At 40.0% G+C, this 115,343-nt stretch carries 119 protein-coding genes, 1 riboswitch and 2 other annotated features (2 of these 122 cut by a window edge); of the genes, 91 read left to right on the forward strand and 28 right to left on the reverse strand.

Annotated elements, in window-relative coordinates; all coding sequences use genetic code 11:
- From KQI58_RS01075 to KQI58_RS01090, 4 genes are all read left to right on the forward strand, one after another.
- A protein-coding gene (locus tag KQI58_RS01075; RefSeq protein WP_216405718.1) for a BglG family transcription antiterminator crosses the window boundary here: on the forward strand, positions 1 to 943 show its 3' portion. Its footprint begins 1,004 nt before the window's first position; 943 of the gene's 1,947 nt are visible here — the last part of the coding sequence; its start codon lies off the left edge, out of view; the stop codon is at positions 941 to 943.
- A 4-nt stretch (positions 944 to 947) separates the two neighbouring features.
- Positions 948 to 1,409, forward strand: a complete 462-nt coding sequence (locus KQI58_RS01080; RefSeq protein ID WP_216405720.1) for a PTS sugar transporter subunit IIA — start codon at positions 948 to 950, stop codon at positions 1,407 to 1,409.
- A 20-nt stretch (positions 1,410 to 1,429) separates the two neighbouring features.
- Positions 1,430 to 1,741, forward strand: coding sequence for a PTS fructose-like transporter subunit IIB (locus KQI58_RS01085; protein WP_216405723.1), 312 nt, complete (start codon positions 1,430 to 1,432; stop codon positions 1,739 to 1,741).
- Positions 1,742 to 1,860: 119 nt separating this feature from the next.
- Positions 1,861 to 2,952, forward strand: coding sequence for a PTS fructose transporter subunit EIIC (locus tag KQI58_RS01090; RefSeq protein ID WP_216405724.1), 1,092 nt, complete (start codon positions 1,861 to 1,863; stop codon positions 2,950 to 2,952).
- A gap of 31 nt (positions 2,953 to 2,983) precedes the next feature.
- On the opposite strand, the gene KQI58_RS01095 is transcribed toward KQI58_RS01090, so the two are convergent.
- Positions 2,984 to 3,742 (reverse strand): DeoR/GlpR family DNA-binding transcription regulator, encoded by a 759-nt coding sequence (locus KQI58_RS01095; RefSeq protein WP_216405726.1) that lies wholly within the window; start codon positions 3,740 to 3,742, stop codon positions 2,984 to 2,986.
- A 174-nt stretch (positions 3,743 to 3,916) separates the two neighbouring features.
- On the opposite strand from KQI58_RS01095, the gene KQI58_RS01100 reads away from it, so the two are divergent.
- From KQI58_RS01100 to KQI58_RS01120, 5 genes are all read left to right on the forward strand, one after another.
- Positions 3,917 to 6,265: a formate C-acetyltransferase gene (locus tag KQI58_RS01100; RefSeq protein WP_216405728.1), complete on the forward strand. Its 2,349-nt coding sequence runs from the start codon at positions 3,917 to 3,919 to the stop codon at positions 6,263 to 6,265.
- A gap of 16 nt (positions 6,266 to 6,281) precedes the next feature.
- Positions 6,282 to 7,064, forward strand: coding sequence for a glycyl-radical enzyme activating protein (locus tag KQI58_RS01105; protein ID WP_216405730.1), 783 nt, complete (start codon positions 6,282 to 6,284; stop codon positions 7,062 to 7,064).
- Between the two features lie 174 nt (positions 7,065 to 7,238).
- Positions 7,239 to 8,306, forward strand: a complete 1,068-nt coding sequence (gene rlmN / locus KQI58_RS01110; protein WP_216405732.1) for a 23S rRNA (adenine(2503)-C(2))-methyltransferase RlmN — start codon at positions 7,239 to 7,241, stop codon at positions 8,304 to 8,306.
- Positions 8,307 to 8,429: 123 nt separating this feature from the next.
- Positions 8,430 to 9,245, forward strand: coding sequence for a prenyltransferase (locus tag KQI58_RS01115; protein WP_216405735.1), 816 nt, complete (start codon positions 8,430 to 8,432; stop codon positions 9,243 to 9,245).
- Between the two features lie 55 nt (positions 9,246 to 9,300).
- Positions 9,301 to 9,702, forward strand: a complete 402-nt coding sequence (locus KQI58_RS01120) for a hypothetical protein (RefSeq protein WP_216405737.1) — start codon at positions 9,301 to 9,303, stop codon at positions 9,700 to 9,702.
- Positions 9,703 to 9,724: 22 nt separating this feature from the next.
- Here the strand turns inward: KQI58_RS01120 and KQI58_RS01125 are convergent, their stop codons facing one another.
- The 5 genes from KQI58_RS01125 to KQI58_RS01145 form a co-directional block, all read right to left on the reverse strand.
- Complete coding sequence (locus KQI58_RS01125; protein ID WP_216405739.1) at positions 9,725 to 10,204, reverse strand: DUF2798 domain-containing protein; 480 nt, start codon at positions 10,202 to 10,204, stop codon at positions 9,725 to 9,727.
- Positions 10,205 to 10,388: 184 nt separating this feature from the next.
- On the reverse strand, positions 10,389 to 11,216 hold the full coding sequence (locus tag KQI58_RS01130; protein WP_216405741.1) for an NUDIX hydrolase: 828 nt from the start codon (positions 11,214 to 11,216) through the stop codon (positions 10,389 to 10,391).
- 100 nt (positions 11,217 to 11,316) lie between these two features.
- A complete protein-coding gene (locus KQI58_RS01135) occupies positions 11,317 to 12,246 on the reverse strand; it encodes a peptidylprolyl isomerase (RefSeq protein WP_216405743.1) in 930 nt (309 codons plus the stop codon).
- 160 nt (positions 12,247 to 12,406) lie between these two features.
- The gene (locus KQI58_RS01140) at positions 12,407 to 12,787 is read right to left on the reverse strand and encodes a YtxH domain-containing protein (RefSeq protein WP_216405745.1); all 381 of its coding nucleotides are present in this window, start codon (positions 12,785 to 12,787) and stop codon (positions 12,407 to 12,409) included.
- Positions 12,788 to 13,213, reverse strand: coding sequence for an HIT family protein (locus tag KQI58_RS01145; protein ID WP_216405747.1), 426 nt, complete (start codon positions 13,211 to 13,213; stop codon positions 12,788 to 12,790).
- A gap of 266 nt (positions 13,214 to 13,479) precedes the next feature.
- Between KQI58_RS01145 and KQI58_RS01150 the strand changes: the two genes are divergently transcribed.
- From KQI58_RS01150 to KQI58_RS01220, 16 genes are all read left to right on the forward strand, one after another.
- The gene (locus KQI58_RS01150; RefSeq protein ID WP_216405749.1) at positions 13,480 to 14,217 is read left to right on the forward strand and encodes an ABC transporter ATP-binding protein; all 738 of its coding nucleotides are present in this window, start codon (positions 13,480 to 13,482) and stop codon (positions 14,215 to 14,217) included.
- Positions 14,210 to 15,418: an ABC transporter permease gene (locus KQI58_RS01155; RefSeq protein WP_216405751.1), complete on the forward strand. Its 1,209-nt coding sequence runs from the start codon at positions 14,210 to 14,212 to the stop codon at positions 15,416 to 15,418. Before KQI58_RS01150 ends, KQI58_RS01155 begins: the two co-directional genes overlap by 8 nt.
- A 3-nt stretch (positions 15,419 to 15,421) precedes the next feature.
- Positions 15,422 to 16,291 carry a D-amino-acid transaminase gene (gene dat / locus KQI58_RS01160; protein ID WP_216405753.1) on the forward strand — a complete coding sequence of 290 codons (870 nt, stop codon included), beginning with the start codon at positions 15,422 to 15,424 and terminating at the stop codon, positions 16,289 to 16,291.
- Positions 16,292 to 16,380: 89 nt separating this feature from the next.
- Entirely contained in the window at positions 16,381 to 17,163 is a 783-nt protein-coding gene (locus tag KQI58_RS01165) for a phosphotransferase family protein (RefSeq protein ID WP_016181440.1), read from the forward strand.
- 109 nt (positions 17,164 to 17,272) lie between these two features.
- Positions 17,273 to 17,923, forward strand: a complete 651-nt coding sequence (gene trmB / locus KQI58_RS01170) for a tRNA (guanosine(46)-N7)-methyltransferase TrmB (protein WP_216405755.1) — start codon at positions 17,273 to 17,275, stop codon at positions 17,921 to 17,923.
- 92 nt (positions 17,924 to 18,015) lie between these two features.
- Positions 18,016 to 18,966 (forward strand): competence type IV pilus ATPase ComGA, encoded by a 951-nt coding sequence (comGA, locus tag KQI58_RS01175; protein ID WP_216405757.1) that lies wholly within the window; start codon positions 18,016 to 18,018, stop codon positions 18,964 to 18,966.
- Positions 18,944 to 19,939: a competence type IV pilus assembly protein ComGB gene (comGB, locus tag KQI58_RS01180; protein ID WP_253295715.1), complete on the forward strand. Its 996-nt coding sequence runs from the start codon at positions 18,944 to 18,946 to the stop codon at positions 19,937 to 19,939. Before comGA ends, comGB begins: the two co-directional genes overlap by 23 nt.
- Positions 19,936 to 20,214 carry a competence type IV pilus major pilin ComGC gene (comGC, locus tag KQI58_RS01185; RefSeq protein ID WP_216405761.1) on the forward strand — a complete coding sequence of 93 codons (279 nt, stop codon included), beginning with the start codon at positions 19,936 to 19,938 and terminating at the stop codon, positions 20,212 to 20,214. The genes comGB and comGC overlap by 4 nt, the downstream gene beginning before the upstream one ends.
- A complete protein-coding gene (gene comGD / locus KQI58_RS01190) occupies positions 20,189 to 20,650 on the forward strand; it encodes a competence type IV pilus minor pilin ComGD (protein WP_253295717.1) in 462 nt (153 codons plus the stop codon). The genes comGC and comGD overlap by 26 nt, the downstream gene beginning before the upstream one ends.
- Complete coding sequence (gene comGE / locus KQI58_RS01195; RefSeq protein ID WP_367397906.1) at positions 20,628 to 20,909, forward strand: competence type IV pilus minor pilin ComGE; 282 nt, start codon at positions 20,628 to 20,630, stop codon at positions 20,907 to 20,909. Before comGD ends, comGE begins: the two co-directional genes overlap by 23 nt.
- Positions 20,896 to 21,321 carry a competence type IV pilus minor pilin ComGF gene (gene comGF / locus KQI58_RS01200; protein ID WP_216405766.1) on the forward strand — a complete coding sequence of 142 codons (426 nt, stop codon included), beginning with the start codon at positions 20,896 to 20,898 and terminating at the stop codon, positions 21,319 to 21,321. The genes comGE and comGF overlap by 14 nt, the downstream gene beginning before the upstream one ends.
- On the forward strand, positions 21,284 to 21,634 hold the full coding sequence (comGG, locus tag KQI58_RS22915; RefSeq protein WP_301282180.1) for a competence type IV pilus minor pilin ComGG: 351 nt from the start codon (positions 21,284 to 21,286) through the stop codon (positions 21,632 to 21,634). The genes comGF and comGG overlap by 38 nt, the downstream gene beginning before the upstream one ends.
- Before the next feature lie 165 nt (positions 21,635 to 21,799).
- Entirely contained in the window at positions 21,800 to 22,807 is a 1,008-nt protein-coding gene (locus tag KQI58_RS01205; RefSeq protein WP_216405769.1) for a class I SAM-dependent methyltransferase, read from the forward strand.
- 47 nt (positions 22,808 to 22,854) lie between these two features.
- Complete coding sequence (locus KQI58_RS01210; RefSeq protein ID WP_216405770.1) at positions 22,855 to 24,051, forward strand: acetate kinase; 1,197 nt, start codon at positions 22,855 to 22,857, stop codon at positions 24,049 to 24,051.
- Between the two features lie 181 nt (positions 24,052 to 24,232).
- On the forward strand, positions 24,233 to 24,583 hold the full coding sequence (locus tag KQI58_RS01215; RefSeq protein ID WP_216405771.1) for a BMC domain-containing protein: 351 nt from the start codon (positions 24,233 to 24,235) through the stop codon (positions 24,581 to 24,583).
- Entirely contained in the window at positions 24,583 to 25,026 is a 444-nt protein-coding gene (locus KQI58_RS01220; RefSeq protein WP_253295720.1) for a EutP/PduV family microcompartment system protein, read from the forward strand. The genes KQI58_RS01215 and KQI58_RS01220 overlap by 1 nt, the downstream gene beginning before the upstream one ends.
- Positions 25,027 to 25,039: 13 nt before the next feature.
- A riboswitch (cobalamin riboswitch) is annotated at positions 25,040 to 25,217 on the forward strand.
- Between the two features lie 187 nt (positions 25,218 to 25,404).
- Here KQI58_RS01220 and KQI58_RS01225 read toward each other — a convergent pair.
- Complete coding sequence (locus tag KQI58_RS01225) at positions 25,405 to 26,301, reverse strand: PocR ligand-binding domain-containing protein (RefSeq protein ID WP_216405772.1); 897 nt, start codon at positions 26,299 to 26,301, stop codon at positions 25,405 to 25,407.
- Positions 26,302 to 26,584: 283 nt separating this feature from the next.
- Here KQI58_RS01225 and KQI58_RS01230 point away from each other — a divergent pair, with 283 nt between their 5' ends.
- From KQI58_RS01230 to KQI58_RS01330, 21 genes are all read left to right on the forward strand, one after another.
- Positions 26,585 to 26,863, forward strand: coding sequence for a BMC domain-containing protein (locus KQI58_RS01230; RefSeq protein ID WP_216405773.1), 279 nt, complete (start codon positions 26,585 to 26,587; stop codon positions 26,861 to 26,863).
- 17 nt (positions 26,864 to 26,880) lie between these two features.
- On the forward strand, positions 26,881 to 27,690 hold the full coding sequence (gene pduB / locus KQI58_RS01235; protein ID WP_016181455.1) for a propanediol utilization microcompartment protein PduB: 810 nt from the start codon (positions 26,881 to 26,883) through the stop codon (positions 27,688 to 27,690).
- Between the two features lie 19 nt (positions 27,691 to 27,709).
- Positions 27,710 to 29,371 (forward strand): propanediol/glycerol family dehydratase large subunit, encoded by a 1,662-nt coding sequence (locus tag KQI58_RS01240; RefSeq protein ID WP_016181456.1) that lies wholly within the window; start codon positions 27,710 to 27,712, stop codon positions 29,369 to 29,371.
- Positions 29,372 to 29,383: 12 nt separating this feature from the next.
- Positions 29,384 to 30,052, forward strand: coding sequence for a propanediol/glycerol family dehydratase medium subunit (locus KQI58_RS01245; RefSeq protein ID WP_216405774.1), 669 nt, complete (start codon positions 29,384 to 29,386; stop codon positions 30,050 to 30,052).
- 13 nt (positions 30,053 to 30,065) lie between these two features.
- The gene (locus KQI58_RS01250; RefSeq protein ID WP_216405775.1) at positions 30,066 to 30,578 is read left to right on the forward strand and encodes a diol dehydratase small subunit; all 513 of its coding nucleotides are present in this window, start codon (positions 30,066 to 30,068) and stop codon (positions 30,576 to 30,578) included.
- 38 nt (positions 30,579 to 30,616) lie between these two features.
- A complete protein-coding gene (locus tag KQI58_RS01255; protein WP_216405933.1) occupies positions 30,617 to 32,452 on the forward strand; it encodes a diol dehydratase reactivase subunit alpha in 1,836 nt (611 codons plus the stop codon).
- Positions 32,442 to 32,819: a glycerol dehydratase reactivase beta/small subunit family protein gene (locus KQI58_RS01260; protein ID WP_216405776.1), complete on the forward strand. Its 378-nt coding sequence runs from the start codon at positions 32,442 to 32,444 to the stop codon at positions 32,817 to 32,819. The genes KQI58_RS01255 and KQI58_RS01260 overlap by 11 nt, the downstream gene beginning before the upstream one ends.
- Entirely contained in the window at positions 32,816 to 33,385 is a 570-nt protein-coding gene (locus tag KQI58_RS22920; RefSeq protein WP_216405777.1) for a BMC domain-containing protein, read from the forward strand. The genes KQI58_RS01260 and KQI58_RS22920 overlap by 4 nt, the downstream gene beginning before the upstream one ends.
- Positions 33,386 to 33,515: 130 nt before the next feature.
- Positions 33,516 to 33,800 carry a BMC domain-containing protein gene (locus KQI58_RS01270; protein WP_016181462.1) on the forward strand — a complete coding sequence of 95 codons (285 nt, stop codon included), beginning with the start codon at positions 33,516 to 33,518 and terminating at the stop codon, positions 33,798 to 33,800.
- Positions 33,793 to 34,425, forward strand: a complete 633-nt coding sequence (locus KQI58_RS01275; RefSeq protein WP_216405778.1) for a phosphate propanoyltransferase — start codon at positions 33,793 to 33,795, stop codon at positions 34,423 to 34,425. The genes KQI58_RS01270 and KQI58_RS01275 overlap by 8 nt, the downstream gene beginning before the upstream one ends.
- 15 nt (positions 34,426 to 34,440) lie before the next feature.
- Positions 34,441 to 35,280: an ethanolamine utilization protein EutJ gene (gene eutJ / locus KQI58_RS01280; RefSeq protein ID WP_216405779.1), complete on the forward strand. Its 840-nt coding sequence runs from the start codon at positions 34,441 to 34,443 to the stop codon at positions 35,278 to 35,280.
- A 67-nt stretch (positions 35,281 to 35,347) separates the two neighbouring features.
- Positions 35,348 to 35,884 (forward strand): PduM family microcompartment protein, encoded by a 537-nt coding sequence (gene pduM, locus KQI58_RS01285; RefSeq protein WP_216405781.1) that lies wholly within the window; start codon positions 35,348 to 35,350, stop codon positions 35,882 to 35,884.
- Positions 35,835 to 36,098 (forward strand): EutN/CcmL family microcompartment protein, encoded by a 264-nt coding sequence (locus KQI58_RS01290; protein ID WP_216405783.1) that lies wholly within the window; start codon positions 35,835 to 35,837, stop codon positions 36,096 to 36,098. Before pduM ends, KQI58_RS01290 begins: the two co-directional genes overlap by 50 nt.
- A gap of 17 nt (positions 36,099 to 36,115) precedes the next feature.
- Complete coding sequence (locus KQI58_RS01295) at positions 36,116 to 37,108, forward strand: cob(I)yrinic acid a,c-diamide adenosyltransferase (RefSeq protein ID WP_216405786.1); 993 nt, start codon at positions 36,116 to 36,118, stop codon at positions 37,106 to 37,108.
- Position 37,109: 1 nt separating this feature from the next.
- Positions 37,110 to 38,495, forward strand: a complete 1,386-nt coding sequence (locus KQI58_RS01300; RefSeq protein ID WP_216405788.1) for an aldehyde dehydrogenase family protein — start codon at positions 37,110 to 37,112, stop codon at positions 38,493 to 38,495.
- Positions 38,496 to 38,509: 14 nt separating this feature from the next.
- Complete coding sequence (locus KQI58_RS01305; protein WP_216405790.1) at positions 38,510 to 39,628, forward strand: 1-propanol dehydrogenase PduQ; 1,119 nt, start codon at positions 38,510 to 38,512, stop codon at positions 39,626 to 39,628.
- A gap of 117 nt (positions 39,629 to 39,745) precedes the next feature.
- Complete coding sequence (locus KQI58_RS01310; RefSeq protein WP_216405792.1) at positions 39,746 to 40,462, forward strand: MIP/aquaporin family protein; 717 nt, start codon at positions 39,746 to 39,748, stop codon at positions 40,460 to 40,462.
- 80 nt (positions 40,463 to 40,542) lie between these two features.
- Positions 40,543 to 41,727 carry an acetate/propionate family kinase gene (locus tag KQI58_RS01315; RefSeq protein ID WP_216405794.1) on the forward strand — a complete coding sequence of 395 codons (1,185 nt, stop codon included), beginning with the start codon at positions 40,543 to 40,545 and terminating at the stop codon, positions 41,725 to 41,727.
- A 185-nt stretch (positions 41,728 to 41,912) separates the two neighbouring features.
- Positions 41,913 to 42,743 carry an AraC family transcriptional regulator gene (locus KQI58_RS01320; protein WP_216405796.1) on the forward strand — a complete coding sequence of 277 codons (831 nt, stop codon included), beginning with the start codon at positions 41,913 to 41,915 and terminating at the stop codon, positions 42,741 to 42,743.
- A 344-nt stretch (positions 42,744 to 43,087) separates the two neighbouring features.
- Entirely contained in the window at positions 43,088 to 43,669 is a 582-nt protein-coding gene (locus KQI58_RS01325) for a DUF1062 domain-containing protein (protein ID WP_253295721.1), read from the forward strand.
- Complete coding sequence (locus KQI58_RS01330) at positions 43,662 to 43,802, forward strand: 50S ribosomal protein L35 (protein WP_016181474.1); 141 nt, start codon at positions 43,662 to 43,664, stop codon at positions 43,800 to 43,802. Before KQI58_RS01325 ends, KQI58_RS01330 begins: the two co-directional genes overlap by 8 nt.
- Before the next feature lie 64 nt (positions 43,803 to 43,866).
- Here KQI58_RS01330 and KQI58_RS01335 read toward each other — a convergent pair whose 3' ends face one another.
- The 5 genes from KQI58_RS01335 to KQI58_RS01355 all read right to left on the reverse strand — a co-directional run bounded on the left by KQI58_RS01335 (position 43,867) and on the right by KQI58_RS01355 (position 48,353).
- Positions 43,867 to 44,424, reverse strand: a complete 558-nt coding sequence (locus tag KQI58_RS01335; RefSeq protein ID WP_216405800.1) for a BMC domain-containing protein — start codon at positions 44,422 to 44,424, stop codon at positions 43,867 to 43,869.
- Entirely contained in the window at positions 44,424 to 45,770 is a 1,347-nt protein-coding gene (locus KQI58_RS01340; RefSeq protein ID WP_216405802.1) for a 4Fe-4S dicluster domain-containing protein, read from the reverse strand. The genes KQI58_RS01335 and KQI58_RS01340 overlap by 1 nt, the downstream gene beginning before the upstream one ends.
- Before the next feature lie 18 nt (positions 45,771 to 45,788).
- Positions 45,789 to 47,003, reverse strand: coding sequence for a phosphotransferase (locus KQI58_RS01345; protein ID WP_216405804.1), 1,215 nt, complete (start codon positions 47,001 to 47,003; stop codon positions 45,789 to 45,791).
- A gap of 245 nt (positions 47,004 to 47,248) precedes the next feature.
- Positions 47,249 to 47,725, reverse strand: coding sequence for an MGMT family protein (locus KQI58_RS01350; RefSeq protein ID WP_216405805.1), 477 nt, complete (start codon positions 47,723 to 47,725; stop codon positions 47,249 to 47,251).
- A 100-nt stretch (positions 47,726 to 47,825) separates the two neighbouring features.
- A complete protein-coding gene (locus KQI58_RS01355) occupies positions 47,826 to 48,353 on the reverse strand; it encodes a CDP-alcohol phosphatidyltransferase family protein (protein ID WP_216405806.1) in 528 nt (175 codons plus the stop codon).
- A 215-nt stretch (positions 48,354 to 48,568) separates the two neighbouring features.
- On the opposite strand from KQI58_RS01355, the gene KQI58_RS01360 reads away from it, so the two are divergent.
- On the forward strand, positions 48,569 to 49,135 hold the full coding sequence (locus KQI58_RS01360) for an NAD(P)H-dependent oxidoreductase (RefSeq protein ID WP_216405808.1): 567 nt from the start codon (positions 48,569 to 48,571) through the stop codon (positions 49,133 to 49,135).
- Positions 49,136 to 49,182: 47 nt separating this feature from the next.
- On the opposite strand, the gene mgrA is transcribed toward KQI58_RS01360, so the two are convergent.
- The gene (gene mgrA, locus KQI58_RS01365) at positions 49,183 to 50,184 is read right to left on the reverse strand and encodes an L-glyceraldehyde 3-phosphate reductase (RefSeq protein ID WP_216405810.1); all 1,002 of its coding nucleotides are present in this window, start codon (positions 50,182 to 50,184) and stop codon (positions 49,183 to 49,185) included.
- Between the two features lie 286 nt (positions 50,185 to 50,470).
- Here mgrA and KQI58_RS01370 point away from each other — a divergent pair, with 286 nt between their 5' ends.
- The 3 genes from KQI58_RS01370 to KQI58_RS01380 all read left to right on the forward strand — a co-directional run bounded on the left by KQI58_RS01370 (position 50,471) and on the right by KQI58_RS01380 (position 54,442).
- A complete protein-coding gene (locus tag KQI58_RS01370; protein ID WP_216405812.1) occupies positions 50,471 to 51,322 on the forward strand; it encodes a DUF368 domain-containing protein in 852 nt (283 codons plus the stop codon).
- Positions 51,323 to 51,639: 317 nt separating this feature from the next.
- Complete coding sequence (gene proS, locus KQI58_RS01375) at positions 51,640 to 53,079, forward strand: proline--tRNA ligase (RefSeq protein ID WP_216405814.1); 1,440 nt, start codon at positions 51,640 to 51,642, stop codon at positions 53,077 to 53,079.
- Positions 53,080 to 53,470: 391 nt separating this feature from the next.
- Entirely contained in the window at positions 53,471 to 54,442 is a 972-nt protein-coding gene (locus KQI58_RS01380) for a D-2-hydroxyacid dehydrogenase (RefSeq protein ID WP_216405816.1), read from the forward strand.
- A gap of 25 nt (positions 54,443 to 54,467) precedes the next feature.
- On the opposite strand, the gene KQI58_RS01385 is transcribed toward KQI58_RS01380, so the two are convergent.
- Positions 54,468 to 55,409 carry an aldo/keto reductase gene (locus KQI58_RS01385; protein ID WP_216405818.1) on the reverse strand — a complete coding sequence of 314 codons (942 nt, stop codon included), beginning with the start codon at positions 55,407 to 55,409 and terminating at the stop codon, positions 54,468 to 54,470.
- Positions 55,410 to 55,649: 240 nt separating this feature from the next.
- Positions 55,650 to 55,856, forward strand: a binding site (T-box leader).
- A 427-nt stretch (positions 55,857 to 56,283) separates the two neighbouring features.
- Between KQI58_RS01385 and hisS the strand changes: the two genes are divergently transcribed.
- The 4 genes from hisS (at position 56,284) to KQI58_RS01405 (ending at position 62,555) form a co-directional block, all read left to right on the forward strand.
- On the forward strand, positions 56,284 to 57,582 hold the full coding sequence (hisS, locus tag KQI58_RS01390) for a histidine--tRNA ligase (protein WP_216405820.1): 1,299 nt from the start codon (positions 56,284 to 56,286) through the stop codon (positions 57,580 to 57,582).
- 59 nt (positions 57,583 to 57,641) lie between these two features.
- Positions 57,642 to 59,414 carry an aspartate--tRNA ligase gene (aspS, locus tag KQI58_RS01395; RefSeq protein WP_216405822.1) on the forward strand — a complete coding sequence of 591 codons (1,773 nt, stop codon included), beginning with the start codon at positions 57,642 to 57,644 and terminating at the stop codon, positions 59,412 to 59,414.
- Between the two features lie 155 nt (positions 59,415 to 59,569).
- Entirely contained in the window at positions 59,570 to 60,448 is an 879-nt protein-coding gene (locus KQI58_RS01400) for a YitT family protein (protein ID WP_216405935.1), read from the forward strand.
- Between the two features lie 235 nt (positions 60,449 to 60,683).
- Entirely contained in the window at positions 60,684 to 62,555 is a 1,872-nt protein-coding gene (locus tag KQI58_RS01405; protein ID WP_216405823.1) for an acyltransferase family protein, read from the forward strand.
- 31 nt (positions 62,556 to 62,586) lie between these two features.
- Here the strand turns inward: KQI58_RS01405 and KQI58_RS01410 are convergent, their stop codons facing one another.
- Together KQI58_RS01410 and KQI58_RS01415 are read right to left on the reverse strand one after the other, a co-directional pair.
- Positions 62,587 to 62,862: a GIY-YIG nuclease family protein gene (locus tag KQI58_RS01410; protein ID WP_016181490.1), complete on the reverse strand. Its 276-nt coding sequence runs from the start codon at positions 62,860 to 62,862 to the stop codon at positions 62,587 to 62,589.
- Positions 62,852 to 63,586, reverse strand: coding sequence for a tRNA1(Val) (adenine(37)-N6)-methyltransferase (locus KQI58_RS01415; RefSeq protein WP_216405937.1), 735 nt, complete (start codon positions 63,584 to 63,586; stop codon positions 62,852 to 62,854). The genes KQI58_RS01410 and KQI58_RS01415 overlap by 11 nt, the downstream gene beginning before the upstream one ends.
- A gap of 75 nt (positions 63,587 to 63,661) precedes the next feature.
- On the opposite strand from KQI58_RS01415, the gene KQI58_RS01420 reads away from it, so the two are divergent.
- The 4 genes from KQI58_RS01420 (at position 63,662) to KQI58_RS01435 (ending at position 71,951) form a co-directional block, all read left to right on the forward strand.
- Positions 63,662 to 64,291 carry a lysophospholipid acyltransferase family protein gene (locus KQI58_RS01420; protein ID WP_016181492.1) on the forward strand — a complete coding sequence of 210 codons (630 nt, stop codon included), beginning with the start codon at positions 63,662 to 63,664 and terminating at the stop codon, positions 64,289 to 64,291.
- A gap of 224 nt (positions 64,292 to 64,515) precedes the next feature.
- Positions 64,516 to 65,649, forward strand: a complete 1,134-nt coding sequence (locus tag KQI58_RS01425) for an exonuclease SbcCD subunit D (RefSeq protein ID WP_216405825.1) — start codon at positions 64,516 to 64,518, stop codon at positions 65,647 to 65,649.
- Positions 65,649 to 68,771 carry an SbcC/MukB-like Walker B domain-containing protein gene (locus KQI58_RS01430; RefSeq protein ID WP_216405827.1) on the forward strand — a complete coding sequence of 1,041 codons (3,123 nt, stop codon included), beginning with the start codon at positions 65,649 to 65,651 and terminating at the stop codon, positions 68,769 to 68,771. Before KQI58_RS01425 ends, KQI58_RS01430 begins: the two co-directional genes overlap by 1 nt.
- The gene (locus KQI58_RS01435; RefSeq protein ID WP_216405829.1) at positions 68,772 to 71,951 is read left to right on the forward strand and encodes a DEAD/DEAH box helicase; all 3,180 of its coding nucleotides are present in this window, start codon (positions 68,772 to 68,774) and stop codon (positions 71,949 to 71,951) included.
- A 27-nt stretch (positions 71,952 to 71,978) separates the two neighbouring features.
- Here the strand turns inward: KQI58_RS01435 and KQI58_RS01440 are convergent, their stop codons facing one another.
- Positions 71,979 to 72,698 (reverse strand): HAD family hydrolase, encoded by a 720-nt coding sequence (locus KQI58_RS01440; RefSeq protein WP_216405831.1) that lies wholly within the window; start codon positions 72,696 to 72,698, stop codon positions 71,979 to 71,981.
- Between the two features lie 780 nt (positions 72,699 to 73,478).
- On the opposite strand from KQI58_RS01440, the gene spxA reads away from it, so the two are divergent.
- The 6 genes from spxA to KQI58_RS01470 all read left to right on the forward strand — a co-directional run bounded on the left by spxA (position 73,479) and on the right by KQI58_RS01470 (position 80,462).
- Positions 73,479 to 73,877 carry a transcriptional regulator SpxA gene (gene spxA, locus KQI58_RS01445; RefSeq protein WP_010739854.1) on the forward strand — a complete coding sequence of 133 codons (399 nt, stop codon included), beginning with the start codon at positions 73,479 to 73,481 and terminating at the stop codon, positions 73,875 to 73,877.
- A 237-nt stretch (positions 73,878 to 74,114) separates the two neighbouring features.
- On the forward strand, positions 74,115 to 74,759 hold the full coding sequence (locus tag KQI58_RS01450; RefSeq protein WP_216405833.1) for an adaptor protein MecA: 645 nt from the start codon (positions 74,115 to 74,117) through the stop codon (positions 74,757 to 74,759).
- Between the two features lie 107 nt (positions 74,760 to 74,866).
- The gene (locus tag KQI58_RS01455) at positions 74,867 to 75,865 is read left to right on the forward strand and encodes a competence protein CoiA (protein WP_216405836.1); all 999 of its coding nucleotides are present in this window, start codon (positions 74,867 to 74,869) and stop codon (positions 75,863 to 75,865) included.
- A 112-nt stretch (positions 75,866 to 75,977) separates the two neighbouring features.
- Positions 75,978 to 77,795: an oligoendopeptidase F gene (pepF, locus tag KQI58_RS01460; RefSeq protein WP_216405838.1), complete on the forward strand. Its 1,818-nt coding sequence runs from the start codon at positions 75,978 to 75,980 to the stop codon at positions 77,793 to 77,795.
- A gap of 305 nt (positions 77,796 to 78,100) precedes the next feature.
- Positions 78,101 to 79,282, forward strand: a complete 1,182-nt coding sequence (locus KQI58_RS01465; RefSeq protein ID WP_216405840.1) for a class C sortase — start codon at positions 78,101 to 78,103, stop codon at positions 79,280 to 79,282.
- Position 79,283: 1 nt separating this feature from the next.
- Positions 79,284 to 80,462: a class C sortase gene (locus tag KQI58_RS01470; RefSeq protein ID WP_216405842.1), complete on the forward strand. Its 1,179-nt coding sequence runs from the start codon at positions 79,284 to 79,286 to the stop codon at positions 80,460 to 80,462.
- A gap of 31 nt (positions 80,463 to 80,493) precedes the next feature.
- Here KQI58_RS01470 and KQI58_RS01475 read toward each other — a convergent pair whose 3' ends face one another.
- Both KQI58_RS01475 and KQI58_RS01480 read right to left on the reverse strand, forming a co-directional pair.
- Complete coding sequence (locus tag KQI58_RS01475) at positions 80,494 to 81,141, reverse strand: DsbA family protein (RefSeq protein ID WP_216405844.1); 648 nt, start codon at positions 81,139 to 81,141, stop codon at positions 80,494 to 80,496.
- Positions 81,141 to 81,746, reverse strand: coding sequence for a CYTH domain-containing protein (locus KQI58_RS01480; RefSeq protein WP_216405846.1), 606 nt, complete (start codon positions 81,744 to 81,746; stop codon positions 81,141 to 81,143). The genes KQI58_RS01475 and KQI58_RS01480 overlap by 1 nt, the downstream gene beginning before the upstream one ends.
- 204 nt (positions 81,747 to 81,950) lie before the next feature.
- Here KQI58_RS01480 and KQI58_RS01485 point away from each other — a divergent pair, with 204 nt between their 5' ends.
- The 5 genes from KQI58_RS01485 to KQI58_RS01505 all read left to right on the forward strand — a co-directional run bounded on the left by KQI58_RS01485 (position 81,951) and on the right by KQI58_RS01505 (position 86,610).
- Positions 81,951 to 82,616, forward strand: coding sequence for a GTP pyrophosphokinase (locus tag KQI58_RS01485; protein ID WP_216405847.1), 666 nt, complete (start codon positions 81,951 to 81,953; stop codon positions 82,614 to 82,616).
- On the forward strand, positions 82,588 to 83,391 hold the full coding sequence (locus tag KQI58_RS01490; protein WP_216405849.1) for an NAD kinase: 804 nt from the start codon (positions 82,588 to 82,590) through the stop codon (positions 83,389 to 83,391). Before KQI58_RS01485 ends, KQI58_RS01490 begins: the two co-directional genes overlap by 29 nt.
- Positions 83,392 to 83,395: 4 nt before the next feature.
- Positions 83,396 to 84,289, forward strand: coding sequence for an RluA family pseudouridine synthase (locus tag KQI58_RS01495; protein WP_216405851.1), 894 nt, complete (start codon positions 83,396 to 83,398; stop codon positions 84,287 to 84,289).
- A gap of 462 nt (positions 84,290 to 84,751) precedes the next feature.
- Positions 84,752 to 86,122: a magnesium transporter gene (mgtE, locus tag KQI58_RS01500; RefSeq protein WP_216405853.1), complete on the forward strand. Its 1,371-nt coding sequence runs from the start codon at positions 84,752 to 84,754 to the stop codon at positions 86,120 to 86,122.
- Between the two features lie 41 nt (positions 86,123 to 86,163).
- Positions 86,164 to 86,610 (forward strand): NUDIX hydrolase, encoded by a 447-nt coding sequence (locus KQI58_RS01505; protein WP_216405855.1) that lies wholly within the window; start codon positions 86,164 to 86,166, stop codon positions 86,608 to 86,610.
- Positions 86,611 to 86,633: 23 nt separating this feature from the next.
- Here the strand turns inward: KQI58_RS01505 and KQI58_RS01510 are convergent, their stop codons facing one another.
- Positions 86,634 to 87,269 carry a copper homeostasis protein CutC gene (locus KQI58_RS01510; RefSeq protein WP_216405857.1) on the reverse strand — a complete coding sequence of 212 codons (636 nt, stop codon included), beginning with the start codon at positions 87,267 to 87,269 and terminating at the stop codon, positions 86,634 to 86,636.
- A 133-nt stretch (positions 87,270 to 87,402) separates the two neighbouring features.
- On the opposite strand from KQI58_RS01510, the gene KQI58_RS01515 reads away from it, so the two are divergent.
- The 4 genes from KQI58_RS01515 (at position 87,403) to recD2 (ending at position 92,460) form a co-directional block, all read left to right on the forward strand.
- On the forward strand, positions 87,403 to 88,230 hold the full coding sequence (locus KQI58_RS01515; RefSeq protein ID WP_216405859.1) for a methyltransferase domain-containing protein: 828 nt from the start codon (positions 87,403 to 87,405) through the stop codon (positions 88,228 to 88,230).
- A gap of 615 nt (positions 88,231 to 88,845) precedes the next feature.
- Positions 88,846 to 89,352, forward strand: coding sequence for a tRNA (uridine(34)/cytosine(34)/5-carboxymethylaminomethyluridine(34)-2'-O)-methyltransferase TrmL (gene trmL, locus KQI58_RS01520; protein ID WP_216405860.1), 507 nt, complete (start codon positions 88,846 to 88,848; stop codon positions 89,350 to 89,352).
- Between the two features lie 27 nt (positions 89,353 to 89,379).
- Positions 89,380 to 90,036 carry a histidine phosphatase family protein gene (locus KQI58_RS01525; RefSeq protein WP_216405862.1) on the forward strand — a complete coding sequence of 219 codons (657 nt, stop codon included), beginning with the start codon at positions 89,380 to 89,382 and terminating at the stop codon, positions 90,034 to 90,036.
- A gap of 21 nt (positions 90,037 to 90,057) precedes the next feature.
- Entirely contained in the window at positions 90,058 to 92,460 is a 2,403-nt protein-coding gene (gene recD2, locus KQI58_RS01530; protein ID WP_216405864.1) for an SF1B family DNA helicase RecD2, read from the forward strand.
- Between the two features lie 27 nt (positions 92,461 to 92,487).
- Here the strand turns inward: recD2 and KQI58_RS01535 are convergent, their stop codons facing one another.
- A complete protein-coding gene (locus tag KQI58_RS01535; protein ID WP_216405866.1) occupies positions 92,488 to 93,477 on the reverse strand; it encodes a diacylglycerol/lipid kinase family protein in 990 nt (329 codons plus the stop codon).
- A gap of 250 nt (positions 93,478 to 93,727) precedes the next feature.
- Here KQI58_RS01535 and KQI58_RS01540 point away from each other — a divergent pair, with 250 nt between their 5' ends.
- From KQI58_RS01540 to KQI58_RS01550, 3 genes are all read left to right on the forward strand, one after another.
- A complete protein-coding gene (locus tag KQI58_RS01540; protein ID WP_216405868.1) occupies positions 93,728 to 94,027 on the forward strand; it encodes a hypothetical protein in 300 nt (99 codons plus the stop codon).
- A gap of 327 nt (positions 94,028 to 94,354) precedes the next feature.
- Positions 94,355 to 97,774: a MucBP domain-containing protein gene (locus tag KQI58_RS01545; RefSeq protein WP_216405869.1), complete on the forward strand. Its 3,420-nt coding sequence runs from the start codon at positions 94,355 to 94,357 to the stop codon at positions 97,772 to 97,774.
- Positions 97,775 to 97,964: 190 nt separating this feature from the next.
- Positions 97,965 to 98,465, forward strand: a complete 501-nt coding sequence (locus KQI58_RS01550) for a QueT transporter family protein (protein WP_216405872.1) — start codon at positions 97,965 to 97,967, stop codon at positions 98,463 to 98,465.
- Positions 98,466 to 98,512: 47 nt separating this feature from the next.
- Here KQI58_RS01550 and cbpA read toward each other — a convergent pair whose 3' ends face one another.
- Entirely contained in the window at positions 98,513 to 99,154 is a 642-nt protein-coding gene (gene cbpA / locus KQI58_RS01555; RefSeq protein ID WP_216405874.1) for a cyclic di-AMP binding protein CbpA, read from the reverse strand.
- Positions 99,155 to 99,396: 242 nt separating this feature from the next.
- On the opposite strand from cbpA, the gene rpmG reads away from it, so the two are divergent.
- The 8 genes from rpmG to KQI58_RS01595 all read left to right on the forward strand — a co-directional run bounded on the left by rpmG (position 99,397) and on the right by KQI58_RS01595 (position 105,280).
- Positions 99,397 to 99,549, forward strand: coding sequence for a 50S ribosomal protein L33 (gene rpmG, locus KQI58_RS01560; RefSeq protein WP_010739830.1), 153 nt, complete (start codon positions 99,397 to 99,399; stop codon positions 99,547 to 99,549).
- 12 nt (positions 99,550 to 99,561) lie between these two features.
- Entirely contained in the window at positions 99,562 to 99,732 is a 171-nt protein-coding gene (secE, locus tag KQI58_RS01565; protein ID WP_010746478.1) for a preprotein translocase subunit SecE, read from the forward strand.
- Between the two features lie 96 nt (positions 99,733 to 99,828).
- Positions 99,829 to 100,371, forward strand: coding sequence for a transcription termination/antitermination protein NusG (nusG, locus tag KQI58_RS01570; RefSeq protein WP_034876867.1), 543 nt, complete (start codon positions 99,829 to 99,831; stop codon positions 100,369 to 100,371).
- 173 nt (positions 100,372 to 100,544) lie between these two features.
- Positions 100,545 to 101,405: an alpha/beta fold hydrolase gene (locus KQI58_RS01575; RefSeq protein WP_216405876.1), complete on the forward strand. Its 861-nt coding sequence runs from the start codon at positions 100,545 to 100,547 to the stop codon at positions 101,403 to 101,405.
- A 121-nt stretch (positions 101,406 to 101,526) separates the two neighbouring features.
- The gene (locus tag KQI58_RS01580; protein ID WP_216405878.1) at positions 101,527 to 102,633 is read left to right on the forward strand and encodes a lactate oxidase; all 1,107 of its coding nucleotides are present in this window, start codon (positions 101,527 to 101,529) and stop codon (positions 102,631 to 102,633) included.
- 134 nt (positions 102,634 to 102,767) lie between these two features.
- Positions 102,768 to 103,517 carry a metal ABC transporter ATP-binding protein gene (locus KQI58_RS01585; RefSeq protein ID WP_216405880.1) on the forward strand — a complete coding sequence of 250 codons (750 nt, stop codon included), beginning with the start codon at positions 102,768 to 102,770 and terminating at the stop codon, positions 103,515 to 103,517.
- Positions 103,507 to 104,361, forward strand: coding sequence for a metal ABC transporter permease (locus KQI58_RS01590; protein WP_216405882.1), 855 nt, complete (start codon positions 103,507 to 103,509; stop codon positions 104,359 to 104,361). The genes KQI58_RS01585 and KQI58_RS01590 overlap by 11 nt, the downstream gene beginning before the upstream one ends.
- Positions 104,351 to 105,280, forward strand: coding sequence for a metal ABC transporter substrate-binding protein (locus KQI58_RS01595; protein WP_301282181.1), 930 nt, complete (start codon positions 104,351 to 104,353; stop codon positions 105,278 to 105,280). Before KQI58_RS01590 ends, KQI58_RS01595 begins: the two co-directional genes overlap by 11 nt.
- A 39-nt stretch (positions 105,281 to 105,319) precedes the next feature.
- On the opposite strand, the gene sdaAA is transcribed toward KQI58_RS01595, so the two are convergent.
- Both sdaAA and sdaAB read right to left on the reverse strand, forming a co-directional pair.
- A complete protein-coding gene (gene sdaAA / locus KQI58_RS01600) occupies positions 105,320 to 106,204 on the reverse strand; it encodes an L-serine ammonia-lyase, iron-sulfur-dependent, subunit alpha (RefSeq protein WP_216405884.1) in 885 nt (294 codons plus the stop codon).
- A gap of 16 nt (positions 106,205 to 106,220) precedes the next feature.
- Positions 106,221 to 106,895 (reverse strand): L-serine ammonia-lyase, iron-sulfur-dependent subunit beta, encoded by a 675-nt coding sequence (gene sdaAB / locus KQI58_RS01605; RefSeq protein ID WP_088932073.1) that lies wholly within the window; start codon positions 106,893 to 106,895, stop codon positions 106,221 to 106,223.
- 299 nt (positions 106,896 to 107,194) lie between these two features.
- Between sdaAB and rplK the strand changes: the two genes are divergently transcribed.
- The 4 genes from rplK (at position 107,195) to rplL (ending at position 109,671) form a co-directional block, all read left to right on the forward strand.
- Positions 107,195 to 107,617, forward strand: a complete 423-nt coding sequence (gene rplK / locus KQI58_RS01610) for a 50S ribosomal protein L11 (RefSeq protein WP_010739820.1) — start codon at positions 107,195 to 107,197, stop codon at positions 107,615 to 107,617.
- A gap of 104 nt (positions 107,618 to 107,721) precedes the next feature.
- On the forward strand, positions 107,722 to 108,411 hold the full coding sequence (gene rplA / locus KQI58_RS01615; RefSeq protein WP_010781346.1) for a 50S ribosomal protein L1: 690 nt from the start codon (positions 107,722 to 107,724) through the stop codon (positions 108,409 to 108,411).
- Between the two features lie 54 nt (positions 108,412 to 108,465).
- Positions 108,466 to 108,592 (forward strand) — a sequence feature (ribosomal protein L10 leader region).
- Positions 108,593 to 108,748: 156 nt separating this feature from the next.
- Positions 108,749 to 109,249: a 50S ribosomal protein L10 gene (rplJ, locus tag KQI58_RS01620; protein ID WP_102871512.1), complete on the forward strand. Its 501-nt coding sequence runs from the start codon at positions 108,749 to 108,751 to the stop codon at positions 109,247 to 109,249.
- A gap of 53 nt (positions 109,250 to 109,302) precedes the next feature.
- Positions 109,303 to 109,671, forward strand: a complete 369-nt coding sequence (rplL, locus tag KQI58_RS01625; RefSeq protein WP_016181529.1) for a 50S ribosomal protein L7/L12 — start codon at positions 109,303 to 109,305, stop codon at positions 109,669 to 109,671.
- A gap of 331 nt (positions 109,672 to 110,002) precedes the next feature.
- On the opposite strand, the gene KQI58_RS01630 is transcribed toward rplL, so the two are convergent.
- Complete coding sequence (locus KQI58_RS01630; RefSeq protein ID WP_216405886.1) at positions 110,003 to 110,629, reverse strand: hypothetical protein; 627 nt, start codon at positions 110,627 to 110,629, stop codon at positions 110,003 to 110,005.
- Between the two features lie 192 nt (positions 110,630 to 110,821).
- Here KQI58_RS01630 and KQI58_RS01635 point away from each other — a divergent pair, with 192 nt between their 5' ends.
- Both KQI58_RS01635 and KQI58_RS01640 read left to right on the forward strand, forming a co-directional pair.
- Entirely contained in the window at positions 110,822 to 111,223 is a 402-nt protein-coding gene (locus tag KQI58_RS01635) for an organic hydroperoxide resistance protein (protein WP_216405888.1), read from the forward strand.
- A gap of 215 nt (positions 111,224 to 111,438) precedes the next feature.
- A complete protein-coding gene (locus KQI58_RS01640; protein ID WP_437177484.1) occupies positions 111,439 to 112,092 on the forward strand; it encodes an MIP/aquaporin family protein in 654 nt (217 codons plus the stop codon).
- A gap of 129 nt (positions 112,093 to 112,221) precedes the next feature.
- Here KQI58_RS01640 and KQI58_RS01645 read toward each other — a convergent pair whose 3' ends face one another.
- Both KQI58_RS01645 and KQI58_RS01650 read right to left on the reverse strand, forming a co-directional pair.
- Positions 112,222 to 112,650 (reverse strand): DUF6442 family protein, encoded by a 429-nt coding sequence (locus KQI58_RS01645; protein ID WP_216405892.1) that lies wholly within the window; start codon positions 112,648 to 112,650, stop codon positions 112,222 to 112,224.
- A gap of 161 nt (positions 112,651 to 112,811) precedes the next feature.
- Positions 112,812 to 114,146, reverse strand: a complete 1,335-nt coding sequence (locus KQI58_RS01650) for an amino acid permease (RefSeq protein ID WP_216405894.1) — start codon at positions 114,144 to 114,146, stop codon at positions 112,812 to 112,814.
- Positions 114,147 to 114,601: 455 nt separating this feature from the next.
- Between KQI58_RS01650 and KQI58_RS01655 the strand changes: the two genes are divergently transcribed.
- The gene (locus tag KQI58_RS01655; protein ID WP_016181535.1) at positions 114,602 to 114,844 is read left to right on the forward strand and encodes a GlsB/YeaQ/YmgE family stress response membrane protein; all 243 of its coding nucleotides are present in this window, start codon (positions 114,602 to 114,604) and stop codon (positions 114,842 to 114,844) included.
- Positions 114,845 to 114,883: 39 nt separating this feature from the next.
- Here the strand turns inward: KQI58_RS01655 and KQI58_RS01660 are convergent, their stop codons facing one another.
- Positions 114,884 to 115,343 carry the 3' end of a 2-dehydropantoate 2-reductase gene (locus KQI58_RS01660; protein WP_216405896.1) on the reverse strand. 482 nt of this gene lie beyond the right edge of the window, so the window shows 460 of its 942 coding nt (coding positions 483–942); its start codon lies beyond the right edge, outside the window; its stop codon occupies positions 114,884 to 114,886.

The raw sequence follows: 115,343 nt of genomic DNA on the forward strand, positions 1-115,343 counted from the left end.
TTTTATCCCCATGATCTATCGCTTGAAAATGGGTATCGTGATTACAAATCCCTTAGTAGAGGAAATCAGGAATCAGTACGCAATTACATTCAGTGCTACTTGGTATGCGCTAGCGAATGTGGAAGAAAAATTAGGTGTGCAATTTAATGATGAAGAAGTGGCTCTGGTGGCAATGTATTTTCAAGTTTCACTAGAAAAGAGTCAAAACGGAAAAAAGATTTTGATTGTTTGTCCAAACGGTATAGGAACTTCCGAATTGATCTTTAATAAAATTAAACGCATTTTACCAGCGCAGGACATTGCAGAAGTCACCACAGTTGATAAGCTCTATAAGAAAAATCTAGATAACGTAGATTTGATCATTACATCAATCAAGCTCAAGGAACTGAATAAGCCAGTTATACAAGTGTCAACGCTGGTTACGCAAGAGGATATCATCAATATTACTTCACTTTACTCAAATTTATTTTATTCAGAGGAACCGGATGAAACCGAAATTATAGAGTTCCCATTTTTGAAAGAAGTAATCGATCAGGCATTTATTCACACCCAAAAGTGTTTCTCCGACAAGCAGACTTGTTTGCACTGGATGATTGATCAATTAGAGAAACAAAAAATAGTCACAGCGGAGTTTCGTAAAGAAGTTTTTGATCGTGAGGCAATTGGTGAGACCGCGCTAGCAACAGGAGTAGCTATTCCACATGCCGCGCCGCAAAATGTCTTACAGTCAAAAATTGCGATCGTCACACTGAAGCAGCCGATTATTTGGGATCAAAGGAAAGTTCAATACGTCCTATTGATGTGTATCGCCAAAAGTGATCGAAAACTTGTTCGTGGTGTCATCACGGATATTCATAAAATTGTGCAATCGGAAAAACAGCTGAGTCGCTTTTTTGCTGAAAGAGAAGCGCTAGAAATTTATCACGATATTATTAGGAGGTAGAAATATGCAAATCATCAATGAAAAGTTAGTCGATTTAGCGATAGAGGCTGATTCAAAAATGACAGCTATCAATGTCTTAGCGGAACGAATCAATCAGGAAGGACGTTTGCACGACTATGTGGGTTACGTCGAAAGCGTAATAGAACGTGAGAATTTAACAACTACTGGAATCGGGTTTGGCATTGCGATTCCTCATGGGAAAAGTCCTTATGTGAAAGAAACAACAGTAGCATTTGGTCGCCTAACGGACAAAGTCGATTGGCAGAGTTTGGATGGGGAAAACGTCGGATTGGTCTTTTTACTAGCCGTACCAGAAGAATGTCAAGGAGATCAGCATTTGAAGATCATTGCGGGACTATCAAGAAAACTGGTTCATCAGGAATTTCGCGATACCTTGCAACATGCCGCAAGTGATCAAGAAATCGTCAACTTATTAAACGATAGCCTAACTGGCGTTGTTGCCTAAAAAAAAAGGAGAGAGAAATTATGAAATTAATCGCTGTAACAGCTTGTCCATCAGGAGTTGCGCATACGTACTTAGCTGCAGAAAGCTTAGAAGTCGCAGCTAAGAAGAATAATGTCGAAATCAATGTAGAGACACAAGGTTCGATCGGGATTGAGAATGAATTAACGCCGGAACAGATTAACGAAGCAGAAGCGGTAATCTTGACCAATAATATTGGTATTAAAAATGAAGAACGCTTCAAAGGAAAACCAGTTATTCGAGTGAGTGCTGGCGACTGCATCAATAAAGGAGAAGCAATCGTCAAAAAAATTCAACAAAAATTAGCAAAATAGGGCGTTGCTTCCGTTTTTTGGGAAAAGATAATACTTTAGCGGAGTAGTAGAGGTGTTGAATAGAGGCTCATTTTTCTTTGGAAGATTGAAAATTTTTAGGTGAACTAGGAGGAACCGGAATGATTGAACTATTAAAAGATACTAGAAAAAACATGATGACGGGTGTTTCATATATGATTCCATTTGTTGTTGCAGGCGGTATTTTATTAGCGCTGAGCGTCTTGCTTTCAGGAAATGCGTCAGTACCTGATAAAGGCTGGTTAGCCGATATTGCCAATATTGGGATCACAGGACTGGGAATGATGGTACCTATTTTATCTGGCTATATCGCATTTTCCATGGTGGATCGACCAGGACTTGCCCCAGGAATAATTGGTGGCCTGATTGCGAGTAATATTGGCGCAGGTTTTTTAGGTGGGATTTTATCAGGGATCGTGGCAGGCGTCGTAGTCTTTTATTTAAAGAAAATTAAGCTGCCTTCAAGCTTACGTTCGCTTGGACCAATTTTTATTATTCCTTTATTTGGGACATTGATTGTCGGCGTATTGATGTACTGGGTGATTGGTCAGCCAATCGCTTCACTAATGACCGCTTTAACCAAATGGTTAGAGTCGATGGGAACAGGGAACTTAGTTGTCTTGGGACTTATTCTAGGTGCGATGATCGCTTCTGATATGGGTGGTCCGATCAATAAAGTAGCCTTTAGTTTCGGTTCGGCCATGGTAGGAACGATTAACCCGGCGACAGGTTTACCCAGTGATACAGCCTTGACGATCATGGCTGGAATTGGTGCGGCAATCTGTATCCCGCCGCTTGCGATGGGCTTAGCGACGATTGTTGCTCCGAAAAAGTTTTCGGTGGAGGAAAGAAATTCTGGTAAGGCCGCGATCGTGATGGGATTGGTAGGAATATCAGAAGGGGCGATTCCGTTTGCTGCGGCTGATCCTCTTCGTTGCATCCCGGCAAATATGATCGGTAGTGCGATTGGTGCTGCTATTGCGATGTTTTTAGGCGCAGGAAATCCAGCTCCTTGGGGTGGTTGGATTGTTGCTCCAGTAGCACAGAATCCATTAGTTTATATTCTGGGTACCTTGATTGGCTCGATCATCACCGCAGGTATCGTGATCATTTTGAAAAAACCAGTCGTTGAGGAAGACTTGCAAAGTATTGGACAGGATGATGATTTCGATTTAGATATTGAGATTATGTAAGGAAATGTGCCGGATTTTTCGGCACATTTTTTTACACCAATAATAATTTTGCGTAGGCGCTGATCATGCGTTCATAATCTAAAGGCAGACCTTTGCTGGCAATGACTACATCGATTTCGGACCAAGGAGCTACTTGTACCAAAGAGGTTTTTTCAAATTTTGTATGATCAAGTAAAACGATTTTTTTGGTTGATTTTCTCAACATTTGTCGTTTGGTTTCAGCATCAATCAAAGAAGAAGTACAAAAGCCCTTGCGATTTTTAACACCGCTAGACCCAAAGAAGCAGAGATCGAATTGAATGTCAGGATAACTCTCGTTCCCGCTATTGCGAAAGGCCATATCCGCGGGTGAGTATTCACCACCAAAACAAAAAAGCTGATGAGGTCCGTTTGCCAATTGGAGGACGGCTGCTAATGAGCTGGTAAAAATTTGCTTCTTTTCTAACGACATCATTTTTTTTGCTAAAAGCGCTACGGTACTGCCTTGATCCAAACCAAGCGTAAAATCTTTCTCAGAAATAAATGCTAAAGCGGCGTTTGTAATACGCTCCTTTTCTGAAAGTTGAGTGGTTCGTTGAAAGACAGGAGCCAATTCTTTTTCTTTAATTAGAACGGCTTTGCCATGATGTTTTTCTAAAATACCTTCTTGAGCAAGATAGGTTAAATCTTTACGAATCGTTTCGTCGGAGACATGAAATTTTTTCACTAATTCATGTACCCTTAGTTCATTTTGCTGATACAAAAGGTCAGTAATCTCTTTACGTCGCTGAGCAATTTCAACGGCCTTCATGGACTTTTCTCCTTTTTGACAAACGTAGCATGAGAATCCAATAAAAACAATCAAAAACTTGGGAAAAACTGAGTAAACCCAACTTTTTCTTAGGATTACAAAGAATCCTATAGTTTCAAACGAAAAATATTTCTATACTAAAAGCGAATAAAAGAGAACGAGGAGGAGTTAGAAATGGGAGCAGGAGTCATTGATCAAGAAAAAAATATCGCAAATATCGTGGTTAAGGGGAATCCGCGGATTCAACTGATGAAGGAGCATTTGTTTAAAGAAAAACGGCAGATTTCATTAGAGCGTGCATTGTTTTACACAGAAAGCTATCGTCAGACAGAAGGTGAAGAAACAATTTTGCGACGGGCAAAAGCTGTAGCACATATTTTAGCAAACGTAGAAATCAGTATTCGAACAGGCGAATTATTGGTGGGCAATCGAACCGTTCGCCCACGTTCGGGAATTCTTTCACCAGAGATGGACCCGTATTGGATCATGGAGGAAATTGATACGATTGCCACACGTCCGCAGGATCAGTTTGAATTTACAGAAGCAGACAAAAAGATTTATCGAGAAGATTTATATCCTTATTGGAAAAAGCGTTCTATGAAGGATTTTATCAATGGAGAGCTGACTGAAGAGGTTACAAATGCCTTAAAAGACGATGTATTCAAATTGAATCAAACGGATAAGGGGCAAGGGCACATTATCATGGATTTTCCTGGTATTTTGTCACGAGGACTAGGAGGCTATCTTGATTTATTAGATCGAAAAATCAATCAAGAGCCTGAAAATCATTTTTATCAAGCAGGTAAAATTATTTTTAGCGCGATGCAGGATCATTTTTTACGCTATGCAGATTTAGCAGAAGTGATGAGCAGCCAAGAAAAAAATGCTCAACGCCAAGAAGAGTTATTAACCATTTCGTCAATGTGTCGCAAACTGAGCAGCGAAAAACCGACTTCTTTTTATGAAGCATTGCAATTATTATGGATGACCAGCATTGTTGGCCAATACGAATCGAATGCCTCGTCCCTTTCGCTAGGACGAATGGATCAGTATCTATATCCGTTTTACGAGACCTCGTTGCAATTGGGTGTTAGTAAAGAGTTCTTATATGAGGTATTAGGTGATTTTTATATTAAGACAAATGACGTAGTACTTTTACGTTCTGAAAGCAGTGCGAAATGTTTTGCCGGTTTCCCTACTGGCTACACAGTTGTTCTAGGCGGTCTAGATGAACTGGGACATGCGGCAGTTAATCCATTGTCGTTCATGATGCTGGAGCTTTATCATGAAATTTTGCTTCCTCAACCAAATTTATCAGTCCGTATGAACGAATTGATCCCGCGTCGTTTTTTATTGAAGACAGTAGAGACAATTCGATTAGGGACAGGCATTCCCCAGTTATTCAATGATGAAGTTTGTGTTCCGGCTTTTTTAAGTAAAGGTGTATCCCTTGATGACGCACGGGATTATGCGACAGTTGGGTGTGTAGAGACTTCCATCCCTGGTAAAACATATGGCCTGCATGATATCGCGCTCTTTAATTTATTGCGAATCATGGAATTAACAATGTACGAGTTAAGGTATGACAAGGACTTGACCTATGATCGTTTAGTTGAAAAGATCGAGGAGAAGATCGATTATTATGTGGCATTAGTGGTCAAGGGATCAAATATTGTAGATTTAGGGCATCGTCATTATGCGCCAACGCCTTTCTTATCCGTTCTAATTGATGATTGTTTAGTAAAAGGGAAGGATGTCACAGAAGGTGGTGCCCGGTATAACTTTTCTGGGGTACAGGGGATCGGTGAAGCGAACCTGAGTGATTCTCTTTATATTGTGAAAAAGATGGTTTTTGAAAATAAGGAAATGACGTTTAGTGAGCTAGTTGATGCGTTAGAGAAAAACTATTCAGGAGAATATTCAAAGCTGCAAAATCATGTAATTCAAGATTTTGAAAAATTTGGAAATGACGATGAAGAACTGGATAGTATAGCAGCAAAAATCTTTCGACACTATGCGAAAGAGTTAGAAAAATACGAAAATGTCCGAGGCGGACAGTTTATCCCCGGCGCTTATACTGTCTCGGCGCATATCCCATTGGGTGAAGCAGTGGGGGCAACACCAGATGGTCGAAAGGCGCAAGAGCAATTAGCAGACGGCGGTTTATCCCCGATGGTTGGGCGTGATCATTTAGGTCCAACCGCTGTTTTGAAATCCGTCAGTAAATTAGACAACTACTTAACCGTAAATGGCAGTCTCTTGAATTTGAAATTTCAACCAAACACGTTGAAGGGGCAGCAAGGATTAAATAAATTTGCGGACTTCTTAATGGCTTTCACGAAACTAAAAATTCAACACGTTCAATTCAATGTTCAATCAAAGGAAACATTGGTAGCAGCTCAGAAGCATCCAGAAAAATACTCTGGCCTATTGGTTCGCGTTGCTGGATATAGTGCCTTCTTTGTTGATCTAAATAAACAAATTCAAGATGATATTATTGCGCGTGTGGAGCATCAATTGTAGAACGAGGGGATACGAAATGAAGCAAGGACTAATTTTTAACATACAACGTTATTCTGTTCATGATGGTGGAGGAATTCGCACATTGATCTTTTTGAAGGGCTGTCCTTTACGTTGTCCTTGGTGTTCTAACCCTGAATCACGAAAAAAAGTTGAACCAACGACTTGGATAAAAAATGGAAGAACCGAAAAAATCGGAGACTGGCGATCAGTAGACGAGATACTAGACGAAGTACTGAAAGATGAAATTTTTTATCGGACATCTGGTGGTGGCGTAACGTTATCAGGAGGAGAAGTTTTACTACAGTCAGAATTCGCGAGAGAATGTTTAAAGGAACTAAAGAAATTGGGAATTCATACGGCGATTGAAACAACCGGTTGTTTTCCAGTTGAACGATTGAAAGAAATTACACCCTATATTGATCAAGTACTATTCGATTTGAAAATAATGGAGCAGTCTGAAGCACAAAGAATAATCGGGATCGATCTTGAGCGGGTTCGCAAAAACTTTGATTACCTTTTAAAACAGAAGCAGCTTCAAGTTATTCCCCGCATTCCGTTGATTCCCGGATATACGACTAGTGAAGCAAATATTCAACGTATGATTGAATTTTTGACTGTTCGTCAAATAAAGGAAGTCCATTTGCTTCCCTTTCATCAATATGGCAGCAGCAAATATGACTATTTGGGCTGGGAATACACAATGCGAGATGTGAAGACTTTAAGTCAAAATGAGATATCCGAGATTCAGGAAAAGTTTGAAGCGGTAAAAATCGTAGCCAATATTGATGGATTAGAATGAGCGGTTAAAGTCGCTCATTCTTTTCTTTTTTCCAAAGTCGATTGTTTTCTCTTTGTGAATCGGTTATAGTATGTAGCGAATGTCTGCTGGCTTTTCATCCACAGCCAAGCAAACTTAGTGATAAATTAATCATTGAGAAAATGATTTCGTTTAAATGAATTAGGAGGAAACACCTTGGAAAAACCCTCAATTTATGGTTTAAGAAGAGAAGAATTAGTAGAATGGTTTTTAGAACATGGCGAGAAGAAATTCCGTGCTACCCAAGTTTGGGAGTGGCTTTATCGCAGTCGTGTCAGCGAATTTTCAGAAATGAGCAATTTATCTAAACAGACGATTGCACTGCTGGAAGAAAATTTCATTATTAATCCTTTAAAGCAATTAGTTGTACAAGAAGCAAGTGATGGGACAGTCAAATATTTATTTGAACTGCCAGATCATTTAATGATCGAGACGGTCCTAATGCGTCAGGAATATGGCTTGTCCGTTTGTGTGACGACGCAAGTTGGCTGCAATATCGGCTGTACGTTTTGCGCATCAGGCTTGTTGAAAAAGCAGCGGGATTTAACTGCTGGTGAGATCGTGGCTCAAATCATGCTGGTTCAACACTATTTTGATGAACGCGGGGAAGACGAACGTGTCTCTCACGTGGTTGTTATGGGAATTGGTGAGCCATTTGATAATTACACGAATGTTATGGACTTTCTTCACGTTATCAATGACGATAAAGGGATGGCGATCGGGGCTCGACACATCACTGTTTCAACTAGTGGATTGGTACCGAAGATCAAAAAATTCGCAGAAAATGGCTTACAGGTGAACTTAGCGATTTCATTGCACGCGCCCAATAACGAAGTTCGTTCATCGATTATGCGAATCAATCGCAGCTTCCCAATCGAAAAATTAATGGAAGCAGTAGATTATTATATCGAAGAAACCAATCGTCGGGTGACCTTCGAGTACATCATGCTCTCAGGCGTGAATGATCGACCGGACCATGCGCAGCAATTAGCTGACTTGATGAAGAACAAGAAGAAGCTGGTTTATGTGAATTTGATTCCGTATAACCCAGTAAGCGAACACGATCAGTATTCTCGCAGCAGTAAAGCGGATGTTTTACGTTTCTATGATGTGTTGAAAAAGAATGGGATCAATTGTGTAATTCGTAAAGAACATGGAACAGACATTGATGCCGCGTGTGGGCAATTACGCAGCAAACAAATGAAAAAGGCCACAGCCAAATAAGCATTCCGACTCTCTCAAATTTTGAGGGAGTTTTTTCTGCTCATTGAATCAGACAATTATCCATTAACATCAGTTGATTGTGATAAACTTAAAGGAAACTGAAATAGGAAAAAGGTGAGAAAAATGAACGAGACAGACATCCAAACGATTTTAGGGCATCGTCATGATCAGGGCTGGGACTATTGGACGACAGAGGATAGGCGCTTGAGTAAAGGTGCACCCTTTTCGTGTATAGAGTCGGCGGAGTATTTATTGGAGTTGGGGATGGACCCGCAAACGGAAATTTTGCAAAAAGTAGCGGAGCTTTTATGGGAAAGCTGGCGTGAACCAGGAGAATTTAAACTTTATCCAAAAGGGGCAGTTTTTTCTTGTCAAACCATTCCGGCGGCGACACTGTTAGTGCGTTTAGGTCATGGAGAAGATCCCCGAATAAAGCAAACGCTAGAACATCTCCTGACAACACGCTACAAAGATGGCGGTTGGTGGTGCAAGAAATTTTATTTTGGCAAAGGGCCAGAAACAGAATTTTCGAATCCATTGCCCACATTAAATGCATTAGAACTATTTCGTCGGATAGATGTTGTTGAGGAAACTGAGTTAGATGATGCGGTGGAATTTTTATTAAGCCATTGGGAAACGAAACTTCCTCTGGGCCCGTGTCACTACGGAATTGGGACGTTGTTTATGCAAGTAGAATATCCATTTCGCGGGTACGATTTATTTTATTATCTGTATGTTTTGTCTTTTTACAAAAAAGCCCGAGATGATTCTCGTTTCAAAGAAGCCTTTAGGGCATTGCAGGAAAAAACAGTGGATGACCAAATTGTAGTGGAACGGGTTGTACCTAAATTACGGAAATTGAACTTCTGCAAAAAAGATCAGGTTAGCCTATTAGCAACTGACCGGTATCAAGAAATTTTGGCGAATATGGCTGAATAAAAGCTCTTTATATTTTTGTGCGTATCTTTCTTAACAAAGGCAGAGGAGGTACGTCATGAAATTAATTGAAGTAAAGAGAGTGTATGAGCTTAATCAAAATACGTTTTACAGATGGCTAAGGGAAAGTAAAATAATTATCAAGGAGCTGACAGGATACGTTATTGGACCCAACGCGCTAGATGGTATGAAGACCATTACGGATAGACGCATTACTGAGGACGGTGAAATCTTGGTTAGTACTCAAGTCGGTATTGATAATCAAAACATTCCCCAGCTTCTCGAACGATATGAATCCTCGGGTTTGTCAAAACTATATTCAACTCGTGGACAAAGAGAACGAAAAAGGCAGTCTAGTAGAGAATTAGAAAAACGTGTAGAAATTCTTGAGAACCAGCTAGCGATCTTAACGGGACAATTAGCCATTTACGTAAATCAAAATAACCGAGAGCACAACTAATGTGCTCTCGGTTATTTTTGTATTACGCTAAAATTGTGCCGACTGGAAAAAGTCTTCTGAACACTTTTCGAACAAGAGGTCCGGCGATGATTATTTGGAATGGCAATGCCATCACCAAATTTTTCAAGATATTTGTACCCCAAATAATGAACAATTTGTTCCATTCATGTGTATGGCTTAAAACTTCAATAGAACCATAAAGTGACATGAAAAAGACCATCGGTAAAACCATACAACAAGAAACGGTAATCACTTTGCGTAAAGAACTAGCAAATGTAGGCATGATTTTGAATGCGACTTTCTTTGCTGTAGTCGAAACGACAAACCAGTCTAAAATTAAAGCACAGCAATAACCTAATGGTAATCCAAGCCAGGCAGATTTTAGCACCTCTAAAGTGAGCGTTCCCGAATGTAAATAAATGTTGTACAAACTCATCCAGAACACCATCACAAAACACATCATAATCGTATAAACAAAACTTTCTCTTTTATTACTTGGCATAAAAATCCTCCTAAAATTAAATATGGCTAATTCATAAATTGGATATGAATTCCCAGACGCAAAAAAAGTGGCAATCGTATAACTCGCTACGATTGCCACTTGGGATCTTCACTGCGTTATGGAAAGCTCTTTTTTTGCTTTTTCCATTATATACAGATTTCTATGATTCATGTAAGTAAAATTTTTATTTTTTTTCACCAATCTCATCTTTTAAGCGATAAATCTTGGAAGGGCGGCCGATTCCGACAGGACGTTCCCCAATTTCATCGAAATATTGCAGCATCGCTTTTTTAAAATTTGAGTGATCAACGGTTTTAAAATCGACCCCTAAGAATTTCGCAAAGACTTTACGCGCTTCAGTGATTGTAAATTCCTCACCTAACACCTGCAAGATCAATGGCTCATGATCCATTTTATTTAGAACACGATTGAAGGCTTTACGAATGATCTCGTTGTGGTCAAAGGCTAACGTATCTTTCCCAATTGATTTTCCAGCTTCCAGCTCAATTTCAATTGAGATATCATCACTGGTTAAGCAAATCGTATCGCCATGACGTTCAAGATTAAACCAGCGGGCATCTTGGGTATCGTCACCAGCAGTGGGAGGGACTTGACCAATAAATGCAAGGTAGCTGACAGTAATTACCCAGCCACGCGGGTCACGGTTTGGTGTACTGAAGGTATGAAGTTGTTCAACACTTTTTCGGCCGATAGTTAAGCCGGTTTCTTCAGCGGTTTCCCGACGTACGCTGTCATTAGTGGATTCATTACGCTCAACGAATCCGCCAGGGAGTGCCCATGAATTGCGATATGGATTGCCACGTCGTTGAATCAACAAGATTTTTAATTGATCCTCTTCTTTGTTATAGCCCATAATAACAATATCAACAGTGACAGAAGGTTTGTCGTACTCAGGGTGGTCTTGTTCTTTATACCAAGCAATGAATTCCGCTTCATCTGCTTCGTGCTCATAATAATCTTTTTCTGCTTCTTTAGAGGCAAATTTTTTCATCTACAGTTCACCTATTTCTTATAAGTATTCGCTACCTTATTGTAGCATGAATAATAAAAAAAGGGGAACTCCGCTTGGAATTCCCCTTGAGTACTCATAATTATTTTGATGAGTCCGTTGCTTTTTTACTTGAACTGTTTGTTGTTAAGAAGTCAGATAAGATATTTTCAAATGAATCATCTTTGATCTTCACGTTGGCTTTCTTCAATTCTTTTGAAATTACTTCAGAAGAGAAGGTTTGATCAGCCATTTTAGTATCTTCAGCGATTTGTTTTAATTCTTTTTTGTATTTATCCATGTCATTGCCTTTAGATGAATTTTTCTCCATCTTAACAATGTAGTAGCTTGATTGGTAAGTCGATGAATCCATTGTTGTAATCACATCAGAAACTTCTCCGTCCTTCAATTTGAAGGCTGCTTCCTTAACTTCAGCAGGAACAGTTGATGATTGTGAATCAAATTTGATTTCGCCACCATCTTTTTTCGTTGTTGAATCTTGTGATTTTTCTTTAGCGATCTTCGCGAAATCACCTTTGTCATCCAATTGTTTCTTGATTTCTTTGGCTTCATCTTCACTGCTAGCTAAAATAATGCGTGCAGTTACTTCTGGATGGAATGAATCCCAAGCAGCTTTTGTATCTTTATCCGTAATCTTCACATGAGATTTCAAACCTTCTTGGAAAGATAAAGACTGTTTCAAGTATTCTTTATACGATTTTTTCGTATAGCCAGCTGATTGCAGTTGACTTTCAAAGCTGTCACCTAATTGTTTCTCTTGTTTCTTGTATTCATTGTCAATTTGCTTGTCTGTTACTTTATCACCATAGGCGTTCTCAAAAACCTTATAGATGATCATATTACGTACTAAACTTTGGTTCGTTTGTTCTTTTTTCGCTTCATTATAAAAATCTTCGACGGTGATTTTTCCGCCTTTCATTGTTGCGATGTCTTGATTAGAACTGCCTGAACAAGCCCCTAAAACAATTACACTAAGTAAGCCAGTAGTGGCTAAAAGAATCTTTTTCTTCATTTCTATGCTACAACTCCTAAAAAATTATAATGTACATCCGTTTGTTATTCCTGTTCAACTATAACACACCTAAAAATGTAAAGGAAAGGGGGTTAAAAATAGTTTCCGAGAAAATTCACAATAAAGGCATAATTATTTTAATGAAACAAATTGATTATTGCTATTCAGCAGGACGTTCTAAAGAATAGCGGCCTTTTTTAATTACTTTCTTTTCATCAACCTCAGGTAACGCCTGATTGATTTTGTCTATTTGTGCTTGGATCTGTTGAATCCGCGGCTCCGCTTGAAAACGAAACTCCTCGATATCTTTTTCGACACCTGTTTTAAATGCGGGAACTAATGTATCAAAGGTTTCCTTTAAGTTCGATACAGATTCACGAAAATCTGCCAGGTTATCATTTAATTCATCCGTTAATACCACGAGTTCACGTGTATTCGTGATTAACTTTTCCCGGGTTTCTTCCCCTTTGCGCGGTGCTAATAGGAGTCCGCCTAGTGTCCCAAGACCGGCACCAAATAGAATTCCTTTAAAAAAACTCATTTATTTCACCTGCTCCTTGATCTTATCAGCGATCGCTTGCAATTCCTCTGGTGACTGTTGATCCGCATGATTCCCAAAATGAATCGAAAAATCATCCTTTTTGCTGTAACGAGGGATCAAATGAACGTGTGAGTGGAAAACAGATTGATACGCCAACTCTTTATTATTATTTATGATGTTTAAGCCTTCCATTTCGGGAAAAGCTTTTTCAAGTGCACGGGCAATTTTAGGAATACGTGCAAAGACATCAGCGGCTAAATCTTCATCATATTCAAAAATATCATTTACATGTTGTTTTGGCACAACTAGTGTGTGACCCTTTGTGGCTTGTGAGATGTCTAGAAATGCATAGACTTTTTCGTCCTCATAAATTTTGTAGCTAGGGATTTCTTGATCGATGATTTTACAAAAAATACAATTTTCCATTGTAAACATCCTTTCTCATTCATATTGTCTTATATTGTGCCGCTGCTGCGAAAAAGCAGATAAGCGATCGTAAATACTTCTTTTACTTTACCATAACTTGTAATACTTGTGCTGTAAAAGGTTGGGAGAAGATTAATTATTTACGGGATTCTGCTATAATGTTAACTATGAAATTGAGTGCCGCCTCATTATGGCTATTTCTGCTGAGGAATGAGCGGCCTTTAGTTTTTCGAAAAAATAGAGTGAAACGAACTAGGAGGATAAGCATGAGCTTAGCGATTCAGCATGTTACAGGCGGCTACGGTCACTTGCCTGTTTTGAAGGATATTAATTTTGAAGTCCATAATGGAGAAATGATCGGTTTGATCGGTTTGAATGGTGCAGGAAAATCCACAACGATCAAAAATATCATTGGTTTATTGACACCGCAGAAGGGAACGATCACGGTTGATGACCTGACGTTGCAGCAGGATCCAGAGAACTATCGCAAAAAGATTGGTTATATACCTGAGACACCTTCTTTATATGAAGAATTAACGCTGCGAGAACATATCGAGGTTACTGCAATGGCTTATGGAATTCCGAAGGATGAGGCGATGAAACGGGCAGAGTCATTACTGAAGACCTTTCGTTTGGAAAACCGTCTAGATTGGTTTCCTGTGAATTTTTCTAAGGGAATGAAACAGAAAGTGATGGTTTTATGCGCTTTTTTGATTCAACCCAGTTTGTATATCATCGATGAACCCTTTTTAGGATTAGACCCATTGGCAATCAATGCGCTATTAGAGCTGATGGTAACAATGAAAAAGCAAGGAGCCGCGATTTTGATGTCTACTCACATTTTAGCAACGGCAGAGAAGTATTGTGATCGTTTCGTTGTATTACATGAGGGTGAAGTACGAGCACAAGGGACTTTGCAAGAGTTGCAGGTGGAGTTCAATTTACCCGGTTCTTCTTTGGATGAAATCTATATCGCGTTGACGAAGGAGAAAGAACATGCATGATTTTTTTCTATTGAGGCGGCAACGCCATCAGAAAAAAATGATGAAATATATGCGCTACGTATTGAATGATCATTTTGTTTTGGTGTGCTTGTTTTTAGTCGGCGGACTAGCCTTTTATTATTCGAATCTTTTAAAACAATTACCGCCAGATTTCCCATGGAGTTTGCCGATTGTAGGAGTTATTTGGTGGGTGATCTTGCCATTTGGTAAATTGGCGACCTTAGTGGAACCTGCGGATATGACCTTTTTATTACCTAAAGAAAAGGAGATGGGAAGCTATCTCTCTCGTGGCTTACGTCATTCACTCGCTTTTCCATTCGTAGTCGAACTGCTGATTTGTGGCGTGTTATTGCCATTAGTGGTTTTAGCCAAACAAGTAAGTTTTGTAAGCTTTTTCTTTTACTTATTGATGCTTTGGGGCTTAAAATTAGGAAATCTAAGAATACAACGCTTGGCATGCTACCAGGAAACACGGGAACAAACGCAACGCTTAACTGTATTGTGGTTCTGTGTGAGTGGTGTGATTATTTTTGCTAGTCTCTATGGAACAGCTTGGCTTGGTACGATTCTAGCTATCGCCGCAGCCTTTGGATTTAACTCAATCACGCAGGAAAAAGATCGCCTGTTGGATTGGAGTAAGATGATAGATCAGGAAAATGCTCGCTTGCATCGGATTTATCAATTTATCAACTTATTTACTGATGTTCCAGAAGTTGAAGCAAAAGTGCGACGCAGAAAGTATTTAGACGGTTTATTAGCAAGAATTCGCTTTAAGCAAGAAAACACGTATCTTTACTTATTTGCCCGCAGAGCTCTGCGAGGAGCAGAATTTGGCGGACTATTCTTTCGTTTATTGATCGTAGGCGGTGTATTGCTACTATCGTTGAATGATTTTCGCTTTATTGTGGGTGTCAGTCTGCTGTTTATTTACTTAATTGGTTTTCAAATGATTCCTTTATATAGTCAGTTTGATTACATTAGTGCGACTCAGCTTTACCCAGTTTCGAAGAAGTTCAAAAAGACGGCCTTGCAGCGGTTAATGGTGACGTTATTGTTTGCTGCGGCAATTATTTTTACCCTTTGTAGTATGGTACATTTGTCTATTGTCGGAAGTTTCGCTTTACTTGTGTTACTTTTAGGCGAAATTGGCTTGTTTGCTTGGTTCTATCTCCCAACCAGAATAAAGAAAATGGAGGATTAGTGAATGAAAGTATTATGGAATGAAAAAATTGTTGATGAATCAGAAGTGAAGATTGATATAGAAGATCGCGGTTATCAATTTGGTGATGGTATTTACGAAGTGATTCGGATTTACGATGGCTATATGTATATGGAAAAGGAACATTTGGACCGCCTTTGGGTCAGTGCCGAAAAAATTCGTATGACACTTCCTTTTACAAGAGAAGAATTGAGTCAGCGACTGCATCGTTTAGCACGAGAGGTTGGCCTTGAAAATGCCCGAGTTTATTTCCAAGTTACTCGTGGTACCGCAAAACCGCGATTGCACGATTTTCCTGATCCGAAAGAAGTTCAGCCAGTCTTGATGGCTGATATTCAACCTGCATCTCGTCCAAGTGCGAAGCAGAATATCGGTATTCGTGCTGGTTTTGTTCAAGACAAACGCTGGCTGCATTGCGACATCAAATCCATCAGCTTATTAGGCAATATCATGGCCTTAGATGAAGCACAGCAAAAAGGTTATGACGAGGCAGTTTTGGTGCGTGACGGCATTGTAACAGAAGCCTCAGCTTCGAATTTGTGGATGGTGAAAGACGAAGTGCTTTATACCCATCCAGACGGGAATCTTGTTTTACCAGGAATCGCAAAAATTAAAATTCGGGAATTGGTAAAAGCTTTAGGTATCGAATTGAAAGAAGAAGCATTCACTGAAAAAGAGCTACTTGCGGCAGACGAATGTTTTAAAACGAGTTCAGTAGCCGAAATCATGCCAATCATTGAAATCGATAATCAAACAATTGGTGATGGGACGCCAGGGAAAGTGACGAAAAAGCTTCTTAACGCGTATATCGAGTCAGTGAATTTAGCGGTTCAGGCGCATCGTGATGAAAAATAATCAAAGAAGAACATACATGCCCTTGACGAAGCGACTTTCCCCGACTAAAATAGGAAATACGTTTAAAATGCTAGGGGAGGGCCTTGGGAATGGAGTTTCAGTTGGATAGTGACTGGCGTGTGCAGCCGATCAAAGGTGATACGGGAAAAACGTATATCGGCTATCGTGACGAAGATCGCGTCTTCATTAAACGAAATACCACCCCAATGTTGGCGGCTTTATCTCGTGAAGGAATCGCACCAAAACTTGTTTGGATCAAACGAACAGGTAATGGTGATACACTGACTGCTCAAGAATGGTTGGATGGTCGAATTCTTGAGCCAGAAGAAATTCCGCGTCGAAATGACGTGGTTGATGTATTATATCATCTACATCACTCGCCATCATTGAAAGTGATGTTAAAAAAAATGGGTGGACGTCAAGTGTCACCACAACAACTATTAGCTGATTATGAGGCGAATTTGCCGACAATGATCGAGCAAAATGGTTTTATTGAATTAGTGTATGATTATTTGAAAAAAAACATCCCAACCTACGCTAAAAAGAATTACACCGTTGTTCATGGGGATGTAAATCATCGGAACTGGTTGGTTTGTTCTAACTATTTATATCTAGTTGACTGGGATTCGGTGATGTTCGCTGATCCAGCATTAGATATTGGTACGATTTTAGGAAACTATGTACCATTATCCAGCTGGAGTAAATGGCTCGTCCGCTATGGGATTCGCCCGACGGATGAAAATATGGAACGAGTATACTGGTATGGCTTAATGAGCTTGCTGCTAGAGATCGCTCGACAGTATAAACGAGAAGAATATCATCATATGAATCAATCAATCTTACAATTAAAACGAATTTTTGCTGGAAGCTGAACGTCTTGTTCAGCTTTTTGTAAGTTTAATTAACGGATGAATAAAATAGGTTTGTTCATGGAAATACTGTTATTGATTTTATTTTAAAAGAACTTTTTGGAGGAAAACAATGCGCGTTAGAAACCGTCCGGGGGCTACAGAAATGCTGGCTGCCCGTCCTGAATATGTTGTACAAGAACCAGAAGCGTGGAAAGGCCGCTGGTCTGAACGTTTCGGTAATGATCATCCGATCCATATTGAAATCGGTATGGGGAAAGGTCAATTCATCACTGGAATGGCTGCTGCACATCCTGAAATCAATTATATTGGAATTGAGATGCAAGTGAGTGTGATTTCTATCGCACTAGATAAATTAGTTGAAGCAGAATTGCCAAATTTACAATTATTGCATGTTGATGGGTCGGAGCTAACGAATTATTTTGCTGATAGTGAAGTGGATCAAATATATTTGAACTTCTCTGATCCATGGCCAAAGAAAAAACATGAGAAACGACGTTTAACTTCACCAAGCTTCTTAGCAGTAGATGAGGAAATTTTACGACCTGCTGGTGAGATTCATTTTAAAACTGACAATCAAGGATTGTTCGAATACTCACTGAGTAGTTTTTCAAAATACGGTATGACACTGGAACAAGTTTGGTTAGACTTGCATGAAAGTAATTATGAAGGAAATATTATGACTGAATATGAAGAAAAATTTTCAAGCAAAGGACAGCGAATTTATCGAGTGGAAGCCCGTTTTAAAGACAAAACAAAATAATTGCTACAAGAAGATGAACTTTTTTTGGTTTATCTTCTTTTTTTTTGAAGAATTGAAAATGTTCTGCGTATATTATTTTCGAGGTGAAAGGAATGGAGATTGAACAGTTTTCAGACGAATTGATCCAATATGGTTTCGATCATCAAATGCAGGATTTATATTTATTACCTCAAGGTGAAAAGTACCGCTACTTTTTTCGGAGAGGTCCCTTCTATGAACATAAAAACTCGACTCTATCCTATGTTAATAATGAAATGTGTGTGGTTTCTGCCCTGCAGTTGATCAATCGTTTCAAATATTTGGGTCAAATGGATGTCAGTGAAAAACGAAAAGCTCAGCTTGGTGCGATCTCCTACCCCTTGCCTCATGGTGAACAACGGTTACGTCTTTCGACTGTTGGAAATTATTTACAACAAGAAAGTTTAGTTATTCGTTTTCTGCATCAATTTGGTCGCAGTCCCGAAGTGTACCATTTGCCGGAGCAGATTGAAATTCTCCAGCAACACACAAAAAAACGTGGTTTATACCTGTTTTGTGGTCCGGTAGGTTCAGGAAAAACCACCTTAATGTATAAATTGGCACGAGAAATGGATGGTCAAGTGATTACGATTGAAGATCCTGTAGAGATTGAAGAAGCTGATTTTTTACAGTTACAAGTAAATGAAAAAATTTATCAGAGTTACGATGAATTGATTAAGTTGTCTTTACGACATCATCCCGATGTTTTAATAATCGGAGAGATTCGTGATACGAAAACGATTCAAGGCGCGATCAGAGCTGCTTTGACCGGTCATTGTGTTTACGCAACAATTCATGCAGCCAGCCTAGAGTCTGCACATGCGAGAATTTTTGAATTGGGTGGAGAAGCTTCGCTACTTAAAGAATGTTTACAAGGAATTATTTATCAGGAACTGTTATCAGTAAATGAAACAGTAGGATTATTGACTAGTTATCGCTTCTACAAAGAGGAAGTACAGTTTGCTTGGGAAGAAGGGTTAAATCGTGTGGCGCAAAAAGAAAATGACGAGAAAACAACGAGTTGACTTTGTTCATTTATTAGGTGATCTCTTGCAAAATGGCTTTAGTTTGCAGCAGGCGTTTGCCTTTTTTGTCAATGCCAATCTTTTTACACCGTCTATTTTGGAAGCCGTTCAACAAGATTTACATCAGGGAAAAAGTTTGGCACTAAGCTTTACTCAACTGCGGTATTCGAATGACCAGCTCTTACAAATCGAATTAGCGGAGACTCATGGGGATTTGGCCCAAACGCTATTAGGAATCGCTGAACAAATGCGCTTAGTTCAACGTCAGCGAGAAAATTTTCTAAAAGCTGTATCCTATCCGCTGCTTTTACTCGTTTTCTTAATCGTAATTCTTTTAGGTATGCGTTTTTTCTTACTTCCCCAGCTATTGACCAGCGGAATGATCCGTGCAGAAGACTTTTCTGTACAGTTAATAAAAGCAGTTCCTATGATTGGATTAGGAATAATTCTTTTTTTGCTCTTACTGATGCTCAGCTGGAGGAATTGGGGAAAGCGGCATAATTATATAGTTCGCTTTCGCTTCTTAGCGAAAATTCCACTTGTAGGAACATTGTTCAGCAATTACTATTCAGCTTATTTCGCATTGGAATGGGGCAAGCTTTTTCAACAAGGTTTAGAACTGAATCAAATTATTGAATGTTTGTTGGTAATTGATGGAAAATCATTGATGCAAGAGCTTGCTGCTGATTTAAAAATCCGCTTAGCACAGGGCAATACTTTAGCAGAAGAATTAGGACGCTATCCTTTTTTGACTAAAGAATTCAGTCGAATTGTCTTTCAAGGAGAAGCGCGAGGAAATTTAGCAAAGGAATTATTAACTTATAGCCAATTAGTTTGGCGTCGCTTTTTTAATCAGTTAGAATTTTTGGTTTCATGGTTGCAACCACTTGTCTTTTTAATTGTTGCACTTTTGATCGTCAGCCTGTATTTAACAATGCTACTGCCTTTAACAAATTTGGAGGGAATACTGTGAAGAAGAAGCTTTCGGGATTTACTTTATTGGAAATGTTAGTTGTTTTATTTATTATTAGTCTGCTTTTACTGTTATTTGTGCCAAAACTAATGAATCAAAAAGATAGTGCAAGTAGTAAGAGTGATGCTGCCATTGCAAAAGTTGTTGAAACTCAGATCGAAGTTTATGAACTCGATCATCCTGGCTCAACACCAACTAAGCAGCAATTAATTGATGGAGAGTATGTGAGTAAGGAGCAATATGAAGCATATGAACGGGCTAAAGAAAAAAAATAATGCTGCCTTCACCTTAATTGAAACCTTACTCGTCTTAGCTTTAGTTTGCGCTTTTGTGCTATTGCCGACGATCACTATCAAGAACTGGCAGCATCAATTAGAGAAGACTTTTTTCTATTATCAATTTGAAAAATCTACGTTGCATTTGCAGCAAGTAGCTATTGCAGACCATCAAAAAACGCGAATTGATCTTTATAGCAGTTCACAATTAATTGATTTTTATACAAATCATACCGAATTGCCGTGGAGAAAATTATTCGTTCCAAAATCAATAACATTAGGTAGCAAGTATTCGATTTATTTTAAAGCTGGCAGCGGTAATATTTCTACTGATCAGCCTGGAAATGGAAATATTCCAAAGGTTGTTTTTACCGATGAAGGAAAAGTCATCACCTATCAGTTTCAAATGGGAAGTGGTCGTTTTGAAAGGAAGTAAAGGATATATTCTATTAGAGAGTCTAGTCAGTTTAACCATTTTATTGATTATTGTAGCCAGTTATGTCGGTGTTACCGTTCAAATGCAAAAAGAAAGTCGCCAACGATTAGCCAGTCTTGAAAATTACCGTGATTTATATACTGAGACAAGACGTTGCCGTTTACATTCTCTGGAATTGCACAGTTCACAAATGGAGATATCCCTAGAACAAGGGAGAGCTATACATCAGCAAGGAGGAATCGTGATTGTCAAAAAGTAGCGGCTTCACCTTGTTAGAAAGTTTAGTGGCACTTTTGATGCTTAGCGGTATTTTATTACTACTCTCAGGCCTAATCAAGCATGCTCATAAAATGGAACAAGCCCTCAGCGGCTACCATCAGTTAGAATGGGAAATATTTTTGCTTCAATTAGATAACGAGTTGGAAGATGTTAATTATTTATCCAGCACGACATATGAAATCAATGGAGAAGTTGAGAACGCAGAAGGACAATTGGTTCCTATAGTAATTAAGAAAAATAAACATCGTATCGTAAAAAGCCAATCAAATGGCTATCAACCTTTATTGACAGGAGTGAATCAATTTGTCTGCCAAGAAAATAATCATGGTGTGGATTTCATCGTCACCTTTACCGATGGAAAACAGAAAGAGGGTACTTGGATCTTTAAATAGCCGAGGCGGAGTATTACTGTCCGTCTTATTGGCTATTTTTTTATTCAGTTTTTTGCTGTTAAATTTAACAACAAGTTATCATCAAACCGCTGATCTAGTAGATCGTACCGAACACTTGTATCAGGCTAAAATTGCGAAGGAACTATTTTTGGCTAACTATCCCAAATTAAAAGAAAAAGATGGTGTATGGAAGTTTAATAAAGGGGAGTTGTCATACGAAACTGAGGAAGATTATGTGAAAATCGATGTGAAAATTAAAAAGAAAACATATCAATTTTGTGAAAAAATTAGCACATCTAATTCATCTGACTGATATAGTTTGTGGTATCCCGTTGATGAGGGGGAATATCTTGTAAAAGATACATTAGGTTGAATTAGAAAATCAATAATAAAAGAAAGAAAGCGATTGATTAATTACAATATGTCCGCTAAAATAGAACAGGTATCGTGAGTGTTATATTAGTTTGTGAGGTGCAAGATGAATCCAGAAAAAATTGAAACAGCTTTTTCTCTGATGGAAGAAGCGATCATCGCATTGCAGCATTCACTAGGAACTTCTTTTTTTGACGCTTACATCGAAAATACGGAGAACTTAGTTGACAATGCAAAAGTACGCGTGCTTGATCAACAACCTGATGCAGCTACTGTCGAAAAAGTAGAAGCATTGTATCAAAAATTAATAGAACTAGAACTTGAGCAAGAAGATTGGCGCAAGTTAACACAATTGATTTTGCTTAAGGGTTCAAAAACGGAAAGCTTACAGCCAAACCATCAATTGACGCCAGATAGTATCGGCTTTTTATTTGTTTTTCTAATTGAACAATTAACGTTAAAAAAGAATCAACCATTAGAAATTTTAGATATTACTGTTGGTATGGGAAATCTATTACTGACGGTGTTGATCAATTTGCAGGCAGCAGATTATTCTGTTAAGGGAATCGGTGTGGATAATGATGAGACATTACTTGCCATAGCCGCTTCAAATAGCTTATTGATGAAGGAAGAAATCAAATTATTCCATCAAGATAGTTTACAGGATTTGTTAGTTGATCCAGTTGATTATGTGATTGGAGATCTTCCCGTAGGTTATTATCCAAATGATCAGCAAGCAGAGAAGTTTGCGACGCATTCTGAAAAAGAACACAGCTATGCACATCATTTATTGATGGAACAAGCCATGAACTACGTGAAGCCCGATGGATTTGGTCTTTTCTTAGTACCAAGTAATTTTTTAGAAACTGAGCAAGGCCCATTATTGCAAAAATGGTTGAAAGATGAAGTATTATTGCAAGGGATCATCCAATTGCCAGATGAATTATTTAAGTCTGAGCATTCACGGAAGAGTATTCTACTGTTACAGAAAAAAGGTGAAACGGCTGAACAAGCAGAAAAAGTATTGCTCGTTCATCTCCCATCATTAAAAGATCCAAAACAAGTAACCGAGTTCTTCAAAAAATTCGAGGACTGGAAGTCTTCTAATTTATAAACTGCTCAAACGAGCTAAAAGCATTTCAATTACAAAGGAGAGTTAAAATGTCAAAAACAATTGCAATCAATGCAGGTAGTTCAAGTCTAAAATGGCAACTTTATCAAATGCCTGAGGAATCAGTAATCGCTAAAGGAATCGTTGAACGAATCGGCTTGAATGATTCAATCTTTACCATCAAATATGGCGATGGACAAAAATTTGAACAAATTTTAGATATCAAAGATCATGAAGTTGCGGTTCAAATGTTATTAGATCAATTGATCGAACTAAAAATTATCGCATCATTTGATGAGATTACTGGTGTCGGTCACCGCGTAGTAGCTGGCGGTGAATATTTCAAAGATTCTGTTTTGATTGATGATGATGTCTTGGAAAAAATCGAAGAACTAAGCGAATTTGCACCGTTGCACAATCCAGCAAATGCAATGGGAATCAAGGCGTTCCGTCATATTTTACCAGATGTGACAAGTGTGGCTGTTTTTGACACTTCTTTCCATTCAACAATGCCGGCAACGAATTATTTATACAGTATTCCTAAAGAGTATTATGATAAATATTCTGCTCGTAAATATGGTTTCCACGGAACAAGCCATCGCTATGTTTCAGAACGTGCGGCTGAGCTACTTGGCAAACCAATCGAAGAAACGAAGATTATTACTGCCCACATTGGTAATGGCGGTTCTGTTACTGCTGTTGAAGGCGGAAAATCAGTGGACACATCTATGGGCTTCACGCCATTAGCTGGATTGACGATGGGAACACGCGCTGGGGACATCGATGCTTCATTGCTTCCATACTTAATGGAAAAAGCAGGAATCAAAGATATCAACGAGATGATTGATGTGTTGAACAAAAAATCAGGTGTTTTAGGTCTTACAGGTATTTCAAGTGATATGCGCGACATCGAAAATGGTGCTGACGAAGGCAATGAAGAAGCTATCTTGGCTTTGGATATTTATTGCGACCGTATCCGTAAGTATATTGCTCAATACATTTCAGTAATGAATGGTGTTGATGCGATCGTCTTTACTGCGGGTGTTGGTGAAAATGCTGATCCTGTACGTCGTATGGTCTTAGAAAACATGACTTGGTTCGGAATTGAGATTGACGAAGAAATCAACAAGAGCATTCATGGAAAAGAAGCGGAGCTTTCAACTGAAAATTCTCGCGTAAAAGTATACGTGATTCCAACTGACGAAGAAGTAATGATCGCTCGTGACGTTGAGCGCTTAAGCAAATAGACAACGAAGCCTTTACCATTTTTGGTAAAGGCTTTTTAACACCGTTTCTTGCGTGTGGAGTTCGCGTTACTGGTCCGCAATTGGTACTCAAAAAAATCTGAAGGCATAATTTTGTTGTATTAGAACAAAACTATGCTATTTTTTTGTGCTAAACTTTTTATGAAAGTGAGAGTGACTTTTTATGAGTGAAAAGAGAAATATCGAGCGTTCGATTCAAGAATATGTCCCTGGGAAACAGGTCACGCTTGCTCATTTAATCCCCCATGCGAATCAAGAAGTTTTTGAAAAATTAGGACTGGAGCACACGGGTGACGCCATTGGAATTTTGACGATTACACCGAGTGAGGCATCGATTATCGGTGCAGATATCGCCAAAAAATCGGGAAATGTCTCTATTGGTTTTATGGATCGCTTCAGTGGAGCCGTTGTGATTATCGGTGAAGTCTCATCGGTCGAATTTGCTTTAAAACAAGTAACCAATTCACTTGCAGCAATCTTAGATTTTGATGTTGCAGAAATTACCAGGACTTAATGATGAAACGAGTCATTTTAATTGGGGAAACTGGATCAGGTAAAACAACCCTGATGCAGCTTTTGAATGAATGGGAGATCAAGTATCATAAGACGCAGCAAGTATACTTTACAGATAATGTGATTGATACACCAGGTGAGTTTATGGAAAATCGTTTCTATTATAATGCGTTAGTCAGTTCTGCGGTTGGTGCGGATTGTGTCGCGCTTGTTCAGAGTATTACGAATCGCCAGAATTATTTTCCACCTTGCTTTTCATCGCGATTTACGAAACCGATGATCGGAATCATTACGAAAACAGATTTGAATCACGGGCAAGCAGATCTAGATTTAGCGGAAAAACGTCTACGATTGGCAGGTGCGAAGAAAGTATTTTCTTTGTCCAGTGTGAATCAAGAAGGCATTTCTGCTTTAAAAGATTTTCTGTTGACAAAAGAATTTTGACAGCGGATACATTTTAAGTTATCATGTGTGTGAATAATTGAATAAGAGCATTTGGAATAGGGAACAAGGTGTGAATCCTTGACAGACCCTTTCTACTGTATACGCAGACGAAATCTCAAATAGCCACTTTCGGGAAGGCGAGATGGAGGATGACGCGAAGTCAGGATACCTGTCCTTTTGCTGAGATAATTGTATTGGGAGAATTATTTCACCATTAAAATAGTCGATTGACGTTTATTTGGTGAGGTGTCTTCCATAGATACCTCACCTTTTTTGTCTTTCACTTTTTGCAGTTGGTATGGTGAAAATGATCTTCCTTTAAGGGGGAAGTATAGACAAATAAAAAAAAACAGCCGTAATCCGACTGTTTAAAATGACTTATTTTATTTTTCGGTAATTGACAGGCGTCATACCAACAAGCTCTTTGAATATTTTGCAGAAATAGCTAGTTTGTGAATAGCCGATATTTTGTGAAATAGACTTGATACTTAAATTGGATTGCGTCAAAAGAACTTTTGCTTGTTCAATTCTCTGTTGATTCAAATAGGTAATAAAACTGACTCCGATCTCTTTTTTGAATAAACGACTGAAATAGAACTGGCTAAGATACACATGGTTAGCAACATCTTCAAGCGTCAGATTTGTTGTTAAATTCGTATCAATGTATGAAATAGCTTTACGAATCTCATCATTTTTTGAATTTATGGAGTCTTTGGTTTCTTTCTTACTTGGATGAAAGTTAAATTTAATTTGTTCACGAGGTTCAGAATCATTAAAGTGATAGTCGCCAATCGTTTTGAGTAAAGCGGCAGCTGATTCAATTTGAGTTGTACTGACTGTCTTCACTTTTTTTCTAGCTTGACGCAGCTCTGGAGAAGTTTCCCAATGGGTGACGATTGGATGGATACGAGTATATGGGTTTTTGTCGTCATCAGTAATCTCTACTTGACCAAAAAGGGCAAATCCAATTAATTGATTATTGCTGATGATAGGTAATGAAATGTCTGTGAGACCAGCATGACAACGATAGATACAGGGGTCACCATTTTTGGAAGCCTCTAAACCGCCAAACGCATCACATTTTTGACAAAGGGATTTGAACTCTGGATTAGAACGCATCAATTGGCAAAAGGGCGAAAAATTATAAAGATCAGAAGTTTCCTTTCCATGTATATCAACAAGGACGGAACCAAAATCTGCCGCAAGTGCGAAATCCTGAATTGTTTTGGAAAGTTGCAAGGAACTGTGCGAATTCAATGTACTAATATTTTCCATGTAAGCGCCTCCTAGTCATCTACCATTTTACCAGAACACAATTTTAATTTAAATCTTGTTTATACCAATAACATTATTTTGACCAGCAGAAGACAAAATATTGCTATTTTTTGAACTTAATTGACCGCCGATTAAGGTTTATTTAGTAATGTCTTGACACTAATCTGCAACAAAATATTAACATTCGAATTAATCCGACAAAAAGATAGGACAAATTTGTTCTATCTTTTTTGTTTATCATTATAAATGTAAGTGCTATCAAAATAATTAGGAGGAATGTTTTATGCCACAAGAAGCGCTAGGAATGATTGAAACTAGGGGGTTGATCGGTGCGATTGAAGCAGCTGATGCAATGGTAAAAGCTGCGAATGTTTCCTTAGTTGGAACGGAAAAAATTGGTTCTGGATTAGTCACTGTGATGGTACGAGGAGATGTAGGTGCGGTTAAAGCAGCAGTTGATGCAGGTGTTTCTGCGGCGAACGCGGTAGGAGAAGTTGTTTCTAATTATGTTATTCCACGGCCACATACTGAAGTTGAAGGCTTGCTCCCTAAGTCAGAATAGAAAGGGTGGGATAGCTGATGGCAAACACAGATCAAAAGATCGAAGAGATCATGAAACGCGTGCTCGCAAAAATGGAAACAGGAAATGAGATGAAAAACACTAACGGAGGAGATCGAAAAATGATTGAAAAGCAATGTGCGTTAACTGAATTTGTAGGAGCAACAGAGTTTGGAGACACAATTGGGTTAGTAATTGCTAACGTCGATTCATCTTTATTAGAAACAATGAAATTAGAGAAAAAATATCGTTCAATCGGAATTGTTGGTGCCCGTACTGGTGCCGGACCTCATATTATGGCTGCTGATGAAGCAGTGAAAGCAACAAATACAGAAGTAATCCTAATTGAAATGCCTCGAGATACAAAAGGCGGAGCTGGTCATGGATCGATCGTAATCTTTGGCGGTGACGATGTATCTGATGTGAAGCGTGCGGTAGAGGTTACTCTGAAGGAAGTTGATACACGCACGTTTGGTGATGTATATGGCAACGAAGCTGGACATATTGAGTGTCAATATACAGCACGTGCTAGTTATGCCTGCAATAAAGTATTTGGCGCTCCAGTTGGAAAAGCCTTTGGTATTTTAGTTGGTGCTCCTGCCGCAATTGGTGTTGTTATGGCTGATACGGCGTTAAAATCTGCAAATGTTGACGTAGTTTCTTACGCAACACCGCAAAATGGACAAAGTTTCTCAAATGAGGTAACGATGACAATCACTGGTGATTCTGGTGCTGTTCGTCAAGCGATTATTTCAGCACGTGATATCGGTTGCCAATTATTGGGAACAATGGGTAGTACGCCTAAAAATGATCAACCATCATACATTTAAGAGTGGGAGTGAAAAATAGATGAAATCAAAACGATTTGAAGAACTAGAAAAAAGACCGGTCAATCAAGATGGTTTCGTAGATGAATGGGTAGAAGAAGGCTTAATTGCGATGCAAAGTCCGAACGACCCTAAGCCAAGCATAAAGATCGTCAATGGCGAAGTGGTCGAGCTTGATGGAAAAGACAAAGCGGACTTTGATTTGATTGATTCCTACATTGCACAATATGGGATTGATTTAACTCGCGCAGAAGAAGTAATGACTATTCCTTCTAAAGAGTTAGCAAATAAAATCGTCGATCCAAACATTTCACGTGAAGAAATCGTTCAATTAACCACAGCAGCGACTCCAGGTAAATTGAATGAAGTTGTCGGCTATATGAATGTTGTTGAAATGATGATGGCCGTTCAAAAAATGCGTGCCCGTCGTCGTCCTACGACGCAATCTCACGTAACCAACGTTCGAGACAATCCAGTTCAAATTGCCGCTGATGCCGCTGAAGGCGCATTGCGCGGATTTGATGAACAAGAAACAACCGTTGCAGTAGCTCGTTATGCACCATTTAATGCAGTGGCAATCATGGTTGGTTCACAAACTGGACGTCCAGGTGTATTAACGCAATGTTCATTAGAAGAAGCAACAGAGCTTGACTTAGGAATGCGCGGCTTTACAGCTTATGCAGAAACAATCTCTGTCTATGGTACGGAGCAAGTATTTACCGATGGTGATGATACGCCATGGTCGAAAGGCTTCTTGGCTTCTTGTTACGCATCTCGCGGATTGAAAATGCGCTTTACTTCGGGAACAGGATCAGAAGTACAGATGGGTTATGCCGAAGGAAAATCAATGCTGTATCTTGAAACACGCTGTATCTTCTTAACGAAAGCAGCAGGGGTACAAGGTTTGCAAAATGGTTCAATTAGTTGTATTGGTGTTCCGGGAGCGGTTCCTTCAGGAATTCGGGCAATTTTAGCAGAAAACTTGATTGCTATGTTGCTTGACTTAGAAGTGGCTTCAGGAAATGACCAAACCTTCTCACATTCGGATATTCGTAGAACCGCTCGTTTGCTAATGCAGTTCTTACCAGGAACAGACTTCATTTCATCTGGTTATTCCGCAACACCAAACTATGACAATATGTTCGCTGGTTCAAACTTCGATGCAGATGATTTCGATGATTACAATATCATTCAACGTGACTTGAGAGTGGATGGCGGATTACGACCAGTTAGCGAAGAAGACGTGGTTGCTGTTCGTAATAAAGCAGCAAGAGCGTTGCAGGGCTTGTTTGATAAGTTGGGCTTGCCAACAATTACGGATGAGGAAGTGGAAGCAGCAACGTATGCTCGCGGATCACAAGACATGCCGGAACGTGACATGGTTCAAGACATTAAAGCGGCGCAAGAATTATTAACGCAAGGTGCAACTGGTTTGGATCTGGTAAAAGGATTATCAGAAAGTGGCTTCGAAGATGTAGCGACCAGCTTGCTTAATCTATTGAAACAACGTGTAGCTGGAGATTTCTTACAAACTTCTTCAATATTTGATGCGGATTGGAATGTAATCTCTGCTGTCAATGACAAGAATGATTATGCTGGACCAGGTACAGGGTATCGACTTGACGGTTCAGAATGGGAAAAAGTTAAAGCAATCCCTAAAGCAATCAATCCGAAAGATATTTAAGGAGGAGTAAAAATGACAGAACTAAATGAAAATCTTTTACGCTCCATCATCAAAGAAGTTCTAACTGAAATGGAAGCGAACACAGGAGATCAACCAGTTGCTTTTGAACAACAAGCAAAATCAGAGCCTGCAGCATCATCCGATTGGTTTAAATCTGTCGGTGTTGCCCAGCCAGGAAACTCTCAGGATGAAGTAGTTATTGCAGTGGCACCAGCATTTGCAGAATCACAAACAACCAATATTCTTGGTGTCCCTCACAAAGAAATTTTGAAGCAAGTAATTGCCGGTATTGAAGAAGAAGGATTAAAGGCACGGGTCGTTAAGGTATATCGTACGTCAGATGTGGCCTTTGCTGGTGTTGAAGGTGACAAATTATCTGGTTCAGGCGTTTGTGTGGCGATTCAATCAAAGGGAACGTCCATCATTCACCAAAAAGATTTGCAGCCGTTATCAAATCTAGAGCTCTTCCCGCAAGCGCCACTGATTACTTTAGAAACGTATCGAGCAATGGGAAAAAATGCTGCAAAGTATGCTAAGGGTGAATCGCCAAATCCAGTACCGATGATGAATGACCAAATGGCTCGTCCAAAATATCAAGCATTGTCAGCTTTGCTCCACATTAAAGAAACGAAGCACGTTGTAATCGGAAAACCAGCAGAAGAAATTTCTGTAACTTTATAGTGAGGTGACTAGAATGAATGAGCAATCTATCGAAAGTTTGGTTCGAGGGATCTTAAAAGATATGAACAATGGTGCGGGAAGTGCGGCACCTGAAACATCAGTAAGTTCTGGATCAGCAACTGTGGCTGATTATCCAATCGCAAAAAATCATCCGGATTGGATCAAAACAAAAACGGGTAAAACATTAGACGATATTACGTTGGAAAATGTTTTGAACGGATCATTAACTCCTGACGATTTGAAAATTACTCCTCGCATTTTAAAGGCTCAAGGAGAAATTGCTACAAGTGCAGGAAGAAAAACGATCTCAAATAACTTTGATCGTGCGTCTGAATTGACGGCTGTTCCTGATGCCCGCGTATTGGAAATGTATAACGCGTTACGACCTTATCGTTCAAGTAAACAAGAATTGTTAGATATCGCGAATGAGTTGGAAACGAAATACAGTGCAAAAATCAGCGCTGCCTATGTTCGTGAAGCAGCAGAGCACTATGAAAAACGGAAAAAACTAAAAGGTGATAACTAATTTCTAGTTCGGAATTTCAGGAAGAGGAGCAATGAATGATGAAACGTGTAATTGGGATTGATATTGGAAATTCCTCAACTGAAGTTGCTTTAGTTGAAATTGATAACCATCAACAAGTCCGATTCCTAGAATCAGCAATTGCGGAGACGACTGGAATAAAAGGAACAAAGAAAAATTTATTTGGTATCTATAAGGCGATCAATGAGGCTTGCGCTAAAAATCATTTAAAGATCGAAGAAATCGATTTGATTCGAATCAATGAGGCGACACCGGTTATTGGTGATGTGGCAATGGAAACAATCACAGAAACAATCATTACAGAATCAACCATGATCGGCCATAATCCCAAAACGCCTGGTGGTTTAGGACTAGGGGTTGGGACAACGCTTCGCTTTGAAGAACTTGAAAAAAGCGGAAAACGTGACACGCCCTACATTTTGATTATTGAAAAGACCTTTGACTTTGATGATGTAGCACGTCAAATTAATCAATTTGTGGCAAGTGGGTTTCTGATTACTGCTGCAATTATGCAATCAGATGACGGCGTTTTAGTGAACAATCGCTTGGATAAAAAGATACCAATTGTCGATGAAGTTTCGTATATCGATAAAGTTCCTGTCAATATGCTGGCAGCAGTTGAGGTGGCTGAGACAGGTCGGGGTGTTTCTCAATTGTCAAATCCATATGGAATTGCCACTGTCTTTGATCTTGATTCAGAGGCGACTAAAAATATCGTCCCAGTTGCCCGGGCCTTAATCGGAAATCGTTCGGCAGTTGTCATAAAAACACCAAAAGGCGATGTCAAAGCTCGGACTATTCCTGCTGGGAAAATCGAAATTACTGGTGGGAATCGACGAAATACTGTTGGAATTTCAGCTGGAGCTGAAAAAATCATGGAAACCGTATCAGCGTTTGAAGTGATCGATAACGTAACTGGTGAATCAGGCACAAATGTTGGCGGTATGCTAGAGAAAGTTCGTTTAACTATGGCTGAGTTAACCGATCGACCAGTGAATCAAATCTTTATTCAAGATCTACTGGCTGTCGATACCTTTGTTCCAATTAGTGTTAAAGGCGGATTAGCTGGGGAATTTTCGATGGAGCAGGCGGTAGGAATTGCTTCAATGGTCAAATCGGATCATTTGCAGATGTCAAAAATCGCTGATGCGATCCAGCAGGATTTAGGGATCAAGGTTGAGATCGGCGGCGCGGAGGCGGAAGCAGCGATTTTAGGTGCATTAACGACACCGGGAACATCTGCTCCGCTAGCCATTTTGGATTTAGGTGCCGGATCGACCGACGCTTCTATTATTAAAAAAGATGAGAGAATCGTAGCTACTCATTTGGCTGGCGCCGGCGATATGGTGACCATGCTGATTCAATCAGAACTAGGTTTAGAAGATGTTTATCTAGCTGAGGATATCAAAAAATACCCTTTGGCAAAGGTTGAGAATATTTTCTACATTCGTCATGAGGATGGCTCCGTTCAATTCTTTGATCAACCATTAGATCCTTCCTTATTTGCTAAGGTCGTCGTGGTAACACCTGATGGTTATGTTCCGATTCCAGGCGATGATTCCATTGAAAAAATCCGCTTGGTTCGACAGACAGCAAAAGAACGAGTCTTTGTAACGAATGCGTTACGAGCTTTGCGAAGAGTTAGTCCAACGGGAAGTATTCGCGATATTCCATTTGTAGTCATTGTCGGTGGATCGGCTTTAGATTTTGAAGTACCACAGATCGTAACCAATGCACTCTCTCATTACGGCTTAGTCGCAGGTCGCGGAAACATTCGTCAAATCGAGGGACCGCGAAACGCTGTGGCAACCGGATTGATTCTTTCATATTTGAGGGAGGGATTTGATGGAGCTTGATTTAAATGTCCGCCCTGTAGTCTTAATCTATCTTGATAAAAGGGCATCGGCTGAGGATATTCAATATATCTTTTATGGCTTGGAAGAAGAAAAAATCCCTTACAGCTTAGAACAAAGGAATTTTTCAACCGCGACAGAGGCTGCTTATATTGCAGCAAATACCTCATCGCTAAATGTTGGAATCGGCTATGTGAACAATGAAGTCGCTCTTCATTATAAAAATTTGGCACCAGAAACTCCTTATCAATCGATTCAACGAGTTGTAACTTGTCCACCATTGATTTTAAAAAGCTTTGGTGGGAATGCGGCACGTTTAGTAAAGGGTGTGCCATTCAAATCAATTGATCCTATGGAGGTGAAAGCATGAAACAAGCAATTGGCTTAGTTGAAGTAAAAGGCCTAGCCAGTGCAATCGAAGTATCAGATACAATGGTCAAGGTGGCAAATGTAGAGCTCTTGGGTGTTGAAAAAGCGAAAGGTTTCGGTTGGATGACCGTTAAAGTGGCTGGAGATGTTGGAGCTGTTAAGGCAGCGGTTGATGCTGGTAAAGCCAAAGCGGTTCAAAATAATGTGTATCTTTCTTCACTGGTTATCCCTCGTCCAGCAAACAACTTAGAAGACTTCTTCTTTAAAAAGGAAGAGGAGAAAGTTGATGTTCCTGCTGAGACGATTGAACAGCCAGAAGCAGTGATCGAAGCTGTTCCAGAGCCGGATAAGGTGGAAGAAAAACCAGAACCGATGGAAAAACCGGAACTGGTAGAACCGATTAAAGAAGAACCGATCAAGGAAGCACCAGTTAAGGAAGAACCTGCTAAAAAGGATCTGCCTGACGAGAAACCGGTTAAAAAAGAACCGATCAAGGATCAGCCCAAGAAGAAAAAGAATCCACCTAAAGGATCGAAAAAAGCTTCAGAACCGAAAAAGAAAAAGTAATTACAGACGTTAATGTGATACTGGTCCAACTACGCACAGATTTATAGAAGATGCTGAAATCATTTAGCATAAATGATAAAAAGTTTTCACTAGTTTAGTTGGATGATAGACGAATTTAGGAGGAATAGACATGAATGATGCATTAGGAATGATCGAAACGAAAGGCCTTGTTGGCGCTGTTGAGGCAGCGGATGCCATGGTTAAGGCTGCGAATGTAACTTTAGTAGGAACAGAGAAAATCGGTTCTGGATTAGTTACCGTAATGGTTCGCGGAGATGTTGGAGCAGTCAAAGCAGCAGTTGATGCTGGCTGTGCAGCAGCAGAAAAGGTTGGGGAAGTGGTTTCCGTTCACGTAATCCCAAGACCGCATCGCGATGTTGATGACATTTTAGTACCTAAAGTAGGCAATGAATAATTACAGCATTGAGGAAATTAGAAAAATTGTTCGTGAAGTGTTATTGGAGATGCAAGCAGAAACATTTCCAATTGGCATCTCTAACCGACACATACATTTAACGGAAGAACATTTCAGTATTCTATTTCCTAATGAAACAATCGAGCCTTTGAAGCCTTTGAAACAACCGGGGGAATTTGCCGCAAAGCAAACTGTGACTTTGGTTGGACCGAAGGGGGAAATTCGGAAAGTTCGGATTTTAGGACCATTGAGAAAACGATCGCAGGTTGAAATTTCTAAAACAGATGCACGAAATTTAGGGGTTCAACCACCGATTCGCTTATCTGGGAATTTGGATGATGCGGTGGAGATTACGTTGCGCAGTGAGTCGGCAGAAGTAACTATTCCAGCGGCAATCGTGGCAAAACGCCATATCCATTTGAATGATCAGGATATGGAACGAATGGGCTTAAAGAAGGGCCAAGTGGTTTCAGTCGAAATTTTTGAAGGACCGCGAAAAACGATTTTCAATGATGTGGAATTGCGGCCAGGAAAGAATTTTGTGTTAGAAATGCACGTAGATACAGATGAAGCAAATGCAGCAGATATTCAGCCAAATACACGAGGACGGATTATTAAAGAATAATCCAAAGGAGGAAGTATGGAATCTATCGAAAAAGCCAATCAATTATTAACATCTTTTCATGAACTTGTGAATACAAAGCAAGCCCAGGAGTTTGATCCTGAAGATGGCTATAAAGTTGGAGTTGATTTGGGTACTTCCTCTATTGTGTTGGTTGTTTTAGATGGGAAGAACCGACCAGTTTTTGGAGCTTTCGAATATGCCGATGTTATTCGCGACGGTCTGGTCGTTGATTATCAAAAGTCTGTTCAAATAGTGAATCGTTTGCGGGAGCAAGCCGAAGAAACACTAGGTTTTGCCTTGAAAGCAGCGTCTGGAGCGATTCCACCGGGAACGGTTGGAAACAATAAACGTGTGGTGGCAAATGTCATCGAAAGTGCGAATATGCTGGCCGATCAGCTAGTCGATGAGCCAACAGCGGCGGCTTTAGTCTTAGGTGTAGACGATGGTGCTGTAGTGGACGTTGGTGGCGGAACGACCGGAATCAGTATCTTTGAAAATGGTCAGCCGATCATTGTAGAAGATGAACCGACTGGTGGGACGCATATGACCTTGGTGATTGCTGGAAATAATCGAATTTCGATCAAGGAGGCAGAGAAGATCAAACGTGATCCTGCTCGTGATCGAGAGAATTTCATTATTTGCCGTCCAGTCATTCAGCGAATGGCGAACATTACCGCAAATGTTTTACGAAAACATCCAACGGAACCTATCTATGTAGTCGGTGGTGCTTCTTACCTATCTGAATTTGAAAAGGAATTTTCAAATTATTTAAATCAAACAGTATTTAAACCAAAATATCCTCAATTTGTAACACCAATTGGAATTGCGATGTCTTCTACACCAATCGTTGATTAAACAAGAAGCGATAGCAGTAGCCAATTGAATAGAAACGATATCTGCACTAAGAATTGGGAGTAAGAATATGGACGAGTTAGTTGAGCGTATTATTTCAATCATCAATCAGCGAGAACACAATACCTTATTTCTTTCTTGTCGTACCCCTTCCCAGATAAATCAAGGAATTAGAGGCTTTTTATACAATAAGCAGATTCATTTGAGTGACGTAGATGTTCTATTTTTAGAGCGGTTCATTCAAAAAGACAGTGCTGATCCTCTAGTGAGTTGGCTGTATCAAAGCTATAACTATGATTGTCACCTGACGTTTGAACTGGCTTTTTCAAACACGGAGCTGATTCCAAATGAATTATTCAACGAATGCAGTGTGACATTGCTTAACAATCAAGGCAAACAATATTTTCAATTTCCCAAAAAAGTGATTACCTACCAACAAGTGGCGATGCTTACGCAGGAAGATATTCTGCTTTTGGCATCCAATCAACTCATTACAGATTTGGCGAGGGAGCGATTGCAGGAAAAGAAAGTCATTGTTGTAGAAAGGAGTTCACCCTATGCTGATGGCAAAAGTAGTTGGGAGTGTAGTTTCGACTCAAAAAGATGAATCATTGGTTGGAAAGAAATTGATGATCATTCAACCGATTAATGCTGAGCAACAGAATATTCGTTTCCAACAGGTGGCGGCGGATACAGTAGGGGCTGGCATTGGCGATTATGTCTTATTGACCAGCGGATCTTCTGCTAGAAAACTGTTTTCGACTCCTTCAGATGCTGTTGATTATGCAATCGTTGGAATTATTGACACGTTTGATTTTTAGGGAGCTGAGGAAAGTATATGGCGATTTATACAAAAACGGGAGATAAAGGAACAACGAGCCTTTTTGATGGAACACGAGTAGAAAAATCAGATTTGCGCGTGGATACTTATGGAACGTTTGATGAATGCTGTGCTCAAGTCAGTGTCGCTCAGAAATTGGCGAAGGATTCAGAAACAATTGAACACTTAGAATGGGTCCAGCATAAACTATTCCAATTAAACGCAGAAATTGCAACAAAACAAGACATGGCAAAGCTGGAAGCGAAGAGTACATTGGTTGGAGAAAACGACATCCATCAAATGGAAGCGTGGATTGATCAGTACACTAAGCGTTTACCAGAATTGCATAGTTTTATTTTACCGGGTCAGACACTGCCAGCTGCTCAGCTACATGTTGCTCGAGCTGTTTGTCGGCGGGGCGAACGGTTACTGACAGAGCTGTCCAAGTCTGTTAACATCCGGGAAGAGGTACGAAAATTTGTTAATCGCCTATCGGATTGCCTGTATATTTTTGCTCGCATGGAAGATCAATGTGAGACTGAAAAACAGCTGATTAATGAGATCCTGCGTCGTTACCTTGAACAAAGCGGATCGCAAATAAAAGCGAGTAATTTGGATAAAAATCATGCGATCTTTCAAGCTTGCGAAGCACAAGCATTAAAAATGGGTGTCCCAGTCTCAATGGCGTTAGTCGATAAGGCAGGCAATCTGTTCAGCTTTTATCGAATGGCTGGCGCATTGCTCGTTAGCGAGGAGTTAGCTCAGAAAAAGGCGTACTCAGCTGTAGCGATGAAGACCGATACTCACGAACTGAGTGAGCTGGTTCAACCAGCAGCCGATCTCTATCAGCTGGAAACATTGACTGATGGACAAATCGTCACATTTGGCGGCGGACTTGTAATTAGGAACGCAGCGGGTGAAGTGATTGGCGGTTTAGGAATCAGCGGCGGCTCGGTTGAAGAAGATAGGACGATTGCTCAAAAAGGTTTAGAGAAGTTGAAGGAGATTTGACATGCGTGAAGAAGAGATAAAAGAAGTCATCAAAAAAATTCTTCAGGAAGCTCAAGCAACAACATCTCCAACGAAGGAATTTGGTGTTTTTGAGACCGTTGAAGAAGCGATTCATGCGGCAAAATTTGCCCAAGAATGTTATGAAAATCAAACCCTTGAAACCAGAAGGAAAGTAATTGAGGCAATTCGTTGCGGCATGCGTCCGCATGTTGAAAAGATTGCCCGCGATACTTTAGATGAAACGGGAATGGGGCGATATGAAGATAAGATACAAAAACTGCAGCTAGCGATCAATAAGACTCCAGGCGTGGAGGATTTGCGAACGGAAGCGTTGACTGGTGATAACGGAATGACTTTGTACGAATTATCGCCTTATGGCGTGGTTGGGGCTGTGACTCCTAGTACGAATCCAGCTGAAACGTTAATCTGTAACGCGATTGGTATGCTGGCAGCAGGAAACGCGATCTATTTCAGTGTCCATCCGGGAGCTAAAAAGATTTCTCGCTGGGTTGTAAGCAAGATGAATGAGCTGATTTATGATGCCTGTGGGATTCAAAATTTAATCGTGTCGATTACTGAGCCTTCAATTGAAGCAGCACAGGAAATGATGGAGCATCCAGATGTTCCATTGCTGGCGATTACAGGGGGACCAGGGGTAGTACGGCAAGCATTAAGAAGTGGAAAAAAAGTTATTGCAGCAGGCGAAGGAAATCCACCATCGCTGGTTGATGAAACAGCGAATATCGAGAAAGCCGCAAAAGACATTGTTATTGGCGCATCGTTTGATAACAACATTTTGTGTACAGCTGAGAAAAGCGTAGTTGTTGTGGAACAGGTAGCGGACTATTTGATCCTGCAAATGGAAAAAAATGGTGCCTATCTGGTTCAAGATGAAGCGGTTATTCAAAAAATGATGGATATGACCATTATGGAAAATGGGGCACCTAGCCGGAAATTTATCGGAAAAGATGCCAATTACATTTTAGCTGAAGCTGGTATCAAGGTAGATTTTGACGTTCGGGTCATCATTTTGCGAGCGGATAAAATTCATCCGTTTGTAGTGAAGGAAATGCTGATGCCGATTCTGCCAGTCGTTACCGTCAGCGATTTTGACGAGGGATTAGCGACGGCACTGCAAATTGAGAATCGACGCCATCATACAGCGACAATGCATTCTCAAAATGTTGGTCGAATGAATATTGCAGCGAAGAAATTTCAAACATCGATTTTTGTTAAGAATGGTTCATCATTTGCCGGTTTAGGCTTTGGTGGTGAAGGACCAACGACCTTTACGATCGCAACACCGACTGGAGAATGTACTACCTCCGCTCGCGATTTTGCTCGCAAACGTCGTTGTGTGTTAACTGATGGGTTCTCAATTCGATAAAGGAGGGATTCTTTTTGAAAAAATGGTCAATGAAACCAGAAATTTATTCTGGCTTTGCCAGTCTGGAACGACTGCAGCAATTTGAAAAAGAAAACCTCTGCTTTGTTTGTGATCCTTATTTAGCTGAATCTGCCAGTTTAAAACGAATTTTAGGGTATGTAAAACGAACCAATACCGTCGAGATTTATTCTGATATTATCCCCGATCCTCCGATCGAAACGGTCGTAGATGGAATCGAGAAAATGACCAAACACCAGCCAACTGTAGTGATCGCAGTTGGCGGGGGATCGGCGATTGATACAGCAAAAGCGATGCTTTTCTTCTACAAACGAACGACTGGCAATAAAGTAAAGCGATTTGTGGCTATCCCCACCACAAGCGGAACAGGATCGGAAGTAACCAGTGCGTCGGTAATCACCGATACACAGAACAAAATAAAATATCCGATTTTCCACGAAGCGATCATTCCTCATGAGGCGATCTTGGACGCAAGCTTGGTCATGTCTAGCCCACCATCCGTTACAGCGTTTAGTGGACTCGACGTATTAACTCATGCGCTGGAATCACTAGCTTCAGTGAACCGCACCAACTATACAAACGCGTTGGCTGAAAAAGCGACAGAATTGGTTTTCCAATTTTTGCCGACGTGTGTGAATCAAGGAATGGAGCTGGATGCACGGATTCAAATGCATGAAGCCTCGACCTTAGCTGGGTTAGCCTTTGATGCTGCGGGCTTAGGTGTCTGTCACGCGATCGCTCATCAAGTAGGAGCGAATTTCAAGGTTCCTCATGGATTAGCCAATTCGATGCTGTTGCCTTACGTGATTCAAGCAAACAGCAAGGATAAAGAAACCAGGAAAAATTATGCGCGAATTTCTCGTAAGCTGGGTATTTGTCCACCGAGCTTGCCAGATCATTTAGCGGTTTCAAATCTTGCTCAGGCAGTTCAACAATTAGCTATTGAATGTAAAGCGCCGATTAAGTTGAACAGCTTTGGGATTCAAGAAGAGGCTGCTTTGTCAGCTGAGGATGTTATCGCGAATAATGCATTAAATGATACGACCTTTAAGACGAATCCCATTCAGTTTTCAGCGGATGAGATTAAAGAGATTTATCGAAATATCATAAAATAATCATCATTCCTGACAATAATTTATCACTTTAACGGGTAGAAAACCGCTATAATAAAGATAGGTAAATTGTCGGGAGTCAGTTGCGAAAGTCAGAAAAAAGAATAAGGAGGTCTCATTATGAATAGTCCTGTATTTGGTGAATTTTTTGGTACGGTTGTTCTGATTCTTTTTGGTTCAGGTGTTGGTTGCTCTGTCAATTTGAAAGGTACCTTGGCAAAGGGTGTCGGAGCTAGTTGGTTGTACATTGCAATGGGCTGGGGTGTTGCGGTTATGCTGGGTGTGTTAGCCAGCGGACATTTCGGTTCACCAGGGCACTTGAATCCGGCAGTAACGATTGGATTTGCGGTTGCTGGTTCCTTTGAATGGGGACAGGTAGCACCATTTATCTTGGCTCAGGTTGCCGGTGCTTTTGTCGGCGCGTTGATTGCAGCGATCCACTTCTGGCCGCATTTCCAAAACACGACGGTTGAAGAAGGAAACAGCGTTGGAATTTTTGCTACTGGACCAGCAATTCCAAGCACAGCATTAAACTTAGTTAGTGAAATCATTGCTACTTGTTTCTTCGTATTAGCGATTCAATTAATGCCAGCTGATATTCCTCCTGGTTTACAACCATTGATGCTTGTCTTCGTCTTGATCGGAATTGGTCTATCACTAGGATCGACCACTGGTTATGCCATCAACCCTTGCCGTGATTTTGGCCCACGGTTGATGTATGCGTTAATGCCTATTCCAAATAAAGGCGATGCCAATTGGGGTTATGCATGGATTCCAATCGTTGGCCCAATCATTGGTGCATGTATTGCGACCTTATTAGTGAAAGGTCTAGGATAAATTTTAATGTAGAATCAAAATGAATTCGTCTGACACTCCATGAGTAGCAGACGAATTCATTATTATTAAGGGGGAAAAATATGGCGAATAAAATCATGTCAATCAATGCCGGTAGTTCCTCATTGAAATTTCAATTATTCGAAATGCCTGAGGAAACACTGTTAGTAAAAGGTTTATTTGAACGTATCGGATTAGAAGAGGAAATGGGATTCTCTTATTCATTGAAAGACACAAAAGTAAAAACAACCGTTAAAGGAAAAACTCATGAAGAGGCAATCGATTTTCTATTGCAGTTTTTACTGGAGAGAAATGTTTTAACCAGTTTGCAGGAGCTGGCTGGCGTGGGTCACCGTGTAGCTCATGGCGGGGAAGATTTCAAAAAATCTAGCTTGGTGGATCAGGACGCATTACAAAAAATCAAGGCGCTAGGAAAATTAGCTCCTTTGCATAACCCTGTGAATGTGGTCGGTATCGAGGCATTGCAAAAGGATTTGCCTGATTGTCCGCAAGTCGCTGTTTTTGATACCTCCTTTCATCAGACGATGGAGGCTAAAAATTATATCTATCCATTGCCTTATCGATTCTATGAAGAGGATAGCGTCCGACGCTACGGCTTCCATGGAACCAGTCATCAATTTGTAGCGTCTGAAGCAGCTAACTGTCTTGAAAAACCACTAGAGTCATTGAAGATTATTTCCTGTCATTTAGGAAATGGGGCAAGTATTTGTGGAATTAAGGACGGAAAGTCGGTCATCACCTCAATGGGCTTTACACCTTTAGCAGGGCTAATGATGGGGACGCGATGCGGCGATATTGATCCATCGATTATTCCATTTTTACAAAATGAGAAAAATCTTTCCGCTAATGATATGGATAAGCTGATGAATGCGGAATCTGGTTTTAAGGGTATCACAGGCTTCAGCAGCGATACGCGGGATATCATTAGTGAGGCTGAAAAAGGCAATGACAGAGCAAAGCTTGCGCTGGATATGTTTGCTAGTCGTGTGAAGCAAACGATTGGTGCCTATGCGGCAGAGCTTGACGGTGTGGATGTCTTGATCTTTACCGCTGGAATCGGCGAGAATTCTTCTGTTATTCGAGAAATGATTTGTGAGAATTTAACCTTCTTAGGAATTGAGCTGGACCCACAAATGAATCAGCAAAATAGCAGAAGAATCAGCACCGACGCCTCTAAAGTAGAAGTGCTAGTGGTTGAAACAAATGAAGAATTAATGATCGTCAGAGATACGTATCATTTGATTTAAATGATTATTTTACAATAAGACAACCTCCCATTCTAAAAAGGAATCGGGAGGTTGTTTCATTTGGATTGAAGCAGACAGGAAATTATTAGTGCTCAAACGCGAGTGAACTCAAAAAAACGACTTTTTAGAGGAAAGCAATGAATGGTAAAATGAAAGGGATAAGGCAAGAGGAAGGAGAGAAATGGATGGATAAAAAAGCCCTTGTAAATAAAAGTATCGACTATATTTTAGCTCATCTTGAAGAACCAATCACGATCGAAGATGTCGCAAATCATTTGTCCTTTTCTAAGTATTACTTTTGCCGCATGTTCAAAGAGGTGACTGGAGAAGGGGTTTATTCTTTTATCAAACGTTTGAAAGTCGAACAAAGTGCGATAGATCTGAAACTTCAAAAGGATAAACGAATTACAGATATCGGGTTGGATTACGGATATAGTGCGTCTAATTACAGCTCCCTATTCAAAGAGCATTATCAGCTTTCGCCAAATGATTACCGAAAATCATTGGAGGCGTCGACGATTTCAAATCCTTTCTATCCTCAGAAGCAAGAAGTTTTAGACACATTTGAAGAGTATCAGAAGAAGGTTGAATTAAAAGAACTAAATGATCTATATGTGGTCTATGAGAGAATGCTGGGCAATTATGCGGAGTTGAAAAGTAGCTGGTCGGCGTTGGTCGAAGAGAATGCCTATTATGAAGACACGACTGTGATGATCGAAAAATTCTATAATGATCCAGCCGTTGCGATCGACGGTCACAGTATTTGTGATCTATGCTTTACGCTTAATGAGGAAATCAAAGAGAAAAATACCATGGTGATAACCGGCGGCAGGTACGCTATTTATCCGTATAGCGGAGCGATTGATGGCATTTTCCGAGTGATGCAGGGCTTTTTTAGGATCTGGCTTCCTGAAAGCGGCTATCAGATGCGTGAAAAATATGGATTGACGATTTATCGTAAAATTGATTGGGAAAATGATTATGTACAGTTGGACATGTGCATTCCGGTTGAATAGAGCAAGAATTCAGAAGTCGACAAGAAGATTCTTTTCTACAATAGGATTATCTAAAACAGATAATTTTACTGTAGAGGAGAATCTTTTTTTGAACTTGTAAAGAAAGTATAAAATTTTCACATGAATAAATCGCTTTATAGCAGGTATATCCATGTCCGGCTTCACGAACTAGCTTTTTCGGCAATAAGCAAAAATATTTCGAAATTTGAGAAGCAATTTAGAAACATTTTGGTCTTATTGCTCAAAAGCTGAGCGAGTTCGCGAAGCCTTTCTTAAAAGGGAGTGAGAGTATGGAAATGGTGATTCCACCTTACACTGGGCGCTAATTTTCTAGCCCAGAGAGGATGAGTAAAGTGCGAAAGGTAACTTGGACAGTGGAGTGCTTAAAGACGCCCACAATCATTCGGCATTGTAAGAAATGTAATGAGGATACTGAATTTTCCTGTTCGGAAAGGTTTCGGATTAATGCTCAAGGTAAATATTTGGATGTTTGGCTAATCTATAATTGTAGAAAATGTAAGACTAGCTGGAATTCAACCATTCTATCGAGGATTCATACGAATAAGCTAGACTCTGATTTGTTGGCTCTCTTTCAAGAGAATGATTCCGGACTTTCAAAAAAATACGGGACTGATAAAACCACCTTAAAGAAAAATGGTGTAGTGATTCGAACGATTGACTACGAGGTGTTGGGTGATTTATTTGAATTAGATGAGGAAGTCGTTGTAACGATTCAATCGGATTATCCATTAGACATCAAGCTCTTCACGATTTTGAAAGAAAAATTGAACTTATCAAATAATGAACTGAAGCAGCTAATTTCGAGAGGGAAGATTATTGGCTTATCTAATGAATGTTTTAAAGAGAAGCTGCGGAGTCGACAGACGATTCTATTTAATCTTAAAAAGGAGTCAATCAATGCCTAAGATGAAATCCCATCGAGGACTGAAAAAGCGGGTGAAATTAACGGGGAACGGAAAAAATAAAAAGGGTAAAAGTCGTTCTGCTTATATAGATAAGGCAAATTTGCCCGCTGTAAAAAAACGATTACTAAGCTAGGTGAAGAAAAAAAACTCTGCGAAAAATCATCGAATGATTCTCGCAGAGTTTTTCTTGTTTTTTGCTATTGTAGCAAACTGTCGATCAGTTCTGGACGTGGATTGGATAAGACGATTTTATTAATGAGCATCGCTTGATCTTGGGCACCATTTGCGCCAGCCTCGACAGCAGCTTTAACCGCGGCGACATCTCCTGTAAGTACAACGAAGGATTTTCCAGCAATGCCTGTCCCAAGTTGAATCGCTAGGAGTTCAACATCGGCAGCTTTGACCGCAAAATCAGCAGCAATGATTGAACCAGCAGCTGAATAATATTCCAAGACTCCGACGGCATGCACCTTTTCGGGAACTTGGGCCATGTTGATGGCATGAATCACTGCCGGGTTGATCCGAGGAATCACCAGCTCGCCAACGACATAACGTCCGCCCATTTCAACGCCGACTTCCATGGAGCGTTCAATCGCTGCGACCTGTCCGCTAATCATAATGTAGTATTTTCCAGGACAACTTGCTCGGGCCATAATTAAGGTGGCATCAGCGGCTTTTAGCATGTAGTCAACGACTTCGATTCCTTTCGCGATACTGTTTAATTCTAAAAAGCCAATCGTATCCATTATTTTCATTAGTTGTCCCTTCTTTCAATAGTAATACTAGCGCTAACCGCTGTTATAATGCCATCAATGCTGGCATGAATATCTGCACCTAAGGCCTTTTCCGGCTTCCTGCCAATCAGTTCTCCGACCCTGACATGATCCCCGACCTGTACGACTGGCTCACAAGGAGCGCCAATGTGCATTCTCAAAGGAATGTTAACCTGCTTCGATTCATGCTTTTGAAGTTCCTCAATGGTGAAATCGGCATATTGTTTAAGTCCATCCTTCAACAAGATTTTTACTGGTGGAACCAGCTGGTACTCTCGCATAGGGGATGGTGTAAGTGGACGGTCATCCTTCTGATAGCGAATGCCCTTTTCTGCTAAACGTTGCTTAACATATTTATTGACTTGTCTTGGCAAAAGATTCATCGGACACGCAATCGCTTCACAAATGCCACATTCGCAGCAAAGCAGTGCCTCTTTCCAAATTGGATCATCATCGATGTCGTCAGGCACATCAGTGATCGTCAAATGGCGCATCACACGGTGAGGGTGGATCGGATGGCCAATTTGATAACGAGGGCAAAGTTCTGTACACAACCGACATTGGATACAGGAGGTCCGCGCCTTGTTGATCATTTGAGGAATTTCTTTTTCATGGAGTTCATAAATGAAATCCCGCTTCTCCATAATAATGATTCCGGAGGTTGTTTTCGTGACAACTTGTTGAGAGAAATCCTCTTTCACTCCGGTTTTCCCCATCATTGGTCCGCCGTTAATAAACATGAAATCATCTAAGGTCGTGCCTCCAGCTAAAGCCAAGCATTCATCAAAAGAAGTACCGATGGGCACTTCCAAAATTTTCGGTTCTCTGACAGCGCCAGTGATGGTCAGCAGCTTATGTGTGACATTTTTTCCTTGTTGTGCTTGATAGATGTTCAGCATGGTGGCGATGTTTGAGATCACACAGCCAACCTCAATGGGAATTCCTCCAGGCGGGACGGTTCGTCCCGTTACCTCATAGACCATGATTTGCTCATCGCCGGCTGGATAAAAGTTCTTCATTTTAAAGATCGTAACCGGAACCCCTAATTCTTGAATGGCTTTTTCAAGGGCGGCGATTTCTTTCGTATAGTAGGCCTTAGTCGCTATTACGATATGTTGCGCCTCCAGCATTTCACCGACCGCTGCGATGGCCTCAACACATTCCTTAGCATAGTTGTTCATTACATAATGGTCGGTTTTAAGCAGCGGTTCGCACTCCGCTGCGTTGATAATGAAATATTCCGTTTTGGTGTTGTACTTAACAGCAGTCGGAAATCCCGCACCGCCGCAACCGACAATCCCAGCCGCAGTGATTTGATCCAATAGCATATTTCGTTCCTCATTTCTTTAGACTAAAATAAGAGCGTTTTCATTTATTGCGAGTAATTGCGTTAAAAAATTGTTTCGGGTGGTACGGATCAGCTGGCAAGCTTCTTCAGGTGTGGTTAGCAGCTGTCTGTTTTTCAACAGTTTCTGTGCCAGCATCATAGAGAGTCCCTTGGCTAAAAAGCTTTCTTGTGGATTGATTAAACTGTCAAAATCAGGGAATTCTCCTAAATTTGCGATTCGATTGATGTTAGCCATCGCCAGATAACCAAGCGAGTCTTGAAGAATTTCTAAAAACCGTTCCTGTTGATCACCTTTGATATGATCAGAAAAATAAGTAAAGTATGTTTGGTACGTATCCTCGATTACCCGCAGCAGATTCGAACACATAGATTCGTTACCCCTAATAGTAAATACTGCATATTGTGACAGGATATTTGCCAAGAAGTACCCAATGTCATATGAGAAGGGGCCCGTCATGGTGTATTCCATATCAATCACCTTAAAGGATGTTTGTGAAACAAAAATATTAGAAGAATGAAAATCACCGTGGATCAAGCATTCATCTTTACTAGACACGCGTTCAATCAATTCTTCCCAATCCCGCTTAACTGTGGCATCCTGCAAAATAGTGTCCAAGATGTCTAATAGTCCTTCTTGATGGGAAGTCAACGCTTGATTCGTTCTAACCGGCGGCTTCAAAATAAAATCGGTAATGATCTTTCGCATGTCAGCATTTTTAAAATAGCATGCTAAGGCTTGCCAGTACTCGTCAGACAACCGCAGCTTAGAGGTTGCTACATGCGTTCGAGCAAGGTATTCTCCGACTTGTTTTCCTAACCGCGGCAGCTGTTCACCTCGACAAAGGGCAAAACGCAGAACGGTCAGGTAAGAAAGATCCTCCATAATAAATAAATGTGCCGATGGGTCCGCATAGTAGGTTTCTGGAACCATCTGGGGAGCCAAACCTGCCCGCAATTGATAGGTCATATATTCCAAATAATTCCGCTTAGGGTCAATTGGAGCAAGGGAGATGCCGCTGGAAATCGTCTTTTTCGAATGTTTGGCAATGTATTTTTTATTTCCCTGTTTTAGAACATAGAGATAATTTAAATAGCCATCAACGTATTTGTCTTTTTCGTTGGAAAGAACGGACACGATGAGGGGACTAGTTTGATTAAAAAGTTTGGTTCGCTGAAGCAAATAATTGGCAAGAGTGTGCTCACTAATCTCCATCGTTTTCCTCCTGTTCGAGCAATCATTAATCTCGGAATTTCATGCGTTGCCAACATGTCAGTGGTGTTCGCAGAAATCCTATCCTATCAATAATTCTATCGAATCTTACAGTGAAAATATATAATAAAAATATGCACACTAAAGGCTTTCCCCGAAAAGCCCTTGAGCGCTTGGATCAGAGGAAATCGTTGAAAAAAGTGAGCAAAAAAATGCAATAAAAAAAACCGTTCTCGCAAGGAAAACGGTTAGAGTACATACATAGATTCTTCAAAATCCTCCACGTAATAACGGAAATTTTTCCTTCCGCGGCAAACGATTTTGTGCCCTTCAGCTTCAAGTTTTTCGATCTGGGCCTCCACGCCGCCAGGAAATTTCGGGTTGATTTCTCCTTTGGCCTTCAGTGTTCGCCAGTAAGGTGTGGGATTCGTGTCGCGCTGCTCGCTAGCCCAAGCTGCGATAGAGATGAAGGCACCGGCTGTGATGGGTTCGGTAAAGTCACCGTCATTTTCTTTTGCCAGATGCTCTCTGATGGCACTTGTTGTGATAATTTTGCCAAAAGGAATTTGTTTCATGATCGCATCGTAATCCAATGGCGGGGCAAAGTACATCTTCGTTCCACCGTAGCGTTTAATCGTGGCTTCATCGGTTACGATCTGCATTTTCGGCATTCCTTTATCTTCGTTTAGCATGGCATTAAAATCCTTTTGATCCTCATTTGCCATGAGATTCGCCTCCTAACTTCTTCGTAAATAAGGTAATCATTACGCGCGCAATTCCTACCTCTAGTGTACCGAGTTTAAGATGACCCTGCAATGAGACAGTTTATTTTTTTTGAAAAAAAGTTGTGACGTTTTTATCTAATATTTGAGTAGTTGAGACGATGATCAATTCTTCGACTGATGATAAAAGGGCGCAGGTCAAAAGAATGACACCAAAGGGCTTGATTGCAACGAATAATAATACAATCGGTGATAAAAAGAGCAATAGACCGATCAACTTATTTAAGTAAGTATGCAGACTTGTGAACTGATGAAAACGAAAATAGCCGATCAGGTAGGAAATGCAACGAATGAGTGCTATTGTTAACGCGCCCCAAAGAAGAAAAGCGGGAAGCGTGATTGTCAGTACAACCTTTGCGATGACGACGAGAAAAAAAAGCAGATCGGCCAGACTATCTAAAAAGGTGCCAAAGGGGCTTGTCCAGTTCATTTTGCGAGCCAACCAACCGTCAAGCATGTCCGTTAGTCCAGTAAAAAAATAAAGTGGAAAGAACCAGTTATTTGGTACAAAGAGAATCAGCAGGGAGGCGATGATCCGAAAACAGGTAATAATATTTGGAATGAATTTCATATAGGTCTCCTTCTTAATTACAAGCATAAAAAAATAGTTTCTATTATTTCGTTTTTACTAATCCTGCTAAAATTAGTCGCTGAACAAATAAATTAGGATCTTTTCAGAAATATAACTTAACTTTATCATGATCTTAGCTAGTTTGAAATCAAACTGAAATCAGAATGCAATGATTTTGTGCTATTTTTGATAAAAAGGGTAAAGAGGAGTGCGAAATGACAACAACATTGATTATTGATCATCCCTGGAAGGAAAGCTTTAATCATGCTGTCTTGAATAAGCTGATCGCTGGGTTGGAGCAAGATCAGAAAATCTATCAGGTGATCGATTTAAATAAGGACGGCTTTGATCCAGTCATGAAGGAAGAAGAGTTGGCAGTTTATCAAAGCGGTTCGGTTTTAGATCCATTGGTCTTGCATTATATGAACCTACTGAAGGAGACCACTCAGCTGGTTTTGATCTTTCCGATTTGGTGGTATAGCTCACCTGCAAGTTTAAAGGGCTTTCTTGATAAGGTGCTGCTAAATGAATTCGCTTTTTTTGATGGTGGGAATGGGATTCAGCCGCTTTTGTCGATTGATTCGGTGGTTGTTTTTACCACCTCTGATCAACCAACCGTCAGCTTGGAGCAACGGTGTACGCGCAGTTATAAGCATCAGCTGACGACGACGCTAGAAGATATCGGCATGCGCAATATTTCTTGGCACCATCTAGGGTCTGTGAAGAATACCACCGAGGAAGAACGAATCGAATATTTAGATTCGGTTTACGAGAAATTATAAAGAAACTTCGAGGCTCTCTCTATGTCAGAAAAGCCTCGAAGTTTTTTCTATTTTTTAGTTAGTTTGGCTAATATAGCGTCAATTTGAGTTAGTTCTTCTTTACTAAAGTCTAAATGATCCAGGGCTTTCAGATTGTCTTCTAATTGACTGACGCGTGACGCACCAATCAAGACACTCGTAACGGTCGGTTGACGCAAGTTCCAGGCCAAGGCCATTTCTGCCAATGTCTGCCCACGTTTTTCAGCAATGTCATTTAGTTGTTTAACCACCGCTATGGTAGATTGAACGTTGTCTTCTGTTAAGAAAGGACTATCTGAACGATGCGCGCGAGAATCTTCGGGAATACCGTGTAAATAGCGATTTGTCAACAGGCCTTGCGCCAAGGGACTGAAGGTGATTGCACCTATGCCTTCCTCTGCTAAAACATCGGTCAATCCATCTTCGATCCAACGATCAAACATGTTGTAGCGTGGTTGATGAATGATAAACGGTGTTCTTAGTTCCCGGAAAATCTTGCTGATTTCAGCTGTTTGTTCCGCGGAATAATTTGAAACACCGACATACAAGGTTTTTCCCTGACGGACTAGCTGATCTAATGCCAGCGCGGTTTCTTCTAAAGGCGTGTCAGGATCTGGTCGGTGAGAATAGAAAATGTCGACATAATCAAGCCCCATGCGCTTCAAGCTCTGCTCGCAGCTGGCGATGATGGATTTTCGAGAGCCCCATTCGCCATAAGGTCCCGGCCACATATAATAACCGGCCTTTGAAGAGATGACCAGTTCATCACGATACGGCAATAGGTCTTCTTTCAAAATTCGTCCAAAATTGATTTCAGCTGAACCAGCAGGTGGCCCATAATTATTTGCTAAGTCGAAGTGAGTAATTCCATGATCGAAGGCGGCTCGAACAATGGCCCGCTGATTGTCCAAAGTGTCAACATCGCCAAAATTATGCCACAAGCCTAAAGAAATCGCGGGAAGTTTCAAACCGGATTTTCCTAAACGTCGATAATCCATTTTCTCATAGCGTTGTTCATTTGCTAAATACATAGATATCCTCCTAAGAAACTGATTTGCACGTTTTAAAACGCTTACTTTTGATTATCCGCTTTTTTCAACGATTGTAAAGGGAGAGGGCTGAATATAAGTGAAACAGAAAAAACATTTTTTTAAAAGTGATGGTCTTTTTATGATTTATTAGCCAATTATAAGAATTTCATCAAATTCTCAAAAGTTTCTTTAAGTTTTCCCTCGAACTCCCTGAGTTGGTCTTGCGTCAGTTTCTTTTTATCGTTACACTGGCTAAGATATAAAAGAAAGATGAGGATTATTTTTTATGGAAAACGAAAAAGTTACGCAGCCGAATAAAAGCGACTGGTTTTTACGCTTCATCAAAGGGATGTTCATCGGCTCTGGATTTATTTTACCGGGTGTCAGCGGCGGGGCGTTGGCAGCAGTATTTGGTATTTATGAACGAATTATTTCATTTTTAGCCCACATTACTAAGAACTTTAAAGAAAACGTCTTGTTCTTTATTCCCGTAGGATTGGGCGGATTAGCTGGGGTCTTCGTGTTATCCTTTGCCGTCAGCTTCTTACTTGGTGAATTTGAGACGATCATGCTATGGTTCTTCGTTGGCTGTATTATTGGAACAGTTCCAGCGTTATGGAAAGAAGCTGGAAAAAAGGGTCGAGACACTAAGGATTACATTATTATCGCTATCAGTTTTGTGGTTGGCTTCTTATTCTTGTGGAAAGGCTCAAGCTTGTTTGGAACCGTTGATCAAAACTTCTTTACCTGGATGATTGCGGGTGCATTGATTGGATTAGGTCTGATTGTTCCTGGATTGAGCCCGTCAAACTTCTTAGTTTATATGGGGATGTATAAAGCGATGGCCGATGGCTTCAAGACGGTGGATATGGGTGTAATCATCCCGATCGGAATTGGCGGTTTGATCACAGTTTTGAGTTTATCAAAAGTGATGGATTGGGTGTTTAGTCGTTTTTATGCACCGATGTATCATTTTATTTTAGGAATTGTTTTTGCTTCGACCGTTATGATTGTACCGACAGATTATAGTGGAATCGGCATCCTTGGATTCCTTGGCTGCGCGGTTTTATGTATTTTAGGTGCCGCTCTAGGCTGGTGGATGAGCCGTCTGGAAGAACGCTACGTTCCAGAAGATTAGAAAAAAATTTGAAATTAGGGCTTGCAATTTTGATGAGAAGTCTTTAATATGGTGTTAAGCATTTGGAATAGTAATAAATTTTATCGGCAGCAGAGAGTTGATTCACCGTCTGAAAGATCAACACGTCCTCTGGAATTTATGAACCTACCAAAGTTGATTGCTGTGAAAGCAGCACGCGACTCTAGCGTTATTGGAGCTGAAAGTTGGGTCAACAAAGTTTGGCCAAGCAAGGTGGTACCGCGAAATTATCCGTTTCGTCCTTACAATTATGTAGGGATGGAACGGTTTTTTTATTTATATTTTAGGAGGAAGCATGGATGACTAACTTACAAAAAGAAGATTTTTCAAAATGGTATTTACAAACAATTCAAAAAGCGGATTTGATGGATTATTCACCAGTTCGTGGATGTATCGTTTTTAAAGCCGATGGATATGAACTTTGGGAACATATTCAAGAAGACTTTAACAAATGGTTGAGAACACAAGATATTCGTAATGTCTACTTCCCAATGCTGATCCCTAAACATTTCTTAGAAAAAGAAGAAGAACACGTTGAAGGGTTTGCGCCAGAATTGCCATGGTTAACTAGAGTTGGCGATGAAGATTTAGAGGAACCTTATGCATTACGTCCGACTTCAGAAACATTGATCGGTGATGCATTTGCAAATTGGATCAACTCTTATCGTGATTTACCTTATGAAATCAACCAATGGGCGAACGTTTTCCGCTGGGAGAAAAAGACCATGCCGTTCTTACGGACATCTGAATTCTTGTGGCAAGAAGGACATACGGCGCATGAATCTGAAGAAGATGCACGTGAACGTACAATGAGTGCTTTAGAAGCCTATACTCGAATGGTCGAAGATACATTAGCGATCCCAGTTTATCAAGGACAAAAGACACCATCTGAACGTTTTGCAGGAGCTGTAGATACGTATTCGATCGAGGCAATGATGCGTGACGGAAAAGCCGTCCAAGCAGGAACGTCTCATTATCTTGGTCAGAATTTCGCAAAAGCCTTCGATATCAAATTCTTGAATCGCAATAACGAACATGAACATGTGTACACCACTTCTTGGGGATCATCCACACGTCTGATCGGTTCATTGATCATGGTTCACGGGGATGAAAAAGGATTGGTATTACCGCCAAAAGTTGCACCAACCCAAGTTATCTTGATTCCAGTTGGTCCTTGGCAAAAGAACCCTGAAATCTTAGACCGTCTAAAAGAATTAAAGGCGTCATTAGCGGAAAAAGGACTGCGTGTGCGGATTGATACGACTGATAATACACCAGGTTATAAGTTCAACGAATGGGAATTGAAGGGTGCACCTTTACGCGTTGAGTTCGGACCTCGTGACTTAGAAAACAACCAAGCTGTTATCAAAATGCGTGATCTAGATGATAAAGAATCTGTATCATTAGACGGCATTGAAGATTATATTGTAGAACAACTAGATGTGATGCAAAAACGTTTATTCGAAAGTGCGAAGAAACGCTACGAAACAAACGAACACACGGATATTGATACTCTTGATGAGTTAAAAGCCCATATCGAAAAATCAAAAGAAGCCGGCGAAATCCCAGGCTTTGTCTTGATCGGATGGGATGGTACCGAAGAAACAGAAGCCAAGATCAAAGAAGAAACTGGCTTCACGACACGAAACATTCCATTTAACCCGCCTGTTGAAAAAACAGTCGATATCGTTAGTGGAAAACCTGCGAAGCATACCGTTTGGATCGCTCGCGCATACTAATTTGAGGAAGTCCGCAACAGAATCACTTTTTATATAAAATGAGTTTTTGCAATTACTGTTAAATCAATCAGCCACCAGTAAGCAGGACGGTCGGGAATTTGGTTTCCCAAAAAGGTTGATCTGTGCGGTTATATTCTTAGAGCCTGAGGCGATCAAAGACATTTGATCGACTCAGGCTTGTTTTTGCGAGTTCTGCTTTTCGCAGTGTTTTTAAAGAGAAAACTATATAAAGGTTTTGGGGAATAGTTAAATAGAAAGGTTTAGCAGAATCGTATGCGTACGAAGATAAAGTCTTTTTTTGTGGGAGAGTATCAATGTGTCCGAAACCTGTTTGCAGCTAGTTAGAATCAATGCTATTGTTGAATGAAATAATAGACAGAGGAGGCCAATTATGAAAATTGTTGTACTAGATGGCTATGCGTTGAATCCTGGCGATTTAAGCTGGCAAGATTTTGAAGAATTCGGTGAAGTGACTGTTTATGAGCGTACTTCTTTTACGGATAAACGTGAAATTATTGAGCGAATCGGTGATGCGGAAGTGATACTGACAAATAAAACACCGATCGATGAGGAGATTTTGGCAGCTGTTCCTCAATTGAAATACATCGGAGTAGTCGCGACTGGTTACAATGTGGTGGATATTGAAGCAGCTGAAAAGCGGAATATTCCTGTAACGAATATTCCGGCATATGGAACGGATGCGGTGGCGCAATTTACTTTTGCCCTTTTATTAGAGATTGCCAACCAAGTAGGTGTCCATAATGCATCTGTGCATCAGGGAGAATGGCAGCAGAGTGTCGACTTCACGTATCAGAAAACGCCTTTGATGGAGCTTCAAGGCAAGACAATGGGACTAGTAGGTTATGGGGAAATTGCGCAGGCGACAGCGGTAATTGCCCATGCATTTAATATGAAGGTAATTTATTGGAATCACCGTCCAAAAGAGGCGCAAGCTGAATGGGCGCAGCAGGTTTCTATGGAGGAACTGTATCAGCAGTCAGACATCATCAGTCTGCATGTACCGCAAACGGCAGAGACTCAGGAAATGATTAACCAAGAAAGTATCGCGAAGATGAAGGATGGCGTTATTTTGTTGAACACAGCACGCGGCGGACTACTAGACGAAGCAGCGGTTGCTGAGGCTTTAAATGAAGGAAAAATATTTGCGGCAGGTGTCGATGTGGTCTCAAGCGAGCCGATGAAGAAGGACAACCCATTACTGACCGCTAAGAACTGTTTCATCACTTCGCATATTGCGTGGCGGCCACTAGAAACGCGGGAACGACTGATGGCTATTGCGGTGGATAATTTCGCTACTTTTCTAGCTGGGAAAGAGAAAAATGTGGTAAATAACAGAGCATGACGGATAATGTCATGCTCTGTTTCTTCTATTTAAATAGTTGATCTATTTTGTCGTAGTCTTCCGTGGATAATCGCATATCGACCGCTTTGGCATTTGCCTCTACTTGTTCTGGACGTTTTGCGCCAGGGATGACGACATCGATTTGTGGGTGCTTCATATACCAAGCAAGAACCAATTGTGCCACAGTCGCATCGTAGGCTTTAGCGATTGGTTTTAATTGATCTACTTTTTCGATGACTTCAGTGAAGCGTTCGCCGTTGAAGTCAGGTCGTTTGCTTCTTGGGTCGGATTCCTCAAAACGATCTTCTTTTTGATATTTTCCAGTCAAAAGACCGGAAGCTAGAGGGAAGTATGGAACAAAGCTGATTCTCTTTTCTTTTAGATAAGGGAAAAGCTCTTCCTCAAGTTCACGATGAATCAAGCTATAGCGTTCCTCAACAATATCGACATAACCGTCTTGGTTGGCTTCTTTTAATTGTTCTAATGAGAAGTTTGAAACACCAATCGCACGGATTTTTCCTTCTTCTTTCAGCTGATGCAGCGCTGCTACAGCTTCATTTTTTGGTGTTGCTTCATCTGGAAAATGAATGTAAAAAATATCGATATAAGTTGTTTGAAGTCTTTGGAGAGCTTCTTCTACAGATTTTCGCAGAAATTCTGGTGAGTTGTTGAATTGATAATTATTCTCTGGGTCATGTGCGGCCTTTGTAGCAATAATAATGCGTGAGCGGTCAAATTCCGGCTCCTGTAAGACTTCACCAATCAATTCTTCTGAACGACCAAAGCCATAAGCAAAAGCCGTATCTAAGACAGTAATCCCATTATTGATGGCTGTACGGAGTACGTCTTTTCCAGTTTCGTCGTTTAAGTTTGGATGAATATTGTGTCCGCCGACAGCATTTGTTCCTAGACCTAGACCTAGATCACTTGCGTAAACGCGTGATTTTCCGATTCGTACATCTGACATATCGCATTCGCTCCTTTTACTTACCACTGGAGAATTCCAATGGCTTTTCTTCTTCAAGTTTAAGATAAAGTTTTAAAAAAAGCGACTAATCTATTTTATCTCCTACTAAGCTGGGAAGCAGTGTATATTTTTCAGTCTAATAACTATCCTGGGAAAAGCGGGAACTTCTTTTTTATCACTGGAAATCACTTGACTTTCAAGTTTTTTTTTAGTAGCTTAAGAAGAGATAAAAACATCAATGAAACATCTATGAAGGAACCAGTAAATTACAAAAAAACGTACAGAAAAAATTGCCTTGGCTGAAAGCAATTTCGTGAAAAGTAATTGAAGGACAGTCTGGAGATGAGCGCGTGCAAAGCCGCTCCGTTACGCAAGCGTTAATTGCTAGAGAAAAAGAGTAAAGCTCTTTTTAAAAATAGGTGGTACCGCGATATTTTCGCCCTTGTTCAGTTGAACAGGGGTTTTTTTGTCAGTTGTCAGTTCTGCTTTTCGCAGTGTAAAAGATCGATATACGTTCACTATTTTAAATGGAATGATTGATCGTGTTGTTTAGCGGAATGATATGCGTACGAAGATAGGTTCATTTTTCCGCTTTTTGGAAAAATGATTTCCACGATGTTGAGCTAGCTGCCGATCACATGCTTAATATCAAATGGAGAATAATTAGTAGAACAGTCTTATTAACTAATTAAATACATTAATACGAAAAAGGATTTCAGTTCCTCTTTTCCCAGTAATTATAGTTAGGGAAGAGAGTAAAGATCTAACAAAAAATAAGTTGGAGAAGTATAGAGGAATGCCATACGGCTTGAAAATCGAACTTGTTTTTCTGGTAAGAAAAATAAATACATTAATATGAAAAAGGAGATATACCATGAGTTATCAACGACCAAAAGGGACTAATGATATTTTACCGGGAGAAAGTGAAAAATGGCAATTTGTCGAAGAAACAGCCCGATTAGTATTTAATGACTACCAATATCAAGAAATCCGCACCCCTATTTTTGAACACTATGAAGTAATCGCTCGTAGTGTTGGTGATACGACCGATATCGTGTCTAAGGAAATGTATGATTTCTATGACAAAGGGGAGCGTCATGTGACGCTTCGACCAGAAGGAACGGCACCGATCGTGCGTGCATATGTCGAAAATAAATTGTATGGACCAGAATTCAAGAAGCCTTACAAGGTTTATTACACTGGACCGATGTTCCGTTATGAACGTCCGCAAAAAGGTCGTTTGCGTCAATTTCACCAGATCGGCGTAGAAGCCTTTGGCAGTGAAAACCCAAGCTTGGATGTAGAAGTAATGGCGATGGCGATGGATTTCTTCAAGCAACTAGGAATCAATCAATTACGTCTTGTGATCAATACTTTAGGGGACAAGGAAACACGGACAAATTATCGGCAAGCTCTGATCACCTATCTTGAAGCGCATGAGGAAGAGCTGAGCGATGATTCACGCCGGCGTCTGCATGAGAATCCACTGCGCGTGTTGGATAGTAAAGACCGCAAGGATCAGCCAATCGTGGCCGATGCACCAAGTATTTTGGATTATTTGAGTGATTACGCGAAGGAATACTTCGAAGGGGTTACAAAAACCTTAGAGTACTTGAATATTTCCTACGAAATCGATCACCGAATGGTTCGAGGATTGGATTATTACAATCATACGATCTTTGAAATCATGAGCGATGCTCCTGGAATGGGTGCACAAACAACTATTTGCGGCGGCGGACGTTATGATGGTTTGGTGGAAGAACTTGGCGGACCGGAGACTCCAGGGATCGGCTTTGCCATGGGGATTGAACGAATTCTATTAACGTTGGAACAAGAAGACGTAATGATTCCGAGTGCAGCAAGTCTGGACGCGTATGTGGTCGGTCTTGGTGAAGCAACCAATATGGAAAGCTTGAAGGTTGTTCAAGCGATTCGCGGATTTGGTTTTTCTGCTGATCGTGACTTTATGGGACGTAAAGCAAAAGCTCAATTCAAAACGGCCGATAAAGAAGGGGCGAAGCTTGTCCTGACTTTAGGTGAAGATGAATTATCCAATGGTGTAATCAACGTGAAGGATTCTGCAACCCGGGAAGAAAAGGCGTTTCCTTTAACGGATATCTATGAAGATTTTGCGGCGATCTATGATGAAATGACCATGCCGAAGCTTGATTAATCGAAATAAATCTTACCTATCAAAAGGAAGATTACTTAAATAAATGGAGGAATGAAAAAATGGCTAGACGTACAGTCTATTGTGGACGAGTGTCCGAGGAGTATTTGGATCAAAAGGTAACGTTAAAAGGATGGGTACAAAAACGTCGTGATTTAGGCGGCTTGATCTTTATTGATCTACGTGACCGCGAAGGTGTTGTACAAGTGGTCTTCAACCCAGAAGAATCGAAAACTGCTTGGGAAATTGCGGATCAATGCCGTAGTGAATATGTGGTTGAAATCACTGGTACAGTCATTCGTCGGGATGCTGGTGCGGTGAACAAAAAAATGTCAACCGGTGACTTTGAAGTTAAGGGTGAAGAAATCACCATTTTAAATAGTGCGAAAACACCACCATTTTCAATTGAAGATGATCAAAATATTAGTGATGAAGTGCGTTTGAAATATCGTTATATGGATTTACGTCGTCCGAAGATGACACAAAACTTGATGATGCGCCATCGTTTGACGCAATCCGTTCGTCGTTTCTTGGATAACAATGATTTCTTGGATATCGAAACACCATATTTGGCTAAATCTACACCAGAAGGCGCTCGGGACTATTTGGTTCCTTCACGTGTTCATCCAGGGCATTTTTATGCGTTGCCACAATCACCACAAATTTTGAAGCAATTATTGATGACTGCTGGCTTTGATCGCTATTATCAAATCGTTCGTTGCTTCCGTGATGAAGATTTACGTGGGGATCGTCAACCAGAATTTACTCAGGTCGATATTGAAACAAGCTTCTTATCAGCAGAAGAAATTCAAGAATATACAGAAGCGATGATCGCGCAAGTCATGAAAGATGTTCGTGGTGTCGAAGTAACCTTGCCATTCCCACGAATCACTTGGGATGAAGCGATGGAACGTTATGGTTCTGACAAGCCAGATACCCGTTTTGATATGGAATTGATCGATGTGACCGACATCGCGTCTGCTACAGATTTTAAAGTCTTCCGTATGGCTTCAGATAACGGTGGTGTCGTTAAAGCGTTAAATGCTAAAGGAGCAGCGGATAAATACTCTCGTAAAGAATTGGATCGCTTAGGTCAATTCGTTGGTCAATTCGGCGCTAAAGGCTTGGCTTGGATCAAGGTAGATGAGAACGGCGAATTAACTGGGCCGATCGCGAAATTCATGGGCGGTGTCAGTGATGAGTTGAAGAAAGCAACAAATGCCGAAGCAGGCGATGTCTTGATGTTTGCGGCAGATCAATTCTTAACAGCCGTAACAGCTTTAGGTGCTGTTCGTTCAAAAGTTGGGAAAGAATTAGGCTTGATCGATGAAGACCGTTTCGATTATCTATGGGTAGTTGATTGGCCACAATTTGAGTTTGATCAAGAATTAGGTCGCTACGTTTCTGCTCACCATCCATTCACCATGCCGATGGAAAAGGATATTCCAAACTTGAAGGATCATCCAGAGAAGGTCTATGCACAAGCCTATGATATCGTCTTAAACGGCTATGAATTGGGCGGTGGCTCACTACGTATTAATACCCGTGAACTGCAAGAGCAAGTCTTTGAAACATTAGGCTTCACCCGTGAAAGTGCCAATGAACAATTCGGTTTCCTATTAGAAGCGTTAGATTATGGCTTCCCTCCAATCGGCGGGATCGCGCTTGGCTTGGATCGTTTCGCGATGTTGTTAGCTAACGAAGACAACATTCGTGAAGTCATTGCCTTTCCTAAGAATGGGAAAGCAGCAGAGCCAATGTCTGATGCACCAAGCACAGTGTCACCATTGCAGCTTTACGAACTAAGCATCGATGTCACGAAAATTGAAGAGTAAAGTAGCCGGCATTAATTTGCTGCTTTTCTAAAGTTTTTACCTGAACTCTAAGAATATACTAAGAGAAGCGCCTACCTCTGTGGTAGGTGCTTTCTTTTTTTCATGAAAATACGTATAATGTGATTGAAATTTTGAAATGAGGCGGACAGAACATGATGAAAAAGAAGATAGAGGAGTGGCCCCATCACGATTATGCCACCCGATTATCTGTCGCAGTTGTTTATGCATTTTTGGCGGCGATTGCCGTAAACTTTTTTTACCAGCCAGGACATATTTATTCCAGCGGAGCCACCGGCTTTGCCCAGATTTTAACGACGTTGTCGGATCGGGTTGTCGGTTTTACCGTTCCCGTATCGATCACCTTATTTTTGATCAATGTACCGTTATTTTTCTTGGCATGGTTCAAGATTGGTCATAAGTTTACGATTTTTACCTTCATCACTGTTTTTTTAACATCGTTCTTCATTCATATCATACCCCAGACGACATTGACGAAGGACCCCATCATTTGCGCGATTTTTGGCGGGGCTATCATGGGTGTTGGGATCGGCTTTGCCTTAAAAAATGGCTTGTCATCTGGCGGTTTGGATATTTTGAGTATCGTGATTCGCAAGCGCACAGGGTCTTCGGTTGGATCAATCTCGATCATTTTCAATGTGATGATCATGCTGATGGCGGGGATTTTATTTAGTTGGCAATACATGTTTTATTCCGCTTTAGCTATTTTTATGAGTGGTAAGTTGACCGATGCACTCTACACGAAGCAGCGGAAGATGCAGGTGATGATCGTTACCAAATGTCCAGAACGCGTGATTAATGCCATTCAGGACCAGATGCGTCGCGGAATCACCATCATTAATGAAGCAGAAGGTGCGTATAAGCATGATAAGCAAACCGTTCTGTTTACCGTAGTTACCCGCTTTGAGTTGCCATTACTAGAATCAATCATGCGGGAAAATGATCCCGATGCGTTCGTTAGTATCTCGGAAAACGTACGGATTATGGGGCGCTTTTACGAAGAATCAATGGATTAAGCTGGGACAAAACCCAGCTTTTTTTTATTCTGTTTTGCAATTTGCTGAGTTTGTGAGGGAAATGAATTTGACTAAGCAGGTTGATTCAAGGCATTTTAAGCCAATTATTTCAAGGAAAAAACTCAAATATTTAGGAAATACTTTTTTTATTGAGAAATTGTTGCAGTTTACGGAAATTATACGTATAGTTAATTTGATATTCTGATATTTTAAAGTAAAGTTGGAAAGTAAACTTATGGGAAAAAGACTAAAGCATAGTCGCTATATTACCGGGTTTGACGGGATTCGCTCGTTAGCGGTAATCGGCGTAATTTTATATCATTTGATGCCTACGCAAATGCGAGGTGGGTACTTAGGGGTTCCTGTTTTTTTTGTGGTCTCAGGTTATTTGATCACGGATCTACTGCTGCAGGAATGGAAGCAAACCGGTCGTATCGATATCAAGCAGTTTTATTATCGACGGATGAAGCGTCTATATCCGGCGCTAGTCACGATGCTTGTGGGAGCTTCGGCGTACATAACATTGTTTCAGCGAAATCTTTTGAATAATTTGCGAGGCAACGTCATCAGCAGCTTGTTCTACGTGAACAACTGGTGGCAGATCAATCATGGGATGTCCTATTTTGATCGATTTTCTGGTGAATCGCCATTTACGCATATTTGGTCGCTGGCAGTGGAAACACAGAATTATATTTTTTGGCCTATCATTTTTGTTTTATTGATGAAGCTGGTGAAGAATAAGGGAAAAGTTTTTCTTGGAATAGTCGCGGCCGCATTAGTTTCCGCTATTTTAATGGCTGTGCTGTACGTTCCGGGACAAGATCCTACGCGGGTATATTATGGAACGGACACGCGCTTGTTCTCTATCTTACTAGGAGGCGCGTTGGCTTTTATTTGGCCAAGTACACGATTGAAGCCGCAGATTCCATCTCAGGCTAAGCGAATACTGAATGGAATTGGGTTAGGCTCGTTGTTGCTCCTTGTTCTGGCCTTCTTATTCATGCGGGATGATTTATCCTTTATCTATTATGGCGGCATGTTCTTGGTGAGTTTTGTGAGCGTCATATTAGTTGCTATTACGGCCCATCCAGGTGCTAGCTGGAACCGTTGGTTGACGAATCCGGTCTTTGACTGGATCGGTAAACGGAGTTATGGAATCTATTTGTATCAATATCCAGTAATGATTTTCTATGAAGCAAAGGTTAATGTAGCGAATCATACCTTTCTTCATACGATTATGGAAGTCATTTTAATTCTTTTTGTCACTGAACTTTCTTATCGATATATCGAAAATCCGCTGCGCCGGTTTAATTACCGTAAGACGTTTGCCTCACTAAAACAATCTTTTTGGGCACCAATCAAAAGTCGCAGGAAAATCGGATTTATTTTTTCTAGCTTAATCACTGTAATCGCGGTGGTGGGTGTGATTATCGCGCCAACCAATAAAGTCGATGCCAATCAACAGGCGTTACAGAAGCAAATCGAACAAAACAAGCAGGCTTCCAAGAAAACAGACGGGCAGACGGCTGCAAGCGATTCTAATGGAGCTGCAGAATCTACAGATAGTTCTGAAGCACCAACCAGTTTAGCGGATAAATATGGTCTAAGTAATCGTGAGATAACGAAGGCGAAGAATTTGAAGGTGACGGCTTTTGGAGATTCTGTTTTATTAGCAGGTTCCAAAGGACTGACAGAGATATTTCCTAAAATGGTCGTTGATGGTGAAGTCGGACGGCAATTGAAGGATAGTCCGCCACTGTTGAAAGCCTTGAAGGATAAGGGCGAGCTAAATGATACGATCCTCTTGAGTTTAGGAACAAATGGCCCTTTCAATCTCGATGACTTTGCTCAAATCATGAATGTTCTAGGAGACAAGCATCAAGTCTTTATCATCAATACTCATGTGCCGACTCGCCGTTGGCAGAATGATGTGAATGCAAATCTAGAGGCCGCAGCCAAGGATTACAAGAATGTTCACTTGATTGACTGGTACAATTTCAGTAAGGATCATCAGGATTGGTTCTATGATGACCAGGTTCACCCGAATGATGGTGGATCAATCCATTACTGCCAGTTAATCGCAAAAGAAATATTAAAAGGCGAGTAACCTAAGAAAGAAAAAACGTTTTGTGAGTCACTCACAAAACGTTTTTTGCTTGATGCTCCCGCAAGTACTTTTCTTTTTGCCTGCGGGGCAATTTTTTAAAAGCTGATTCCGCTTTAGTGGCCTCGCTACGAGTTTCAAAGCGTTCGGCGTGAATCATCTTGACTGGTCGGCGACTTTGAGGATGGGTATATTTTGCACCAGTCCCTGTATTATGCTCTAACAGGCGTCGGGACAGGTCTGTTGTATAACCGCCGTAAAAACTTTGGTCATTGCACAGTAACACATAAAAAAATTGATCAGTTGCCATAAAGCATCTCCTGTAAGTCGGCAGAGTAGCTGCCCGTTTGGTCATAGGTATATAATGGTGGAAGAAAACGCAGACCTTCGTTTTTGCCGTCTTTGATTCCTTCGATTAGTAAAGTATTGGCTTCTTTTCCCGGTTTTGGGTAAACGAATTGGATTCGCTTCGGTGCAATCCGATGTGAACGAAGACAGTCCATGATTTCTAAAAAACGATCCGGTCGATGCACCATTGCGAAGCGGCCGTTCATTTTTAGTAATTTTGCGGAGACACTGACGACATCCTCTAAAGTCGCATGAATCTCATGACGAGCAATCGCTAAATGCGGGTTGGGATTTTTTTGACTTGTTGGCAATTCCTTGAAATAGGGCGGATTGCAGACGACTAAATCGGCAGAATCAGCTTTAAAAACGTCAAATGTCTTTTTTAAGTCCAGCTCGTGCATCGTCATTTGGTTTTCTAGCTGATTTAAAAGAATACTGCGTTTGCCCATGTCAGCAAGACGAGGTTGAAGCTCGATCTGGTCAATCAGGGCAGTGGTTTTTCGACTTAAAAAAAGTCCAATCGCGCCATTTCCTGCACAAAGATCAATGATTTTTCCGCGTTTTGGCACACGAGCAAAGTTCGCTAATAGAACGGCATCGATGGAAAATGAGAAAACTTCCGAGCTTTGAATGATTTGGATATCTTCAGCATAAAGCTGGTCAATTCGTTCGCCATTTCTTAACAATTTCATTTGCCCCCTTAAAAAAATCATACCGTTGTATTATACTACGTTTAGTTAGTTAACTGAAAGGAAGAAACTATGTTTTTTAAATTTATTCGCGTCATTGCTCGAACGATCTTGGCGGTCGTCAATGGCAATGCCCATTACCAAAATCAAGACAAATTACCAGAGGGAAATTATATTCTTGTGGCGCCGCACCGAACCTGGTGGGACCCTGTTTATATGGCTCTGGGAGCATCGCCTAAACAGTTTAGTTTTTTGGCAAAGGCCGAGCTGTTCAAGAATCCGATTTTGCGTTTCATTCTGGTGCATTTAAATGCTTTTCCTGTCGATCGCGACAAACCAGGACCAAGTGTGGTGAAGCGACCAGTCAAAATGCTGAAGGACTCGGATAAGAGCTTGATCATGTTTCCAAGTGGAACCCGTCATTCTTCTGAGCTGAAAGGCGGAATGGCGTTGATTTCTCGTTTATCGAAAAAGCCGATCGTCCCTTCTGTTTATCAGGGCCCTACCAAATTTTCTCAACTGTTTAAACGGACCCCAGTCATTATTCGTTTTGGTGATCCGATTGATCTTTCTGACATCAAAAAAATGGATAAAGCTGGATTAGCGGAGGTTGAGCGTCGTGTTCAAGGAGCCTTTGATCAGCTGGATCGGGAGATTGATCCGAATTTCAAATATGTTGCCAAAGAAAAAAACGCCGAGTAGTTACAGATTATCGACAAAGTAAGGTTCCAAGCTCAATTTTCGAGCTTGGGATCTTTTTTTGTTGGTTTGATTTCAAATTTTGTAAAAAACGCATGGATCTTTCTTTATTTTATAAAAGTTGAGAAATAAACCGTTCCTGTAGTAACATCCACTTGCTTTGCGGAAAAAAATGGCGAATCGTGTTATACTTTTGGGAAGGACTTAATTAGGAAAAGGGTGGATCAATGAAAGTTTTACATACTGCTGACTGGCATATCGGGAAAAAGCTGCACGGCTATGACTTGTTGCCAGATCAAGCATATATTCTTGATCAAATACTAAAAATCGCAAAAGAAGAGGCCGTAGAGGCCATCGTAATCGCGGGAGATTTATATGATCGTTCGGTTCCTTCTGAGGCGAGTGTTCGGTTATTAAATCAAACGATCGCTGATTGGAATTTAACGCAGCAGTTCCCGTTACTGGCGATTTCGGGCAATCATGATAGTGCGACTCGCTTAGCAACGGGAACACCATGGTTCAACCAAGCACAGTTTCATTTGCATACTCGCTTAGAAGAAGCTTTTACTCCAGTGGAAATGGGAAATAGCCAATTTTATCTATTGCCTTATTTTGAACCGGTGGATGCGCGCATCTACTTTGAAGATTCAGAGCTTCGCACGATTCAACAGGCAATGCCGAAAGTAATCGAAAAAATGCAGGAAAGCTTTGATCCGGCTAAAAAACACATTTTAGTAAGTCATTTTTTTGTTGCCGGCAGTAGCAAAACGGACTCTGAAACGAAGATCGAAGTTGGCGGACTTGATGGAATCAATGGAAATTTACTCGAATGCTTTGATTACGTCGCGTTGGGCCATCTCCATGGGAAGGACGCGCTAAAAATGGCGAATGCTCGCTACAGCGGCTCGCCTTTGAAATACTCATTGTCGGAAAAGGACCAAACAAAAGGTGTTTGGATCGTTGATACAGATACTTTGGATTTTTCCTTCCGGACATTGACACCGCTTCATGAAATCCAAGAGCTGCAGGCCAGCTTTGCTGAATTATTAGACCCAGCTTTTTACACCACGATTAATCGGGAGGACTATCTGTCGATTCTATTAGAGGATCGAGCGGTGATTCCGAATCTCATGAACCAGCTGCGCCAGGTCTACCCTCGGATCATTCAGGTAGAACGTGCGAATGGCTTTGAGACAACTGTTGAGAACCGACTGAAAAAGGAAAATATTAAAGAGAAATCTCCAGTTAATCTAACAAAGGATTTCTTTACAGAGGTTTCCCAGAATGAACTGACAGCTAAACAGAAAAAATGGATCGAAGAAGGCTTACATACGATCCTGAAAAAAGGAGGCGAGGAATAATGCTTCCAAAGAAAATCATTATGGAAAACTTTGGTCCGTTTGTTCACGAAGAAGTCGATTTTGATGAAATGACGGAGGCGCCATTATTTTTGATCAGCGGAAAAACCGGTGCTGGTAAGACTACAATTTTTGACGCGATCACCTTTGCTTTATATGGCGATGCATCGGGCGGTGTTCGGTCGTCAAACGAAATTCGATCCTCCTTTGCGGAGCCAACTGAAGAAACTAGGGTGCAATTTATTTTTGAGCATCAAGGAAGAAAATATTCCATTGAACGTTGGCCGAAGCAGACCATAGCCAAGAAAAACGGCAAAGGCGAGACGACCAAAAATCAAAAGGTTCAATTGAGCATTTTTAATGATAAGGGTAAAGAGGCTGAGGCCTATACCAAGGTGGATGCAGTGAACGAGGTCATCTATCAGATTTTAAATCTGCAAAAGGATCAATTTCGTCAAATCGTGATGCTGCCCCAAGGAGAGTTTCGAACGTTCCTCAATGCAAATAGTACTGAGAAGGAAACAGTTCTGCGGAGTTTGTTCGGCACTAGCTTTTATCGCCAGTTCACAGAAAATTTGAAGCTTCAAAAGAGTGAGCTGGAGAAATCAGTCAGTGAAATGACTACTCGTATTGATCAATTATTTCAACAAGTCGTTGCTGAAAAAGGTGTGACTTATGAGGAGTCGCTAAATCTTGCTCGCGAGTATTTACTACTGGAAGAACAAGAGCTTTTGAAAAGTCAGACGGAGTTAGCAGAAAAACAGGCTAAACAAAAGGCCCTTCAACAGCAGCTTCAAAGAGCACAGGAGCTGTCTGAAAGCTTCAAGCAGGAGCAAGAAACTCGGCGCGAGCTTCAAGAAATCGAAGTACATCTGCCAGAGCAGGAAGAAAAGAAACAGCAATTGACACGTGGAAGAAAACTCGAGAAAGTACGTCCAACCTATGATCGCATTCAAGAGTTAGAACAGCAGCAGGTTCAGCATAGCCATGAAGCAAATACGAATCAACAGCGTGCAGCTGAGCTTGAGCAGCAATATAGTGAGTGCGAAAAGCAAACGACTGATTTTGAGCAGCAGAGTGCCGAGTGGCAAACAAAAGAGCAGCAGCTGCAAAGCCTGAATGCGTTGTTGCCTTTGGTCAAGCAAAAAGAGCAGCTGATCAAACAAAAAACCGAACTGACAGATAAACAGGCGAAACAGCAGGAGCAATTATCAGAAATTATTCAACAAATAAAGGCTCACGAAGAAAAAATGAAACTGCTGGAAGCCAAACAAAATACGGAAAAAACGTGGCAGGATCGTCGCTATGAGGAACTACAGTTTCAACAGACGGTGACTCACTTACAGCAATCAGCCAAAGAGATTTTCGATCAACAGGAAGAAGAAGAGGACCAGCAGATCAAGCTGGCTCAATTGGTTGAAAAGGCCAGTCGTACAAGCAATCAATTAACGAGTGAAGTGGCGGATTATAAGAAGCTGAAAAGTCAGTGGGCTTCTGCGGAAATTGCCCGCTTAAGTATGGATTTGCTTCCGGGAGAACCTTGTCCTGTTTGCGGTTCAAAGGAGCATCCGAATCCAGCCCAGCACGCCGAGTTGACCACCGATAATTTGGGACAATTACAGGTGGCGCTAGAAACTCAGGAAGCGCGCATTAAGCAGTTAGAGTTGATTCGGGAACAGGCAGAGGCTCAGTATGAGGTTGCGATAAAAACCTTTGATCAATTACAAGAGGATCGGTTGGCGGCACAAAAGGCGCAAGAAGAGCAAATCAATTCTCTTCAGTCCGCTTTTGAAGCCTATTACCAGCTAGAAGTTGAAGCTGATTTAATAGAGATTGCTGCATTTCTCAAGGAGCGTCAAAAAGAAACGGATGAACGTTTAGCTGAGATTAACGAATCGAAACAAACCTTGCTTGACCTGAAGGCAGAGCTTAGCAATGCTCAAGCTAAAAAACTTGAGAGCGAGACCAGCTTAAATGCTGTGAAGGGTGAATTGCAAACCTTAGAGGGCAGATTGACCAGTATCGAGGAACAAACCAAAGAGTGGCAGTTGCCGACATTGGAGGCACATATTGCTGATATGCAGGGCAAGATAGACGAGTATCACACTCGCCTGCAAGCACACCAAGTCTTAGTGAAGGAACTTGAGCAGCAGCGAATCCGTCTGCAGGAAAATCAAAAGCTATTAGCTAAGCAACAGCAAGAGACGGTGGAGAACCTAGAAAAATTTCAAACGTCGCTGCAACAGCAATTGGTAGATGCAGATTTAGCGATTGAACAATTAGCAGCAATGCCTGTTGATCTGTCAAGGTTAGAACAAGAGATTACAGATTTCGATCAACAGCTTTTACTACTAAAAGATCGCCATGCTCGGTTAATAGAAACAATCAAGGATCAAGAAGAACCAGAGCTGGATGAGGTGCAAACCTTAGTGACAACCTGTGAAGCGGAAGTTACTCAATTCCAACAGCAGCATTATGCCAAAGAAAGTCAGCTGCAGCAACAACGAACTTTGATTGAGAAGATTGAGGATTTACAGGCACAAAGCAAGGAGCAATTGGACGAATTAAGCCAGATGATGCAGCTTTATCAAACGATGAACGGAGATAATCCGCAAAAAATCAGCTTAGAACGGTATGTCCTGCAATGGTATTTGGCCGAGGTTCTGCAATGTGCCAATCAGCAGCTGAATCAGCTAACCAAGGGGCGCTATCGTTTTGAGTTGAAGCAGGAAACCGGTCGATCGAAAGGAAATACTGGGCTTGAGATCAATGTTTATGATGACAATGCCGGAGCAACGCGCAGCTCTCATACCTTATCTGGCGGCGAAAGCTTTATCGCAGCGTTATCATTGGCTTTGGGACTTGCGGAAGTGATCCAGAGTCAGGCTGGCGGGGTTGCGATCGAAGCCTTGTTCATTGATGAAGGCTTTGGATCATTGGACGAAGAGGCGTTGGAGATGGCGATGGAAGCCTTGGAAGGCATTGAAAATGCGGGACGGATGATCGGCATTATCAGTCACGTACGAGAATTGAAAGAACGTATCCCACAACAAATTATTGTGGAAACTAGCGGAACGGGACGCAGCAGTATTCGTTACCAGCTAGAAGGATGGAGTGAAACGTAAATGAGATGGAGTATTCCAGAAAAAGTGATCGAACGCGGCAGAACGTATTTAAAAGAGGGACGGGTCTTATCCGTTGAGGCAGATCCGGCTCGGCGTGTTTGGCATGGTGAAGTATTAGGCAGTGAACTTTATCTGGTTGATTTAGATGGCAGTGGAAAAGAAAATGATATTTGTGCCTGCCCGTATTGGGAAGAGCATGGTTATTGCAAGCATACAGTAGCGGTGGAATTATATTTGCGTGAAAAGGGTCTCTCACGGGTAATCAAGCCAGAGACTGTCTTGCCGAAAAAAATGGAGAGCAGCATTTCTTTTGCTGATTTGTTGAACCAAGGCTTTTCAAGATTGGAAAAAGAAGCAGAGCCCTTGCAGTCCTTATTTGTTGAATTTGTGGTGGAGGCCGTTCCAACGAATCCTTATCACCCGGAATTGGATGTATTGGCTGTGTCGCTCCGTATCGGCAGTCATTTGAATAAACGCAGCTATATCGTGAAGAACCTGTATGACTTTTTACACGCGTATCAGACTGATTCAGCCTATACTGTCAATAAACAGTATAAATTCCAGATCGAGGCGGGTGCCTTTGATCCAAAATGTCGGGATCTGATCGAAGATTTAGTTGGAGTCAGTGAAACGTATCAGCTATTAGGAAAAGCCGGCTTGCAAGTCAAGGGCAAGTTAGACAAGCGTTATCTTTTATTGCCGGTTCATCGGATTCAAGAACTATTGGAAGCGATGGAGAAGACTGGAAACTTAAGTATCAAACTAGGTGAGAAAACCTATTCTGAAGTGCATGAAGGGCAAGAATTGCCACTTTCATTCACGTTGGAAAAACGTGGAGAGAATGACTTTGGTCTAACTATCGAGGATGGCTTTACCAATTATTATAGTAATTATTTCTTAGGCTTCGTTGAAAATTCCTATTATTTGATGACTCACGAGCAGCAGGATACTTATATTACACTGAAGCAGTTAATGAAGCGGCTGAAGGAACCAATTATCGCTTATGAGCAACGGCAGCTTTCACAATTATTCACGGATGTTTTTCCATATTTACGAAAAATTGGGCGCGTAATTGTTACCGATGATGTGGCAGAGATCATGAAGGAGGAGCCGTTGCGGGCGGTCGTCATCTTTCGAAAGATCAAAGGGATGGTAAAGGCAGAAGCTGAGTTTCATTATGGCAACGCTTATTTCTCTACCAATGAGGCGCATCAGCCCAAGCTGCCTAATAATGTCGAGATTTTAAGAGATCGAAAAAAGGAAAAACAAATCCTGGATCTCTTTGCTACGTATCGCTATCAAAAAATCGATACGGGCTTTGAAAAGAAATTGCCAATTAAAGACAATCTTTATTACTTCTTTAAAGTCGAAGTGGAAGAGTTTAGACGATATGCAGAAGTGCGTATGGGTAAGAAGTTGCGTCAGCTCTTCCTAGACGGAGAAGAATTCCAACCAACGATTGAGGTTGATCAGGAAGGATCATGGCTCGATATCAAGTTTGATGTGACGGGAATCAATGATAATGAAATTGATCAGGTCTTGAACAGCTTGTTGCGGAAGGATCGCTTTTACACGTTGGACAATGGCGAGGTGCTCTCCTTTGACTCAGAAGCCTTCCAGCAGACCAGTGAAATGATCGGTCAGCTGCGGGAAAGAATTAGTGCGAAGGATGGACTAATCCGCTTGCCGAAGAGCCAAGGGATTATGCTAGAACAGCGGTTGAAGGATAATCCGCAGGCGCAGTTCAGTGAAAGCTTTACCGCGATGGTGCAGGATTTGACTCATCCAGAAGATTATCAAGTGGCTTTGCCAGAGAATCTTAATGCCACGTTGCGGCCTTATCAGGAGTCTGGTTTCCGCTGGTTGAAAATGCTGAGCGATTATGGCTTTGGCGGAATTTTAGCCGATGAAATGGGTCTGGGGAAAACGATCCAAGTAATTACTTTCCTATTGGCTGAAAAAGCGCAACAACCAATCAAAGTAGTAATTGTCACGCCAGCAAGTCTCGTTTATAACTGGCAGGCGGAAATCAAGAAATTTGCGCCAAGTTTAAGTTCATCAGTCATTTCAGGCAATCGCAGTGAACGCGAGCAGCTGCTTGAAGAGGCTGACGAGATTGTTATCACGTCTTATGCAAGTCTGCGTCAGGATATTGATTTGCATGAAAAGATGGGCTATCAATTTATGATTCTTGATGAAGCGCAGATGGTGAAAAATGCCTCGACGAAAACTTCCAGCGCTTTGCGAAACTTATCGATACCGCATCGTTTCGCGTTGAGTGGTACACCAATCGAGAACAATCTGGAAGAGCTGTGGTCATTATTCCAAACGGTCATGCCAGGCTTCTTCCCAGCGATCGGACGTTTCCGTCAAATGGCTGTTCCCGAGATTGCTAAGATGATTCAACCGTTTGTTCTGCGACGAGATAAAGATACTGTCTTGCAGGAATTGCCTGAGCGGATCGAATCAAATGTCTTGAGCAGTTTGACAGAAGAGCAGAAGACGGTCTATCTCGCTTATTTAAAACGAATGAAGCAAGAGGTCGACCAAATGGATTCGGCGACATTCCGCAAACAGCGTGTAAGTATCTTAGCTGGTTTAACTCGCTTGCGCCAGATCTGTGACGATCCACGTTTGTTTATGGAAGGGTATGAAGGTGGATCTGGTAAGCTGGATCAAGTCAAAGATCTGATTCAAGCAGCGAAAGAAAATGGACGACGAGTTTTATTGTTCTCACAATTTACTAGCATGCTGTCAATCATTGAAGAAGAGTTTGCGGAGGAAGGAATTACTAGCTTTTACCTGCGAGGCAGCACAAAAGTTTCTGATCGCCTGAAAATGGTGGATGCCTTCAATGCAGGAGAAAAAGACGTCTTCTTGATTTCGCTAAAAGCTGGAGGAACCGGTCTGAACCTGACTGGGGCGGATACAGTTATTCTCTACGATCTATGGTGGAATCCGGCAGTCGAGGAGCAGGCGGCAGGACGTGCTCACCGGATCGGTCAGAAGAAGGTCGTCGAGGTATGGCGCATGATCGCTGAAGGAACGATTGAGGAACGAATGAATCAGCTGCAGCAAGAAAAACGCGAGCTGTTCCAGAAAGTTATCCAAGGCAACGAAGAACAAACTAACAAACTTACAGAAGAAGATATTCGCATGATTTTGAGTCTAGGTGAATAGAATTAGAAAAAGAAAAGTATGCCACGTTCAACGCGGCATACTTTTTTGGTTCGTCAGAAGAGACTTCAAATCCTCAAAGTTTTTGATTTCTTTTTCAAAAATAGCTGTTTGTCCATCTGGTATTTTACGATTTTGGTGATTGAACCACCAAACAGACCAGCCAGCGGCTTTAGCACCAATGACATCATTTTCAAAACTATCACCAATATATAAAAGTGATTCAGCTGCCAAATTCAATCGTGTTTCCATTAAATGGAATATTTCAGGATTTGGTTTTTGAATGCCAACCGCATCTGAAATAATCATTTTTTCAGGAGCGATCCAATGAGTCAATTGCAACGCGCTGATTTTCTCTTTCTGTCGCAATACAGGTCCATTTGTGATCAGACCCAAAGGAACATCCTGTTGATTCAAGAATGTTAGTGAATCGCTGATCTCAGAAGGTAATGTGATCGTTTTTAATGCGTGATCGTAGGCTGCTTGAAAGGCCTCCAATTCAGGTTTAGCTGCAATAAATTCAAAATCAGCTAATGCCAGACGGATTCGCTCATGACGCATTTTTGCTAAAGACCATTCTCCTGTAATGGACTTCATATAGTGGAGGTCACTATAATAGCGAAACCGAATAAACAACGTGTTCATTTCACTTTCTGGAAATGTCGGAAACAGCTCTTTGATAGCTGCAGCAAAGGGTGCTTGTTGCTTGTATAAGGTGTCATCTAAATCAAATACTATTCCTTGAATCATTTGCTCACTCCTAAGATTTCAATAGACTTATTATAGCAAAAAAATAATTTTTTTATTAGGCTGAGCAAAAAAGTAGCATGATTATATAATTCTTGTTATGTTATTCAAGCGACAAAGTAATGAAAAAAACATGGACTGGAATCAATCAAAAATATTCTTCTGAAAAAAAATAATGATTGAGCAGACGAATAAGCGCGTAAAATTAAGTTCTACCAATTTTTGGAAACTCTATAAAAATTTTGATTTTTTTTGAATATTTGAAAGCTGTATCTATTTTTGGAGGGTAAAACTGATGAAAAACTTGATACAGATGTCCGTTTTTAGTATTAAAATAAAATAACTATAAAATAATAACCTACACCCTTGAATGTGTTTTCTATTTTAAAATCGTTCTAATAAAGGCTTGATATACAAAAGTTTTATGAATATAACTATATTTTTTTGTTGAATTGATTATCAAAATTCAAAAGATAAAAAAATTCCTTTTTTTTATTTGATATAATAATTTTGCATAATCTGTATTATCGATAATACAGATTTCACAACTGTTATAGCACGGCTTCAAATGAGAGTTGCGCCACTATTTTCTCATCTTGACAAATTAAAACTGTCGTGACAGTTGTTATAGCAGAGAATTAAATTAAATAACGTTAATATTTGTAAAAAAAAAGACAGCCAACTCTTTTTTTTGTTACCTTTTTTCTGTATAATAGAAACAGATAGCAGGAAGTCACTATTACCTGTTACAAAAATTGAGAGTCAAGAAAAGGAGTGATATGCATGTTAACACTATATACTTCCCCTAGTTGTACATCATGTCGGAAAGCACGTGCTTGGCTACAGGAACATGAGATTCCTTATGTTGAACGAAATATCTTTTCTGAGCCATTGAACATTGATGAGTTGAAGGCTATTTTACAAATGACTGAGGATGGAACGGAAGAAATCATTTCGACCCGTTCGAAAGTTTTCCAAAAGTTGAACATGGATTTAGATGAATTGTCCCTAAAAGAATTGTTGGATTTGGTTAAAGAAAATCCTGGATTGTTACGTCGTCCGATCATGATTGACGAGAAACGTTTACAAGTTGGTTTTAACGAAGATGAAATTCGTCGCTTCTTGCCTCGTGATGTTCGCCAATATGAATTACGTCAAGCCCAATTAATGGCTGGATTATAGATGAATTGCCCTGCGAAAGCGGGGTATTTTTTTCGCAAATGATCGGATATCGTTCAAAGAGTAAAACCGATTTTTCGCTGTTCTGATGCTGTTTGTGAACAGAAATTAATACAACTACAAAATTACACCATTCCTTTTGTTTATAGGATTTTAATAAAATTCGACGGCTTTCTTTACTTTTAAGCGGAATCAGTTACAATGAACATATAATCTATCTTTAAAGTGAGGTGTGCCAAGATGGAGATGGAACACATCAATGAGAATACGATCCGAGTCATTATTGAGAATGAGGATTTAGCCGAACGAGGAATTACTTTTCTAGATTTATTAGGAAATCATCGGGAGATCGAATCTTTCTTCTATAGTATTTTAGAGGAAGTCGATATCGAGGATGAGTTCAAAAGTAGTGAAGCGGTCACTTTCCAAGTCCTTCCGAAAAATGACGGATTGGAACTATTTATCAGTAAAAACCTGACGCCAGAAGACATCAACAAAATGAACAATTCGACAGAGTTTGAATCAAGTGATTTTGATCAATTGATTCGTCAACAAATTTTAGCGAACTCTGAAAGTCTTGAAGAAGACGATAAAACCAGCCGCTTACGGGTTTTTCAATTGAATAGTTTTGAGGATATGATTGAATTAGCAAGCTATCACTTTTTAGATGAAGCCTGGTGTGATTTATATCTATTGAATGAGAAGTATTATTTGCAGGTTTATTTTGATCCTGAGATTTTTGGTGAATTCGGTCTTTCAGACGTGATTGCTGAAATCCTAGAATACGCTCAAAACTCCTCTGTTTCAACAGAAATGTTGGAAGAGTACGGAAAGCTTTTGATGCAGCGTGATGCGATCGAGATTACTCGTGCTCATTTTAATTAAATAGTTCAAGTACCACTGTTCATCTGAACAGTGGTATTTTTTTTAACTTACTGAAATTTGAAAATCTTTCTATTTCTAATTGCGTATCTTTTTTTGAGGTGAGAAGAATGTTGTTTGCTTACACTAAAGAAAAAGAAATGATCAGTGCATCTGAAAGCGATAATCAGCAGCGTTTTTTTTGTCCAGACTGCGGTGAGGAATTAATTCGTAAAGCAGGAAAAATTAAAATTCCCCACTTTGCGCATAGTCATAATACAGAATGCCATGGGTTGAGTGAAGGGGAAACACCGGAGCATCTACGCTTGAAGCAGCTATTTTATACATGGGGAAATCATTTTGAAGAGGCTTGGAAAATGGAACAACCATTGTGTGATTTACCGCAGCGACCTGACTTATTGCATGAACATGTAGCAGTAGAAATCCAATGCTCCTCATTGAAAAGTGCTCGTCTGCAAGAACGGATTGAGGGCTATGCTCAAAAAAGCTACCAAGACTGGTGGCTGCTTGGCAAACCGCTGTGGCCCAAAGAAAAATTTACACATCTGCAAAAACAATTTTGTTCCTTTGACAAAGACAAGGGGCTGCATTTATGGTTGATTGAGGAACAGGGGATTCGATTGCTTTACCATATCCATGAGATTGACGGTTTCGTGTATTGTGAAGAAGATTGGCCTGCTAATTCTAAAGCTTTAAAAGAAATTTTTCTTTCATCGGTCAACAAGCGGCCACCGCAGCTTGTTCCTACCATAGAAAGTGTGAATGAGCAGAAAAAAGCACTAAGCCTTAAATTGGTTCAAAGCAACCCGCGAATTCGAGGCCTGCAGCATTATTTTTATCAGGAACGGAGACATCTTTTGTATTTGCCGGAGTGGCTCTATTTTCCTAGTCGTTATTTCTTTTTTTATCAAGAGGATCTTCTAGTATTTCGGTATTTATTCCAAAAAGAAGCGAAAAATGCTTCTTTAATATTTGAGAAATTTTTGGAGTATCGTCAGGAAAATCATAGAGAGTGGGAATTTTACCGAATTGATCAGCGGGAGATATTAGAACGACTCTATCTTGAGGCAATCTTTTGTCAAAGAAAGGCTAAAGTTTCATCGGCTTAACTACTTTTAAAAATTACTTTTTTCTAAATTGTGGTACTATTGATGGTGATAAATAGTTATTCTATCACTTTTCTAAGTGAAAAAAGTAGCTTAACCAGTTAGGAGTGTTTTTATGAGTGAAGCAAAACAATTGCCCAAACGCCAAGAAGTTCCTGTTGAGCTGACTTGGGACTTAACGAAAATTTTTGCAGATGATGCTGCTTTTGAGGAGAAGTTCCAAGCCTTATCAGAGGAGTTAACCGAAGTTGATAAGATTAAGGGGACGTTGGCTCAAGGAGCAACCGAATTTTTAACAGCGATCGAATATGTTTTAGATATTTATCGCAAAGCGGAAGTTATTTATGTGTATGCTCATCTGAAAAACGATGAAGATACTGCAAATACAACAAATCAAGCTTTATACGCACGGGCTTCCAGTTTAATTGCGCAGGTTAGCGAAGCGGTTAGCTGGTTTGAGCCAGAAATGCTGGAGCTGTCAGACCAAGAAATATGGGCTTTTTTTGAAAAGGAATCCCAATTGGAGCTGTATCGCCATTTTGTTGAACAGATCATTTCTGAGCGAGCACACATTTTACCAGCTGAGCAAGAGGCGTTGTTAGCTGGTGCTAGTGAGATTTTTGGTAGTTCTGCGGATACATTTTCTGTTATGAACAATGCGGATCTGAAATTCCCAGTTGTGAAGAACGAAGAGGGCGAAGATGTCCAATTAACACATGGTGTCTATGGTCAATTATTAGAAAGTACAGATCGAAAAGTGCGTGAACAAGCGTTTAAATCCTTATATTCTGTTTATCACCAATTTCGCAACACCTTCGCTTCGACTTTGAGCACGCATATCAAAGGGCATAACTACAAGGCCAAGGTTCGTGGATATAGTTCTGCTCGCGAAGCGGCTTTGAGCGGAAATCATATTCCGGAAGATGTATATGAAACATTGACTTTGGTGGTTAATCAATATTTACCGCTATTGCACCGATATGTTGAATTAAGGAAAGAGCTACTAGGATTAGATGAGCTGCATATGTATGATTTATATACACCGCTTTTAGCAGAAGCGCCAGTTAAGTTTAGTTACGAAGAAGCACAGGCTAAGGCACTTGAGGCCTTGAAGCCATTAGGTGAGGAATATCTAGAGGTTGTGAAGAAGGCTTTTGCTGAACGCTGGATCGATGTGGTTGAAAACCAAGGCAAACGCAGTGGTGCGTATTCGTCTGGTGCTTATGATACACAACCGTATATTCTTTTGAACTGGCATGATCGGTTAGATGAGCTTTATACGTTAGTTCATGAGATGGGACATAGTGTTCATAGTTATTTCACTCGTCATACGCAGCCTTATGTTTACGGCGATTACTCAATCTTTTTAGCAGAGATTGCTTCGACAACGAACGAAAATCTTTTGACTAGCTATCTATTAGAAACAGAAAAAGATCCCAAAATTCGTGCCTATATCATCAACCATTATTTGGATGGGTTTAAAGGAACCATTTTCCGTCAGACACAATTTGCGGAATTTGAACACTTTATTCATACTGAAGATGCGGCTGGCAATCCATTGACCAGTGAACATTTAAGCAAATTCTATGGTGAATTGAATACGAAATACTATGGACCAATCGTTGTCAACGACGAAGAAATCAAGGATGAATGGTCAAGGATTCCACATTTCTACTATAATTATTATGTCTATCAGTATGCGACTGGCTTCTCGGCAGCGAGTGCTTTAGCAAAACGTATTGTTGAGGCGGAACCAGATGCGTTAGAGAAATATTTGACCTACTTAAAATCAGGTAGCAGTGATTATCCGATTGAGGTAATGAAAAAAGCCGGTGTTGATATGACCCAGCCAACCTATATCGAAGACGCGATGGAAATCTTTGCTCAACGGCTAGATGAGCTGGAAGAGCTTGTTGAAGTATTGAAAAATTAATGAAAGACAAAGCAGGAGTGGATTAGAGCTCCTGCTTTTTTTGTTGGATTTGGTTATGCCTCCTCCACTATAAAAAGTTAAAAAATATTTATTTTTATTAAAGGTTGATACTCCGTAACATTTTTATAAACACTAAATAATAGAAAAATAGGCTCGAAAAAAAGTGAATAGAACAAGGTTTCATAGAGGGAATCTTAATAAATAGGCTGTTTTATTCAAATATTTGAAAGAAATTTTACAAATGGAATTTCTCTTTTGATAATTATTATGCGAGAATTAGCATAAGTAGAGGGGGTGGAGCCATAATGAGTAAACCGAATAAAAGAGACAAGATTGATTTGCTTTTAAAGTTATCAATTGCGGTCATGTTTATAGTTGGTTTTCTAATTTTTATGTATCCCTTCGTCGTTGATTCGATCAATAATTATGTGGACCAACAACGGCTTGAAGAAGTTCAGGATAAAATGGAGGCACGTTCGGAGGCTGAAAAGAAAAAACGGCTGGCAAAGCTTGAAAAAGAAAATAAAAAATTAAAGACGATTATTCCAGGAGCAGGCAGCTTTGATGATCCTTTTGAATCTTCTTTGGAAGGAACCAAGAGTCCGAAAAAGGAATATTACGAAAAACATATGATTGGTGCAGTGTACATTCCCAAAATAAATGTAAGTCTGCCAGTTTATGATGAAACGAATGATTTTTTGCTGGATAAGGGAGCAACGGTTCTACAGGGAACCTCCTTCCCAGTTGGAGGAAAGGGTACGCATTCGGTAATCACAGGGCATACTGGTTTGCCTGAAAAGAAGCTTTTTACTGACCTAGAGTTACTGAAAAAGAAGGACAAGTTTTTCTTACATATAGAAGGAAAAAAATTAGCTTATCAGGTTGATCGTATTAAAATCGTAAAACCTGATAAGTTTGATGCGCTTAAAATTGAATTGGATCGAGATTTGGTGACGTTGTTGACATGTACCCCTTATGGAGTAAACAGTCATCGTTTATTAGTTACGGGGCATCGAATTGCTTATCCGGTTGAGGCAGCGAAAAAAATCAAGGAAACTGAAAAATATCATCGTCGACGCGTTTACTATTTGATTGCAGGCTGTGCCTTCTTCTCACTGCTTTTCGGATACTTTGTTTGGCGCAAAATTATCCTTTATCAATCGAAGAAACGCAATTACACCTTTGTTTTCTATCTATATGAGAATGGTGAGCCTTTGCCGGGAGTCCGTGCGTTGCTTACACAAAAACGAGACGTTGTACGAATAGACGGCAAGCTTGTTCATACCATTAGTGATGCATTTGGAAAAATAGAGTTCAAAAACATTCCAGGTGGCGTCTATCGTGTAGAAACGGAAAATGGACTGAGTGTAAAAGGGAAGATTTGGCGATTAAAAGATCGTAAGTTCAAGATTCTTAAACGTCGCGGATACAAAAATATTAAACAAAAAATCAAGCATTTTATTATCGAAAGTAAGAAGGTGAGCTAGTGTGAAGAGATCACCTAAGCCAAAAAGTGCCAGACGGCAGATGATTAGCAAGATTTTCATGATTTTAGTCTTTTTGGTCGGGGTACTTGTGATGATGTATCCATTTTATATCAACGCAGTCAATGACTTTATTGACCAAAAACGAATGGAAGAGGTTCAACGTCAAAACAAAGAGCAGAACAAGGAACAAGTGCGCAAGGCCAAAGAGCGGATGAAAAAACGTAATGAAGAGTTGAAAAAAAATGGCCTCGTGCCTAAAGCTCCAAAATTCACAAATAATAATGAACGAAAAATCGTTAGTGATGAATATATCCGTGAACATTTGATAGGAGCCGTTAGTATCCCTGCGATCGAAATCACTTTGCCTCTATTCGATACGACCAATGAAAAGCTGTTGCAAGAAGGAGCAACTGTTTTGCAGGGAACCTCATTTCCGACTGGTGGGATTAATACGCACTCAGTGATTTCTGCACATAGTGGATTGCCTGAGAAAAAATTATTCACTGATTTAGAGGATGTGAAAATAGGTGAGGTTTTCGTTATCACGTTGTTCGAGGAAAAACTGGCTTATGAAGTGGATAAAATCGATATCGTTGAACCAAAGGATACATCTGTGATCAACATTGAACCTGGACGCGATATTGTGACGTTATTGACATGTACACCCTATATGATCAACAGTCATCGATTGTTAGTAACGGGCCATCGCGTGCCTTATACAGAAAAAATGGCAAAGGCGATCGAAAAGGCAGATGACTCGCGGAATTTGAAACAAATACTGATTTTGGTCGGTGTCGGACTTACCATTTTGATGTTGCTTTTTGGTATTTATCGTGCAATCCATGTCTATCTTTTGAGAAAACGACGATTCAATTTGAATCTTCTTCGTACAGATGCGTCAGGAAATGTGTTAGCTGGACGAGAATTTGCGATGTACACGAAAAATGGAAAACGACCGGTCCAAAGACAAGGAATCCCGCTAGTAACAGTGACAGATGAAGCAGGTCGTGCTCGTTTTGAAAATATTCCAGGCGGTGTCTACTGCATCAAAGACAATGAGGGTGTTGGCTTCAATGTTGGAATCAAAAAGCTGCGGCAAGAGAAAATCAATCTTTACCTAACCAAGCAGCAGAAGGACTATATTTTCACTAAAAATAATGCGGTTCAGATCAAAAAATAAGGTCATTGCCAAGCGGCAATGACCTTTTCTATTAAATTAGCGATAAATGATTGTCAATATCTGACTGTCTGATTGGTCTATCTTTACTTTGTGACTCTAAGAACGCGATTAATGATTCCTTCGTGTTATATGTATCTAAAATATGGTGGATCGTATCACAGCCTTCGATCCTGATACCTGCGTCGCTATCGCTGCCGTAATTATAAATGACCGCTGACGGATGACAAGTGATCTGCATTTCATGGGCAATTTGCTGGTCTGTCAAAAAGGCTTCTTGGACAAAAGCCGAATGACGATCTTCTAAAAACATTTCTAGATCACCGCCAACTTTAGTGAACAGTTGGATCGCCATTTTTTTAGAATAAGGTTGTTTTTGTTCGCCAACCGTTTTTTGTAGCTCAACTAAAAAGTCGCGTCCACGCTTTTTACCTTGAAGGTGGGCAGCTTTAACGTCCAGCGCAGCAGAGTGGATCTCTTGAGAAAGTTCGGTTCGCAATTGGATGTCTTTTTCAGAGGCGCCGATGCGCTGCATGAATTCTGAGACCGTTTTTAAATTCATGATAGGAATCAAACGTAATTGAATTTTCATATCATATTCGTTAATTAAGCTGATAATCCGCCGTTCGATCGATAAGCATTTCTTCCCAATTGGATTAACAAATAAATAAATCTCGATCACTAGATCCCCTCCGTTTCTAAATTTTTTTCTTGCTGAGCATTCACAGCTCGAGCAATTTTATTTTGTGTTTTGCGATAAGGAAGTTCAAATTTGTTAAGCAGCTGTTTAAAATCAGCCTCATTAAAACTAGAATCAGGCACTTCTAATTCTAATTCAAAATCATGATGGTCACTATACCAACTTTCATCTAATGCCAGTTTTCCTTCAGGAATCGTGAACTCCGCTCGCCTTGTGATTAGTTTCCCAATTAGGTGCAAGTTTTTTAATGAGATAGTAAATGTTTGCAATCGATCCAAAATCTCGGTTGCTTGTGGGACAAACTGCTCTTTATTGACGGCTTGATCAACTTCTTCCAGCGATAAAACGTCGGTAATTTCTAGTAATCCGATTGTTTGTGGAACTTTCAAAGTGGCTTCAGCTTTATCAGCGAAGCGTCGAATTCTCAAACCCATGCCGTGCTGTTTTAATTGAAAATCAGCAGTATCAAAATAGAGATTCGTTTGCATGACAAATTGTTCATCCGTAACATCATAGTAACGTAACAATTTTTCATAGTCACCTTGTGTCAACATACTCTTGAATTCGATTTCAATTTCTTTGCTCACTTTTATTTTACCTCTGATCTTAAAAAATTCCTATTATAATTCATCCTCACATAGAATAACCTGAATAGTCAAACAATTAGAACTAATTCCATGAAAATGTTAGTATTTTGTAATATTCAGCAACGGAGAAAAATGTGACAATTTTTTCTATTGAAGGTTTATGATAAGATAAGTAGGAACGGAAAAAGAAGCGGGGGATTTGCGATGGAAAGAGATTGGGAGACATTTCTTGCGCCCTATGAATTGGCAGTAGCTGAATTAAAAATAAAATTACGCGGATTACGCAAACAATATCGTACGAGCGGGGATCATGTACCGATCGAATTTGTGACGGGGCGAGTGAAGCCGGTAGAAAGTATTCTTAACAAGGCGGAGTTGCGAGGAATTCCGCTAAATCGTTTGGAAGAAGAGATGTCTGACATGGCGGGGATGCGCATCATGTGCCAGTTTGTGGAGGATATCCCATTAGTAGTAGATATTTTACGACGTCGAAATGACATGAAGATTATCCAAGAGCGGGATTATATCACGAATCGGAAAGCTAGCGGATATCGTTCTTATCATTTGGTAATCGAGTATCCGGTTCAGATGTTGGAAGGCGAAAAGAAGTTACTTGCTGAGATTCAAATCAGAACCCTATCAATGAACTTTTGGGCAACCATTGAACATTCAATGAATTATAAATACAAGGGACAAATACCAGAAGATATTCAGAAACGATTATTTCGTGCGGCGGAAGCGGCTTATCAATTAGACGAAGAAATGTCTAGTATTCGAGGCGAGATTCAAGAAGCGCAGCATGTATTTAATCGTAAGGAACAGAAGAAGGAAGTGGGAAAGCATGGGGTTAAAGATCGGAATCATCCATAATCAAGAAGAAAAATCGATTCGAGTGTTGCAGCGCCTACGCGGCTTGTTGGCAGATAAGGATGATTTAGAGATCGTGGATCGTGATCCAGAATTGGTGATAACGATTGGCGGTGATGGCACCCTGTTGTCGGCTTTTCATCGATACAATCATCGTTTGGATGAAGTCCGCTTTTTAGGAGTTCATACAGGGCATTTAGGATTTTATACGGATTGGCGAGATTATGAGCTGCCTGAGTTAGTTAATAGTTTGAGTTGCGAACAAGGAAAGAGTGTCAGTTATCCACTACTGGACGTTCTTTTAACGACAACAGAAGGGGAACAAAAACATTTTTTGGCGCTAAATGAATCGACTATTCGTAAAGGAAGTCGCACGATGGTGGCAGATGTTTATATAAAAGAAGAATTATTCGAGCGTTTTCGAGGCGATGGATTAGCAATTTCCACACCGACTGGTTCAACGGCCTATAATAAAAGTGTCGGTGGTGCGGTAGTTCATCCTAGTATCAATGCGATGCAGCTAGCAGAAATTGCTTCATTGAATAATCGTGTTTTCCGAACATTAGGCTCACCAAGCATCATTGGCTCGCATGAATGGATCGATGTCCGCCTGAAAGGTAATGAACAGCATTTGATCACAATCGATCAGCTAGATATCAATCGTAAAGGTATTGCATCAATCAAATATAAAATCGCCGAAGAACGGATTCATTTTGCTTCCTATCGGCATATGCATTTTTGGCATCGAGTGAAGGATGCCTTTATTCGAGAGGATTAATTTTGTGGAATTCAAATGGACTTATCAAGAACCGACTGAATCGCTTGTGCGCAGCTTCTTAAAACGTCAAGGGATCTCAAAAAAATTATTAGCCAAAATTAAGTTTCAGGGTGGAAAAATTTTAGTAAATGAGACAGAACAAAACGTCTTGTTTTCTTTAAAAACCCATGATATTGTAACTGTTGTGATTCCAGACGAGGAAGCGCATGAAACATTATTGGCAGACGATGTGCCAATAGAAATTATTTTTGAAGATGAGCATTTGCTAGTTGTAAATAAACCAGCAGGAATTGCATCGATTCCAGCGCAGTATCATCCTCGAGGGACAATGGCCAACCGAGTCAAAGCTTATTATGTGGCTCAAGGCTACGCTGATCAAGTAGTGCATGTCGTTACCCGCTTAGATCGTGATACATCCGGCTTGATGCTTTTCGCCAAGCATGGATTTGCACATGCTAAGCTAGACCAAAGCCTGCAGCAAAAGGAATTTGTCAAAAAATATCAAGCGTTGGTCTCAGGTGACGTAGATGCTCTAGAAAAACATGGAAATATTTCTTTGCCAATCGGTCGTGATTTATCTTCTTTATTGAAGAGACAAGTGATCGAAACTGGACAAAAAGCGGAAACAGAATACTGGCTGAAAAAAAGAAATCGGCAGTGTGCACTAGTGGATGTTCAATTACATACAGGACGTACGCATCAAATTCGGGTACATTTTTCAGCGATTGGTTGTCCTTTGTTGGGGGATGAGTTATATGACGGTGCGATGGATCAAGGAATTGATCGTCAAGCCCTCCATTGCTACTCTTTAACGTTTCCTCACCCTTTCAAAAGAGAACAGCTTTCTTTTGCGCTGCCATTAACCGAGGACATGGCGAAAATAGCCAAAACGATTTAGTATAGAAGCAACTATTAAAACAAGATAGGTTATGTATGCGTGAAAAAAAGTAGTAATATAGTACAAGCAGTCTAGTAGAATGGTATCCGAAACGAGAATTGAACTATTATTTTCTATAATAAAAATAATTCATTAAAAACGAGGTAGGTTGCCAGTTCTGCTTTAAGCAGTAATTAGCCTATGAGTAAAAAACAAGAATAAAAGTAATATTAAAGTACAAGCAGTTTAGCAGAATGGTATCCGGGACGAAAATGGAACTAATTTTTCGATGGAAAAAATAATTCCTAAATATGAGCGAGGTTGCCAGTTCTACTTTAAGCAGTAATTAACGTATGAGTAAAAAAACAAAAAGTAAAAGTAGTAATACAATACAAGCAGTCTAGTAGAATGGTATCCGGGACGAAAATAGAACTAATTTTTCTGTGGAAAAATTAATTCCTAAATATGAGCGAGGTGAGATTGATGGATGAAAACCAAGAAGAATTAGAAGTGCATTTCCAACAATTACGGGAGGAGCTGGATCAGAATAATCTGCAGGCTTTTCGGGATCATTTTCTGGAAATGCATTTTTATGATCAGGGGCAATTTTATCAATCTCTAAGTGAAGAAGAACGTCAGCTCGTTTATTCTTATTTGTCACCAAAAGAATTAGCGGATATGTTTGATGTCATTGAAGAAGACGATGAGCATGTGGATGAATATCTAAATGAGATGCGTCCCCAATATGCCGCAGATATGCTATCTGAAATGTATACCGATAACGCGGTGGATTTGCTGAATGAGTTAGATAAGAAAACAGTAGCGAAGTATTTAAGCTTAATGGATTCTGAGCATGCGAATGAGATTCGCGATCTTCTCCACTATGAAGATGATACAGCCGGATCATTGATGACGACTGAATTTGTCTCAATTGTTGCAAATCAGACGATGCGATCAGCAATGTATGTTTTGAAAAAAGAAGCCCAAATTGCTGAGACAATCTATTATACTTATGTAGTAAACGATGATAATCAACTGGTTGGTGTAATTTCGTTGCGTGATTTGATTGTAAACGAAGATGATACGATGGTTTCGGATGTTATGAGCGAGCGGGTAATTTCTGTTCATGTCGGGGATGACCAAGAAGATGTCGCTCAAACATTTCGTGACTACGACTTTCTTGCTTTACCGGTAACGGACTACGAGGATCATTTATTGGGAATCGTGACGGTTGATGATATCATTGATGTAATCGATGACGAGGCAGCCAGTGATTACTCTGGTTTGGCCGGGGTCAATGTTGAAGAAGTGGATGAAAATCCTGTTAAGGCAGCTTCTAGAAGGTTGCCATGGCTGATTACCCTGCTATTTCTCGGAATGACGACGGCGACACTAATTAATCACTATGAAGCGCTGGTTAGTAAAGCAAGTATTTTGGCGGTATTCATTTCCCTGATTACTGGGACAGCGGGAAATGCTGGGACGCAATCACTGGCGGTTGCAGTCCGGCGTTTGGCGATATCTGATGATAACGAGAAGAATTTCGGAAAATTAGTAGTGGGTGAAATTCTTACGGGATTAGTAACGGGATTAGTAACCGGTGTGACGATCTTTATTATTGTCGGGATTTGGAAGCACAATTTTATTTTAGGTTTCGTAATTGGAACTGCGATGATGGCCGCTATAACAGTGGCGACCTTAGCCGGCAGCTGGATTCCAATGATAATGGAAAAATTAGGCTTTGATCCAGCCGTTGCCAGTGGTCCGTTTATTACCACCTTGAGTGATTTGACTAGTGTGTTGATTTATTTTAATATAGCCAGTCTCTTTATGGAGCGATTTATTGGACATTGATTGATTAGTAAAAGACATATGCTGAAAGTAGTGAGAAAATTTTGAAAAAAGCTTATGCCATTGTTATCCGGAATGGATTGATTTTGTTAGTCCGCCGACAGGGTATGCCTGTTTGGGATCTGCCAGGAGGCGAACTTCTGCCCAATGAGAATGAACGGGAAGGAATCCAGCGCTTAGTTAAAGAGCAGCTTTCTTTTGATAGTACTATTGACGATTTAATTGGAATTTATACAAAAGAATATCATGATGAAATTATTTACGTTTATAAAGTACAAGAAAAAGTTTCGCAAAGTAAAATGGAATCACAGGATTATGTGGCCTTCAATTTCTTTGATCTTCAAAATTTGCCACTAAACATTTTCCCGGATCGCCATCGCCAGATCAAAGATTATAAGACGGGGCGCTATCCAGTACGCTTGCGTTTTAAAGAAAATCGCTGGCTTATTCGAATTGAAAAATTTATTAAGGAACGAAAAAAAGAGAAGTGACTCAAAAATGAGCCGCTTCTCTTTTAAATTGATACGATTTTAGTCCCGTGAAGTTCATTTACTCCTAGCGTTTTAGCAATTCTTTCTGCATTTTCTGCGTTGATACCACCGCCAGGTAAAATAATAATTCGTCCAGCCGCGTAATCAACTAATTCTTTTAGATGTGGCAGATTTTCTTCAATGGAAGACGTTAATGGACCGCCGTGGGTCAGAATACGATCAATACCCAAGCGTGAAAACCAATCGATGGTCTTAAACTGTTCATCTTTTGAAAGCTCATCAAAAGCCATATGGAAAGTCGTTAATACCCCTTCACTATTGCCTAACAGCATTTCCAATGCTTCCTCATCCACTTCATTATCGTCTGTAAGACAGCCGAAAACAACGCCATCAGTCCCAGCATTCTTTGCATGAATCAAATCGTTTTCCATGATTTTCAATTCAATATCATTATAGACAAAATTCCCGCCGCGAGGACGAATCATAGTCATGACAGGTACATGCTTTTCCCCAGCATAAGCCAAGACTTCTTCGATTACTCCCATACTTGGAGTCGTCCCGCCGACTGCTAAGTTATCACATAGCTCGATACGTCCGGCCCCAGCTTGGATAGCTTTAGGAATGTCGGTATAATTTTCAGCGCAAAATTCTTTAATCATGATTGTATCCTCCAAATTTAGCTAATTTATTTTTTTAAAAGATGATACTTACGACGTATAGTTTAGCATATCTTGACGATAGTAGGAATAGATGAACTATGCTATGATAGGATAGCGAAAAGGGAGTGAAAAGATGCTTAAAAAAATTGATCGGGGTGCGCTGTTTTTAGCGAAGCAGCAGGCACTATTTCGCTGTCCAAAGTGTCACCGAGAAATGAATCAAATAGAAAAAAGCTTAATCTGCTTAAACGGGCATCGCTTTGATTTAGCTAAAAAGGGTACGCTTTACTTTTTGGATCACCAAATCAAAACGGAGTATGACAACGAGATGTTCGCGCCGCGAGGACGTATGATTCGATCAGGCATGTATCAACCTGTGATAGAGAAACTTGCACAGTTGATAAACCCGGGGAATCTTCTGGATGTCGGCTGTGGTGAAGGAAGCTTTTTGCAAGAAATCAATCAAATAAAGGCTAATCCAGTAAATATTGGTTTTGATATTGCTAAGGAAGGAATTTATCTAGCAAGTAATCAACCACTCGATGCTTTTTGGTGTGTGGCTGATCTGACCAATTTGCCATTTGCAGATCACTCCTTTGATACGATTTTGAATATTTTTTCTCCTTCACACTATAGTGAATTTAAGCGAGTGATGAAGTCAGATGGTTGTGTAATCAAAGTGATTCCTCAAGCTGGTTACCTAAAAGAACTTCGTGCAGTTTATCATCCGAATGGGGAAGAGTATTCCAATGAAGCGGTTATTCAGCGTTTCACAGAAGAACTTAAAATCGACCACCGTGAACGTGTGACTTATGAATTTGAAATACCGCAAGAAAACCGGCTAGATCTTCTGGAAATGTCACCACTGGAATGGCAGGTTTCACCTGAAATAAAAGCGCATTTGGCGGAAGATCCTTTGAAACGAATTACGATTGATATCGAAATATTAAAAGGATATTAGAGAATACGCTTTCATTCAAATTCCTGAAAATAGAAGGTTGCATTTGTGACTTCGTGATGTTATAGTACTAACAAGTTGTTTTTCATTGGTTTTTATCAGGTTCCTGTTCTGATAAAAGTTAGTGAAAAGTGCTTCACTAACGTAGCGACTCGCCGTGCTAGACACCGAGTTGGTACGTTTTTTTTTTGCGAGTTCCACTTTACGTCTTTAGCGCGATTAGTGGAATCGTATGCGAAACGAAGATGGAAATATTTTTCGGCTTTTTGAAAAATACACCATTACGAAATTGAGATAGCTGTCAGTTCTACTTTTTACAGTTTTGCTGAATTCGAGAAGGATACAAGGTGTGAATATCTTACCTTTTAACGAGCAGCTTAGCAGAATGATAGGCGTACGAAAATCGCTTCATTTTTCCGGTCTTTGGGAAAATGATTTCTTTGCTTGTGAGCTAGCTGCGAGTTCAACTTTTCACAGTTAGTCGAGACGTTTAGTTGAATCGTAACTTGAGAGTTAGTCGTAAGTACTGGAAGTTTAACCAAGATAAATGCTTCAAATAGAATATATAGCGAAAATTCATACTTGAAATAAACTATTTATAAGATTGAGGGAACAAACATGACAAATCATATTGTATTATTTGAACCACAGATTCCTGCAAACACAGGAAACATTGCACGAACATGCGCAGCAACGAATTCACCGCTGCATTTGATAGAACCACTAGGTTTTTCTACGGATGACAAACATTTAAAACGAGCTGGTTTAGATTACTGGAATGACGTAAATATTACTTATCATAAGAGCTTATCAGCATTTCTAGAGTATCTTGAAGATCAACCGCTTCATTTGATTACCAAATTTGCTAATGCGACTTATTCAGAAATTGATTACACTGATGACGCCGACCACTTTTTCATGTTTGGGAAGGAAACCACCGGATTACCAGAAGAATTTATGCGAGAAAACGAGGATAAATGTTTACGTATTCCAATGAATGATGAACATGTACGTTCTTTGAACCTTTCTAACACAGTTGCTTTAGTCGTCTATGAAGCGTTGCGTCAACAAAATTTTCCAAATTTGGAATTGACGCATCATTATGAAAACGATAAGTTAGACTAGATAATAAGGACTTGGAAAGGGATTTTTATGAAACTTTATTTTACTCGACACGGGAAAACTCGTTGGAATCAAGAAAAACGTTTTCAAGGAATGATGGGCGATTCGCCGTTGTTACCAGAAAGTTTGGAAGCGATCAAAGCGTTAGGCAAAGAATTAAGGGATATACCGTTTGAAAAAATTTATACAAGTACATTGAAACGGGCTTATCTGACTGCTGAGGGAATTAACAAGCAATTGGCACAGCCAACTGAAATCGTTCGTTCTGAAGATTTACGTGAGCTGGGTTTAGGCAGCTTGGAAGGTCAATTAATTCCTGTTATTGAAGAACGCTATCCTAAAGATATGGTAAATTTACGTCATCATTTGGAGCTTTACGATCCAACTCCTTTTGATGGAGAGAAAATTGAAGATATGTTGAAACGCATCAATGATTTAGTGGAAAAAGCAGTTGCTGAAGCCCAAGAAGGTCCATTGCTTTTTGTCGGTCACGGGGCCGCATTAACCGCAGCAATCCAAGCGCTAACAGGAAAACCAATGAGTGAACTACGAGAGATGGGTGGCTTATTTAACAACAGCCTGACGATTTTAGAAGCGGAAAATGCTAAACCGCCTTATCAAATGATCCAATGGAATGATGTTAGTTTTTTAGAAGGTACAGGCTCGAAACCAGATTCGTTGCTATAGAAGGTAGAAAGGAGGCGCAAAATGTCGGAAGAACAGCTCTATATTGTAGGAACATTAAAGGCGATCTTTTTTCAAAATCCTAGTAATTTTTATAAGGTTCTATTGATTAAAGTGAGTGAGACCAACAGTGATTATCTTGAACAGGAAATTGTTGTTACAGGAAGTTTTGGCGATATGCAGGAAGATGAAGACTATCGCTTTTTCGGACATTTTGTTGATCATCCTCGATACGGGAAGCAATTTCTAGTTGAAAGCTACGAGCAGGCCCATCCAACTTCTGCTAATGGACTAATTAATTATCTCTCTAGTGAGAAATTTCCAGGGATCGGTAAGAAGACCGCGGAGAAAATCATCGAAGTTTTAGGTGAAGAAGCCATTGATCAAATTATGGAAAATCCTGCTGTTTTGGCAAAAGTTCCGAATTTGAACGTGAAGAAACAAAAAGTCATCGTGGAGACAATTCGGCAGAATCACGGCATGGAGCAGATAATTGTTGGGTTAAGTCGTTATGGTTTCGGCAGCCAGCTTTCGTTTGCGATTTTCCAAACCTACCGAAATGAGGCTTTAGAAATCATTGCTGAAAATCCCTATCAATTGGTAGAGGATATTGAGGGGATCGGTTTTAAAAAAGCGGATAGTTTAGCTGAGCAATTGGGCATCGCGGCGGATAGTCCACAACGAATCCGTGCAGCGATTTTTCATCAAGTCAATGAGGATGCGAATCAAAGCGGTGATACATATGTTGAAGCTCAGCAACTATTGACGGAGGTTTTGCAACTATTAGAGACCACGCGCCCAGTAGAAATCGCTCCGGATCAAATTGCCAATATGATCATTCAGCTAGTCGAAGAGGAAAAAATTCAACAAGAAGCGACAAAGATCTATGAGAATACGTTGTTTTATAGCGAGTGGGGAATAGCCTCATCGATTGAACGTTTATTGGCACGAAAAAAGGAAATCAATTATTCGCAAAAAGCAATCGACAAGAATTTAAGAATCATTGAAAAGCAGTTGAAAATCACGTATGGCGATTCACAGGATCAAGCGATTAAAGAGGCGATTCGCTCGCCATTATTCATTCTGACAGGTGGTCCCGGAACAGGGAAAACGACAGTGATTAATGGCATTGTCAAATTGTTCGCGGAATTGAATGATCTGTCTTTAGATCCGAAAGATTACACACAAGCGGTTTTTCCGATTCTATTGGCGGCACCGACAGGACGTGCTGCAAAACGGATGAATGAGACGACCGGATTACCAGCAAGTACGATCCATCGCTTGTTAGGATTGAACGCCAATGATGAAACACCGGATATTGATGCGAAAGAACTAGATGGCGGCTTGTTGATTGTCGATGAGATGTCGATGGTGGACACTTGGTTGGCGAATACCCTGTTAAAGGCAATTCCTAATAATATGCAGGTGATTTTTGTAGGAGATAAGGATCAGTTGCCATCCGTAGGTCCCGGTCAGGTTTTTCATGATTTGCTACAGATTGAAGACATTCCAAAGATGGAATTAACGGATATTTATCGGCAAGGCGATGGTTCATCGATCATTCCGTTAGCACATGAGATCAAAGATGGAAAATTGCCGCAAGACTTTCGGAAAAATCAACAGGATCGTTCATTTATTGCTTGTCATGCCTTTCAGATGGAGGAAGTTATCAAGCAGGTGGTAGAACGGGCGAAGAAAAAGGGCTTCACTGCACAAGATGTGCAGGTTTTAGCTCCGATGTATCGCGGACCTGCTGGAATCGATGCGATCAATAAGATGATGCAGGAAATTTTTAATCCAAATGATGGCCGAAAAAAAGAAGTACAATGGAATGATGTCGTTTATCGGATTGGTGATAAAGTTTTGCAGCTGGTCAATAATCCAGAATTGAATGTGTTTAACGGTGATATGGGGATTATAGTGGGGATCATTCCGGCGAAAGAATCGGAAGATAAAGTGGATGAACTAGTAATCCAGTTTGATAGTAACGAGGTCAGCTATAAACGTTCTGAATGGAATAAGATCAAACTTTCATATTGTTGTTCGATTCACAAATCACAGGGGAGCGAATTCAAAATGGTACTCTTGCCGATGGTGAAGCAATATTCACGAATGTTGCAGAGGAATCTTTTATATACCGCAGTTACCAGAAGTAAGGATTTATTGATCCTGTTAGGAGAGGAAGAAGCTTTCCAAGCCTGTGTTGTAAGAGAATCAGCGGTACGAAAAACTACCTTGATTGAACGAATCTTAAAGGGAACCGAAATTGCACCGTCAAAACCAAAAGCTGAGCCGTTTAAAGCAGTAGAAGAAAAGCAAAAGTTAGCAGCAGACGAGCCGACAATTTTGACACCAAAATTGATTGCCGCTCAAACGATTGATCCGATGATCGGAATGGCAGATGTTACGCCTGCGATGTTTATGTAAAAAGGACTGAAAAATAAAGCCGCGGCTTTATTTTTCAGTCCTTTTGTCTGCGTACCAAATATATTGTGTGGCGGTCGAGAAGTTCATGTCAAAGGAGCGTTCTCCCATATCTTCGCCATCAGCTTGACCGTGCTGCGGTACGACCGAAACAATTCGGATTTTACTACTAGTAAAATGCTTGTAGTGTTTGTTTTCTGTATGTTTTTTCCGTACTAGCTGAATTAAGAAACGCAGAATAGCTGGGAGATTCGGTTTTTCTACGACGACTAAATCAATCGTCTCTTTTTTTGGATCGGCCATTGGCGCGATTGCTATTCCACCACCAAAATAGGGGATGTTCGTGGTCGTACATAAAAAAGTACGTTCAAAGCTCAATGTTTGGCCATTCAACTCAACGAGAATTGGAAACGTCTTTTGAGTGAAAATCGCTTTTACTAGATACAAGGCATAAGAGGCTGAGCCCAAATGATACTTGTTCAATACTTTTTTTGACGTAGAGGCATTCGTTGTCGCAACGATTAATGCATCTAGACCGATCCCGACATTGTTTAAAATGACTCCTTGCTCTTCGCGAATTTTTTCTTCGTAATGGAAAACATTAATCGGTTGTGGCTTTAGTGCGGAGGTAATCTGTTCAAAGGCTTTTTCTGGCTCACGTGATAAGCCAATTCCTCGAGCAAAATCATTTCCTGAACCAGCAGGAATATAGCTGACAGGAAGTTGCAGACCTAACGCAAAGAATTCATTGACCACTTGATGGAGCGTGCCGTCACCGCCAATCACCACTAACAGGTGAAACGAATTGTCGATGTGATCCTTCTCGCAAGTCTCTGACCAAGGGCTTAGCAAATCCGCTAGCCGGTCAACAATCTCTTTTTCATCGCCAGGCTCTTCCGTATAATAAGGTGTGTATGTATAGTCTCCATCATCGAGTAATTGGATGATTTTTTCTGCTGTTTTTTCCGCATTGCCACTCCCGGCTGCGGGATTGATTAAAATATGATAATGAAAATTCATGTCCTCGATCCTTTCAAAGACTGATTATAACAGAGTAACGAAAGGAACTGTAGAAAATTGAATTTTTTTCTCAGGAAAATTGAGTATTAATATTCTTGTATAGACAGACTATTGTTAAAGTATTGGTAACGGATGTTTTTTCATAATATGAGCCATCTTATAGACCGTTTGTCAAAATTGAAGTTTAAAGGTTGTAGATGATATTATTATTATACTGTGAAAGCATTCTTATTGAGAAAAGAGGACTAGCATGCTAGGGATTGACAATGAATTAGAGCAGTTGTATAAAAAGGCACAGCAAAATGGCAAAGCTGTTATCAAAGATCGTTGGACTTCTGGAAACTACGGGTGTTGTAGTACTCGTGCGCCATTAATAGAAAAATACAGGATAGAAAATACTGAAACTAAAATTTCACTTTATCTTTGGGGCACGCAGGTGGTAGAAGTAACTACTGAAAACCATAAAACGATAGTAAACGCTGATTATAAAGCCACTAATTACGATAAAAAGATTATTGACTGGTTTGTTCAAAAAGTTCAAAAAGCATAAGTATTCTCCGTACTCTGCTATTTAAGCAGAGTTTTTCCACTAGTTTATTAATTACTCAGTGATGTTTTAAAGGAGTATTAAGTAGATTAAAAAAACAATAACACTTATCTACTGTTCAAAGATTGAAAATATTCATAAATTGTGAAAAAAGTAATTAATTTGCGCGAGAAATAAAAACGATAAATGTTATGTAAACGATTTTTTAAATTTGCTTAAGAAAATTTTTGATGATATCATTTTACTAAATAGCAATTTATGTTTTTGTATTATGATTTGAAGACTAAGCACGGATAGGTTATAAATGAAAAATATGTGGGGTGAATTAGTATGAAAAAAAGACGATCTTTAATAGTAATTTTAGTTATTTGTTTAGCGCTGTCGCAGTTCTTAGGAACGGTTGTTTATGCAGTAACGGAAAACGGTTTAAAAACATTATCAGAGAATAATAATTCATTAGAATCAACAGCTTCTTCGATGGATAGCTACTTACAAACAGTTCCCGAGAACTCCCGTACAACAGAAGAATCGCAGTCCTCAGATTCCTCAAACGATTTATCAGAAGATAGAGAACAGCCGAAAGATCAGTTGGTCAATGGAAAATTTGGTAGCAGTCCTTGGTATATTACGAATGATTTTACTTTAGTTATTCAGGCTGGAAAATTTGCTGACACGGAAGGGGAATCTCCTTGGATACTAAATAAAGATAAAATTCAGAAAATTCAGATTGAAGGAGAAGTAATTTTAGGAAATGAGTCAAGTCATTTATTTCAGGACTTAACAGAACTGGTTGAAGTCGATTCAATCGAAAATTTGAAAGTCACAAAACCTACAAAAATGAATCATTTTTTTGAAGACTGTAAGTCTCTAAAAAAAGTAGATTTTTCAAAATGGGATACAAAAAATGTAATTGAAAATGATGGCTTTTTAAATAATTGTGTAGAGCTAGAAGTAATCGCTTTAGGTGTTAACTCGATATTTCAAGCTTATGAAGAAGATACGCTACAAATACCAGATCAACCTTCATATATTTGGCGGGCCCAGCATCAGGAGAAAACGTTTAATAGTATTCCTGAGTTGTTAAATAAAAATGAAAGGAATGCTGATGTCTATTTCAGAGAACCTGCTCCACAACAGTCTGAAATCTCTATAAAATATTTAGATGAGAACGACAAAGAAATCCATGAGGCAAAAAAAATATCTGGTGTAATTGGAACAAATTACGATATTGGAAACGATGACTATCAATTAAAAATTGATGGCTATTTATTGGATGAAACTCGGTTGCCAGAAACAAGAGGAACATACCGAGAGACAGATCAAACTATTATTTTTTATTATAAAAAACTCGCTTCTCATGCTAAAAGAGCCATTGAGACGCCGAACGTACTTTACAGATCATATGTTCAATCCTCAGGTTGGCAGAGTTTTGTAAAAAATGGAGAAGTATCAGGAGCCATTGACCAAAAGAACAGTTTAGAAGCAGTTGAAATTAAACTAGAAGACATCGATGAAAACAGTGAAATTGAATATCGAACAGCTACGAAAGAATCAGGTTGGGAAAAACAGTTCGTAACTGGCGAAAATATTTCTGGAACACCAAAAAGTGGAAAAAAGATCGAGGCAATTCAGATTCGACTTAAGGGAGAAATTACTGATACTTATGATGTGTACTATCGAGCAACTTCCGAAACTCTCGGAAAATTAGGTTGGGCAAAAAATGGAGAGAGTGCAGGAACGGAAAGTTTAGACTATGGACTAGAAGCAATCGAAATCAAATTAGTCGAAAAAGACAGTGATGAGCTAAAAAGTAGCCCTAAAGCCTTTGTTAGATTACCGTCAGTTTCGTATCGTTCACATGTGGAATCAATCGGTTGGCAAAGTTATGTAAAGGATGGACAACAATCAGGAACCAGTGGTCAAAAGAAAAGATTAGAGGCTGTTCAGGTTCGGATAGAGAATACCAGTTTAGATGGAGGTATCCAGTATCGAACGCATATTCAAGATATTGGTTGGGAGTCAGCATTCAGATCTAATGATGCAGTATCTGGGACAAGTGGTAAGGCTAAAAGGCTCGAAGCAATTCAAATAAAGCTCACTGGAGATATCGCAAAATATTTCGATGTTTATTATCGAGTACATGCTCAAGGATTTGGTTGGCTTGATTGGGCAAAAAATGGGGAGAGTGCTGGGACAGAAGGACTGGCTTATCGTTTAGAGTCGTTACAAATCAGACTGATAAAAAAAGGTTCGAATGAGCTTGTCAGTAGTCCTAAAGCTTTTGTAAAACGGCCAATATTATCATATCGCTCTCACGTAGAATCAATCGGCTGGCAAAATTATGTTAAAGATGGGCAGAAGACAGGAACTAATGGACAAAAGAAACGGTTAGAAGCAATTCAAGTACGTATTGAAAATAGCGGTTTGGCTGGTAGTGTTCAATATCGAACGCATATTCAAGGTATCGGTTGGGAGACTTCCTATAAATCCAATAATGGGATTTCTGGAACAACAGGTAAGAAAAAAAGATTAGAAGCGATTCAAATAAAACTTACAGGAGATATCGCAAAATATTTCGATATTTATTATCGTGCTCACACACAGTCACTTGGTTGGTTAAGTTGGGCGAAGAATGGTGAGAGCGCAGGAACAGAAGGCATGGCTTGTAGAATGGAAGCCTTAGAAATCAGATTAGTACCAAAAGGGTCTAATCAATTAACGAGTAACCCTAAAGCTTTTGTCCGAGCACCGACCGTTTCATATCGCACACACGTACAAGGAATCGGTTGGCAGAATTATGTAAAAAACGGTCAAACATCAGGTACTAGCGGTCAAAAGAGAAGGGTAGAGGCCCTCCAAATTAGAACTGAAAATAGTACTTTAACCGGTGGTATTCAATATCGGACTCATATTCAAAATATTGGTTGGGAATCTTCTTCAAAATATAATAATGCTGTGTCTGGGACAACAGGCCAGGCCAAACGACTTGAAGCGATTCAAATACAGCTTAATGGCGAAGTTGCCAAGTATTTTGATGTCTATTATCGAGTACATGCTCAAAATTTTGGTTGGCTTGGTTGGGCGAAAAATGGTATGAATGCAGGGACGGAGGCTTATGCTTATCGTTTAGAAGCGATTCAGATCAAACTAGTGCCTAAATGGGGCACCCCACCGTCACCAACCTCAAATACGTACAAGAAAAAGCCATCAAAGCCTACTCTTTCAAGTTTTCTTGGAACGACAAAAAGTAGAGTCCTAAACGAATTATTAAGGCATCAAAATGATTGGTATTACCTTACGACACCTTTCGTAGGAACGTTGGGCAACAATGCTTCAGTCATGAGTCCAAGAGGTAATCCAACAAGTTATGGACCTGGAATGAACTGTACAGGTTTTATTGCTACTGTGACAAGAAATGGTGGGGGGAATCTTTCGAATATTACACGAAAATCTAATCGATATGGCGGCCCATGTAATGGGTACAATTGGCGAGATGCGCTAGTACCAACTGTTCAATACCATAGTTATCGAACGGTTAGCGATTTACTAAGGGGAGGTAAAGCAGAAAAAGGGGACCTGATTTATTTTGAAGCAGATTTTTCCCGACCAAATCCTGACTGTCATCTAGGATTTTTCTGGGGAAGTTCTCCTTCTCAAGATCGTTTTTGGCATCAAACATTTCCAGCCAATAAAATGTCTAACATTTATTCAGCAACACCCTATTCAAAAGTATATCTATTCAAATTATAATAAATTAAATTTGCAGCCAAAGATTTTGGCTGCTTTTTAAATAGTCATGTTACGTAATAAGCATCAAATAGGATGTTCTGCAGGTTTTACTTATGTTGACTTCTTTGAATAAAAAACGTATGCTGTAAAAGGTTTACAGCGGTTCATCAACCATCCCGCTTTAAAAAAACTCGGAGAAAGAAGGATAATTATGAATATGGTGGAAAGAAAACGAGTCACTGTTGTAGTGACCAATGGGATCATAATGGCGCTTTATTTAGCGCTGACGATTTTAGTGTCGCCGGTGGCATCAGGAGCAATTCAGTTTCGTATCTCTGAAAGTTTAAATCATTTAGTTGTATTTAATCGAAAATATCTATGGGGAATCTTTGGCGGAGTTGTTGTCTATAACGCATTTTTTGGCATGGGTTGGCTTGATGTAGTCTTTGGTGGCGGACAAACGCTGTTGGCTTTAAGCTTAACGGCAATCTTACAGAATATTGTTAAAAGTACGAAAGTTCGATTAGCTTTAAATGTCGTGTTCTTCAGTGCAAGTATGTTTTTGATCGCATTGATGCTGAACTTGACAGCTCAACTACCTTTTTGGCCAACGTACGGTTGGACGGCATTGAGTGAAGCGATTATCATGACGATCTCAGCTCCAATTATGTATTATTTAAATGAACGTTTGCATTTCGCAAATCAACTATAAAAAATGGCGGTCCTAAATTTATAGGACCGCCATTTCTATTTAATAAATTAATCTTTCATAGATAATGCTTCAACTTCTTGGATTTCAAAATGCTTACGTTCAAGATGATCAATGATTTGATTCATTTTGTTTTCATCTACACCAGCAGGCAAGGTGAATAAGGTACGACGACTTTTAAAGTCCTGACCGACATCTAAAGTAATACAGCTTGCGATCGTTGTAAATTTTGAGATGATTTTTGACATGGCTGCCAGGTCTCCGCGTTTGCCAGTAGAAACAACGGTGATTACATAACTGCCAGTTTGGATATTCCAAGATTGCGAGAGCATATTTAATAAGGTACTGTGAGTTAAGATCCCATAAAAATGATGATCTTCATCCAATACGGTAATATATGGTAATTCTTTAATCGTAAAAAAGATTTTAAAAAAGGAAGTATCTAGTGAAATAAATTTTGTTGCATTTTTTAGCAGATGAGTGACTGGGAGATCCATGTCGCCGCCATTTGCTTTGTGCCGGTAAATGTGCATTTTGTAGATATTGCCTCGGAAAATTTGATCACTTTCATCAAGGATCGGAACACAACGAAAGCCAGTACCTTCTAATATGTCCAATGCCTCTTGCAATGTTGTTGATTCATTGATCGTTGTCAAATTCTCTTTGGGATAAACGAGACTTTTTAATAACATCCAATAACCCTCCAATAAAGCTATTCATTCTTTCATCATATTATCATATTCTATCGGATAAAGAAATTTATTTTGGAAACAATTCCAATTGATTGTCTAGATACTAAAAAAAGACTCCGGTCTTTAGGAAATATTGACAGCAAAAGGGATAGATGATAATGTTAGTCTGTGACTTTATGAGGTTATCATTCTTGTTTCAGCAGAAAAATGAATACATTAATAGGAATTAGGAGTAGATCGCTATGGCAACAAAAAAAGCGGCTCTAGCCTGCACTGTTTGTGGTTCAAGGAACTACACGAAATCAGTGAGCGAAGGCAAGCGCGGAGAGCGTTTAGAGATTAATAAGTTTTGCAAACATTGTAATCAGTATACGATACATAAAGAAACGAAATAGGGGGAGAATTAATTGAATTTTTTACGTAGTGTAAGAGAAGAGATGAAGCTTGTTTCATGGCCTTCAAAAAAACAATTACGCCATGATTCATTGGTCGTTATTGAGACAGCGATCATTTTTGCTTTGATGTTTTTCATCATGGATACAGCGATTCAAGCACTGATCAATTTGATCATTCGCTAGTAGCCAATTCAAAAAAAGCATGTTATACTATTTGAGAGAAAAAACCTTGGGACTGCTGAGGTTTTTTTATTTTAGAACGAGGAGCCGATGGCGAAAATGGAATCTTTTGAAAAACAATGGTATGTGCTGCATACTTATTCCGGCTATGAAAACAAAGTAAAGGCAAACTTAGAATCACGTGCGCAAAGTATGCGGATGGAAGACTATATTTTCCGTGTAGTTGTCCCAGAAGAAAAGGAAACAGAAGTTAAGGGCGGTAAAGAAAAAGAAATCGTTCATAAAACATTTCCTGGGTATGTGTTAGTAGAAATGGTCATGACTGATGATTCTTGGTATGTTGTACGTAATACACCAGGTGTAACAGGGTTCGTTGGTTCCCACGGTGCCGGAAGTAAACCAGCGCCATTGATGCCAGAGGAAATAAATCATATCTTACGATCATTAGGTATGAGTACTCGTCAACACGATCTTGAAGTAGAAGTTGGCGAAACAGTGAAAATCATCGAAGGTGCTTTTGCCGGTCTTGAAGGTGTGATCACTGAAATTGATGAAGAACGTGATAAAATCAAAGCGAACATTGACATGTTCGGACGTGAAACAAGTACTGAGTTAGATTTCGATCAAGTTGATAAAATTTAGATCTACGAGCCGAGGCCGCTGCCTTGGCTTTTTTCATAGATTTTTTAGATACAAGCGGTGAAATTGCTAAATTTCCGCTAACTTCTCAGCGTATGTTTGAGTTATACGGCCTTTAAATCTATAGTAGAGTGAAACACGCCATAAATATGTCATAGTGAAGTGGAGTTGAAAGAATGAAAAAAGTGTTCCTGAGCATTATTGCAGGACTAACCGTTTTATTGCTCGTTGGTTGTGGAAGCAAGCAAACAAAAGAAGTGGAAAAAACACAAGCATCAGCATTAACCCAAAAAAAGGTTGAAAAAAATTTTAAGAAAAGCGCGGTGCCAACCGTTTTTATTCATGGCTATGGGGGTACTATTAATTCCTTCGGTGGGATGATCCAGCGACTTTCAAACGAAAGAAAAACTAAGAAAGAGATGCTGATTACGGTTCAATCAGATGGTTCTTTAAAGGTTGATGGTGAACTAAGTAAGAAAAAGGATAATCCGAGTATCCAAGTCTTGTTTACCGCCAATAAAGATACTGAATGGAATCAGACTGAATGGATCTATACTGTTTTGAAATATTTGAAGCAACAGGGGGTAGATCAAGTAAATCTTGTTGGACATTCGATGGGCGGTGTTAGTTCGCTACGCTATTTGACGACTTATGGTCAACCAAACGATACTCCAACGATAAATAAGTTTATTTCAATTGGGGCCCCGTTTAATGATTTTACAGAATCATCTGAATCGATTGATGATGTGTTAAAAAACGGTCCAAGTGTACAAGCCAGCAGATATACAGACTATCAAAATGGTGTGGCTAATGTACCTAGTAAATTGCCGATATTATTAGTAGCGGGGAAATTAAATAAAGAGACAGTTACTGATGGGACCGTTCCTCTCAATAGTGCATTAGCAACATTTTCTTTATTGAAAGATCATGGAAATCCTATCAAATATCAAATTTTTACTGGCCCAAATGCTCAGCATAGTCAATTACATGAGAATCTTAACGTTGATAAAACTGTCGCGGATTTTTTGTGGAATTAAGCAGTCTGTGTTGGTCATTCCGGTTTATCTGAGTAAGGCTGAAACAGAAGACAAGTTTCTTGCTTACTTTTTGTAAGAGTATTATGATAATTCATGTATTAAAAAGAAAGAAGGATTTATCATGACTTATCAAGCAAGTAACGAAGAACATCCAATTGAAATTGTGAATATCGCTTCACTCGAAGGACGGGTGAAAGAACGCATGGAAAAAGGTGCGTTTGGTTATATTCGCGGCGGTTCTGAAGATGAATGGACAATGAAAGAAAACACCTCTTCATTTAATAATAAAACAATTATGCCTCGGGTTTTGCGAGGAATTGATCATGCTGACTTAAGTACCAAACTTTGGGACATGGACTTGGCAACTCCAATTATCCAAGCGCCATCAGCTGCACAAGGATTAGCTCATGAAAAAGGTGAAGCGGATACTGCCAAAGGGGTGGCTGCTGCCGGATCGATCTTTTCGATTAGTACCTATGCTAATACAACGATTGAAGATGCAGCGGCCGCAGCACCCAACGCTCCTCAATTTTTCCAATTGTATATGAGTAAAGATGATGGCTTTAATGCGTTCATCTTAGAAAAAGCTGTTAAAGCTGGAGCAAAAGCCATTATTCTAACAGCAGATTCAACACTTGGTGGCTACCGCGAAGAAGACATCGTTAACAAATTCCAATTTCCGCTTCCAATGCCTAACTTAGCTGCTTATAGCGCTAAAAGTGCTAGCGGAGATGGCGAAGGAAAAGGAATCGCGGAAATCTATGCGGCAGCTAAGCAAGGCTTAGTTCCGGAAGATATTCAGAAAATCAAAGAATTAACAAGTCTTCCTGTATTTGTTAAGGGTATTCAATCACCAGAAGATGCCGAAGTTGCCATCGCAGCTGGAGCTGACGGGATTTGGGTTTCAAATCATGGAGGTCGTCAACTAGATGGCGGACCAGCCTCATTTGATGTATTACCGTTGATTGCTGGTGTTGTAAACAAACGTGTACCGATCGTATTTGATAGCGGTGTTCGTCGCGGCGAACATGTCTTCAAGGCTTTAGCCAGCGGGGCTGACTTAGTAGCGATCGGACGACCAGTCATTTATGGATTAAATTTAGGTGGCGCTGAAGGTGTGAAATCAGTTTTTGATCATTTGAACAAAGAGCTTTCTATCACAATGCAGCTCGCTGGAACCAAAACGATTGATGAAGTAAAAAACACAAGACTACATGATGCAAAATAATTAGTATAAAAGCTTCACCAAGAAAAGTTGATTTTCTTGGTGAAGCTTTTTTGCATTTTTCTTGCATCACACTACAGATTAGTTTATCATTAACTAAAATATTAGGTATGCCTAAAATAGAAAAGAGGGATAAAATGGAAACGATTCGTATCGAAAATCTTTCGGTTGCCTATCGTGGGAAGCTCGCACTTAAGCATGTGAATTTGGAATTATCTGCTGGAAAATTAACAGGGATCGTCGGACCCAATGGTGCCGGGAAATCTACCTTAATGAAAGGGATACTGCAATTGATTAAAGTACAATCAGGCAGAATTTATTATGGTGCTGAGCCACTTAGTAAACAGCGGAAAAAAATTGCCTATGTAGAGCAGCGGCAAGATATTGACTTGAGTTTTCCCATTAATGTTTTTGGGGTGGTCCTGTTCGGAACCTATCCTCATTTAAAAATGTTTCAACGCCCTGGAAAAAAAGAAAAGACATTTGCCTTAGAGTGTTTGTCGAAAGTTGGCTTGTCTGAATATGCTGACCGGCAAATTAGTGATTTATCTGGTGGACAGTTGCAACGAGTCTTTATTGCACGAGCACTGGCACAAAAGGCGGAATGGATTTTGTTAGATGAACCTTTTGCCGGGATTGATGCAACTAGTGAGAAGATTATTATCGAGTTACTTAAGGAGTTGCGGGATGAAGGAAAATCGATCGTGATCGTTCATCATGATCTCCATAAGGTAACCGATTATTTTGACGAAGTGATCTTATTGAACAAAGGCTTGATTGCGTCTGGACCAGTTGCTCAAACCTATACGGCAAGGAATATGGAGAAAACTTACGGCAGTGAAATTACACAAATGTTAAGAGTGGGAGGTGCAGACTTTGCTTCATGATTTTTTTCAAGGTCTAATGGAATACCAATTTTTGCAAAACGCATTGATTACCTCGATTATGGTGGGCATATCCGCGGGTGTGATTGGCTCTTTTATTATTCTCAGAGGCATGTCATTAATGGGAGATGCGATTTCTCATGCGGTTTTACCAGGGGTAGCGATCTCCTATATGTTAGGGAGCAGTTATGTCATTGGCGCGACTTTTTTCGGAATCTTCTCAGCTGCATTGATCGGCTTTGTCGGAAAACATAGTCGTTTAAAAAATGATACCGCGATCGGAATTGTTTTTAGTTCCTTTTTTGCCTTAGGAATCATTCTGATCTCATTTGCTCAGAGTGCGACGGATCTTTATCATATTCTTTTCGGCAATGTTTTAGCAGTTCGTGATTCAGATATGTATCTGACTGCGCTTGTTATGGTAATCGTTGTTTTAGCGGTATTGCTATTTTATAAGCAATTAAAATTAACTTCCTTTGCTCCAACGATGGCACAATCCTATGGCTGGAACATCAGCTTGATTAACTATGGCTTGATGTTTCTGCTGACATTAGTTGCTGTAACGTCATTGCAGACAGTTGGTACGATCTTAGTCATTGCAATGTTGATCACACCAGCGGCTACAGCCTATCAGTTAACCAATAAGCTTTCTATCATGGTTGGTTTATCAACAGCATTTGGTGTTTTGAGTGCAATCATCGGTTTGTATTTCAGCTATAGTTACAATCTTCCTTCAGGCGCAACGATTGTGATGACAGCGGCAGTCTTTTTCATCGCAGCATTTTTATTTTCACCAAGTAAAGGCTTGATTCAACAAGTAAGAAAGGAACGGGTGTATGATGCATAAAAAAATATTCTTTGCAGGACTGATTGGTTTATTTTTACTCACAGGTTGCGGGGCACGGAGTAGTGAACGCGTTGAAGGGAATACCTCAAAGAAGCTATCTGTAGTCGCGACAAATTCGATCATAGCAGATATGATCAAAGAGGTCGGAAAAGATGAGGTGAATGTCCACAGTATCGTACCGGTTGGGACAGATCCACACGAGTACGAGCCGTTACCAGAAGACATAAAAAAAACCAGCGAAGCAGATGTTGTTTTCTATAATGGTCTAAACTTAGAAACAGGTAATGGCTGGTTTGACAAATTAATGGACACGGCTAAGAAAAAAGAGAATAGAGATTATTTTGCAGTCAGTAAAGAAGTTGAACCAATTCACCTCACAGGTAACAGTAAGCAAGAGGACCCTCATGCTTGGCTGGATATCTCTAATGGTATTTTATATGTGAAACAGATTCAATCAGTTTTGAGCGATCAAGATCCTGATAATCGATTGAATTACGAGAGAAATGCGGAAGCTTACATTAAAAAGCTTAAAGAACTAGATGCTTCAGCGAAAGAAAAATTTGCCGATATTCCCAGTGAGAAAAAGTTGTTAGTAACCAGTGAAGGAGCCTTTAAGTATTTTTCAGAAGCTTATGATTTAACGGCAGCTTATATATGGGAAATCAATACGGAAAGTCAGGGAACACCAGAACAAATGACACAAATCGTCGAAAAGGTTCGTGCATCGGAAGTCCCATCATTATTTGTTGAGACGAGTGTTGATAGACGCAGTATGGAACGACTGTCAAAAGAAGTTGATCTGCCGATCTATAGCGATTTATTCACTGATTCATTAGCTAAAAAAGGAAAGACAGGGGATAGCTACTATAGCATGATGAAGTGGAACTTAGATAAAATTCACGAAGGATTGATGAAATAGCAAAAGCAGCTGACTAGCAATCAGCTGCTTTTAATCTGTTTAAACGGTCGCTTTTTCTGGTTCGCCAAAGACTTGTTTTTGTAGACGCAACCCAGTTGGTGTAGTTGCTACGCCACCTTCTGCGGTTTCTTTGAAGATTTGCGGCATTGCACGCCCAACCTTATACATTGCCTCTACCACTTCATCCGGTGGAATGACGCTACGGATGCCGGCTAACGCCATATCTGCGGAGATAAATGCTTGAGAAGCCCCCATCGCATTTCGTTTTACACAAGGAACTTCAACTAAACCAGCAACAGGATCACAAATGAGTCCCATCACATTTTTTAAGGTAATAGCAAGTGCATTTGCGGCCATTTCAGGTGTGCCGCCATTGGCAGTAACTAAAGCCGCAGCTGACATGGCACTGGCAGAACCGACCTCGGCTTGACAGCCGCCTTCAGCACCAGAGATTGAGGCATTATTTGCCATTACTAAACCAAACGCACCAGCGGTAAATAGGAAATCAATCTGTTCATCATGAGTCAAATCTAGTTTTTCTCGTGCCGCCATTAAAACACCAGGGAGTACGCCGGCGCTACCAGCAGTAGGTGTGGCACAAACTAAGCCCATTTTTGCATTGACTTCGTTGACTGCGATTCCGTTACGAACGGCTTTTAAAATCGTATCACCGCTCATGAATTTGCCGCTTTCGATATAATCGTTCATGCGTTTGGCATCGCCGCCAGTAATCCGTGTTACGGAGGTTACTCCTTGAATGCCTTCTTCGATTGAACTTTCCATTACTTCTAAATTGCGTTCCATTAACGCAATGATTTCGTCACGCGTTCGATCAGTTAATTCCATCTCAGTCGCGATCATCAATTCGCCGACAGTCGGATAATCCTGTGCTTGCTCTACAAGCTCTTGGATTGAATAAAACATGACAATTCCTCCTATACTATTTGAAATAAGTAACGCTCAGCACATCGTCTTCACGTTTAATCTCTTGTCTTAACCCTTCTGGATCATCAGGTGTATCATCAATTTCTAACAAAACAATGCCATTTTCGCCTCGTGTTTTGCGAGTCATTGTAACTTTTCCGATATTCAAGCCGTGTTTCATAAAAATGGTAGATACACGTGAAAGAAGACCAGGCACATCTTTATTGATAATAATATAGGTTGGATTACCCATACCAAGGGAGATACTGTAGCCATTCATTTCAGTGATTTGAATATTTCCGCCGCCGATCGAGACACCGGTAATTGACATCTCCAGGTCACCTTTAATCATGCGCAAGGTAACAGTGTTTGGATGGTCGGCAATTTCTTTTTTGGGAACAAATAGCACTTCCATCCCTTGTTCGTGAGCAATTTTCAATGAATCGGATAAGCGAGGATCGTCAGGTTCCATTCCCAAAATTCCACCTACTAAAGCAATATCAGTTCCATGTCCACGATAAGTTTTAGCGAAAGATTCATATAAATCAAATTCTACAGAGTCCGGACGCTCACCGAAAATCATTCGGCAAACTTTTCCAATTCGTGCAGCACCAGCAGTATGTGAGCTACTTGGTCCGACCATTACTGGACCAATAATGTCAAAAACACTTCGATATTTTAAAACTTCCATTATTTTAAGCCTCCCTAAATTATCCGATGAAAATCCTCATCAAGTCGACCATAGTGTAACATATACGCTTTCAGAAAATAGCTAGATTAATAATTTATTTTGTTATTCTCATAATAGTTAAAGGGTTTGTGAAGCGTTTTATTATTGTCAAAAAATTGCAACAACAAAAAATCAATCTTGCATTAACAGAAATAATCTGCTATGATACCAAAGTGTGTCTTTGCGCACACGGTTTTAAAGTGGGAGGAGAAATTTTGATCTCCAATTAACCACATCACGGACTCAAGGAGGTATGTCTCGTGGCAAAAAAAGTAGAAAAATTAGTTAAATTGCAAATTCCTGCAGGGAAAGCAACACCAGCTCCCCCAGTAGGTCCTGCACTAGGTCAAGCGGGTATCAACATCATGGGATTCACAAAAGAATTCAATGCTCGTACAGCTGATCAAGCAGGTTTGATCATTCCAGTTGTGATCTCTGTATATGAAGACCGTTCATTTACATTCATCACAAAAACACCGCCAGCTGCAGTATTATTGAAAAAAGCAGCGAAGATCGAAAAAGGATCAGGCGAACCAAACAAAAACAAAGTTGCAAAAGTTACTAGCGATCAAGTAAAAGAAATCGCTGAGTTGAAAATGCAAGACCTAAACGCTGCTAACGTTGAGTCAGCAATGCGCATGGTTGAAGGAACTGCACGAAGCATGGGGATCACTGTCGAATAATTATCGACAAACCCAAGAAAGTAGCTTCTCAGTTGGCTCCCTATCTAAAGATATGGAACACGTGGGAGGTTCTACCGTTATAACCACATCAAGGAGGAAACAAAATGGCTAAAAAGAGCAAAAAAATGCAAGATGCATTGAAAAAAATCGACGCTACTAAAGCTTACCCTGTTGCGGAAGCTGTAGCATTGGCAAAAGAAATTAACTTCGCGAAATTTGACGCAACGGTTGAAGTTGCTTACAAATTGAACGTTGACCCTAAAAAAGCAGACCAACAAATCCGTGGAGCAGTTGTGCTTCCTAACGGAACTGGTAAAACTCAAACTGTTTTAGTATTCGCGAAAGGCGAAAAAGCAAAAGAAGCTGAAGCTGCTGGCGCTGATTTCGTTGGCGACGACGACATGGTTGCAAAAATCCAAGGTGGATGGTTCGACTTTGACGTTGTTGTAGCGACACCTGATATGATGGCTACAGTTGGTAAATTAGGTCGTGTGCTTGGACCAAAAGGTTTAATGCCTAACCCTAAAACTGGTACTGTAACAATGGATGTTACAAAAGCGGTTGAAGAAGTTAAAGCTGGTAAAGTAACTTACCGTGTTGATAAAGCTGGTAACGTTCATGTACCAATCGGTAAAGTATCATTCGACGATGCGAAATTGGTTGAAAACTTTAACACAATCAACGAAACTTTAGTAAAAGCAAAACCTGCTACAGCTAAAGGTCAATACATCAAAAACATTTCAATGACAACAACATTTGGACCTGGTATCCATGTTGAACAAACTGCTATCTAATTAATTTTAGAAAAGTGCTTGACTCGGCTAGCTTATCTATGGTAAGTTAGTCGAGGTTAAATATTAACTGTACCGAAGACAGTAGGTGACGCAAGTCTTAATTTCCTACCGAGGACGTTTATTGAGAACATTCAATAGTCCCTCTATGTCTACGGTGGCATGGAGTTTTTTTGCATGTTTAACACGGTGATTGGCGGGCGTTTTTCCCGACTGAGCCGATGTTGAACAGCACTGGTCGACCGCAGGGAGAGGAGTTTCCTTATAAAAGAGACAACCTGCCTGAAGTTCTTCCGTAGCTCAAAAACTCTTCCATCAAAATCAGGAGGTGAAATATATAATGAGTGAAGTAGCAATCGCTAAAAAAGCCGCTATCGTTGATGAAGTCACTGAAAAATTCAGCGCAGCAGCTTCAGCCGTTATCGTTGATTACCGTGGTTTAACAGTAGAACAAGTGACTGAATTACGTAAACAACTACGCGACGCTAACGTTGAAATGAAAGTTATCAAAAATTCTATCTTGGTTCGTGCCGCTGAAAAAGCTGGCTTGAACGGATTAGAAGAAGTATTCTCAGGACCTACTGCAGTGGCATTTAGTAATGAGGATGTAGTTGCTCCAGCTAAAATTATCGACGAGTTCGCTAGTAAAGCTGACAAACTAGAAATCAAAGGCGGTATCATTGAAGGAAAAGTAGCTTCTATCGAAGAAATTACTGCTCTTGCAAAACTACCGAACCGCGATGGACTTCTTTCTATGCTATTATCTGTCCTTCAAGCGCCAGTCCGCAACGTGGCTTACGCTGTGAAAGCAGTCGCAGAAAAAGAAGAAGAAGTAGCTTAATCGCTGCATAAAATATAAACTAAAAAAACTTACCTAAACGGAGGAAATTTAAAATGGCATTGAACATTGAAAACATTGTCGAAGAACTTAAAGGCGCGACAATCTTAGAATTAAACGACTTAGTTAAAGCTATCGAAGACGAATTTGGCGTAACTGCTGCTGCTCCTGTAGCTGCTGCTGGCGCTGTTGCAGGTCCTGCTGCTGAAGAACAAACAGAATTTACTGTTGAATTAACAGCTGTTGGCGATCAAAAAGTTAAAGTTATCAAAGCAGTTCGTGAAGCAACTGGTCTTGGCTTGAAAGAAGCTAAAGCTGTAGTTGATGGCGCTCCTGCACCAGTTAAAGAAGATGTATCTAAAGAAGACGCTGAAGCACTTAAAGCTGCTTTAGAAGAAGTTGGCGCATCTGTAACATTAAAATAATCACTTTTGATTGTTCAAAGGGGGATCTGATTTCAGGTCTCTCTTTTTTTGTTGCTTGATAAGAGATGCTTATAGTTGACGGGGATTTGAAGACAATAGTGGGCTTGATATATGGTTGTGGTCCTATCATGAAATGGAAGGATTGAGTTTTAAACAGGAGGATTTTGTATACGAGTATTCCAGATAGAGGATACGTTATTAAGTCTTTGTGCCTATTTTCAATCATTCTTCTATATACAAAAAGCGCTAGTCAAATGAAGCTTTTTAACGAGATTACCATAAAAAAACCGAGCTTTTGAAAGACTCGGCTGATAATAAGCTTAAATTTATTCTATTGAAGAACTTCTATCATAACATCTGATTGATCGGATGAGACGTTTCCTGCATAATTTGGTGTGGCTAAAGAAAGTCCCCCACGTTTGTTATGGAATAAATAAAGATCTCCAGATTGATTATTTGTGTTTGTTACTCCAGATATCTGAACACCAATCGAAAGCATGGTACTTACCTTGACTGTTCGAATTTCATTTGTATCTGCTGAAAATACTCGGATTGATTTTTCTGGGACATCTTGCATCGTAAAATTATAAACGGCCTCACTATTCGTATCTGCATTGAAAGTGATTTGGTTTGTATTTGTGTTAATATTTATCGAATCGGGTACATTCATACCACTAAAGTAGAAAGTCGCATATCCACCAAACTCATCAGCAGAGACGGTATCAATCTCTGGCTGTTTGGAAGATGCAGTGTCAGAAGAAAACGACTGGCTACTTGAACTATCGGACAAGGATGCTGCTGTTGAATGCGTGAGGCTCGATGAATCTTTACTACGCGCTGAGCTTTCTGCTGTACTTGCTTCACTGGTAGAACTTTTAGTTGATTCCTGTGATGGCCCACGATTACACCCAACAAGCAGGAAAGATGTAACGAGACAGACCGCGAAAATTTTTTTCAAAGACAATCCCCCCTTCGTAATAGATTATAGCACTAATCAATTTTATTGTAATCGTTTGCACAAAGTTTGTCATTTTTACTAAAAAAAGCATCTTTATTTGATGAAAACATTTAGATCTTGAGCAATATCTTTGTCTGATCAATTAATAACGCGTAGACTATTAATCAAGAAGAAGAAAAGGACTGATGTTTTTTGAAAAAAATGTATGAAACGGCAATGATTAACCATGGCGGACGTACTGGTGATGTTCAAGCGCCAAACGGCAGTATGAAAATGAAGATTGAGCCACCTTCTATTCACGCGGAAGGAACAAACCCTGAGCAACTTTTTGCGGCGGGATACGCTTCATGTTTCAACGGTGCAGTTCATCATATATTGAAGGAACACAATCTTGAGTCAGATGCAGAAGTTAAGGCACGTGTATCTTTGTATCAATTAGATGACGGCGGATATCAAATCGGAGTGATTTTGGAAACTTCATTACCTGGAGTAGAAAAAGAAGAAGCTCAAAAAATTGTTGAAGAAGCACATGAGTTTTGCCCCTATTCAAAAGCAACACGTGGAAACATTGATGTAGAAGTTGAATTGGTCTAGCAATTCTTTCCCTCGAATTTTCGAGGGATTTTTTATTTTCATATATTTTCATTTTACTGTGTAAATTATATGAAATAACATTTTTTATCTAAAGAATTTTTCAGTTAATTAGTAAAAAAAAGAGAAAAATAAGAGGTTATGCTTATCGCTTTACAAAAAATTGGGAATTAAATAAACTTGAATCTCAATGATTTTGTAAAGGATGTGTTATGAAAATGAAAAAATATTTAGCAGAATTTCTAGGTACCTTTATGCTAGTTTTTCTAGGAACTGGTACAGTCGTTGTTGCTAAAGGTGGCACGCTGACGATTGGTTTAGCTTTTGGCTTGGCAATCACGATCATGGCGTATGCCGTAGGTGGTATTTCAGGCGGGAACTTCAATCCTGGTGTATCTATCGCAATGATGATCAACAAACGTCTAGAAGTGAAGGATGGGATTTTTTATATCATCGCCCAAGCATTAGGTTCGATTGTAGCTTCAGCAATTTTATCTATTTATGTTCATGCGCTAAAATTACCTAGCGACGGCTTTGGTCAAACGGACTTTCCTAACATCAGTGCTGCTCAAGCATTTGGTGTAGAAACATTAATCACTTTCCTATTCGTATTCGTAATCTTAATGGTAACGAGTGAGAAATACGGCAATGCTCAAATGGCTCCTTTAGCCATCGGTATTACGTTAGCATTTTTGATTATCGTTGCTTTGAATTTAACTGGTGGGTCATTGAATGCTGCTCGTAGTTTAGGACCAGCTATTTTTGCTGGCGGCAGTGCTTTATCACACTACTGGGTGTACTTACTGGCACCAACATTAGGAGCAGTGATAGCTGCCTTTGTTGCGAAATTCATGGGTAGCGAAGAAAAATAGTTTTTCTACTGAAGACGATCGTGATGGTCGTCTTTTTTTGTATTTGTAAATCAATAAAGAAGAAATTCCAATCCAATAGACAAAACGAGCAGAACTCAATGTCCTGCTCGTTTTGTCTATTGAAGTGAATCAAAGTGCTTTTTGAATTTTTGAGAGATGATACAGATAGTAACCAATAACGAAAAGGTAGGCAATCACCATTGGAATTATGACGTTAAAGGAAATGCCCATTAAAGCGAAGGTTAATAACAACGCAGAGTAAATATACAGCATGATATCGAAACCTTTTGCTTTGGCCATATTACCGATCATTACGTTTCGTTCATCCTTAGTGTCGATTTCAACTTGTTTAGCTAGTTTGGGATTTTTTTCAATTGTTTTTTTACTGACGAAGTCTCCGATTCCATTTCCAAATAAACCGCATCCTAATCCGATGCAAAGATAAGGCAAAGTTTTCATAATGCCTTGAGAATCATCAACTGCTTTTATTAAATAGAAACCTACACCGATCAACGCCACGCCTGCTAGAGTGATCAATAGTTCTTTTGTCTTTTTCATTATTTTTCCTCCTCTAAAGGAACAATCTATAAAGTATTTGATTAAGGAAAGTTTACTTTACATTTATAGTATAAAGCATAATGGTGTTTATGTAAAGCGTGCTTTCCATAACGTGTAAAATAAAAGTCGTATCGATCCAGAATAGATCGATACGACAAGTTTTAGATGTGTTCAGAAACTGTAGCTGACTGTTTTTTTCGATAGCTGAAAAGAATGACTAAGTAGATACATGCGGTAAAAAGTGTGACTCCAATTGGATTATTCATCAGAATGCCAACGAAGATTAATCCCAGAACTAGGATTACTAATCCGCTAAAGAATTTCTCGACTTTTGTCCCTTTTTTTACGGCCAATACAAAGGCTGCCAGGCTGATTAGTAACCAAGTTAGTAAAACGGAATACGATAGTGAACCCACTAAATAATTAAAGAGCTTATTTCCTAGAAAATAGGACAAAATAACTCCAAGGTAAAGGGTACCTGTACAGAACAAAACGGCACGTTGTGGTACTTGATGCTTATTCAAAACAGCCAACTTTGAAGTAAAGCCGGTATTTTCTTTTACTCGGAAGTATAGCGTTCTAGAAGAAGCGTAGACACCTGAGTTGATCGAAGAAAATAGAGCTAACACAATTACGAAGTTTACAATATCAGTAGCAAACGGAATATGCATTTTTTGAAAGACCATCACGAACGGACTAGCAGTAGTTGACGCTAAGGTATCCCATCGATAGATAATCAAAAGCAAGACCATTGGCACAATATAAAAAGAAATAATTCTTCCCATTACACCCTTGATGGCTTTAGGGATTGCTGTTTTAGGATTCTCTGTTTCGCTAACAGTAATCGCGATCAATTCAGAACCACCATAAGAATAAATCACGACGAGAAGAGAATTAACTAAACCATTTAATCCATGAGGAGTAAATCCACCATGACTGTTCATGCGAGAAATCGTATCGATAAAGCCAATGTTAAAAATCTCATGGCCGACTAAATAAGCACTAAAAACGATCAAAATAATAATAACAGCGATTTTGATGAAAGCTAACCAATACTCAGTTTCCGCAAATAGTCGAACAGAGTATAAGTTGATTAACGTAGTCAGCAGAGCCAGAATCAAAACGAATACCCAAGAGGGAACGTGAGGAAACCATAGCTGCATAAAGCTTGCTGCGGCAACTGCTTCAGCGATAATATTGACCATCCATAAGGACCAGTACAACCAATCAATAAAATCAGCCGTTCTTTCGCCAAGGAAAGGTTTGATGATTCCTGACAAACCTTGAACATTGTCACTGTCCAAGACTAAACGTCCCAGTCCATTCATAACGATAAAGAGAACCAAACCGCCTAGTAGAAAGGCCAGGATTACGGAAGGACCAGCAATTCCGATCGCCTCTCCGCTGCCTTTGAATAATCCTGCGCCAATCGCGCCGCCTAACGCCAACATCATGATGTGACGAGAGGTCATTTGTTTTTGTAATTTATTTTCCATTAGAATGCCTCGTTTCAATAATAGATAGAATAGTTTGTAGATTTGAAATATTCTGATAATTATTTGACTATAATACCAAAATATTCTGACAATTCTACTTTCATGAAAAATATTTCATTTCATTTTCATCTAGACTCTATAAACTGCTATTGTTAGTTATTTTATAAGTCAAATCAAACGAATTTTGATCAAATAAGCGGTTTAAATTTTTTCGTTAATTAAATCAGATAAAAATCTTCATTTTCTAATACTTTACTGTTTTTTCTTTCAATTTTTTCTCAGCTTAGGAAATTTATGAAATCAGAAGTAAAATAACCACAAATGCTGACTTTATAGTGTTTTTATAGTGTTTAACAAAAGTAGACTATTGATTTTCAAGCAAGCTAATAGGAAAAAGGGAATCTTATTTGTAACATAATAGAGTAATTATTTTATATAGAAAGAGGGAGAGAAGAATGAGTTGGTTATGGACATTAATTATTGGTGCATTGATCGGTGTGATCGCTGGAGCAATTACTAAAAAAGGTGGTTCAATGGGATGGATCGCTAATATCGTTGCTGGTTTAGTAGGTTCTGCAATTGGTCAAGCCTTACTTGGCTCATGGGGCCCTAGCTTAGCAGGTATGGCACTGGTTCCTTCTATTATTGGTGCTGTGATTGTTGTTGCAGTGGTTTCATTCTTTATTGGAAGAAAATAGTAACATGAATGCAAAATAAAAAAGCGCTTTGGCGCTTTTTTATTTTGCATTCAACAATTCCTCTTTACCATGGATCAGTTGAGTCAAAAAGGCACAATAGGGCGTATCGATTTGATAGTTCTTGCCTTTTTGCCAAACGGCACCATTGATATAGTCAATCTCTGTTTTACGATGATTGCGAATCAAGTCCTGATACATTGATGGAAAATGCAATCCTTGTGTTTTGACATCATAAGTGGCTTCGATCGCTTGAATGACTTGTGCTTGATTTAGTTCAATTCCTTCAGCTTTAGCGACTGCAGCAAACTCACCGACAATTGTTTCAATGAAATTTCTAGCTACACTTAGTGAACCAAACTCAGCGATATTACAATCTAAAATTGTACATAATCCATTCAGGGTACCATTGATACAGGCCTTTTTCCAAATGGAGTAGCGCACATTATTACTATAGATAGGATTTAGTTTTGCTTTTTGAAAAACTTCCAAGACCTTCAAA

It is taken from the genome of Enterococcus raffinosus (genome assembly GCF_018917525.1).
In the GTDB taxonomy this organism is placed as follows: domain Bacteria; phylum Bacillota; class Bacilli; order Lactobacillales; family Enterococcaceae; genus Enterococcus_A; species Enterococcus_A raffinosus_A.

Coding starts and splice junctions, on each gene's coding strand:
- KQI58_RS01380 (WP_216405816.1), top strand. CDS start 53,471: ATGAAAATTGTTGTACTAGATGGCTATGCGTTGAATCCTGGCGATTTA.
- rplA (WP_010781346.1), top strand. CDS start 107,722: ATGGCTAAAAAGAGCAAAAAAATGCAAGATGCATTGAAAAAAATCGAC.
- KQI58_RS01575 (WP_216405876.1), top strand. CDS start 100,545: ATGAAAAAAGTGTTCCTGAGCATTATTGCAGGACTAACCGTTTTATTG.
- KQI58_RS01085 (WP_216405723.1), top strand. CDS start 1,430: ATGAAATTAATCGCTGTAACAGCTTGTCCATCAGGAGTTGCGCATACG.
- spxA (WP_010739854.1), top strand. CDS start 73,479: ATGTTAACACTATATACTTCCCCTAGTTGTACATCATGTCGGAAAGCA.
- eutJ (WP_216405779.1), top strand. CDS start 34,441: ATGGAATCTATCGAAAAAGCCAATCAATTATTAACATCTTTTCATGAA.
- KQI58_RS01100 (WP_216405728.1), top strand. CDS start 3,917: ATGGGAGCAGGAGTCATTGATCAAGAAAAAAATATCGCAAATATCGTG.
- rplL (WP_016181529.1), top strand. CDS start 109,303: ATGGCATTGAACATTGAAAACATTGTCGAAGAACTTAAAGGCGCGACA.
- KQI58_RS01340 (WP_216405802.1), bottom strand. CDS start 45,770: ATGCTATTGGATCAAATCACTGCGGCTGGGATTGTCGGTTGCGGCGGT.
- rpmG (WP_010739830.1), top strand. CDS start 99,397: ATGGCAACAAAAAAAGCGGCTCTAGCCTGCACTGTTTGTGGTTCAAGG.
- comGD (WP_253295717.1), top strand. CDS start 20,189: ATGAACGGGCTAAAGAAAAAAAATAATGCTGCCTTCACCTTAATTGAA.
- KQI58_RS01405 (WP_216405823.1), top strand. CDS start 60,684: ATGGGAAAAAGACTAAAGCATAGTCGCTATATTACCGGGTTTGACGGG.
- KQI58_RS01300 (WP_216405788.1), top strand. CDS start 37,110: ATGCGTGAAGAAGAGATAAAAGAAGTCATCAAAAAAATTCTTCAGGAA.
- KQI58_RS01650 (WP_216405894.1), bottom strand. CDS start 114,146: ATGGAAAATAAATTACAAAAACAAATGACCTCTCGTCACATCATGATG.
- KQI58_RS01215 (WP_216405771.1), top strand. CDS start 24,233: ATGAGTGAAAAGAGAAATATCGAGCGTTCGATTCAAGAATATGTCCCT.
- KQI58_RS01360 (WP_216405808.1), top strand. CDS start 48,569: ATGACAACAACATTGATTATTGATCATCCCTGGAAGGAAAGCTTTAAT.
- KQI58_RS01165 (WP_016181440.1), top strand. CDS start 16,381: ATGGAGTTTCAGTTGGATAGTGACTGGCGTGTGCAGCCGATCAAAGGT.
- KQI58_RS01150 (WP_216405749.1), top strand. CDS start 13,480: ATGAGCTTAGCGATTCAGCATGTTACAGGCGGCTACGGTCACTTGCCT.
- KQI58_RS01455 (WP_216405836.1), top strand. CDS start 74,867: ATGTTGTTTGCTTACACTAAAGAAAAAGAAATGATCAGTGCATCTGAA.
- KQI58_RS01120 (WP_216405737.1), top strand. CDS start 9,301: ATGAAATTAATTGAAGTAAAGAGAGTGTATGAGCTTAATCAAAATACG.
- pduB (WP_016181455.1), top strand. CDS start 26,881: ATGGCAAACACAGATCAAAAGATCGAAGAGATCATGAAACGCGTGCTC.
- KQI58_RS01130 (WP_216405741.1), bottom strand. CDS start 11,216: ATGAAAAAATTTGCCTCTAAAGAAGCAGAAAAAGATTATTATGAGCAC.
- hisS (WP_216405820.1), top strand. CDS start 56,284: ATGAGTTATCAACGACCAAAAGGGACTAATGATATTTTACCGGGAGAA.
- KQI58_RS01090 (WP_216405724.1), top strand. CDS start 1,861: ATGATTGAACTATTAAAAGATACTAGAAAAAACATGATGACGGGTGTT.
- KQI58_RS01355 (WP_216405806.1), bottom strand. CDS start 48,353: ATGAAATTCATTCCAAATATTATTACCTGTTTTCGGATCATCGCCTCC.
- dat (WP_216405753.1), top strand. CDS start 15,422: ATGAAAGTATTATGGAATGAAAAAATTGTTGATGAATCAGAAGTGAAG.
- KQI58_RS01585 (WP_216405880.1), top strand. CDS start 102,768: ATGGAAACGATTCGTATCGAAAATCTTTCGGTTGCCTATCGTGGGAAG.
- KQI58_RS01290 (WP_216405783.1), top strand. CDS start 35,835: ATGCTGATGGCAAAAGTAGTTGGGAGTGTAGTTTCGACTCAAAAAGAT.
- KQI58_RS01515 (WP_216405859.1), top strand. CDS start 87,403: ATGCTTAAAAAAATTGATCGGGGTGCGCTGTTTTTAGCGAAGCAGCAG.
- KQI58_RS01540 (WP_216405868.1), top strand. CDS start 93,728: ATGCTAGGGATTGACAATGAATTAGAGCAGTTGTATAAAAAGGCACAG.
- comGB (WP_253295715.1), top strand. CDS start 18,944: ATGACGAGAAAACAACGAGTTGACTTTGTTCATTTATTAGGTGATCTC.
- KQI58_RS01350 (WP_216405805.1), bottom strand. CDS start 47,725: ATGGCAAATGAGGATCAAAAGGATTTTAATGCCATGCTAAACGAAGAT.
- KQI58_RS01370 (WP_216405812.1), top strand. CDS start 50,471: ATGGAAAACGAAAAAGTTACGCAGCCGAATAAAAGCGACTGGTTTTTA.
- KQI58_RS01535 (WP_216405866.1), bottom strand. CDS start 93,477: ATGAATTTTCATTATCATATTTTAATCAATCCCGCAGCCGGGAGTGGC.
- KQI58_RS01550 (WP_216405872.1), top strand. CDS start 97,965: ATGAATATGGTGGAAAGAAAACGAGTCACTGTTGTAGTGACCAATGGG.
- KQI58_RS01400 (WP_216405935.1), top strand. CDS start 59,570: ATGAAAAAGAAGATAGAGGAGTGGCCCCATCACGATTATGCCACCCGA.
- KQI58_RS01655 (WP_016181535.1), top strand. CDS start 114,602: ATGAGTTGGTTATGGACATTAATTATTGGTGCATTGATCGGTGTGATC.
- trmB (WP_216405755.1), top strand. CDS start 17,273: ATGCGCGTTAGAAACCGTCCGGGGGCTACAGAAATGCTGGCTGCCCGT.
- KQI58_RS01425 (WP_216405825.1), top strand. CDS start 64,516: ATGAAAGTTTTACATACTGCTGACTGGCATATCGGGAAAAAGCTGCAC.
- KQI58_RS01115 (WP_216405735.1), top strand. CDS start 8,430: ATGAACGAGACAGACATCCAAACGATTTTAGGGCATCGTCATGATCAG.
- KQI58_RS01330 (WP_016181474.1), top strand. CDS start 43,662: ATGCCTAAGATGAAATCCCATCGAGGACTGAAAAAGCGGGTGAAATTA.
- KQI58_RS01335 (WP_216405800.1), bottom strand. CDS start 44,424: ATGAAAATAATGGATACGATTGGCTTTTTAGAATTAAACAGTATCGCG.
- KQI58_RS01640 (WP_437177484.1), top strand. CDS start 111,439: ATGAAAAAATATTTAGCAGAATTTCTAGGTACCTTTATGCTAGTTTTT.
- trmL (WP_216405860.1), top strand. CDS start 88,846: ATGACAAATCATATTGTATTATTTGAACCACAGATTCCTGCAAACACA.
- KQI58_RS01155 (WP_216405751.1), top strand. CDS start 14,210: ATGCATGATTTTTTTCTATTGAGGCGGCAACGCCATCAGAAAAAAATG.
- KQI58_RS01125 (WP_216405739.1), bottom strand. CDS start 10,204: ATGCCAAGTAATAAAAGAGAAAGTTTTGTTTATACGATTATGATGTGT.
- KQI58_RS01230 (WP_216405773.1), top strand. CDS start 26,585: ATGCCACAAGAAGCGCTAGGAATGATTGAAACTAGGGGGTTGATCGGT.
- KQI58_RS01430 (WP_216405827.1), top strand. CDS start 65,649: ATGCTTCCAAAGAAAATCATTATGGAAAACTTTGGTCCGTTTGTTCAC.
- KQI58_RS01580 (WP_216405878.1), top strand. CDS start 101,527: ATGACTTATCAAGCAAGTAACGAAGAACATCCAATTGAAATTGTGAAT.
- comGA (WP_216405757.1), top strand. CDS start 18,016: ATGGAGATTGAACAGTTTTCAGACGAATTGATCCAATATGGTTTCGAT.
- mgrA (WP_216405810.1), bottom strand. CDS start 50,184: ATGTATTTAGCAAATGAACAACGCTATGAGAAAATGGATTATCGACGT.
- sdaAB (WP_088932073.1), bottom strand. CDS start 106,895: ATGGAAGTTTTAAAATATCGAAGTGTTTTTGACATTATTGGTCCAGTA.
- KQI58_RS01245 (WP_216405774.1), top strand. CDS start 29,384: ATGACAGAACTAAATGAAAATCTTTTACGCTCCATCATCAAAGAAGTT.
- KQI58_RS01435 (WP_216405829.1), top strand. CDS start 68,772: ATGAGATGGAGTATTCCAGAAAAAGTGATCGAACGCGGCAGAACGTAT.
- KQI58_RS01595 (WP_301282181.1), top strand. CDS start 104,351: ATGATGCATAAAAAAATATTCTTTGCAGGACTGATTGGTTTATTTTTA.
- KQI58_RS01645 (WP_216405892.1), bottom strand. CDS start 112,650: ATGAAAAAGACAAAAGAACTATTGATCACTCTAGCAGGCGTGGCGTTG.
- KQI58_RS01440 (WP_216405831.1), bottom strand. CDS start 72,698: ATGATTCAAGGAATAGTATTTGATTTAGATGACACCTTATACAAGCAA.
- KQI58_RS01210 (WP_216405770.1), top strand. CDS start 22,855: ATGTCAAAAACAATTGCAATCAATGCAGGTAGTTCAAGTCTAAAATGG.
- recD2 (WP_216405864.1), top strand. CDS start 90,058: ATGTCGGAAGAACAGCTCTATATTGTAGGAACATTAAAGGCGATCTTT.
- KQI58_RS01490 (WP_216405849.1), top strand. CDS start 82,588: ATGGGGTTAAAGATCGGAATCATCCATAATCAAGAAGAAAAATCGATT.
- KQI58_RS01205 (WP_216405769.1), top strand. CDS start 21,800: ATGAATCCAGAAAAAATTGAAACAGCTTTTTCTCTGATGGAAGAAGCG.
- proS (WP_216405814.1), top strand. CDS start 51,640: ATGACTAACTTACAAAAAGAAGATTTTTCAAAATGGTATTTACAAACA.
- KQI58_RS01310 (WP_216405792.1), top strand. CDS start 39,746: ATGAATAGTCCTGTATTTGGTGAATTTTTTGGTACGGTTGTTCTGATT.
- KQI58_RS01105 (WP_216405730.1), top strand. CDS start 6,282: ATGAAGCAAGGACTAATTTTTAACATACAACGTTATTCTGTTCATGAT.
- pepF (WP_216405838.1), top strand. CDS start 75,978: ATGAGTGAAGCAAAACAATTGCCCAAACGCCAAGAAGTTCCTGTTGAG.
- KQI58_RS01385 (WP_216405818.1), bottom strand. CDS start 55,409: ATGTCAGATGTACGAATCGGAAAATCACGCGTTTACGCAAGTGATCTA.
- comGG (WP_301282180.1), top strand. CDS start 21,284: ATGGAAAACAGAAAGAGGGTACTTGGATCTTTAAATAGCCGAGGCGGA.
- KQI58_RS01420 (WP_016181492.1), top strand. CDS start 63,662: ATGTTTTTTAAATTTATTCGCGTCATTGCTCGAACGATCTTGGCGGTC.
- KQI58_RS01260 (WP_216405776.1), top strand. CDS start 32,442: ATGGAGCTTGATTTAAATGTCCGCCCTGTAGTCTTAATCTATCTTGAT.
- KQI58_RS01250 (WP_216405775.1), top strand. CDS start 30,066: ATGAATGAGCAATCTATCGAAAGTTTGGTTCGAGGGATCTTAAAAGAT.
- KQI58_RS01525 (WP_216405862.1), top strand. CDS start 89,380: ATGAAACTTTATTTTACTCGACACGGGAAAACTCGTTGGAATCAAGAA.
- KQI58_RS01225 (WP_216405772.1), bottom strand. CDS start 26,301: ATGGAAAATATTAGTACATTGAATTCGCACAGTTCCTTGCAACTTTCC.
- KQI58_RS01315 (WP_216405794.1), top strand. CDS start 40,543: ATGGCGAATAAAATCATGTCAATCAATGCCGGTAGTTCCTCATTGAAA.
- KQI58_RS01410 (WP_016181490.1), bottom strand. CDS start 62,862: ATGGCAACTGATCAATTTTTTTATGTGTTACTGTGCAATGACCAAAGT.
- sdaAA (WP_216405884.1), bottom strand. CDS start 106,204: ATGTTTTATTCAATCCAAGAGCTTGTAGAGCAAGCACAGGATTATCCG.
- KQI58_RS01240 (WP_016181456.1), top strand. CDS start 27,710: ATGAAATCAAAACGATTTGAAGAACTAGAAAAAAGACCGGTCAATCAA.
- KQI58_RS01275 (WP_216405778.1), top strand. CDS start 33,793: ATGAATAATTACAGCATTGAGGAAATTAGAAAAATTGTTCGTGAAGTG.
- KQI58_RS01320 (WP_216405796.1), top strand. CDS start 41,913: ATGGATAAAAAAGCCCTTGTAAATAAAAGTATCGACTATATTTTAGCT.
- aspS (WP_216405822.1), top strand. CDS start 57,642: ATGGCTAGACGTACAGTCTATTGTGGACGAGTGTCCGAGGAGTATTTG.
- KQI58_RS01465 (WP_216405840.1), top strand. CDS start 78,101: ATGAGTAAACCGAATAAAAGAGACAAGATTGATTTGCTTTTAAAGTTA.
- KQI58_RS22920 (WP_216405777.1), top strand. CDS start 32,816: ATGAAACAAGCAATTGGCTTAGTTGAAGTAAAAGGCCTAGCCAGTGCA.
- nusG (WP_034876867.1), top strand. CDS start 99,829: ATGGAATCTTTTGAAAAACAATGGTATGTGCTGCATACTTATTCCGGC.
- KQI58_RS01255 (WP_216405933.1), top strand. CDS start 30,617: ATGAAACGTGTAATTGGGATTGATATTGGAAATTCCTCAACTGAAGTT.
- KQI58_RS01345 (WP_216405804.1), bottom strand. CDS start 47,003: ATGGAGATTAGTGAGCACACTCTTGCCAATTATTTGCTTCAGCGAACC.
- KQI58_RS01220 (WP_253295720.1), top strand. CDS start 24,583: ATGATGAAACGAGTCATTTTAATTGGGGAAACTGGATCAGGTAAAACA.
- KQI58_RS01080 (WP_216405720.1), top strand. CDS start 948: ATGCAAATCATCAATGAAAAGTTAGTCGATTTAGCGATAGAGGCTGAT.
- KQI58_RS01095 (WP_216405726.1), bottom strand. CDS start 3,742: ATGAAGGCCGTTGAAATTGCTCAGCGACGTAAAGAGATTACTGACCTT.
- KQI58_RS01510 (WP_216405857.1), bottom strand. CDS start 87,269: ATGATTAAAGAATTTTGCGCTGAAAATTATACCGACATTCCTAAAGCT.
- pduM (WP_216405781.1), top strand. CDS start 35,348: ATGGACGAGTTAGTTGAGCGTATTATTTCAATCATCAATCAGCGAGAA.
- KQI58_RS01145 (WP_216405747.1), bottom strand. CDS start 13,213: ATGGAAAATTGTATTTTTTGTAAAATCATCGATCAAGAAATCCCTAGC.
- KQI58_RS01140 (WP_216405745.1), bottom strand. CDS start 12,787: ATGAGTTTTTTTAAAGGAATTCTATTTGGTGCCGGTCTTGGGACACTA.
- KQI58_RS01135 (WP_216405743.1), bottom strand. CDS start 12,246: ATGAAGAAAAAGATTCTTTTAGCCACTACTGGCTTACTTAGTGTAATT.
- KQI58_RS01450 (WP_216405833.1), top strand. CDS start 74,115: ATGGAGATGGAACACATCAATGAGAATACGATCCGAGTCATTATTGAG.
- KQI58_RS01545 (WP_216405869.1), top strand. CDS start 94,355: ATGAAAAAAAGACGATCTTTAATAGTAATTTTAGTTATTTGTTTAGCG.
- KQI58_RS01295 (WP_216405786.1), top strand. CDS start 36,116: ATGGCGATTTATACAAAAACGGGAGATAAAGGAACAACGAGCCTTTTT.
- cbpA (WP_216405874.1), bottom strand. CDS start 99,154: ATGTTATTAAAAAGTCTCGTTTATCCCAAAGAGAATTTGACAACGATC.
- mgtE (WP_216405853.1), top strand. CDS start 84,752: ATGGATGAAAACCAAGAAGAATTAGAAGTGCATTTCCAACAATTACGG.
- KQI58_RS01325 (WP_253295721.1), top strand. CDS start 43,088: ATGAGTAAAGTGCGAAAGGTAACTTGGACAGTGGAGTGCTTAAAGACG.
- KQI58_RS01485 (WP_216405847.1), top strand. CDS start 81,951: ATGGAAAGAGATTGGGAGACATTTCTTGCGCCCTATGAATTGGCAGTA.
- rplJ (WP_102871512.1), top strand. CDS start 108,749: ATGAGTGAAGTAGCAATCGCTAAAAAAGCCGCTATCGTTGATGAAGTC.
- KQI58_RS01270 (WP_016181462.1), top strand. CDS start 33,516: ATGAATGATGCATTAGGAATGATCGAAACGAAAGGCCTTGTTGGCGCT.